This is a genomic window from Acinetobacter sp. YH12252, from assembly GCF_013417365.1.
Lineage (GTDB): Bacteria > Pseudomonadota > Gammaproteobacteria > Pseudomonadales > Moraxellaceae > Acinetobacter > Acinetobacter towneri.
This window is the reverse complement of sequence record NZ_VPEA01000008.1, coordinates 1-115,343: the sequence shown is the minus strand read 5'-3', so window position 1 is coordinate 115,343 and position 115,343 is coordinate 1. Positions and strand designations below refer to the sequence as shown.

108 protein-coding genes, 1 rRNA gene, 3 pseudogenes and 1 riboswitch (1 of these 113 running past the window's edge) are annotated in these 115,343 nt (G+C 42.9%); of the genes and pseudogenes, 52 read left to right on the top strand and 60 right to left on the bottom strand.

From position 1 onward, the window contains the following. Both FTV28_RS09745 and acs read right to left on the bottom strand, forming a co-directional pair. Positions 1-990 (bottom strand): annotated as a pseudogene (locus tag FTV28_RS09745) (DUF3375 domain-containing protein) (it extends 470 nt beyond the left edge of the window). A gap of 192 nt (positions 991-1,182) precedes the next feature. Then, positions 1,183-3,126: an acetate--CoA ligase gene (gene acs / locus FTV28_RS09740; RefSeq protein WP_179990254.1), complete on the bottom strand. Its 1,944-nt coding sequence runs from the start codon at positions 3,124-3,126 to the stop codon at positions 1,183-1,185. A gap of 468 nt (positions 3,127-3,594) precedes the next feature. On the opposite strand from acs, the gene FTV28_RS09735 reads away from it, so the two are divergent. Beyond that, on the top strand, positions 3,595-4,581 hold the full coding sequence (locus tag FTV28_RS09735) for a mechanosensitive ion channel family protein (protein ID WP_131261199.1): 987 nt from the start codon (positions 3,595-3,597) through the stop codon (positions 4,579-4,581). Here the strand turns inward: FTV28_RS09735 and FTV28_RS09730 are convergent. The 5 genes from FTV28_RS09730 to prfB form a co-directional block, all read right to left on the bottom strand. Next, a complete protein-coding gene (locus tag FTV28_RS09730; protein ID WP_154320190.1) occupies positions 4,555-5,268 on the bottom strand; it encodes a 16S rRNA (uracil(1498)-N(3))-methyltransferase in 714 nt (237 codons plus the stop codon). The genes FTV28_RS09735 and FTV28_RS09730 overlap by 27 nt on opposite strands. Before the next feature lie 2 nt (positions 5,269-5,270). Further along, positions 5,271-6,551, bottom strand: a complete 1,281-nt coding sequence (locus FTV28_RS09725) for a 3-deoxy-D-manno-octulosonic acid transferase (protein ID WP_179990252.1) — start codon at positions 6,549-6,551, stop codon at positions 5,271-5,273. An 84-nt stretch (positions 6,552-6,635) separates the two neighbouring features. Further along, positions 6,636-7,715, bottom strand: a complete 1,080-nt coding sequence (locus FTV28_RS09720; protein ID WP_131261202.1) for an alkene reductase — start codon at positions 7,713-7,715, stop codon at positions 6,636-6,638. Between the two features lie 20 nt (positions 7,716-7,735). Further along, positions 7,736-8,035 carry a helix-turn-helix transcriptional regulator gene (locus FTV28_RS09715; protein WP_019837093.1) on the bottom strand — a complete coding sequence of 100 codons (300 nt, stop codon included), beginning with the start codon at positions 8,033-8,035 and terminating at the stop codon, positions 7,736-7,738. Positions 8,036-8,192: 157 nt separating this feature from the next. Next, a protein-coding gene (gene prfB, locus FTV28_RS09710; protein WP_104852716.1) for a peptide chain release factor 2 occupies positions 8,193-9,288 on the bottom strand; the annotation gives its coding sequence in 2 pieces (ribosomal slippage) (positions 8,193-9,215 and positions 9,217-9,288; 1,095 coding nt in all). Positions 9,289-9,860: 572 nt separating this feature from the next. On the opposite strand from prfB, the gene FTV28_RS09705 reads away from it, so the two are divergent. Beyond that, positions 9,861-10,643, top strand: a complete 783-nt coding sequence (locus FTV28_RS09705) for a putative porin (RefSeq protein WP_168381588.1) — start codon at positions 9,861-9,863, stop codon at positions 10,641-10,643. Positions 10,644-10,737: 94 nt separating this feature from the next. After that, positions 10,738-10,881: pseudogene (locus FTV28_RS09700) on the top strand (putative porin); the annotation flags it as partial. Positions 10,882-10,938: 57 nt separating this feature from the next. Here FTV28_RS09700 and recJ read toward each other — a convergent pair. From recJ to FTV28_RS09650, 10 genes are all read right to left on the bottom strand, one after another. After that, complete coding sequence (recJ, locus tag FTV28_RS09695) at positions 10,939-12,642, bottom strand: single-stranded-DNA-specific exonuclease RecJ (RefSeq protein ID WP_179990250.1); 1,704 nt, start codon at positions 12,640-12,642, stop codon at positions 10,939-10,941. A gap of 13 nt (positions 12,643-12,655) precedes the next feature. Then, positions 12,656-13,312 carry a pyridoxamine 5'-phosphate oxidase gene (pdxH, locus tag FTV28_RS09690; RefSeq protein ID WP_131261206.1) on the bottom strand — a complete coding sequence of 219 codons (657 nt, stop codon included), beginning with the start codon at positions 13,310-13,312 and terminating at the stop codon, positions 12,656-12,658. 15 nt (positions 13,313-13,327) lie between these two features. Then, positions 13,328-14,659, bottom strand: coding sequence for a phosphoglucosamine mutase (gene glmM, locus FTV28_RS09685; RefSeq protein WP_131261207.1), 1,332 nt, complete (start codon positions 14,657-14,659; stop codon positions 13,328-13,330). A gap of 142 nt (positions 14,660-14,801) precedes the next feature. Further along, a complete protein-coding gene (guaB, locus tag FTV28_RS09680) occupies positions 14,802-16,268 on the bottom strand; it encodes an IMP dehydrogenase (RefSeq protein WP_004974257.1) in 1,467 nt (488 codons plus the stop codon). 328 nt (positions 16,269-16,596) lie between these two features. Next, positions 16,597-16,962: a YkgJ family cysteine cluster protein gene (locus FTV28_RS09675; RefSeq protein WP_004974255.1), complete on the bottom strand. Its 366-nt coding sequence runs from the start codon at positions 16,960-16,962 to the stop codon at positions 16,597-16,599. A gap of 106 nt (positions 16,963-17,068) precedes the next feature. Then, the gene (locus FTV28_RS09670) at positions 17,069-17,866 is read right to left on the bottom strand and encodes an MBL fold metallo-hydrolase (RefSeq protein WP_179990248.1); all 798 of its coding nucleotides are present in this window, start codon (positions 17,864-17,866) and stop codon (positions 17,069-17,071) included. A gap of 185 nt (positions 17,867-18,051) precedes the next feature. Next, entirely contained in the window at positions 18,052-18,627 is a 576-nt protein-coding gene (locus tag FTV28_RS09665; protein ID WP_004974251.1) for a TMEM165/GDT1 family protein, read from the bottom strand. 72 nt (positions 18,628-18,699) lie between these two features. Continuing rightward, positions 18,700-18,859: riboswitch (yybP-ykoY riboswitch) on the bottom strand. Between the two features lie 98 nt (positions 18,860-18,957). Beyond that, on the bottom strand, positions 18,958-20,937 hold the full coding sequence (locus tag FTV28_RS09660; RefSeq protein WP_179990246.1) for a 2-oxo acid dehydrogenase subunit E2: 1,980 nt from the start codon (positions 20,935-20,937) through the stop codon (positions 18,958-18,960). 2 nt (positions 20,938-20,939) lie between these two features. Further along, positions 20,940-23,642: a pyruvate dehydrogenase (acetyl-transferring), homodimeric type gene (gene aceE, locus FTV28_RS09655; protein WP_096901655.1), complete on the bottom strand. Its 2,703-nt coding sequence runs from the start codon at positions 23,640-23,642 to the stop codon at positions 20,940-20,942. 368 nt (positions 23,643-24,010) lie between these two features. Beyond that, positions 24,011-24,694, bottom strand: coding sequence for a M23 family metallopeptidase (locus FTV28_RS09650; RefSeq protein ID WP_179990243.1), 684 nt, complete (start codon positions 24,692-24,694; stop codon positions 24,011-24,013). Positions 24,695-24,800: 106 nt separating this feature from the next. On the opposite strand from FTV28_RS09650, the gene FTV28_RS09645 reads away from it, so the two are divergent. After that, positions 24,801-25,241 (top strand): DciA family protein, encoded by a 441-nt coding sequence (locus tag FTV28_RS09645; RefSeq protein WP_004974242.1) that lies wholly within the window; start codon positions 24,801-24,803, stop codon positions 25,239-25,241. A gap of 97 nt (positions 25,242-25,338) precedes the next feature. On the opposite strand, the gene lpxC is transcribed toward FTV28_RS09645, so the two are convergent. The 8 genes from lpxC to gshB all read right to left on the bottom strand — a co-directional run bounded on the left by lpxC (position 25,339) and on the right by gshB (position 34,698). Further along, positions 25,339-26,241, bottom strand: a complete 903-nt coding sequence (lpxC, locus tag FTV28_RS09640; protein WP_179990241.1) for a UDP-3-O-acyl-N-acetylglucosamine deacetylase — start codon at positions 26,239-26,241, stop codon at positions 25,339-25,341. Positions 26,242-26,364: 123 nt separating this feature from the next. Then, a complete protein-coding gene (gene ftsZ, locus FTV28_RS09635; RefSeq protein ID WP_004974238.1) occupies positions 26,365-27,546 on the bottom strand; it encodes a cell division protein FtsZ in 1,182 nt (393 codons plus the stop codon). 159 nt (positions 27,547-27,705) lie between these two features. Further along, positions 27,706-28,968 carry a cell division protein FtsA gene (gene ftsA, locus FTV28_RS09630; RefSeq protein ID WP_179990239.1) on the bottom strand — a complete coding sequence of 421 codons (1,263 nt, stop codon included), beginning with the start codon at positions 28,966-28,968 and terminating at the stop codon, positions 27,706-27,708. A 67-nt stretch (positions 28,969-29,035) separates the two neighbouring features. Beyond that, positions 29,036-29,890: a cell division protein FtsQ/DivIB gene (locus FTV28_RS09625; RefSeq protein ID WP_004974235.1), complete on the bottom strand. Its 855-nt coding sequence runs from the start codon at positions 29,888-29,890 to the stop codon at positions 29,036-29,038. Between the two features lie 2 nt (positions 29,891-29,892). Then, entirely contained in the window at positions 29,893-30,822 is a 930-nt protein-coding gene (locus FTV28_RS09620) for a D-alanine--D-alanine ligase (protein ID WP_004974232.1), read from the bottom strand. A gap of 56 nt (positions 30,823-30,878) precedes the next feature. Continuing rightward, on the bottom strand, positions 30,879-32,327 hold the full coding sequence (gene murC, locus FTV28_RS09615; protein ID WP_096901645.1) for a UDP-N-acetylmuramate--L-alanine ligase: 1,449 nt from the start codon (positions 32,325-32,327) through the stop codon (positions 30,879-30,881). A gap of 3 nt (positions 32,328-32,330) precedes the next feature. Then, positions 32,331-33,434 carry an undecaprenyldiphospho-muramoylpentapeptide beta-N-acetylglucosaminyltransferase gene (gene murG / locus FTV28_RS09610; protein WP_004974229.1) on the bottom strand — a complete coding sequence of 368 codons (1,104 nt, stop codon included), beginning with the start codon at positions 33,432-33,434 and terminating at the stop codon, positions 32,331-32,333. 319 nt (positions 33,435-33,753) lie between these two features. Then, positions 33,754-34,698: a glutathione synthase gene (gshB, locus tag FTV28_RS09605; RefSeq protein WP_004974228.1), complete on the bottom strand. Its 945-nt coding sequence runs from the start codon at positions 34,696-34,698 to the stop codon at positions 33,754-33,756. Between the two features lie 116 nt (positions 34,699-34,814). Between gshB and FTV28_RS09600 the strand changes: the two genes are divergently transcribed. Then, positions 34,815-35,030, top strand: coding sequence for a DUF3565 domain-containing protein (locus FTV28_RS09600; RefSeq protein WP_096901642.1), 216 nt, complete (start codon positions 34,815-34,817; stop codon positions 35,028-35,030). Positions 35,031-35,142: 112 nt separating this feature from the next. Here the strand turns inward: FTV28_RS09600 and FTV28_RS09595 are convergent, their stop codons facing one another. Both FTV28_RS09595 and pyrE read right to left on the bottom strand, forming a co-directional pair. Further along, positions 35,143-35,649, bottom strand: a complete 507-nt coding sequence (locus FTV28_RS09595) for a hypothetical protein (protein ID WP_096901639.1) — start codon at positions 35,647-35,649, stop codon at positions 35,143-35,145. A gap of 215 nt (positions 35,650-35,864) precedes the next feature. Continuing rightward, positions 35,865-36,515: an orotate phosphoribosyltransferase gene (gene pyrE / locus FTV28_RS09590; RefSeq protein ID WP_096901637.1), complete on the bottom strand. Its 651-nt coding sequence runs from the start codon at positions 36,513-36,515 to the stop codon at positions 35,865-35,867. 39 nt (positions 36,516-36,554) lie between these two features. Here pyrE and FTV28_RS09585 point away from each other — a divergent pair, with 39 nt between their 5' ends. After that, positions 36,555-37,373: an exodeoxyribonuclease III gene (locus tag FTV28_RS09585; protein ID WP_096901635.1), complete on the top strand. Its 819-nt coding sequence runs from the start codon at positions 36,555-36,557 to the stop codon at positions 37,371-37,373. A gap of 853 nt (positions 37,374-38,226) precedes the next feature. Then, positions 38,227-38,574 (top strand): Spx/MgsR family RNA polymerase-binding regulatory protein, encoded by a 348-nt coding sequence (locus tag FTV28_RS09580; protein WP_026438350.1) that lies wholly within the window; start codon positions 38,227-38,229, stop codon positions 38,572-38,574. Between the two features lie 95 nt (positions 38,575-38,669). Here the strand turns inward: FTV28_RS09580 and FTV28_RS09575 are convergent, their stop codons facing one another. Then, a complete protein-coding gene (locus FTV28_RS09575) occupies positions 38,670-39,107 on the bottom strand; it encodes a DUF2147 domain-containing protein (RefSeq protein WP_004974208.1) in 438 nt (145 codons plus the stop codon). A 154-nt stretch (positions 39,108-39,261) separates the two neighbouring features. On the opposite strand from FTV28_RS09575, the gene FTV28_RS09570 reads away from it, so the two are divergent. After that, positions 39,262-40,173, top strand: coding sequence for an alpha/beta hydrolase (locus tag FTV28_RS09570; protein WP_004974206.1), 912 nt, complete (start codon positions 39,262-39,264; stop codon positions 40,171-40,173). 107 nt (positions 40,174-40,280) lie between these two features. Here FTV28_RS09570 and FTV28_RS09565 read toward each other — a convergent pair whose 3' ends face one another. The 6 genes from FTV28_RS09565 to FTV28_RS09540 all read right to left on the bottom strand — a co-directional run bounded on the left by FTV28_RS09565 (position 40,281) and on the right by FTV28_RS09540 (position 45,545). Continuing rightward, a complete protein-coding gene (locus FTV28_RS09565; protein ID WP_004974205.1) occupies positions 40,281-40,844 on the bottom strand; it encodes an FMN-dependent NADH-azoreductase in 564 nt (187 codons plus the stop codon). A 166-nt stretch (positions 40,845-41,010) separates the two neighbouring features. Next, positions 41,011-41,691: a glutathione S-transferase family protein gene (locus tag FTV28_RS09560; RefSeq protein WP_179990237.1), complete on the bottom strand. Its 681-nt coding sequence runs from the start codon at positions 41,689-41,691 to the stop codon at positions 41,011-41,013. Then, positions 41,688-43,520 carry a protein-disulfide reductase DsbD gene (gene dsbD, locus FTV28_RS09555; RefSeq protein WP_179990280.1) on the bottom strand — a complete coding sequence of 611 codons (1,833 nt, stop codon included), beginning with the start codon at positions 43,518-43,520 and terminating at the stop codon, positions 41,688-41,690. Before dsbD ends, FTV28_RS09560 begins: the two co-directional genes overlap by 4 nt. Before the next feature lie 165 nt (positions 43,521-43,685). Then, positions 43,686-44,456 carry a transporter gene (locus FTV28_RS09550; RefSeq protein ID WP_154320177.1) on the bottom strand — a complete coding sequence of 257 codons (771 nt, stop codon included), beginning with the start codon at positions 44,454-44,456 and terminating at the stop codon, positions 43,686-43,688. 16 nt (positions 44,457-44,472) lie between these two features. Continuing rightward, on the bottom strand, positions 44,473-45,015 hold the full coding sequence (locus tag FTV28_RS09545) for an ankyrin repeat domain-containing protein (protein WP_004974192.1): 543 nt from the start codon (positions 45,013-45,015) through the stop codon (positions 44,473-44,475). A gap of 164 nt (positions 45,016-45,179) precedes the next feature. After that, positions 45,180-45,545, bottom strand: a complete 366-nt coding sequence (locus FTV28_RS09540; protein WP_004974190.1) for an HPF/RaiA family ribosome-associated protein — start codon at positions 45,543-45,545, stop codon at positions 45,180-45,182. Positions 45,546-46,090: 545 nt separating this feature from the next. Between FTV28_RS09540 and FTV28_RS09535 the strand changes: the two genes are divergently transcribed. From FTV28_RS09535 to FTV28_RS09520, 4 genes are all read left to right on the top strand, one after another. Next, positions 46,091-46,831, top strand: coding sequence for an outer membrane protein OmpK (locus tag FTV28_RS09535; protein WP_070155832.1), 741 nt, complete (start codon positions 46,091-46,093; stop codon positions 46,829-46,831). Positions 46,832-47,003: 172 nt separating this feature from the next. Continuing rightward, the gene (locus tag FTV28_RS09530; protein ID WP_004974188.1) at positions 47,004-47,786 is read left to right on the top strand and encodes a sulfite exporter TauE/SafE family protein; all 783 of its coding nucleotides are present in this window, start codon (positions 47,004-47,006) and stop codon (positions 47,784-47,786) included. 176 nt (positions 47,787-47,962) lie between these two features. Continuing rightward, positions 47,963-49,378: a DASS family sodium-coupled anion symporter gene (locus FTV28_RS09525; protein WP_096901624.1), complete on the top strand. Its 1,416-nt coding sequence runs from the start codon at positions 47,963-47,965 to the stop codon at positions 49,376-49,378. Between the two features lie 184 nt (positions 49,379-49,562). Further along, positions 49,563-50,216, top strand: coding sequence for a phospholipase D family protein (locus FTV28_RS09520; RefSeq protein WP_179990278.1), 654 nt, complete (start codon positions 49,563-49,565; stop codon positions 50,214-50,216). Between the two features lie 76 nt (positions 50,217-50,292). On the opposite strand, the gene parE is transcribed toward FTV28_RS09520, so the two are convergent. Beyond that, entirely contained in the window at positions 50,293-52,173 is a 1,881-nt protein-coding gene (parE, locus tag FTV28_RS09515; RefSeq protein WP_004974183.1) for a DNA topoisomerase IV subunit B, read from the bottom strand. Between the two features lie 14 nt (positions 52,174-52,187). Continuing rightward, entirely contained in the window at positions 52,188-52,772 is a 585-nt protein-coding gene (locus FTV28_RS09510) for a YqiA/YcfP family alpha/beta fold hydrolase (protein WP_026438348.1), read from the bottom strand. Positions 52,773-53,080: 308 nt separating this feature from the next. Between FTV28_RS09510 and FTV28_RS09505 the strand changes: the two genes are divergently transcribed. Further along, entirely contained in the window at positions 53,081-54,412 is a 1,332-nt protein-coding gene (locus tag FTV28_RS09505; protein WP_004974178.1) for an alpha/beta fold hydrolase, read from the top strand. A gap of 137 nt (positions 54,413-54,549) precedes the next feature. On the opposite strand, the gene FTV28_RS09500 is transcribed toward FTV28_RS09505, so the two are convergent. Both FTV28_RS09500 and gshA read right to left on the bottom strand, forming a co-directional pair. Continuing rightward, entirely contained in the window at positions 54,550-55,083 is a 534-nt protein-coding gene (locus FTV28_RS09500; RefSeq protein ID WP_004974176.1) for a disulfide bond formation protein B, read from the bottom strand. Positions 55,084-55,101: 18 nt separating this feature from the next. Further along, positions 55,102-56,679 (bottom strand): glutamate--cysteine ligase, encoded by a 1,578-nt coding sequence (gshA, locus tag FTV28_RS09495; RefSeq protein WP_167846414.1) that lies wholly within the window; start codon positions 56,677-56,679, stop codon positions 55,102-55,104. Between the two features lie 318 nt (positions 56,680-56,997). Here gshA and FTV28_RS09490 point away from each other — a divergent pair, with 318 nt between their 5' ends. The 5 genes from FTV28_RS09490 (at position 56,998) to FTV28_RS09470 (ending at position 62,300) form a co-directional block, all read left to right on the top strand. Next, positions 56,998-57,537: a DUF924 family protein gene (locus FTV28_RS09490; protein ID WP_131261222.1), complete on the top strand. Its 540-nt coding sequence runs from the start codon at positions 56,998-57,000 to the stop codon at positions 57,535-57,537. A gap of 45 nt (positions 57,538-57,582) precedes the next feature. Further along, positions 57,583-58,158 (top strand): hypothetical protein, encoded by a 576-nt coding sequence (locus FTV28_RS09485; RefSeq protein WP_179990235.1) that lies wholly within the window; start codon positions 57,583-57,585, stop codon positions 58,156-58,158. Positions 58,159-58,176: 18 nt separating this feature from the next. Next, positions 58,177-59,505 (top strand): DUF445 domain-containing protein, encoded by a 1,329-nt coding sequence (locus tag FTV28_RS09480; protein WP_179990233.1) that lies wholly within the window; start codon positions 58,177-58,179, stop codon positions 59,503-59,505. A gap of 158 nt (positions 59,506-59,663) precedes the next feature. Continuing rightward, positions 59,664-60,818 carry a methionine aminotransferase gene (locus tag FTV28_RS09475; RefSeq protein WP_026438346.1) on the top strand — a complete coding sequence of 385 codons (1,155 nt, stop codon included), beginning with the start codon at positions 59,664-59,666 and terminating at the stop codon, positions 60,816-60,818. Between the two features lie 114 nt (positions 60,819-60,932). After that, the gene (locus FTV28_RS09470) at positions 60,933-62,300 is read left to right on the top strand and encodes an MATE family efflux transporter (protein WP_179990231.1); all 1,368 of its coding nucleotides are present in this window, start codon (positions 60,933-60,935) and stop codon (positions 62,298-62,300) included. A gap of 26 nt (positions 62,301-62,326) precedes the next feature. On the opposite strand, the gene FTV28_RS09465 is transcribed toward FTV28_RS09470, so the two are convergent. Further along, positions 62,327-63,166 (bottom strand): SDR family oxidoreductase, encoded by an 840-nt coding sequence (locus FTV28_RS09465; protein ID WP_179990229.1) that lies wholly within the window; start codon positions 63,164-63,166, stop codon positions 62,327-62,329. Between the two features lie 211 nt (positions 63,167-63,377). On the opposite strand from FTV28_RS09465, the gene FTV28_RS09460 reads away from it, so the two are divergent. The 3 genes from FTV28_RS09460 to phoR all read left to right on the top strand — a co-directional run bounded on the left by FTV28_RS09460 (position 63,378) and on the right by phoR (position 66,671). Beyond that, positions 63,378-64,097, top strand: coding sequence for a TetR/AcrR family transcriptional regulator (locus FTV28_RS09460; RefSeq protein ID WP_179990227.1), 720 nt, complete (start codon positions 63,378-63,380; stop codon positions 64,095-64,097). A 495-nt stretch (positions 64,098-64,592) separates the two neighbouring features. After that, positions 64,593-65,303, top strand: coding sequence for a phosphate regulon transcriptional regulator PhoB (gene phoB, locus FTV28_RS09455; protein WP_004974162.1), 711 nt, complete (start codon positions 64,593-64,595; stop codon positions 65,301-65,303). Between the two features lie 9 nt (positions 65,304-65,312). Next, the gene (phoR, locus tag FTV28_RS09450) at positions 65,313-66,671 is read left to right on the top strand and encodes a phosphate regulon sensor histidine kinase PhoR (protein ID WP_179990225.1); all 1,359 of its coding nucleotides are present in this window, start codon (positions 65,313-65,315) and stop codon (positions 66,669-66,671) included. Positions 66,672-66,767: 96 nt separating this feature from the next. On the opposite strand, the gene asd is transcribed toward phoR, so the two are convergent. The 3 genes from asd to pncB form a co-directional block, all read right to left on the bottom strand. Next, positions 66,768-67,628 carry an archaetidylserine decarboxylase gene (gene asd / locus FTV28_RS09445; protein WP_096901498.1) on the bottom strand — a complete coding sequence of 287 codons (861 nt, stop codon included), beginning with the start codon at positions 67,626-67,628 and terminating at the stop codon, positions 66,768-66,770. After that, the gene (locus FTV28_RS09440) at positions 67,625-68,467 is read right to left on the bottom strand and encodes a sulfurtransferase (protein ID WP_179990223.1); all 843 of its coding nucleotides are present in this window, start codon (positions 68,465-68,467) and stop codon (positions 67,625-67,627) included. The genes asd and FTV28_RS09440 overlap by 4 nt, the downstream gene beginning before the upstream one ends. Positions 68,468-68,630: 163 nt before the next feature. Further along, a complete protein-coding gene (gene pncB / locus FTV28_RS09435) occupies positions 68,631-69,836 on the bottom strand; it encodes a nicotinate phosphoribosyltransferase (RefSeq protein ID WP_131261228.1) in 1,206 nt (401 codons plus the stop codon). A 234-nt stretch (positions 69,837-70,070) separates the two neighbouring features. On the opposite strand from pncB, the gene dtd reads away from it, so the two are divergent. Next, a complete protein-coding gene (gene dtd, locus FTV28_RS09430; RefSeq protein WP_004974142.1) occupies positions 70,071-70,511 on the top strand; it encodes a D-aminoacyl-tRNA deacylase in 441 nt (146 codons plus the stop codon). 62 nt (positions 70,512-70,573) lie between these two features. Here the strand turns inward: dtd and FTV28_RS09425 are convergent, their stop codons facing one another. From FTV28_RS09425 to serB, 3 genes are all read right to left on the bottom strand, one after another. Further along, positions 70,574-71,053: a hypothetical protein gene (locus tag FTV28_RS09425; RefSeq protein WP_004974140.1), complete on the bottom strand. Its 480-nt coding sequence runs from the start codon at positions 71,051-71,053 to the stop codon at positions 70,574-70,576. Positions 71,054-71,262: 209 nt separating this feature from the next. Next, positions 71,263-71,598, bottom strand: coding sequence for a ciprofloxacin tolerance protein AciT (gene aciT, locus FTV28_RS09420; protein ID WP_004974137.1), 336 nt, complete (start codon positions 71,596-71,598; stop codon positions 71,263-71,265). A 401-nt stretch (positions 71,599-71,999) separates the two neighbouring features. After that, the gene (gene serB, locus FTV28_RS09415) at positions 72,000-73,220 is read right to left on the bottom strand and encodes a phosphoserine phosphatase SerB (RefSeq protein WP_004974136.1); all 1,221 of its coding nucleotides are present in this window, start codon (positions 73,218-73,220) and stop codon (positions 72,000-72,002) included. 78 nt (positions 73,221-73,298) lie between these two features. Between serB and FTV28_RS09410 the strand changes: the two genes are divergently transcribed. Then, complete coding sequence (locus FTV28_RS09410; protein WP_004974135.1) at positions 73,299-74,558, top strand: hypothetical protein; 1,260 nt, start codon at positions 73,299-73,301, stop codon at positions 74,556-74,558. 106 nt (positions 74,559-74,664) lie between these two features. On the opposite strand, the gene ppk1 is transcribed toward FTV28_RS09410, so the two are convergent. From ppk1 to mhpT, 4 genes are all read right to left on the bottom strand, one after another. Then, positions 74,665-76,728, bottom strand: coding sequence for a polyphosphate kinase 1 (gene ppk1 / locus FTV28_RS09405; protein WP_131261229.1), 2,064 nt, complete (start codon positions 76,726-76,728; stop codon positions 74,665-74,667). Between the two features lie 232 nt (positions 76,729-76,960). Further along, positions 76,961-77,587, bottom strand: a complete 627-nt coding sequence (gene pncA, locus FTV28_RS09400; RefSeq protein WP_104852749.1) for a bifunctional nicotinamidase/pyrazinamidase — start codon at positions 77,585-77,587, stop codon at positions 76,961-76,963. Positions 77,588-77,634: 47 nt separating this feature from the next. Further along, positions 77,635-78,036, bottom strand: coding sequence for a hypothetical protein (locus FTV28_RS09395; RefSeq protein WP_131261230.1), 402 nt, complete (start codon positions 78,034-78,036; stop codon positions 77,635-77,637). 196 nt (positions 78,037-78,232) lie between these two features. Continuing rightward, positions 78,233-79,459: a 3-(3-hydroxy-phenyl)propionate transporter MhpT gene (mhpT, locus tag FTV28_RS09390; protein ID WP_131261231.1), complete on the bottom strand. Its 1,227-nt coding sequence runs from the start codon at positions 79,457-79,459 to the stop codon at positions 78,233-78,235. Between the two features lie 971 nt (positions 79,460-80,430). On the opposite strand from mhpT, the gene dapA reads away from it, so the two are divergent. The 4 genes from dapA (at position 80,431) to FTV28_RS09370 (ending at position 83,272) form a co-directional block, all read left to right on the top strand. Continuing rightward, positions 80,431-81,330, top strand: coding sequence for a 4-hydroxy-tetrahydrodipicolinate synthase (gene dapA / locus FTV28_RS09385; protein ID WP_131261232.1), 900 nt, complete (start codon positions 80,431-80,433; stop codon positions 81,328-81,330). Between the two features lie 14 nt (positions 81,331-81,344). Next, positions 81,345-81,944, top strand: coding sequence for a hypothetical protein (locus FTV28_RS09380; protein WP_026438344.1), 600 nt, complete (start codon positions 81,345-81,347; stop codon positions 81,942-81,944). Between the two features lie 36 nt (positions 81,945-81,980). Beyond that, positions 81,981-82,700, top strand: a complete 720-nt coding sequence (gene purC / locus FTV28_RS09375; RefSeq protein ID WP_154320162.1) for a phosphoribosylaminoimidazolesuccinocarboxamide synthase — start codon at positions 81,981-81,983, stop codon at positions 82,698-82,700. Between the two features lie 359 nt (positions 82,701-83,059). Next, on the top strand, positions 83,060-83,272 hold the full coding sequence (locus FTV28_RS09370; protein WP_004974113.1) for a cold-shock protein: 213 nt from the start codon (positions 83,060-83,062) through the stop codon (positions 83,270-83,272). Between the two features lie 114 nt (positions 83,273-83,386). Here the strand turns inward: FTV28_RS09370 and FTV28_RS09365 are convergent, their stop codons facing one another. Together FTV28_RS09365 and FTV28_RS09360 are read right to left on the bottom strand one after the other, a co-directional pair. Next, entirely contained in the window at positions 83,387-84,655 is a 1,269-nt protein-coding gene (locus FTV28_RS09365; RefSeq protein ID WP_004974112.1) for a replication-associated recombination protein A, read from the bottom strand. Between the two features lie 117 nt (positions 84,656-84,772). Beyond that, entirely contained in the window at positions 84,773-85,225 is a 453-nt protein-coding gene (locus FTV28_RS09360; RefSeq protein WP_026438343.1) for a YcgN family cysteine cluster protein, read from the bottom strand. 191 nt (positions 85,226-85,416) lie between these two features. On the opposite strand from FTV28_RS09360, the gene FTV28_RS09355 reads away from it, so the two are divergent. The 10 genes from FTV28_RS09355 (at position 85,417) to FTV28_RS09310 (ending at position 92,725) form a co-directional block, all read left to right on the top strand. Continuing rightward, a complete protein-coding gene (locus FTV28_RS09355) occupies positions 85,417-85,575 on the top strand; it encodes a DUF1328 domain-containing protein (RefSeq protein WP_004974108.1) in 159 nt (52 codons plus the stop codon). Positions 85,576-85,782: 207 nt separating this feature from the next. Next, positions 85,783-86,523, top strand: coding sequence for a dienelactone hydrolase family protein (locus FTV28_RS09350; protein WP_179990221.1), 741 nt, complete (start codon positions 85,783-85,785; stop codon positions 86,521-86,523). 69 nt (positions 86,524-86,592) lie between these two features. Then, positions 86,593-86,955: an HIT family protein gene (locus tag FTV28_RS09345; RefSeq protein WP_070155794.1), complete on the top strand. Its 363-nt coding sequence runs from the start codon at positions 86,593-86,595 to the stop codon at positions 86,953-86,955. Between the two features lie 135 nt (positions 86,956-87,090). Then, entirely contained in the window at positions 87,091-88,125 is a 1,035-nt protein-coding gene (mutY, locus tag FTV28_RS09340; RefSeq protein WP_131261235.1) for an A/G-specific adenine glycosylase, read from the top strand. Between the two features lie 60 nt (positions 88,126-88,185). Further along, a complete protein-coding gene (locus tag FTV28_RS09335) occupies positions 88,186-88,725 on the top strand; it encodes a M23 family metallopeptidase (RefSeq protein ID WP_131261236.1) in 540 nt (179 codons plus the stop codon). A gap of 18 nt (positions 88,726-88,743) precedes the next feature. Beyond that, positions 88,744-88,989 (top strand): hypothetical protein, encoded by a 246-nt coding sequence (locus FTV28_RS09330; protein ID WP_104852758.1) that lies wholly within the window; start codon positions 88,744-88,746, stop codon positions 88,987-88,989. Positions 88,990-89,041: 52 nt separating this feature from the next. Beyond that, positions 89,042-89,605, top strand: a complete 564-nt coding sequence (locus FTV28_RS09325) for a DNA-3-methyladenine glycosylase I (RefSeq protein WP_104852759.1) — start codon at positions 89,042-89,044, stop codon at positions 89,603-89,605. 94 nt (positions 89,606-89,699) lie between these two features. Beyond that, complete coding sequence (locus FTV28_RS09320) at positions 89,700-90,722, top strand: NAD(P)-dependent alcohol dehydrogenase (protein WP_004974093.1); 1,023 nt, start codon at positions 89,700-89,702, stop codon at positions 90,720-90,722. A gap of 552 nt (positions 90,723-91,274) precedes the next feature. Further along, complete coding sequence (locus FTV28_RS09315; RefSeq protein ID WP_004974091.1) at positions 91,275-91,979, top strand: FKBP-type peptidyl-prolyl cis-trans isomerase; 705 nt, start codon at positions 91,275-91,277, stop codon at positions 91,977-91,979. Between the two features lie 56 nt (positions 91,980-92,035). Next, positions 92,036-92,725 carry an FKBP-type peptidyl-prolyl cis-trans isomerase gene (locus tag FTV28_RS09310; protein ID WP_004974089.1) on the top strand — a complete coding sequence of 230 codons (690 nt, stop codon included), beginning with the start codon at positions 92,036-92,038 and terminating at the stop codon, positions 92,723-92,725. A gap of 77 nt (positions 92,726-92,802) precedes the next feature. Here FTV28_RS09310 and murJ read toward each other — a convergent pair whose 3' ends face one another. Further along, entirely contained in the window at positions 92,803-94,353 is a 1,551-nt protein-coding gene (gene murJ, locus FTV28_RS09305; RefSeq protein WP_171287394.1) for a murein biosynthesis integral membrane protein MurJ, read from the bottom strand. A gap of 50 nt (positions 94,354-94,403) precedes the next feature. Then, positions 94,404-95,003: a 1,6-anhydro-N-acetylmuramyl-L-alanine amidase AmpD gene (ampD, locus tag FTV28_RS09300; protein ID WP_004974083.1), complete on the bottom strand. Its 600-nt coding sequence runs from the start codon at positions 95,001-95,003 to the stop codon at positions 94,404-94,406. Positions 95,004-95,180: 177 nt separating this feature from the next. Here ampD and nadC point away from each other — a divergent pair, with 177 nt between their 5' ends. Next, the gene (gene nadC, locus FTV28_RS09295) at positions 95,181-96,026 is read left to right on the top strand and encodes a carboxylating nicotinate-nucleotide diphosphorylase (protein ID WP_004974082.1); all 846 of its coding nucleotides are present in this window, start codon (positions 95,181-95,183) and stop codon (positions 96,024-96,026) included. 106 nt (positions 96,027-96,132) lie between these two features. Here nadC and FTV28_RS09290 read toward each other — a convergent pair whose 3' ends face one another. Both FTV28_RS09290 and rph read right to left on the bottom strand, forming a co-directional pair. After that, positions 96,133-96,348 (bottom strand): hypothetical protein, encoded by a 216-nt coding sequence (locus FTV28_RS09290; protein ID WP_035310860.1) that lies wholly within the window; start codon positions 96,346-96,348, stop codon positions 96,133-96,135. Between the two features lie 177 nt (positions 96,349-96,525). Further along, complete coding sequence (gene rph, locus FTV28_RS09285) at positions 96,526-97,242, bottom strand: ribonuclease PH (RefSeq protein ID WP_004974074.1); 717 nt, start codon at positions 97,240-97,242, stop codon at positions 96,526-96,528. Positions 97,243-97,446: 204 nt separating this feature from the next. On the opposite strand from rph, the pseudogene FTV28_RS09280 reads away from it, so the two are divergent. After that, positions 97,447-98,103 (top strand): annotated as a pseudogene (locus FTV28_RS09280) (TetR family transcriptional regulator). A 114-nt stretch (positions 98,104-98,217) separates the two neighbouring features. Here FTV28_RS09280 and FTV28_RS09275 read toward each other — a convergent pair. After that, positions 98,218-98,838, bottom strand: a complete 621-nt coding sequence (locus FTV28_RS09275) for a thiol:disulfide interchange protein DsbA/DsbL (protein ID WP_004974070.1) — start codon at positions 98,836-98,838, stop codon at positions 98,218-98,220. 181 nt (positions 98,839-99,019) lie between these two features. Here FTV28_RS09275 and ubiG point away from each other — a divergent pair, with 181 nt between their 5' ends. The 9 genes from ubiG to FTV28_RS09230 all read left to right on the top strand — a co-directional run bounded on the left by ubiG (position 99,020) and on the right by FTV28_RS09230 (position 105,973). Further along, complete coding sequence (gene ubiG, locus FTV28_RS09270; protein ID WP_004974063.1) at positions 99,020-99,736, top strand: bifunctional 2-polyprenyl-6-hydroxyphenol methylase/3-demethylubiquinol 3-O-methyltransferase UbiG; 717 nt, start codon at positions 99,020-99,022, stop codon at positions 99,734-99,736. After that, the gene (locus FTV28_RS09265; protein WP_179990219.1) at positions 99,733-100,434 is read left to right on the top strand and encodes an HAD family hydrolase; all 702 of its coding nucleotides are present in this window, start codon (positions 99,733-99,735) and stop codon (positions 100,432-100,434) included. The genes ubiG and FTV28_RS09265 overlap by 4 nt, the downstream gene beginning before the upstream one ends. Positions 100,435-100,503: 69 nt before the next feature. Continuing rightward, positions 100,504-101,250, top strand: a complete 747-nt coding sequence (locus FTV28_RS09260) for a YciK family oxidoreductase (protein ID WP_004974058.1) — start codon at positions 100,504-100,506, stop codon at positions 101,248-101,250. A 207-nt stretch (positions 101,251-101,457) separates the two neighbouring features. Continuing rightward, entirely contained in the window at positions 101,458-101,877 is a 420-nt protein-coding gene (locus tag FTV28_RS09255) for a hypothetical protein (RefSeq protein WP_179990218.1), read from the top strand. A gap of 129 nt (positions 101,878-102,006) precedes the next feature. Beyond that, positions 102,007-102,162 (top strand): hypothetical protein, encoded by a 156-nt coding sequence (locus tag FTV28_RS09250; RefSeq protein WP_179990216.1) that lies wholly within the window; start codon positions 102,007-102,009, stop codon positions 102,160-102,162. Positions 102,163-102,408: 246 nt separating this feature from the next. Further along, positions 102,409-102,798 carry an RcnB family protein gene (locus tag FTV28_RS09245; RefSeq protein ID WP_179990214.1) on the top strand — a complete coding sequence of 130 codons (390 nt, stop codon included), beginning with the start codon at positions 102,409-102,411 and terminating at the stop codon, positions 102,796-102,798. A gap of 202 nt (positions 102,799-103,000) precedes the next feature. Further along, on the top strand, positions 103,001-103,384 hold the full coding sequence (locus tag FTV28_RS09240) for an RcnB family protein (RefSeq protein ID WP_179990212.1): 384 nt from the start codon (positions 103,001-103,003) through the stop codon (positions 103,382-103,384). A 145-nt stretch (positions 103,385-103,529) separates the two neighbouring features. After that, the gene (gene argA / locus FTV28_RS09235; protein ID WP_179990211.1) at positions 103,530-104,876 is read left to right on the top strand and encodes an amino-acid N-acetyltransferase; all 1,347 of its coding nucleotides are present in this window, start codon (positions 103,530-103,532) and stop codon (positions 104,874-104,876) included. A 419-nt stretch (positions 104,877-105,295) separates the two neighbouring features. Continuing rightward, complete coding sequence (locus FTV28_RS09230) at positions 105,296-105,973, top strand: TetR family transcriptional regulator C-terminal domain-containing protein (RefSeq protein WP_104852769.1); 678 nt, start codon at positions 105,296-105,298, stop codon at positions 105,971-105,973. An 80-nt stretch (positions 105,974-106,053) separates the two neighbouring features. Here the strand turns inward: FTV28_RS09230 and FTV28_RS09225 are convergent, their stop codons facing one another. Further along, positions 106,054-106,620, bottom strand: coding sequence for a 5'-nucleosidase (locus tag FTV28_RS09225; RefSeq protein WP_179990209.1), 567 nt, complete (start codon positions 106,618-106,620; stop codon positions 106,054-106,056). 207 nt (positions 106,621-106,827) lie between these two features. Here FTV28_RS09225 and ribF point away from each other — a divergent pair, with 207 nt between their 5' ends. From ribF to FTV28_RS09205, 4 genes are all read left to right on the top strand, one after another. Then, positions 106,828-107,829 carry a bifunctional riboflavin kinase/FAD synthetase gene (ribF, locus tag FTV28_RS09220; RefSeq protein WP_179990207.1) on the top strand — a complete coding sequence of 334 codons (1,002 nt, stop codon included), beginning with the start codon at positions 106,828-106,830 and terminating at the stop codon, positions 107,827-107,829. 66 nt (positions 107,830-107,895) lie between these two features. Further along, positions 107,896-110,742: an isoleucine--tRNA ligase gene (gene ileS / locus FTV28_RS09215; RefSeq protein WP_179990205.1), complete on the top strand. Its 2,847-nt coding sequence runs from the start codon at positions 107,896-107,898 to the stop codon at positions 110,740-110,742. Then, the gene (gene lspA / locus FTV28_RS09210) at positions 110,735-111,274 is read left to right on the top strand and encodes a signal peptidase II (RefSeq protein WP_004974039.1); all 540 of its coding nucleotides are present in this window, start codon (positions 110,735-110,737) and stop codon (positions 111,272-111,274) included. Before ileS ends, lspA begins: the two co-directional genes overlap by 8 nt. Then, complete coding sequence (locus FTV28_RS09205) at positions 111,267-111,749, top strand: peptidylprolyl isomerase (RefSeq protein ID WP_179990202.1); 483 nt, start codon at positions 111,267-111,269, stop codon at positions 111,747-111,749. The genes lspA and FTV28_RS09205 overlap by 8 nt, the downstream gene beginning before the upstream one ends. 424 nt (positions 111,750-112,173) lie before the next feature. Here the strand turns inward: FTV28_RS09205 and FTV28_RS09200 are convergent, their stop codons facing one another. The 3 genes from FTV28_RS09200 to rrf form a co-directional block, all read right to left on the bottom strand. Further along, the gene (locus tag FTV28_RS09200) at positions 112,174-113,343 is read right to left on the bottom strand and encodes a PQQ-dependent sugar dehydrogenase (RefSeq protein WP_179990200.1); all 1,170 of its coding nucleotides are present in this window, start codon (positions 113,341-113,343) and stop codon (positions 112,174-112,176) included. Positions 113,344-113,534: 191 nt separating this feature from the next. After that, on the bottom strand, positions 113,535-114,893 hold the full coding sequence (locus FTV28_RS09195) for an MFS transporter (RefSeq protein WP_004974034.1): 1,359 nt from the start codon (positions 114,891-114,893) through the stop codon (positions 113,535-113,537). 334 nt (positions 114,894-115,227) lie between these two features. Beyond that, positions 115,228-115,342: ribosomal RNA gene (gene rrf / locus FTV28_RS09190) — 5S ribosomal RNA — on the bottom strand. Position 115,343: the final 1 nt, after the last annotated feature.

Sequence of the window (115,343 nt, the reverse complement as noted above, 5' to 3'; positions counted from 1 at the left end):
CTGCATTTTTTCTAATTCCGACAACAACTGATCAATCAAACGGTTTTCCAATGCTGCACCACTTTCAATATAAGCTCTCAAACCTTCTTCTGTACGACGTCGGACTTGGAAAACTCGGCTACTTTCGCGTCCTAACTCACGCATTAACTGACCTAAATATTTACGTTGAGATTCGCTTAATTGTTGTGCAATAGGATGATTCAAAATACTGCGTAACTGCTCTCTAAACTCAGTAGAACGATCTTGATCCTGAAGTAATTGACAAAACCCATCAAAAGCACTGCCTGCATCACTTTGGGCAAGCAACTGCTCTTTTTCCATTAAGCTCAGCAATACTTCTCCACGTGAATAAGCACCACTAATCATATCTAGACGCAACTCTTTATCTCTTAGACGAATCTCATCTTCGACCCGTCTAAAATCGCCTGTAAGAATGGAAGCAAGTTGATAAATTTCTCGTATTCTTTCTTTTTGTTCTGATTCTTCTAATTGTGTAACAACACCCGCCAACAAAGCATCTATTTCATTTTGAATCACTAATTTTTTTTGTTCGAGCAACTCCACTCGTTCTTCAATATTTTCACTCAATGCGACCACAAAATCACGAACCGCATCCTGCACAATTCTTAAATGTGATGCTGTGGTATGGGTTGCTCGCTCATCCAAGCCCTGACAAAAACGTAATACGGTTTCGCTAATATCCGTTTTACTCAGCTTGCCATCTATTTCTCTGAGCCAGCCTGAATGAATCCAATGATTTAAATAATGCGCTGCATTATTTTCTGTCTGCCAAATACCCTGCTCACGACTAGATTTAATCAACTCATCCAAGACATTTCTTGCACGGCCATAAGGGACTTCATTTTGTTCTGCAAATAAGTCAACAATGAACGCTAAAATATGTGGTGCGTTATCTGCTCTTAATAATTTCCAAATTGAGTTTTCATGATATAAACGCCGATACTTGGCCTGTAACCCTAGAATATTCATGCCATTCCACATCATGTGTATGATGGTTATTTATTCTACAGTTATTTTTTAATCACCCAAGCAAATTACCAAGCAAGACGACACGAGTTGTCGCATAAAGTAAGATGATATAAACAATCACCTTACTTCATCGAAAAAAATAAAAAACAAACCTTATCTAACTTCTTTGTGTACAGTGACAGTAACCTTAACCTACCTCTCCCCATACACCGTTGCAATCAAATGCTCCACCACTTGCGGCTCAGCCAAAGTCGAAGTATCTCCTAAACTATCCAATTCATTCGCTGCAATTTTCCGCAAAATACGGCGCATGATTTTACCTGAGCGGGTTTTAGGTAAAGCAGGTGCCCAATGCAGCGCATCAGGCGTTGCCACAGGCCCCAAAATTTTGCGAACCCAATTGACTAATTCTTCACGCAATTCCTCTGACTCGGGTGTACCAACTTGCAAAGTTACAAAGGTGCAAATCCCCTGTCCTTTAATCTCATGGGGCATACCCACCACTGCCGCTTCAGCCACAGCTTCATGCGCTACTAGGGCACTTTCAATTTCCGCAGTACCTAAACGGTGCCCCGAAATATTCAAGACATCATCCACACGCCCTGTAATCCAGTAATAGCCATCTTCATCACGGCGTGCACCATCTCCTGTAAAATACGCACCCGGATAGGTCGAAAAATACGCTTCAATAAAACGTGCAGGGTCGCCCCAAATACCGCGCATTTGCCCTGGCCATGAATCTTTCATAATTAAATTGCCTTCGGTCGCGCCTTCCAGTTCATTACCTTCGGTATCGACAATAGCAGGTTGCACGCCAAATAATGGGCGGGTTGCCGAACCGGGTTTCAGTGGCGTTGCACCCGGCAATGCTGAAATTAATATGCCCCCAGTTTCGGTTTGCCACCATGTATCTACAATTGGGCAACGTCCTTCACCTACTACGTTGTAATACCAGTTCCATGCTTCAGGATTAATTGGCTCACCGACTGAACCAAGTAAACGCAAGCTGCTGCGGTCACTTTCACGTACAAAACGATCTCCCTCTCGCATCATGGCGCGAATGGCAGTCGGCGCGGTATATAAAATGGTGATGTTGTGTTTATCGACAATATGCCCTGTGCGCGCCCAGCTTGGATAGTTCGGCACCCCTTCAAACATCACGGTAGATGTACCATTCGACAATGGCCCGTATAAGACATAAGAATGCCCTGTAATCCAGCCTACATCTGCGGTACACCAAAACACATCATCCTGTTTCAGGTCAAAGACTTCTCGGAACGTGCTATTCACATAGGTCAAATAACCGCCTGTGGTATGCAAAACACCTTTGGGTTTTCCAGTCGAACCCGAGGTATATAAAATAAATAGTGGATCTTCGGCATTCATCGGCTCGGGTGGGCAGATATCATTCACCGACATAATTTCCATGTGATACCACAAGTCGCGTTCAGGCAACATCTCAATCGGATTGCCTGTACGATGCACCACAATCACATTTTGCACACAGTCAGTACCTGCTACTTTTAGAGCGGCATCAACATTGGCTTTTAAATAAATTGGCTTACCACCACGCATGGCCGAGTCGGCAGTGACAATTAACTTGGCCTGACAATCTTCAATTCGGCTAGCCAAAGCATCGGGAGAAAAACCACCAAAAACCACACAATGCACTGCACCAATCCGCGCGCAGGCCAGCATGGCAATCGCAGCTTCGGAAACCATCGGCATGTACAGCACCACCCGATCTCCTTTTTGCACCCCGTTCTTTTTCAGTACGTTGGCAAAACGGCAGGTTTCATCATGCAAAGAAGCAAAAGAAACCACTTTATGCCGAGATGGATGATCTCCTTCCCAAATAATTGCAGGTTTATGCGGATGTTCTTTTAAATGACGGTCTAAGCAATTGGCACTGACATTCAGTTGCCCATCGGCAAACCATTCAATTTTAAAATGCTCGGGGTCAAAGTTGGTATTTTTGACTTGGGTAAAAGGTTTAATCCAATCTAAGCGTTGGGCCTGCTCTGCCCAATAAGTATCAGGGTCATCTATAGATTGTTGATAGCGTTGAAAATATTCTGCCTCAGTGGTGCGGGCAGTCTTTTTAAATTCATCTGGAACAGGATATACGTCTTTCATCTGCTACTTCCTTGATGTTCTTGCATCTCATCACGAGATGTATGCCACGTTATTGATTATTATTTCTGCATATTCACAGTATGAACTTTCTTTTTTATGGCTCACCATTCGGCTTTAGTCGCATAAATTTTATACAAACAATAGCATGCCAAAGCGTTGATCGAATGCCATATTCTTGCATTCATACTTTCAGGTTTACATTCCACTGTACTGCGCATTGCATTATTTTTAAAGAAAATATCGTCTAATAACCGTGAGTATTAACATTTTTTTACGCAGCCAATCATTCATACCTGCGACCCTGTCTTACAGATAAAACCACATACAACTCGCAGTTTAAATGCTACAAAATAGTACGCTCATCACTTCTATCCAAGTTGTCTAAAATACTGGCAAGTAAGCATTGCTCATTAACCAAATTGAGTTTTTCAGGCAAAATAGTCGCTTCATTTTGAATTCGGAATTATCGTGGCAGAATCCAAACCCTCACTCAGTGAAGTTTCTGAAAACACCAGTCAGCTGTTGCAGGAAGCCACTGAAAAAACCACGCAAACCGTGATCAATCATACGGCCAAGTACAATGACGCCTACTCCACCATCGACAAAATTATGGAAGGATTTTGGGAACGTGTGCCGTATTTGATGATTGCAGCCGTGGTGCTGATTCTGTTTTGGCTGCTTGCCCGACTGTTTAAATGGTTTATTCGCAAGACCCTGAACAATCGTTCCTATACCCGACAAAATTTGGTTTTGGTGCTGAATCGGGTCGGTAGCTCTGCAATTATTTTCTTTGGTTTTCTAATTGCGATGGTGATTGCAATTCCAGGTTTTACCCCAAGCCAACTGATGAGTGCTTTAGGTCTAGGCTCCGTGGCAATTGGTTTTGCTTTTAAAGATATTTTCCAGAATTTATTATCGGGTGTGCTCATTTTGATTGGAGAACCATTTAAAATTGGTGATGACATCATCGTGAATAATATGGAAGGTACGGTAGAAGATATTCAGATTCGTGCCACCTTCCTGCGCTCTCCCGATGGGCGTCGAATCGTGATTCCAAATGCTACGGTGTATACCAGTGCCGTAACGGTCAATACGGCTTATACCCGTCGTCGTTGCGAGTTTGTGGTCGGTATTGGTTATGAAGATGACGTACAAAAAGCCAAAGATATTATTTTGGCCATTTTAGACCGTGACATAAAAATCTTGAGCCAACCTGCATTTAGCGTCAATGTCACTGCCTTGGCCGATTTTTCGATTAATTTAAATGTGCGTTGGTGGGTAAATACGACGGAAACCACCACTTCAGCATCCATCAGTGAAGTGCAGGAACGGGTGATTGCCGCGTTTGCCGAACATCACATTTCGATTCCTTATCCTGTGCAGGAAGTGAAAGTTTATCGTGGTGATGCAGCAGTCAATGAAGATGATTCAGCCCGCACTAAACAAACGCCCTAAAACATAAGCAATCACAGTTTCAGTACGAATAATACGGTTGCCCAAGTGCCGCGCTTGGCAGCCGTTTTTTTCGAGCAAATCAATTTCGTAGGGAATAAATCCACCTTCTGGGCCAATCACAATACTGCATGGATGTTGGATGGCATGTGGCATAGCTTGATCGGTATAAGGATGCGCCACATAAGCAGAACAATCGGCAGAAATCAAACCGGGCAAAACATCTTCCACAAAGGGTTTAAAGCGTTTATAAAGTTGGATCTCAGGTGCAATGGTATCGCCTGCTTGCTCCAAACCCAACGTCACATATTGATCCAACTGCTGTAAAAAAGGCGTTTGCCAATAGCTTTTATCGACTCGATAGCTGTGCAGTAAAATAATTTTTTCCACACCTAGCGTCACGCTATCCATAATTAAACGACGTAATACTTTAGGGCGTGGTAAAGCCACAATCAGGGTCACAGGCAGTTTTTTCGGTACAGCTTCTTCATACAGGGCTTTGACTTGAATCCGCTGCTCACTAACGTCCACCACTTCGGTCAAATAACGCTTGCCACCGCGAATCCCGACTTTCAAGGTGTCACCGACTTGTACACCGACATGCGTGTGTAAATGCTGCACTTGGCGCTGGGCGCTAATAGACCACACTTCATTTGTGGTCTGCCGAGGGTCAAGCAAAACGATATTCATATTTAAAGATACTGATTAATCACGTGAATATGCTCAGTCAAAGAGCCACGATTTTTATACATAATCACTTGAGCATTTTGATTCAGCTGAGCACGCAACGCAGGTTCAAACAACAATTGCGTTAACGTATTTACAGCTTGTTCAGCATCTTCGACCACATACACGGCTTCTGCTGCAACAAACTCATCCACAATACTTTGAAAGTTAAAATAATTTTTGCCCAATACCGTGGCGACATTTAAGGCCAAAGGCTCTAAAATATTATGCCCACCGCCAGGTTCATTCAGCGAACCACCAACATAACAGGCCTGACTTAAGGCGTACCACAACCACATTTCACCCATGCTATCGGCTAAATACACTTGTGTTTCGGGTTGAATCGCTTCAGCCAAACTACGGCGCTGCATATTGAGTTGCAGTTTTTTCACCTGCACAGCCACTTCATCAAAACGCTCTGGATGGCGCGGCACAACAATACATAACAGTTCAGGATGCTGTGCGAAATAAGGTTTCAAAGCAGTCAATAATTGCTGTTCTTCAGGCGCATGGGTACTGGCAAGGGTGATAATTTTGCGATGTGCCAATTGCCATGTCTGTTGCAACTGCGCGGCTTGCTCTACAAAATCTTCTGGCGCAGTAATATCAAATTTAATATTACCCACCACGTTTGTACGCTCGGCAGGCATCCCCAATGCGATAAAACGCTGCTGTGTGGCAGAGTCTTGCGCCAAAAGTTGCTGCAAATTTTGCAACATGCCGCGAGTTAATCCTTTAACTTTGGCATAACCTTTGGCCGATTTTTCCGAAAGCCGCGCATTAATCAACAAACACGGGACTTGAAAATGCTGCGCCTGATCAATCAAATTAGGCCACAATTCTGTTTCGACCAGTGCCAATAATTTAGGCTGATATTTCTGATAAAACTCACGAATTAAATGCACCTGATCGGCAGGTAAATACACGGCTTGAAATAAATCTAAATACGGTGCTTTTAAAAATAATGATTTGGCGCGTGCCTGCCCCGTTTTGGTGGTATTGGTGACTAAAACGGGATGTCCCACTTTTAAATAATGTTCAATTAAAGGTTGTGCGGCATTAGTTTCCCCCACCGACACCACATGAAACCAAATGGCATGTAAATTTTTAGCAGGCTGAAATGGGCCAAAACGCTCAAGCAGTTCTTGTTGTAATTGCTCAGGATATTCGGCACGTTTACGAATACGTGACTGATAAATCGGTTTTAACAGCGCCAAGGCTGCGTTATACCAAAATGGAGTAGCCAAAAGATGCGCCCCAAAGAAAGATTATCGGCAAAATATAACAGAGCCACACGCGCATGTTAATTGCATGTGGCGCTATACTGGCTTTTATTCTACAGCGTGTTGTGTTTCCGCCAAAGTTGGATAATCGATATAGCCTTCTGCAACGGCTGTACCAATCATGTTTTCCAGCTTGAGTTCGTTTAAAGGTACATCTGCCAATAAACGCTCATACAAGTCTGGATTGGCAATATACGCCTTACCAAATGACACCGCATCGGCCTTGCCCGAAGCCAATAATTCCACGGCATCAGCACGACTTAAACGCATGTTCGCGATATATGGCACACCGCCTGAACGTACTTTCATTTCTTGGGAAATGCTGTCTTCGGCTAAATATTCGCGGGTAAAGAAAAAGGCGATTTTACGCTGCCCCAATTGCTGCATGACATAGCCAAAGGTTTCACGTGGATCATCATCTCCCATGTCGTGCTCATCGCCACGTGGTGCTAAATGCACACCGACTCGACCTGCGCCCCAGACTTCAATTAAGGCGTCCATCACTTCTAACAAGAAACGCGCACGATTTTCAACCGAACCACCGTATTCATCGTCACGTTGGTTGGTTTTGCTTTGCAGGAATTGATCAATCAAATAACCATTGGCTGCATGCAACTCTACCCCATCAAATCCTGCTTCTTTGGCACGGATGGCGGCTTGTTTATATTGCTCGGTAATGGTGTGGATTTCTGCAATTTCTAAGGCACGTGGCAACACATATTCACGTTTAGGACGCAACAAACTGACATAACCCGCTTGTTGTACCGCACTTGCCGATACTGGTGTTGCGCCATTGAGTAAATTTGGATGTGAAACACGACCTACATGCCACAGTTGCGCCACAATCAAACCACCTTTGGCATGCACGGCATCGGTAACGAGTTTCCAACCCTGCACTTGAGCATCGGTAAACAATCCTGGGGTATTTAAATAACCATTGGCTTCTTCAGAAATTACCGTTGCTTCTGAAAGAATCAAACCTGCACTGGCACGCTGTGCATAATATTCTGCCATCATTGGCGTTGGAACACGGTCATCGCTGGCACGGCTACGGGTTAAAGGTGCCATCACCACACGGTTTTTTAGATGCAGATCACCCAAAACTAAAGGAGAGTCTAATTCAGCCATTTTTGCCTCTAATCTCACAGTTAAAGTGAGTGTTTTAAATATTCGACATATTGCTGAATGAGTGCTTCATTACGAGAAAAATACGACCATTGTCCATATTTTTCTGCACGAATAAGACCTGCCTGTTGCAGTACCGATAAATGATTTGACATGGTCGATTGCGACACGTTGCCCAAACGCTCAATGTGTCCTGCACATACGCCACGCTTAAAGTCGCCACACTCATCTACCGACAAAAATTGTTCTGGTGCTTTTAACCATTCTAAAATTTGCCGACGGGTAGGATTGGCTAAGGCTTTAAAGATTAAATCGACATCCATCATTCAGACACATATTCGTAAATATAAGCCCAATTCAGCAGCTGCTTTTAATATATCGTATTTTTTCGATATTAATATCGTTTTTTTACGATTTATATAATTTTTTAAGCAACTTCACTGAATTGGGCAGGCTCATTAGGATCTTACAGACCGTAACTTATAGACCCTGCTTTAAACTGGCTTCAATAAACTTGTCTAAATCACCATCTAAAACCGCACCTGTATTTGAAGTTTCCACGCCTGTACGCAAGTCTTTAATACGTGAATCATCCAATACATAAGAGCGAATTTGGCTGCCCCAACCAATATCAGACTTCGAGTCTTCTAAAGCTTGAGCCGCCTCATTACGTTTACTCATTTCCAGTTCATACAACTTAGCACGTAACTGTTTCCACGCATGGTCACGGTTGGCGTGTTGCGAACGCTGGTTCTGACATGCCACCACAATACCTGTAGGTGCGTGGGTTAAACGTACCGCAGAGTCAGTTTTGTTAATGTGCTGACCACCCGCACCTGAAGCACGGTAAGTATCGGTACGAACATCGGCAGGGTTAATATCAATTTCAATGTTGTCATCAACTTCTGGCGAAACAAACACCGCAGAGAATGACGTATGACGACGGTTACCTGAGTCAAATGGCGATTTACGCACTAAACGATGCACGCCCGATTCGGTACGCAACCAACCATACGCATATTCACCTTCAACGCGAATAGTCGCAGATTTAATCCCTGCTACATCACCATCCGACTCTTCCATCAATTCTGCTTTAAAGCCGTGACGTTCAATCCAACGCATATACATACGCAACAGCATCGATGCCCAGTCTTGTGCTTCTGTACCACCCGAACCTGCCTGAATTTCGACATAGCATGGGTTTGGATCCATTGGATTGCTGAACATACGGCGGAATTCTAATTTCGCCAGTTCTTCTTCTGCAGAAGTCAATTCAGACTGCACATCCACCAATAAATCTTCATCATCGGCTTCAACGGCTAAGTCTAGCATGGCTTGGGCATCTTCTAACTGGGTCGCCAAACCTTCTAGAACATGAATCACGTTTTCAAGCTCGCCCTTTTCTTTGGCCATGGCTTGCGCACGACTTTGATCATTCCAGATTGCAGGATCTTCTAACTCGCGGAGAACCTCTTCTAAACGCTCTTTTTTCAGATCGTAGTCAAAGATACCCCCGTAGTGTTTGACCACGTTCGTTCAAGTCTTTTAATTGGTTTAGATAAGGATTAATTTCCACGTAAATTCTCTCAATTAACAATGAAGCTTATTAACTGATAATTGTAGCACAGACATGTTCTGGCATTTCTATCCTGCTGTAAATTCCAGCATAACTTTTCAGCTTTTATAAGTTGAATGCTAAATGTGGTTAAAAATAAAGATCGCTTTAAACTTTTAAAGTGAAAGCCTGATGATATCCAACCTAAAATAGCATGCACGATTAACACGGATATTTATCTTAATGGCCGATCTATCGCCCTGATTTTTTGCCTGACACATTCAGCTGAAAACATGCTTAAAAAGTGGTGTATGGTAATTGCTTCAACCCGCCAAAATAAAACAAAGATGAAACAAGTTTGATGATTTAATGATCAACTTTAGTAAAATTCACAAAATACACATAGTTTTAATAAAACAAAACATTTAATTATTTCATTTTTATTTCAATCACTTAAACTCAAAATATTACACAAATTTACGCTTGTAACAAAGCGGCAACTTTCCTGTGATTGACGCTGATTTTTTTTCGCCTAGACTAAAAGTTGTAACAAAAAGTTTAACTGTTAACCAGATTTCAGAGGGGTACTTTCCATGAAAAAATTAGCAATCGCATCAGCCCTACTTTCAGCTTTGGCTATCACTGGTACTGCGAACGCATACCAAGCTGAAATTGGTGCATCAGCAGGACTGATTGATCCAGACAACGGCAGTTCAAGCGGTTCATTCGGTGTAGATGGTACTTATTACTTTAACCCTGTACAAACCCGTAATGCACCTTTGGCAGAAGCAGCGTTCCTTGATCGTGCTAGCAACGTAAATGCCAAATACCAATATGACGAAGTCGGTAATGATGAACGTCATCGTTACGGCGTAGGTGCTGAAGTTTACATTCCTAACTCAGATTTCTATGTGAGTGGTAATGTTGGTCGCGACGATATGAAATTTGACCGCGGTGGCGATTTTGATGAGACTGTTTATGGCGCTGAAGTCGGTTATTTACCCGCACCAGGTTTATTAATTGCTGCAGGTCTAAAAGGCTACGACAACGATTATGACGACGGTGTCGATCCTACGCTTCGCGCTAAATATGTCACTTCTCTAAGCAATGGTAAAGATATCAACTTAGAAGCAGGCGCAGGTTTTGGTGATTTAGACGAATATAATCTTGCGGCAGATTACTTCATCGATAAAACCTTAAGTCTAGGTGTAGACTACTACAGTAAAGATCGTGACTACGGTGATACTAACGAATTTGGTATTAATGCACGTAAATTCTTTACCCCGCAAATCAGCCTCGAAGGCCGTGTTGGCTTTGGTGAAGTTGGCAACAATGACTATAACCGCTTTGGTGTCGCTGCAAAATATCGCTTCTAAGTTTAGCCTAATTACATACTCAAACAGCACTCTTCTTCGGAAGGGTGCTTTTTTTATGCCCTAAAATAAAGCAGTTAGGTAGAAATTGTGCATTGCAGACTCAACTGCTGATGATTCTGAAACTGTTTTTGGCGTTCGTGCACAAAAATTCTTTACCCCTGCATTTGCTGTAGGTGTGAATTACACAACAACTGATGGTGCTGATTCTTATGGCATCAACGGTACATTCCGCTTCTAATTCCATAAATTAAAAGCAAAAAAAATCCGCTCAAATTTGAGCGGATTTTTATTTGGGCTACTGCTCTAAATGCACAATCTGCAGTTGTAAACTCACATTGCCATTAAACACATTGCGTTCCAATTCATAAACCAAACGCACATGATCCAGCATTGGGTTAAAGTCAAATTTATCTTTGGCACCAAAGGCAATCGCATCCAGCACTTGGCCATTCTCCAATGCCAAACGCAGTTTTAAATGAGTATCTTTAAGCCATCTAAAATCCACCACTTTAAACCGCCCTTCAAATACAGGTTGCGGAAATTTATGTCCCCACGGTGCCAAATGCTGCAGCATCTCTACCGTGTGCAAATGAAAAGCCTCTGGCGGCAATTCACCATCTGTCCACAGCACGGCATGAAACAGCTCTGCATCCATCTGCGCAATTAGCTGTTCAAACACCTGTTTAAATTCTGCAAAATGAGCCTTTTTAATGGTCAAACCTGCCGCAGCCGCATGCCCACCAAAATGACTGACCAAATATGGATATTGCTCTGCGACCAATTCAATGGTGTCACGTATGTGAACCCCTTCAATTGAACGGGCAGAGCCTTTAATATGCTCACCATCTTCATCGGCAGCAAATACAATCGCAGGGCGATGAAACTGTTCCTTTAAGCGTCCTGCAACAATTCCAATTACACCTTGGTGCCAATGTTCTTCAAACATGATCAAGGCATGCGGTAAATCGCTTTGATCTAACTGCAGCTTTTCCAACTCTGCCAGCGCATCCTGTTTAATTTGCCCTTCAACCTGACGGCGTTCCTGATTCAAACTGTTTAACTGACGCGCCAAAGCATAGGCACTTTGCATATCCGCCGACAGTAAACACTCGATTCCAATGTCCATGGTTTCCATGCGCCCTGCAGCATTAATGCGTGGCCCTAAGACAAAACCTAAATCCTGCGCTTTAAGCTGTGCGGGCTCGCGCCCTGCCAAATCCAGCAATGCGCTAATCCCTGGACGGCATAAATTCTGCTGTATCCGTTTTAAGCCTGCATCCACCAAAATACGGTTGTTATAATCTAGACTAGCGACATCGGCATAGGTGCCCAAAGCCACCAAATCTAAATATTGAGTCAAATTTGCAGCAGATTTGCCCTGTTTTTTTCGTTGACTGGATAAGTTCGCCAACACATAAAATGCCACGCCCACACCTGCCAAGGCTTTACTTGGGAAATCACAACCCAATTGATTCGGATTCACCACAGCCTCTGCATTTGGGGTGGCTTTTGTGGTGAGGTGGTGATCGGTGATGATGACCTGCATCCCCAAAGCTTGCGCACGTTCCACGCCTGCATGACTAGAAATGCCGTTATCTACCGTAATTAATACATCAGGCGTATAACGCTCAAAAGCCAAATCGGCAATGGCGGGGGTTAAGCCATAACCATATTTAAAACGGTCAGGTACTAAATACTGCACGTGTGCGCCCATTTCGCGCAATGCCAAAATCATAAGTGTGGTACTGGTCGCGCCATCGGCATCGTAATCGCCCACAATTACAATTTTTTTCTGCTGATCAATCGCCTGATCCATCAGCTGAATGGCGTCAGGTAGACCTTTCATGCTTGGAGCAAGCAAGTGCTTCAGTTTAAGTTCCAGCTCCTGCTCAGAGGCAACGCCACGGCGCGCTAAAATTTGGGCAACAAATGTAGAGACGCCCTGAAAGTTTTCAGGGCGTGTAAGCAAAGGTCTTTGTTTTATTAAAATTTTTGACATAGTTTCCAGTCATTTAAGGCATCAAGCGTTGTAGTTTCCAGTCACCTTCAATTTTTTCATAAGCTAAGCGGTCATGCAAACGGTTCGGACGGCCTTGCCAAAATTCGTAATAATCAGGCTGCAAGCGGTAGCCACCCCAAAATACGGGTTTTTGCAATTCAGATTGATCACCCACTTGGGCATGCAAGTCTTGGAAACGCGCCTGTAGTTCTTCACGGCTGGCAATCACACCACTTTGCGGAGTGCTAATATGCGCAGCGATTTGGTTGTCACGTGGGCGTTTGTGATAATACGCTGTCGATTCTTGCTCATCAATTTTTTCGACATAACCGCTGACACGAATCTGACGTTCCAGTTCAGGCCAGTAAAATAACAATTCAGCATAAGGATTGGCCGCTAAATCCAACCCTTTTTGACTGTCATAATTGGTATAAAAGTCATAGCCTGCTTCGGTGGCTCCACGCAGCAACACAGTACGCACATGCGGACGACCTTGCGCATTGGCAGTCGCCAATGACATCGCATACGGTTCATGCAGCTTGGCTTCTAAGGCATGGTTAAACCAATTCAAAAACTGAATATGCGGATTGGCACTGACCTGTGCTTCTAGCAATTCACCTTTTTGGTAACTTAAACGCAGCTCACTTAAATCTTTAATTAAATCACTCACGATTTACCCCCCCTTTTAGACGGCATGACGACGTACAGCATCGGCTAAATCTTTCGCCATTGCCTTCACTTCAGCCAAATCATCACCTTCCACCATGACACGAATCACAGGTTCAGTGCCCGATTTACGAATCAATAAGCGTCCACGACCTTTCAGCTGTTCCGTAGCACGGTCAAACTCTTCCACCAAGGCAGGAACGGTATACGGATCAAACATATTTGCTAAGCGCACGTTTTCCAGCACATTTGGCAACAGTTTAAAATCTGCCACCAATTCATGTAGGGCTTTATTTTGTTCGACCATCACCGTTAACACTTGCAAGGCAGCAATAATTGCATCACCTGTGGTGCTCTTGTCCAAAGTCAAAATATGCCCCGATGGCTCACCACCAATAACCCAGCCATTTTCTTCCAGACCTTGTAGCACGTAACGGTCACCGACATTGGCACGGAGTAATGGTACTTGGGCTTTTTCTAACGCCAATTCCAGCGCCATATTGCTCATTAACGTCCCAACAATACCTGCAGGTTTTTTCGAGCCTTGTGTGGCAAGAATATATAAAATGTGGTCACCATCAATTTGCTTGCCTTGACTATCCACCAAAATCACACGGTCTGCATCACCATCAAATGCAACACCCAAGTCCGCCTGATGCTCAAGCACTGCTTTTTGCAAACTTTCAGGATGGGTTGAGCCGCAATTTTCGTTGATGTTTAAACCATTTGGCTCATTGTGAATGGCAATCACTTTCGCACCTAATTCACGGAATACCGCAGGGCCAACATTGTAGGCAGCACCATTGGCGCAATCGACCACAATGGTGAGGTCATTTAAATCTAAATGATATGGAAAGGTCGATTTACAAAACTCGATGTAACGCCCATTGGCATCTTTAACACGAACGCTTTTACCCAAGTTGGCCGTATCATCAATTTTTAATTCTTGCTGCAATTCTTGGTTAATTTCTTCTTGCAAGGCATCTGGCAGCTTTTTCCCTTCGCCCGAGAAAAATTTAATCCCGTTATCAAAATACGGATTATGCGATGCTGAAATCACAATGCCTAAACTGGCATGCAAAGCGCGGGTTAAGTGCGCAATAGCGGGCGTCGGCAATGGGCCGAGCAAATGCACATAGACACCTGCGGCATTTAAACCCGCCTGTAATGCTGCTTCTAAAATATAGCCTGAAAGACGTGTATCTTTACCTAATACCACAATAGGTTTATTTTTTTTGGTGTGTTTTTTTAAAACTTTACCTGCTGCAAAACCTAGTTTTAATGCAAAATCAGGTGTAATTGGTAACTCTCCAAACTTCCCTCGAATGCCGTCTGTACCAAAATAACTCATATTGTTCTCACTTCTTAGGGGTGATCTTTATCATCACTTTTTTACTGCGAGTTACTTTACACCAAAAATGAAAAAGCCGTCACATTGATGACGGCTTTTATTTGAAAATGCTACTAAATATCAACCAACGCGATAGTTCATATTAACCAACGCGATAGTTCGGCGCTTCTTTAGTAATCGTCACATCATGCACGTGAGATTCCTGCATACCTGCTGCAGTAATTTTCACGAATTTAGCATTTTGGCGTAGATCTTCAATGGTTGAAGAACCTGTATAACCCATAGATGAACGTAAACCACCCATCATCTGATGCACGATGTTGCCCATTGGGCCTTTGTACGGTACACGACCTTCAATACCTTCTGGTACAAGTTTTTCTGCACCTGCTTTCGAGTCTTGGAAATAACGGTCTGCAGAACCTGTTGCACCCGCCATTGCACCCAATGAACCCATACCACGGTATGCTTTGTAGTAACGACCTTGGAAGAATTCAACTTCGCCCGGTGCTTCTTCAGTACCAGCAAGCAATGAACCCACCATAATGGTACTTGCACCTGCACCAATCGCTTTGGCCATATCACCAGAGAAGCGAATACCACCATCGGCAATTAATGGAATCTGTTCTTTCAATGCATTGGCAACAGCGTCAATTGCAGAGATTTGCGGCATACCAATACCTGCCACAATACGTGTGGTACAGATTGAACCTGGGCCAATCCCCACTTTCACTGCGTCTGCGCCTGCATCTAACAATGCCAAAGCAGCATCGCCAGTTGCAATGTTACCGCCAATTACTTGAACTTGTGGATAGTTAGCTTTTACCCAACGTACACGCTCAATTACGCCTGCAGAGTGACCGTGTGCAGTATCAACCACAATCGCATCGACACCTGCTTCAACCAATGCTTCTACACGGCTTGGTGTTTCTGCGCCTGTACCCACTGCAGCACCCACACGTAAACGACCTAAGTCATCTTTACAGCTGTTTGGATACAATTCTGCTTTACGGAAATCAGTGACCGTAATTAAGCCTTTTAATTCCTGCTGGTCATTCACCACCAAGACTTTTTCAATACGATGCTGTTGCAATAAAGCTTGAATGTTTTCTTTAGATTCGTCTTCGCGTACTGTCACTAAACGATCTTGACCTGTCATGATGTTGCTGACAGGTTGCTCAAGGTTGGTTTCAAAACGTGTATCACGTCCTGTCACAATACCGACAACTTTGCCATCTTTTACTACAGGTACACCGCTAATATTATTGGCTTGAGTCAGCGCAATCAATTCACGTACTGTAGTTTCTGGCGTTACGGTAATCGGGTCTTTCACCATACCCGCTTCAAATTTTTTCACACGGCGCACTTCGGCTGCTTGCGCAACGATGTCCATGTTTTTATGCAAAATACCAATACCACCGTTTTGCGCCATCGCAATTGCCATACGAGATTCAGTCACCGTATCCATTGCTGCTGAAACCAAAGGAATATTCAGGTCAATGCCGCGCGTAAAACGTGTCTTTAAGGAGACATCTTTTGGGAGAACAGTAGAATAGGCAGGGAGTAATAAGACATCATCGAAGGTTAACGCTTCTTGAACGATGGTCAGCATAACAGTCTCACTGGTAATTTCCGTGAGCCATTATAAACAAATCTGGGCACAAATTTCATTTGTTCTCTAAGAAATATTTTTTATTCTGCCCTTCTGGGGGATGCGACATGAAAAAATCGGTAATTTTCATCTAAAAATTGAAGTTTTCATCCTTAGTTTGCTTTTTAGCCGTGCAGGTTTAAAACTTGCGATGTTTCATTTTTCAGGCAGATAAAGCCGCTTCAATGTGAACCATGATTGGCTATTTATCCAAAATTAGCCGTAAAAAAAAGCAAAGCCGCAGCTTTGCTTTTTCAATCTGGATTGCGATCAACAACTTAAAGCACCATTAAACCACTTGATCGAAGTCATCATCATTCACAGAAATGGCTGGATCGACTTGCACAAATGGAATCATGTTATGCGCACGACGTGCTTTATTGCATTGATCATCGGCAATTTGCACTTCTTTACAAGAGCTGCTGCGTAATTCATAAATCCCGCAGCTCACTTGCTGTCCAACTTCACCTTCTAAAGCGACACAACGCGGCTGACTCTGATTGGTACCACACATGCATGAATAGACTGCTGTTACTGGTTCCGTGTAGTGCTCAGGCATATTCATGCCTTCAGCCCAATAAAATGAAACACGGAAATAAGCGCAACACGCGCCGCAGCTTAAGCAGGCATCTGCTGTAGGTACTTGAGACAACATTCGTTAAGTTCTCGTCATCAAAAAAATCGTTTTTGGGCGAAAATCTTAAAAAAAGTTGTTTTTGCACTCAAGTTTTTTTTACAGTTTTTTCAGCTTTTTTTGTCGCTTATTCAGGGCAGCTAAAAACGTGTTCGTCCATCAAATCGACGCCACATTCCAGTGTTTCAATCCAGTCTAAGAATTGATTCACCTGTTCTTTGCCCACAAATGGCGTACCGTGTTGCGGTACAATCATTTCAACGTCCATGGTGCGTGCCATATTCACCCAGAGGCGAATCACTTTATTGGAACACATATAGCGCTGATGAAAGCCTTTCATCGCAGGAATATGCGCAGCAAAATCAGTCAATGGAATTGAAGCATCTTCCACCATTGACGCACCCATATCACCAGAAAATAAAATTTTGGCGATAGGATCATAAAACTGGAAATTACCAACAGAGTGTAAGAAATGCGCAGGCACAGCAATAATTTTAGACTCACCCAAAGGAATTGCCTGACCTTCATCTGGCAGTTCCACCAAACGATCTAACCAGTTGCCTTTCATACGGTCGCTCATAAAAGATGAGCTTAAGTGCGGCAAGAAACGCGCCCACAATTTTGATGCTACGATTTTTGCTTCGGTATAGACCAACCAACGCGGCATTGAAGTGATGATGTCTGGGTCTTGGTGCGATGCCATGACATAGTCAAGATTGGTCAAACGGGTATATTTGTTTAATTCCATGGTCAGTGGTACATAGGTCAGGTCGCCACCTGGGTCTAGCACTGCGGCACGGTTATTATCAATGATCAGAAATTGGTTGGCCTGAACACCTTCACCTTTGACCAAACTGGTAAAACTAATACATTTATGTGTCCCATTATCAAATAAGACCTGCGATGTTGTACGGTCAAATGCCATAACCAATCCCCAATTTTTTCATTTTAAAAATAGATTTTCTATCATTGAATAACATATAGCTATTTATGGAAAGTTACAATAAATAAAATGGCTCAGATTATCTGAAATATCAGTGAATTGCAGTACCATTCACATAAATAAATCCCGAGCAGTTTGCTCAGGATTTATGCATTTTAATGAATAATTTAGAATAAATAATGTTGCGCCAAAGTCGACACACCAATAATTAGGAAAATCAGTGCACCAATTTTATGAATTAAAGCAATTGGCAATCGGGTCGCTAATTTATTGCCAATAAATACCGCAGGTGCATTGGCCAGCATCATCCCCAAAGTGGTTCCAAGCATGACCCAAAACACGCTGTCATAACGTGCGGCTAAAGCCACTGTGGCAATTTGAGTTTTATCGCCAATTTCTGCCAAAAAGAACAATACAAAGGTCGCGCCAAATACACCGTATTTTTGCCACTTGTTGATGCTTTCAGTTTCATCATCTAGCTGGTCTGGAATAAGCATCCAAATCGCCATGCCAATAAAACCTAAAGACAAAATCCACAATAAAATTTCTGGGCTAAGTACCGTGGTAATCCACTGCCCTAAAACTGCAGAAAGTCCGTGGTTAATGAGTGTTGCCAGTAAAATAGCAACCAAGATTGGAGCAGGTTTACGAAAACGTGCCGCGAGTAATAAAGCCAATAGTTGGGTTTTATCACCCATTTCGGCTAAGGCGACAATGGCAGTCGAGATGAGGAATTCATACATGATGTTTTTCTCTGGCTAGCACACATACCAATGACCTATCCCTCCTGCTAGCCAAAATCTGCAGAGTGATAAATCAAAGGTCTTGCCAACAAAAGAAAGCTTGAAAAAGCAGACTTGGTTCTTTGCTATGATGACCATGTTCTGTGGAACAAATATGTTGACCATCACCTTTTTACTGCATTCAGTTGAAACAGAAATTAGTAAAAAGCGGCTACTCCCCAATGAAGTACAGCTATTCTAAACGGAATACTGCGGTTAAGCAAATTTAGCCGAATAACGGCAGTGACAAAAAACCCTGCCGCAGCAGGGTTTTATAAAGCTTTTCTGAGTTTAGAGCAGCAAGCTACGAATATCTGCCAACAACTGGGTCAGTTTATGGGTAAAACGTGCTGCATCTGCGCCATTAATTACCCGATGGTCATACGACAATGACAATGGCAACATCAAGCGCGGATCAAAGCCTTCACCATTCCAGACAGGCTGCATGGTCGCTGGTGAAATACCCAAAATCGCAACCTGCGGCCAGTTCACCAACGGCGTAAATGCCGTACCGCCAATCGAACCTAAACTGGTGATGGTAAAGTTTGCACCTTGTAAATCTTTAGGCGACAACTTTTTATCACGCGCTTTTTGACTCAACTCACCCAGTTCAATCGCAATTTGTTTAATCGATTTCTGATCTGGATTACGTAGTACAGGCACGGTTAAACCATCGGGGGTTGCCACCGCAATGCCCATGTGGATTTCTTTACGCAGCAGCACAGACTTTTGATCGTCTGCCAGATGCGCAGCGAAATATGGCTCATCTTTCAGCAAATGCGCTACTGCTTTGGCAATGAACGCCAAAATGGTCAAGCTAACACCTTCTTTTTTGAAGTTAGCTTTCAATTCACTGCGCCACGCTTCTAGCTCAGTAATATCGGCCAAATCAAATTGCGTGACTTGTGGAATGTAATTGTTCAGGGACAATTGCGGAATTGACACTTGTTGTAAGCGCGTCAAACCTTTTTCTTCCACGCCACCAAATGCACTAAAATCAGGCAACTTTGGCAAACCTGTAACTTGCTGTGTTGTAGCAGCGACAGGAGCAGTCTGCGGCGCAGTAAGACGCGCTTTAACATAAGCCTTCAAGTCTTCTTTGAGTACACGTGCATGTGGGCCAGTGGCGTTTACATCGGCTAAAACGACACCCAACTCACGTGCCAGTTTACGCACAGCAGGGCCTGCATACACTTTTGCATTGGCTTCATGTTGCGCCTTGCTCAATTTATCTACATTCGTATGCGCACTTGCTGCAACTGTCGTGGTTTGTGCTGTAGATGCAGCACTGACTGCTGGCGATGCACTTGGTGCAGAGGCAACTTGAGCTGCTGCAACTGCTGTTGGTGCAGCTGCGCTTGCAGTTACTATCGTCACTAAGGCATTGCCCTGCGCAACACTTTGTCCTAATTCTACATGAATCGCTTGAATCACGCCTGCAGTAGTACTTGGCACTTCTACCGTAGCCTTGTCTGATTCCACCACAATCAAACTTTGGTCAGCAGCAACCGTATCGCCCACTTGTACCAAAATTTCTGCCACTGTGGCTTTATCGACCCCTAAATCAGGCACTGCGACTTCAACCTGTGCTGATGCTGTTGTTTGTGGTGCCGATGCAGTTGCTGCGCTCGCTGTTGCAGCAGCCGCTTCTGCTGATGCCACTTGAGGTGTTTCCACCTGTGTGACTGCAGCAGCGGCGGTTTTCACTTTCAGAATCACCACACCTTCTTTTACGGTATCACCCGTATTGATTTGGATAGCGGTAACTGTACCCGACACCGTACTCGGCACTTCTACTGTGGCTTTGTCCGACTCCACCACAATAATGCTTTGATCAACATCAATCGCATCGCCGACTTGTACTAAAATTTCCCCAACAACGGCTTTTTCCACGCCAATGTCAGGTACTTGTACATCTACTTCTTGCGCAGTGTTTGATGTCGCTGAGCTTGGTTCTGCAGCGATCACTGGTTCAGCATCTTGCTTCGGTGCAGCATCTACTTGGGCTTGCGGTGCAGCAACTTCTGTAGCAGCTGCCGTTTGAGCTTCAGTTTCCAACTCAATCAGCACCGCACCTTCAGTCACTTCATCGCCTTGTTGTACCAAAATACTTTTCACCACCCCTGCAACGGTGCTGGGTACTTCAACAGAGGCTTTGTCTGATTCCAATAGGACAATGCTGTCATCAACTGCAATCGTGTCGCCAACTTTGACAAGAATATCTGCAACAGTGGCTTTATCGACACCAATATCAGGCGTTTGAATTTGCATGATCAGTGCTCCTCTTTGTAGTCAGCAACCGCTTGTACTTCAGGAACCGCTTGCGGTGCCCACGCGACAGGACGATCTGTATCTAACTCAAATGTCGAGATTGCATCTTTGACCAAACGCGCATCGACTTCGCCTTCATCAGCCAGTTTTTTCAAGGTGGCTACCACAATGTGTGCAGCATCGACCCCAAAGTAGCTACGCAAGTTACCGCGGGTATCGGAACGACCATAACCATCGGTACCTAAGGCAACAAATGGACGATTGTCTGGCAAGTAACCGCGAATTTGCTCGCTATAGGCGCGCATGTGATCGGTAGCAGACACGACAATGCCATCTTTGCCACGTAACTGTTGTGAGATCCACGGCTCTTTGCTTTCTTCAGCCAATGGATGCAAACGGTTGTATTCTTCACACGCCATACCATCACGCGCCAATTCATTAAAACTGGTCACACTGTAGACATTCGAGTGGATTTGATACTCTTCACGCAAGATTTTCGCCGCTTTGATGACTTCACGCAAAATCACACCTGAACCTAGCAATTGAACCGTGGCTTTTTCATCTTCCTGCAGTAAATACATGCCGCGCTTAATGCCTTCTTCCACACCTTGTGGCATTTCAGGATGCTCGTAGTTTTCATTCATTACGGTGAGGTAATAGAACACGCGCTCCTGATTGACATACATGCGTTGCAAACCATCATGCACAATCACGGCAAGCTCATAACCAAAGCATGGGTCATAGGACACACAGTTTGGAATAGTATTGGCTAAAATATGCGAGTGACCATCTTGGTGTTGCAAGCCTTCACCATTGAGTGTGGTACGTCCTGCAGTGGCACCCAACAAGAAACCTTGCGCCTGTGCATCACCTGCCGCCCATGCAATATCCCCAATACGTTGGAAACCAAACATGGAGTAATACATATACATTGGGATCATTGGTAAGTTATTGGTCGAATAACTGGTACCCAAAGCTGCCCAAGCACTCATTGCACCTGCTTCGTTAATGCCTTCTTGCAGCATGTGACCGTCTTTGGCTTCACGATAATGCATCAATTGTTCTTGGTCTTCAGGGGTGTATTTTTGCCCATGTGCGGCATAAATACCCAGTTGACGGAACATGCCTTCTAAACCGAAAGTACGTGCTTCATCGGGTACAATGGGTACCACACGGTCTTTAATGGCTTTTTCTTTGAGCAGGGCAGAAATCAAACGCACCATCACCATAGTGGTCGATTGTTCTTTGCCACCTGAACCTGCCAAGACTGAATCGAAAACTGATAATTCAGGAATTTGTAAAGCTTCGCTGTCTTTACGACGCGCAGGCAAATAACCACCCAACGCTTCGCGACGCGCTTTCATATATTTCAATTCAGGCGAATTTTCACTTGGACGATAGAACGGCACTTCTTCAAGTTGCTCATCGCTAAATGGCAAGTTGAAGCGGTCACGTACATATTTTAAAGAATCCAACTGCATTTTTTTGATTTGGTGGGTTTTGTTCACCGCTTCAATTTCATCAGACAAACCATAACCTTTGACAGTTTTGGCTAAAATGACCGTTGGCTGACCTTTGGCCTTACATGCTTCAGCATACGCCGCAAATACTTTGTACGGATCGTGACCACCACGGTTCAGGTTATCAATATCTTCATCGCTTAAATCTTTGACCAATTCTTTGGCTTCAGGATATTTACCAAAGAATTTCTCACGAGCGTATGCACCACCTTTCACTTGCAAGCGCTGATAATCACCATCCACCGCTTCTTCCATAATGGCTCTTAATGCACCTGTGTCGTCTTTGTCTAATAAAGCATCCCAATGACGCCCCCAGACCACTTTAATCACGCGCCAACCTGCGCCACGGAATAACGACTCAAGTTCTTGAATGATTTTACCGTTACCGCGTACAGGGCCATCTAAACGCTGTAAGTTACAGTTCACCACCCAAATCAGGTTATCTAGCTTTTCACGACCTGCCAGTGAAATTGCACCCAAACTTTCTGGCTCATCCATTTCACCATCGCCTAGATATGCCCAGACTTTACGGTCTTCTTCTTTAATTAAACCGCGGTTCATTAAGTATTTTTGAATATGTGCCTGATAAATTGACATGATTGGACCCAGACCCATCGACACCGTTGGGAACTGCCAATAGTCAGGCATTAAATAAGGATGTGGATAGCTAGGTAAACCGTTACCGCCCACTTCACGGCGGAAATTATTCAATTGATCTTCGGTTAAACGCCCTTCTAAAAATGAACGGGCATAAATACCGGGTGCACAGTGACCTTGGTAGTAGATCATATCACCGCCAAAATGATCACTATTGGCACGGAAGAAATGGTTAAAACCAACATCATACAATGTTGCTGAAGATGCGAAACTTGCAAGGTGACCACCTAAATCATCACCTGTTTTATTGGCACGCAATACCATTGCCAACGCATTCCAGCGAATCAGGGCGCGAATACGACGCTCCATATCCTGATCGCCCGGCATGGCAGGTTGTTCTTCCACTGAAATGGTATTGAGGTAAGGAGTATTTAATCGCTGAATGGGTACATGCTTTGCAATTGCACGTTGGTACAGTTTTTCGAGTAAAAATGCTGCCCGTTCAGTACCCATATGTTGTAACACAGCATCAAAGGCGTCTTGCCATTCTTGGGTTTCTTGTGAGTCCGTATCACCGTAAAACGCCATAATTCACTATTCCTAAGCCTAATCGTATGCTTTATATGTATCATAATTTAGACTTTAGTAGATATGGCTAATCTTAAATGCATATCCTGCATACTATTTAGAAAATATATAGTCATTGACACATTCTTACAGCAAATAACAAAAAACCGCCAATTTAGGCGGTTTTTTATACAATAAAGCAGATACTGCGTGTTATTATTTTTTTAGGTGATAAGTTGATGTCTGAAATGTCTCACTAGATTTCGCTAAAAGCTAAAACGTGAGTATAAAGAAAAGCGACCTTTGCCGCTTTAATTTCATGTTTTAATTTGTAGTTCGCGTGTAGTTTACAGTGAGTGTGGCTAGAGCATGAATTTCTAGCCAAAACATTACGGCAACATTGCTAAATAGGTAGAAGGGTTCTTACGTTGACCATCTTTCACTACTTCATAATGTAAGTGAGGACCTGTACAACGACCTGTACAACCCACGTTGGCAATATGTTCGCCTGCATCTACACGGTCACCCACACGTGCAATTAAACGTGAAGCGTGTGCGTAGCGCGTGATATAACCATTACCGTGGTTAATTTCTACATATTGACCATAACCTGTGCCCCAGCCTGACTTGGTCACAATACCTGGGCCAGTCGCATAAATTGGAGTACCGCTTGGTGCAGCAAGGTCTAAGCCTGAATGGTTTTCAGCACGACCACTCATGACACGACCGCCATAGTTCGAGCTAATACGTGCATTTGGTAATGGATGTGACACTAACCAAGCATAAGGATTTGAAGAAGCAAAACGGGTGCTGGTATTGGTACCGTATTTTTTTGCTAAAGACGCATTGTTTAATTCTGTAGTCTTTTCACGAAGCTTAACGTTCATCTGCGTTTGTGCAGGAACATCAATGTCTTGTGTTTCTGTATAAGAACCTTGTGACAAGGTGCGGGTTAATTGCTCAATACGATCAGTCGATGAATTTTGAGAATCTAACTCAACTAAATCAGCAAATGCGACAGATGCTGCCGAAGCTGCCAGTGAAAACGCTAATAAAATACGGCGCGAATGCATAAAAAAACCTCTTAACTGTTCTTACTTGAAGTTCCTTGTGATCTCTTCCTTGATATCTACTGAAAGGAGCGCATAAGATTAGGGCATAAACATGAAGGAATGATGTATGTCCGAACCTGTGAATCTCTTTCAACAAACAAGAAAACACATAAAAACAGGAAACCTAACGTTTCTCTCAACCCAAGTTGCTGCATGGCAGAAACTTGGCAAACTTATTCAACCTTTACTGCCGCAACCAGAGCAATGGCAGGTGGTTTGTTATCAACAAGGTGTCTTAACCATTACTGGAACGAATCAAGCGATGGTCAGTCAACTTGCTTATTTGCAAAAGCAATACATTACTCAACTGTCACAACTGCATGAACTGAAAGACATACAAAAAATTCAAGTTCGTTTAAGAGTTGAATCTCAAACGCCCCCAAAAAGCGAAAAGCCTTTAAGAACACTTAGTCCAGAAACTCAAGATATGTTACGAGGTGCTGCTGACTTTGTGAGCGACCCTAAGCTTAGCCAAGCTTTGTTACGTTTGGCAAGCAATAAAAAATAATTGTTTGCAGAAAACACCAAAAACTCGTGCTCAAATTTGTGATGAAATTCACATATTATTATTGTTACATTATAACGTAGTAAGAAAAGACAATGACTTATGTCACATGCACAAAAGTGATCGGGCAAGAATTTATGTCATCAAATGTTACAATTTCATAACTGGTTGGATCGCTCTGAACATTGCGTAATAACTGATTATTTAAGGCATGTCCTGATTTATAACCATCAAACTTGGCAATAATTTGATGTCCAAGCAAGTACAAATCCCCCACAGCATCTAAAATTTTATGCCGTACAAACTCGTCCGAGAAGCGCAAACCTTCTTCATTGACCACGCCTGTATCATCTACCCCAATGGCATTATCTAAACTCGCACCCAAAGCCAAATTATTGGCTTTTAAATAGTCCAAATCTTTCATAAAGCCAAAAGTACGTGCGCCACTGACTTCATAGACAAAGGTTTCTGTAGAAAAATCGATGGTGGCAGACTGATATTCTTTTTTAAAGGCAGGATGATCAAAGTCGATGGTGAAATTGAGCTGAAAACCTTCATGCGGACTGAACACCGCACGTTTATCGTCAATTAAAGCTTCTACAGGTTTTAAAATTTTGATGAACTTTTTCGCAGCATCCTGTTCTTTTAAACCACCCTGCATCAACAAATAAATAAAAGGCCCTGCACTGCCGTCCATAATGGGCACTTCAGAGGCAGACACTTCAATAATCAAGTTATCAATGCCCAACCCTGCAATTGCACTCATAACATGCTCAATAGTGCCAACTTTGGCATTATCCTGAACCAAATTCGAGCACATAAATGCTTCTTGAATCAGCATGGCATCGGCTGGAATATCGACAGGCGGATTTAAATCGATACGACGAAACACAATTCCCCCATCGGCATGATGCGGCACAAAGTTGATCAATACTTTTTGACCACTGTGCAGACCAATACCGCTCGCCTTGACGACACGTTGTAGGGTACGTTGTTTCAGCATGTTCTCAATTCATCTAAATTTTAAAACCGCTATACGTTAGCATATTTAGCCATTGATAAAAAACAAAAAAGGCAGTTTAAAACTGCCTTTTCCCGATCACACAATGAAATTGAGGATCTTGTCTTATTTACGCTGCTGATTTTTCAAATAGTCTTGAATACTCATTGGCGTTGGACGCGCAGAGCCTGATGTTGTTGTCGCACTAATTGCAGGCGCAGTTTCTGCCTGCTGACGCTGAATTGCAGGCACATCATCTTCTTCTACTGCCGCTGTTGGTGCTGCAGAAGTGGTTTGTGTCACGGTGCGTTTTGCAGGCTCTGGTGTATCGCCTGTGTTACGCGCTAAACCAGTAGCAATAACAGTCACGCTAATTTCGTCACGCGCTTCAGGATCAAATACCGTACCGTAGAATACTTGGGTTTGTTCGGTATCTGAAAGTTGATGAATCACGTCCATGATCTCTTCGATTTCACCGAAGGTCACATCATCACCACCCGTTACGTTAATCAACAAGCCTTTGGCATTGGCAATGGTTACGCTATCGAGCAATGGGCTACGAATCGCTTGTTCAGCCGCTTGACGCGCACGGTTTTCACCACGACCTGAACCAACACCCATCATCGCATAACCGCGCGTACTCATCGCAGTTTTCAAGTCAGCAAAGTCTAGGTTGATGTGACCTGGACGTACCACCAAATCAAAAATACTGCGTACACCGTTCAACAAAACGTCATCGGCTTTTTTATACGCATCTTTCATTGAAATGTCGCGGTAAACTTTCATTAAACGCTGGTTTGGAATAATGATTAAAGAGTCTACATGCTGTTCTAATGCCGCAATCCCTTTTTCCGCAGAAAGTAAGCGACGCTTACCCTCAAAGTTAAATGGCGTAGTCACCACACCAACAGTCAAAATGCCCATTTCTTTGGCAATTTCAGCCACAACTGGCGCAGCACCTGTACCTGTACCACCGCCCATCCCTGCAGTCACGAACACCATGTCTGTGCCTTCAAGTTGCTGACAGATCAGCTCGCGGCTTTCTTCCGCTGCAGTTTGACCCACTTGAGGATCACCGCCCGCGCCTAAACCACGTGTGCTTTGCTCACCTAGCTGGATTTTGAATTGCGAATTCATGCGATCCAATGCTTGTTTGTCCGTATTGGCACAAACAAATTTTACACCCTGAATATCCGACTCAAGCATGTGCTGCACAGCGTTACCACCTGCACCACCCACACCAAACACAGTGAAACGGGCTTGACCGTTGCTATCGGTTTGATCATCTATAAATTCAAATGAGGCCATGACCTTTAGATTTCCTAATACGTTATTGGCAGTCACTTAAGCCCGTATACTGCCTTGATCTTCATAAAAATTATTTTTAAGAATGCTGTTCAACTTCTGGCTTGTCAAGTACCAGTGATGATCCGTACAACTTCCTAACAATATTCCCAAAAAACTCAACTAAAAAATAGATTTTAACTTTTCGTTCAAGCCAGACCATGCCCGTCCGACACGCCCCCAAACCGATAAGGTTTCAGGGTCTTCATGTTCTACAATCGTGTTTTGAGTATAGTTTTGACTATAAAGCAATAAGCCTGAAGCTGTTGCATATTGTGAACGGCGTAAGGCGGCCTGATGCGGTTCATCGGCATAAACTTGTGAAGGATGATTCCCCAAGTGTGCCGAAACACCCAACATACGACGTACCAAGCTGATCATGCCTTCAATTTGTGAGGCATCACCCGCCAAAACCACACCATGATATAAACCATGAATGGCACCGCTCTTTTCGAGTTCCTGACGAATTTGTGCAAAAATTTCTTCATAACGCGCAATAATAATTTCCGCCAGTTCAATACGGCTAATGGTTTGCGGCCCATCAATGCCCTGAATCTGAATCATGTGATCAGGTTTGACCACTTTCATATCTACACAGCCATACAATAGCTTAATCCGCTCAGCTTCTTCAGTTGTGGTTTGTAACACCGCTGCAATATCGCGGGTGACATGCTCACCACCACGCTGCAAAGTGTGTGCCAAGGCCAAACGTCCATCTAAATAAACTGCAATACTGGTCGTACCTGCGCCAATATCTACCAGACACACACCGTATTCTTTTTCATCTTTAAGCAGACTGGCTTCTGCAGTGGCTAAATTTGACACCACCATTTTTTCGACACCAATATTGGCACCTTTTAAAGCACGGTCTAAATTCTGCATGGTGCTAATAGGCAACATCATCAATTGATAATGCCCCGTCATGCTATGTGCTGACATACGAATTGGGTTTTGTACCCATTCACCCGAATCATCTAAATCGAAACCGAGTGGTACTGCACTCACCAAATAATGGTCTGAGGTGAGGTGACTGGCTTTGGCCAAGTCCAAGGCGCGTACCACTTCACTGGTGGTAATGGTGTGATCACTACTTTCAATAGGTGTGCGACCTGAAGCATAAAAGCTTTTTAGCTCTGCACTAGGAATAGAAATCCATGCCGAATGCACACGGCATTCCGCCATATCTTCCGCTTCTTGCACGGCATTTTTAATTGCAGTAATCACTTTATCGAGACTGACAATTTTTCCCTTACTCATGCCTCGATTACGTGCGGTGGCCATACCAATGACTTGGATATTGTCTGGCGCATGGACCTTAGCAATCAAAACTGAAACTTTGTGCGTCCCAATGTCAATCGCAACAACCGAGGGAACAGCTTCACTCATTTATTCACTACCATTACCAGTATGTTTAATTTATGGCTTAATGCCTCTATTTTTTTAAAGCCCAATATTATGGCTTTGCTCTTATTCCCTCTGCAATGCTTGTGTCATCAATCGTTACAACAAAGTGACCATTTGCAATTTTTGGCGGAATTGAGTTTTTCCATTGAATGGCTAAACCATTGCGATAACGCAAATCGATGGCGGATATTTTAGACCATACAGGTTTCAAATCACTTTGTGCAAGATGCCCCAAGCGCTGCAGCTTACTCATGGTTTGATCTTTATCTACAATAACACGTAGACCTGAATCAAACTGCATAAACCACGTCATACGTTCTGTTAAATATAGTTCTTTTAAACGATCGTTGACGGGTAAGAATAATTGGTTAATTTCATTATAACGACGCATCATCATTTTAGATTGATGCGTTGGCCCGTGTAATAACGGTAAATGTTGATTATTTTGTGGCGTGACCTCGGTAAAGACTTCACCGCTGTCACTGAGCAAACGACCTGTCCCCCAACGTGCAATTGGATGACGCGGCATAACCCGCACACGAATAGCATTCGGCCACGCACGTGAAACCACCACTCGATCTACCCAAGACAACTCCAAAGCGGTATCGCGGATTTGCTCTAGGTCAGAGGTGAAATAGTTCTTGGTCATTACAGGGTTCACATGCGTCATCACTTGGCGGTGTTCCGCATCTGAACGTGTACCCACTACATCTAGCTTGGCAATTTGTGCATCGGTCATGACTTTGTATAGCCCGTACGCACCCACTGCCAACACGAGCACCGCAACGCACAGCATTACCCAACCGCCAAAATGAATCAGCTTTTCTTTGGCTGTTGGCGGTTTGTCATGAATCGAGGTAATCGCTGCCCGTTTACGGCGCAAGGATGCAGGAAGTTGAGCCATATTTAGTGTGCTTCACCTGTAAGGGTTTGTGCCAAAATTGCCACACACAGCTCATCAAAACTATAGCCGACTGCATTTGCCGCTTTCGGAACTAAAGAGTGGCTGGTCATTCCCGGCACGGTATTCACTTCCAATAGCCAGAAATTGCCGTTCTCATCTTGCATGGCATCAATACGACCCCAGCCACTTGCACCCACGGCTTGGAAGGCACGTAATGCCAAAGCTTGTAACTGTTGCTCTTCGGCAGTGCTTAAACCACACGGAATACCGTATTGCACATCATTACGTTGATATTTGGCTTCATAATCATAGAACGCCACATCTTTCGGTGGTTCTAAACGAATAATCGGTAAAGCCTGACCATTTAACAGCACGATGGTAAATTCACGTCCTGTAATCCATTTTTCAGCCATAACAATAGCGTCATGTGCAGTTGCTTTCGCTACAGCATCGGCAAAGTCTTCTACTTTTTCGACTTTGCTCATGCCAATACTTGAACCTTCATGTACAGGCTTGATGATGAGTGGTAAACCCAATTCGGCAACCACGTCTTCAATATTGGAATCTTTGCTAACAATACGATATGGCGCAGTTGGCAAGTCAGAACCTTGCCAAATTTGCTTGGTCTTCACTTTGTCCATGCCAATGGCTGAACCTTGCACGCCCGTACCCGTGTATGGAATATTCAACCATTCCAAAACACCTTGAATTTGACCATCTTCACCACCGCGCCCGTGTAACACAATAAAGGCACGATCATAATTGACCAATTCGGTCACGCTACGTGTTTGTGGATCAAATGCTTCTGCATTGACCCCAGAACGTAGCAGTGCTTCGAGTACTGCTTGACCGCTGTCTAGAGAAACCTCACGCTCAGCAGATTTTCCACCCAATAACACGGCAACTTTGCCGAACTTTGAAGCATTTGACACGTTTATATCCTTAAACTTTAAACTGGTCGATCAAATTCAAACATCACAGGTTGTGATTATTTTAAATATAAATGGTTTTGTGCAAGCTCGATTGAAATCGCCCCCACATTACCTGCACCTTGGGTCAATAACAAGTCATTGGCCTGTAACACTTGTTTCACAATATTCGGTAGGTTGCCGTCATTTGGATCGACCAAAATTGGCTCAACCTGACCACGCAAACGAATACTGCGTGCCAAAGTACGGCTATCTGCGCCAACAATTGGTTTTTCACCCGCAGGATAAACATCGAGCAATAACAATTGATCGACTTGTGACAACACTTCCACAAAGTCATCAAAACAGTCACGGGTGCGACTAAAACGGTGTGGCTGGAACAACATCACCAAACGGCGATCAGGATGACTTTGACGCGCAGCTTTAATGGTGGCTTCCACTTCTTTCGGGTGATGTCCGTAGTCATCTACCAATTTCACATTGCCGTCTGCTACCGCAAACTCACCTTGTACTTGGAAACGACGACCGACACCGCTAAAGCCTTCTAAAGCACGGCAAATTGCACCATCAGAAACGCCTTCATCGGTGGCAATTCCAATTGCAGCCAAGGCATTCAATACGTTATGCAGCCCCGGTTGATTCACCGTCACGCGTAACGGTTCGCGGTCTTTACGCAGTACAGTAAAGTGTGTGCGCATACCGTCTTGATCAACATCAACGGCACGAATATCGTTGTCTTCATTAAAACCATAGGTCAATACAGGGCGCCCGATACGCGGCATGATTTCACGAATATTGGCATCATCACCACACACCACAGCCAAACCGTAGAATGGCAGTTTGTGCAAAAATTGAATAAAGGTATCTTTTAAGGTATCGAAACTACCACCATAGGTGTCCATGTGGTCGGCATCAATATTGGTCACCACAGCCGCCATTGGCTCTAGGAATAAGAACGATGCATCAGATTCATCGGCTTCTGCCACGATATAACGGCTAGCACCCAATGCTGCATTGACCCCAGTACGGTTTAGCAAACCACCAATCACGTAAGTTGGATCCATGTTTTCTTCGGCCAACATACAGGTGATTAAACTGGTAGTGGTGGTTTTACCATGTGTACCCGCGACTGCAATACCATGACGGTAACGCATCAACTCGCCCAGCATTTCAGCACGACGCACCACAGGAATACGGGTGTCAATTGCTGTTTTAATTTCTGGGTTTTCTGGGTCAATTGCAGTAGACACCACCAACACATTGGCGCCTTTAATATTCTCTGCCGCATGCCCAATATAAACCTTGATGCCGTTTTCTTCTAATTGCGCTGTGGTTTTTGAAGCTTTGATGTCTGAACCCGACACTTTATAGCCTTGGTTTTTCAAGACTTCGGCAATACCACACATCCCCGCGCCACCAATACCCACAAAATGAATGTGTTTGATACGGCGCATTTCAGGCACTTTGATTAATTTTTTCGCTTGATCAGCGGGTGTAGAAGGAGACATATTTTACTCGAACAATGCTTGAATAAGACGAACCACGTGTTGAGTTGCATCAGGCTGCGCCTGCTGACGGGCTTTGACCGCCATTTCAGACAACAATTGACGATTCATTAACGGGGTTAATAATGTTGTTAAACTTTCAGGTGTCATGCTGGCTTGCGGACAGATTTTTGCTGCACCAAGATCGGCTAAAAACTTGGCATTGGCAGTTTGGTGATCATCCACCGCACTAGGCAATGGTACAAATACTGCTGCAACACCTGCAGTCGCGACCTCGGTTACCGTGAGTGCGCCCGCACGACAAATAATTAAATCGGCATCACTATAGGCTTTGGCCATATCTTCAATAAAAGGCTGTACCTCAACCTGTAAATGGTCAGGCTTGTGTGCATAACGTGCCTGCGTCGCTTCGGCATGGTTTTGCCCACATTGATGATAAACATCTAAAGCGACATTTAGTTGCTTTAACGCTTCAGGTACACATTCATTTAAGGCTTGTGCACCTAGTGAACCACCCACAATTAAAATACGAATTGGCAAGCCTGCTTTTTCACGTTCCTGATAGCGCCATGCAGGGCTTAAGGTCGCAGTGATTTCTTCACGAACAGGGTTGCCTGTGGTGACAATTTTGTTACTGTTTGGAAAGGTATTTGGGAAAGCCTGACACACGGTTTTTGCCACACGTGACAATTGAGTGTTGGTAAAACCCGCAACTGCATTTTGTTCGTGAATCAGCACAGGAATACCCAAAGCACGTGCTGCCAAGCCACCTGGCCCTGCCACATAACCACCAAAACCTGCAACAGCATCAACTTTTAATTGCTTCATGTAACGCACAGCACTGAGCGTTGCGCCTAAAATTTTAAATGGTGCAGCCAGTTTACGGATCAAACCGTTGCCACGTACACCTTGAATATTAATTTGGTAAATTGGGATATTATGATTTTTAAGCAGACGATTTTCCATGCCCGTTGGGGTCGCCAACCATGACACTTGAATCCCTTGTTGCTGTAATTGTTTTGCGACGGCCAAAGCGGGAAAAACATGTCCACCTGTACCTGCGGCCATCATCATGACATGTTTAGGCTGTTGTTGCTGTGCGTCAGTCACGGTTTAATTCTTCAACTCAAAATAAGGCAAATAAAAATCTTGTATAAGCTATCAATTGTAATCACAAACGCATGGGCTTGAAAGGTTATTTACTTTTTTTCACCAAGTGCTTGATTGTTTTTTTCTACAGATTTTCAAGTTTAAACTAGTTTTATTATTAATCTACGGAAAATGTTAAGTTTTATTCAATTTTACCTGCTTTGATTGATCTATTTTGCAAAGTGTTTAAGTTGTTTTTTGTATCCACGTCTCTAAAAACAAGGCCGCTTTCAAATAGAAAACGGCTTTTGTATTGATACAGTGAGCATAAAGCCCAAACTTAGTTGGGACGACCTGCTTCAAGTACGGTAAATAAATCATCGGCAATGGATGTACCAAACTGTGCATCAATTTCACGAATACACGTTGGACTGGTCACGTTGATTTCAGTGACATAGTTGCCAATCACATCTAATCCGACAAAAACCAAGCCTTTTTCACGTAAAAATGGCCCGACTTTGGCGGCAATGGCTTTGTCATTTTCAGTCAATGGACGTGCTTCGCCTAAACCACCTGCAGCTAAGTTGCCACGCACTTCGCCATTTTGTGGAATTCGTGCCAAACAATAAGGCACAGGCTCACCATTAACCATGAGGATGCGTTTATCACCATCTACAATTTCTGGAATATAGCGCTGCGCCATGATTGGCTGAGTGCCGTTGTTGGTCAGAATTTCAATGGTTGAGCCAATATTGACCCCATCTTGGTACAAACGGAAAATTCCCATGCCGCCCATGCCATCGAGCGGTTTAACGATCACATCACCATGTTGCTGAATAAATTCACGAATCAGGCTTTGTTGTGAAGTGACCAATGTCGGAACTTGTAGTTCTGGGAATTGAGTCGCAAACAGCTTTTCATTACAGTCACGCAGGCTTTGCGGCTTGTTGATGATCCATGCGCCTTCGCGTTCAGCTTGCTCTAAAATATATGTGGTATAAACGAAATTCATGTCAAAAGGCGGGTCTTTACGCATGAGAATGACATCATAATCAGCTAAGGATTCTTTGCGTTTTTCGCCCAATTCGTAATAATGGTTATAATCTTCAAAGACTTTGAGCGATGCAATCAGACCAAATGCCTTGCCCTGATCAATATATAAGTCTTGCTGTAATGCATAGCCCAAGGTATGCCCACGACGGCTTGCCGCCCATAACATCGCCATGGTTGAGTCTTTTTTCAAATTGACACTTTCGATGGGATCCATCACAACAAGTACGCGCATATTTCGGTGCTCTTTTGAAGAATTGAATAAGCAAAAGTATAGCGGAGTTTGGCTTTGGTTTTGCTGCAATTTTCGTAACGCTTTATCCACGATCATCATGCACTTAGGAGTATGCGATGCAACAAGCGATTATTGGTTTTCATTTAGATGAAGAAAATGATTGGGTCGCAGATTTGGCCTGCGGTCATGGGCAGCATGTGCGGCATAATCCACCGTGGCAAAACCGCCCGTGGGTAATCACAGAGCAAGGGCGCAAGGAAAAGTTGGGGGTGATGCTGGAGTGTAAGAAGTGTGAGGAGGAATTGGAGTGGGTTTTGGATAAGAGATTTTAGGTTAAAAAGATAATCAAACGACCCATGAAGCGGGGCTTTCGTATAACGACCACGATTATGTTAAATCGAAAATTTAAGTATATTTTCTTAGATGATAATTGTGCTGACACCGTCAAATTAAAGATAGTATGGGCGCCCCAAACTCATCTACAAGTTCAATATCAGCAGCTTTTAAACGATCTAATGGATCCCCTGTTTTTAAACACCATCCATCAGGCATTTTGTTTTTTAAGCCACATGTCTTGGAATCTAATTTTTTTTGCTCGTCATGAGTAATATAAGCTATGCCTAAATTTCGTTTGAGAATCGTTGATAATTCTTGATTTGATAATTGATCGGTTTTTATTAAACCCCATAAACCATTGAAAAGATAAGACATAGGTACGATGTGTTCTTTTCTTGCAGGAATAGAGCCCACAGGTAAATTTTGAAAAACAGGATTAGAGTATCCCTTAAAAATTAATTCATCTTCTGGATGAACTAATCTCTCTATAAATCTGGAGTGATATCCCCAAGACTTTTGAATATTAGCTTGAAATACCATTATATTTTTAAGGTGTTGAATGACAAGATCACAAGTATTATCTAAATACTGATTAATATATTCTTTATTTTTCATTGAAAGACATCGCTCATAATATTTTTAAGAATAAGCTATTCTAAAATCGACATCATACACCTTTAACACATCACGAAAATTATTCCACATAATTCAGTCCACTGCATACAAAAAAAGCCCAAACCTACAGATCTGGGCTTTTTATAAACTTGTTACGTTCCGCGCTAAATTATTAATCAACGCTCAATATTATCATTAAAGAGAATTGATAAGACTTAAATCCCATACTTCACACGGTACGCTTCCATTTTCGCCAAGGCATCTTTTTCACCTTTAGCATCCAAATAATTCATTAAATCTTTCATGGTAATTAAAGCATGCACAGGAATTTCCAACTCTTTTTGCACTTCCTGAATAGCAGACAAATCGCCCTGACCTTTTTCTTGACGGTCTAAAGCCACCAATACGCCCGCAATTTGTGCGCCTGCATTTTTCAAAATAGTCACCACTTCACGAATAGCCGTACCCGCAGTAATCACATCATCAATAATCCAAACTTTTTTGCCCTCAACCGCAGCACCCACCAACACACCGCCTTCGCCATGATCTTTGGCTTCTTTACGGTTAAACCCCCACGGCACACTTACGCCATGATTTTGCGATAAAGCCACTGCTGTAGCTGCCACAAATGGAATACCTTTATAGGCAGGCCCGAAAATAACATCTACATTTTTGCATTGCATGAGTTGATCTGCATAGCCCGAAGCCAATAGCGATAAAGCTTCGCCATCATTCAACAAACCTGCGTTAAAAAAATAAGGACTCACACGACCCGATTTTAAAGTAAACTCACCAAATTTAAGCACACCACGTGATAAGGCGAGTTCGATAAAAGCTTGCGGGTTAAATTGAGCTGGCGATGTCATGAGGTGCTCCAAATTAATACATTGAGGTAAGACCTGAGCATGATACCAAAGAGTAGCTATCCGAGTGATCAAAAAATTCTTCGAGTGGTTTCAATTAACGTCAATGGGTTGCGTTCATCGGTAAGCAAAGGCTTACTCGAATGGTTGGAAAAGTCTGAAGCAGACGTGATTTGCATGCAGGAAAGCCGCATCACACACGCCCAATGGACCGATAAATTTAAGCCAGAAGGCTGGCACACGCATCTTTTCCCTGCAGAACGCGCAGGCTACGCAGGGACAGCTATTTATAGCCGTTTGCCGTTTGTTTCTGTGCAAAATGGTTTAGGCTTTGAATTGGCCGATTCTCAGGGTCGCTTTATCAGTGCTGAATTTGATGTAGGACTGGATCACCCAATTTACATCTGTTCACTGTATTTGCCTTCTGGCTCTTCGGGTGAAGAAGCCCAAATGCGGAAAGATCACTTTTTAGAAGAGTATCAAAAAATTCTAAAACAGTGGCGTGAAGACAATAAATCGATCATTGTCTGTGGCGATTACAACATTGTGCATAAGCGCATTGATATTAAAAACTGGTCAGGTAACCAAAAGTCTTCAGGTTGCTTACCGCATGAACGTGCATGGTTAGATCATATTTATAATGACTTGGGCTATGTCGATACCTTCCGTGAAGTACGCCATGAAGCAGAGTTGTATTCTTGGTGGTCAAATCGCGGGCAAGCCCGTGCCAAGAACGTTGGTTGGCGGATTGATTATCATGCCTGTTCACCCGACTGGAAAGCACGCACTGTCAATGCTTGGGTGTATAAAGAAGAATGGTTTAGTGACCATGCTCCCGTGATTATTGATTATAAGATTTAGGGTCTATTGACATTTCATAAATGGTTTGCGCTGTAGGCTAAAACTGAGCAGATCAGGCATGAAACGCAGGGAATAGTGGGTCTATTGCCAAGTTTCATAACGCAATCTGAGAAAGTTTTAGCCACAGCCTGAGCAAAAACAAGCACTGCTTTGTTTGCAGCGCAAGGCGCAGCGAAGGACGAGCATATTTTTTTGCTGCTATTGCGTTATGTGCCAGTCATTTAGAATGGCTAAATTTCCTGTCCCATGCCTTATATCAGCTAAAAATATGCGTCGTCGCAAACATAGACGAATTGTCAATAGTCCCTTATTCACACAAATTTCACAGCCTACACGAGTGAACAGTTGTTCACTCAACTGAGGTTCAATTCGCACATAATCTGTCGACTTTGTGTATTTATCTTCAAGTCGATTCAGCGCATTATTGCATCACGGCAAAGGGACAGTCAGGATGACACAAAAGGATTGGAAGCCGAAGGATGGAAAATAAACTAACTGGTTTTGGTTAGTTTCAAGGATGTAACAATGGACGTTAAAATGAGACCCGCATAATCAGGATGATTAAATGCGGGTTTTCTCTTTTTATCATCTTATTTTCTGTTTTGCGCTATTACTGTTGTTCTTCACTGTATTTTTTATTTTCACTTGAGTCTATTTTTATCAAGTTTTTCATTTTATTCTGTTTATGCGTCCCATTTTAGAGCGATCAAGTGTCAATTTGGTGACATCGGTATGACGTATTGATGACAAATACCATTTAAACAGCCAGTCATTGTTCACTGCAAGTTTCTAGCACTTAGCGCTGTTTTGGGCTAGGCTATAGCCAGTTTGATGATATTAACGTGAAAAAAATATGTTAAAAATTTATGGGATTAAGAACTGCAATTCAATGAAAAAAGCCTTCGATTTACTCAATGAATTGGGGCTAAGTTATGAGTTTCACGATTATAAAAAACAAGGGATCGATGCCGACACTGTCAAAAGTTGGTTAGATGCGCTTGGGCAAGATGTAGTACTGAATAAAAAAGGCACCACTTGGCGCAAACTCAGCGAAGCAGAACAGCAAGCTGCTTTGGCCAGTGAAGCCAACTTAATTGAAGCACTTTGCACTCACACCAGTTTAATTAAGCGTCCTGTCTTAAAAACTGAATCAGGCTTTATTGCGGGTTTTGATGAAGCGGCTTATCGTGCTTTAGGTTAAGTTTAAAAAAATACCAATAAAAAACCTGCTCACATGGAGCAGGTTTTTTTATATCCTGTGCAATATGATTTCAACTGCACAGGTGGAATACATGCTTAGTTCGCACGAATCCATGTTTGGTTACGACCCAATGCCGCTACACCAATGAAACCACGCAATTCCAGTTTCTTACCACCATCGGCAAGTTTACCTTTTAGCTTGTAGGTTTTACCTGTTTGCGGGTCAAGAATTGAACCACCATCGTAGCTCGTGCCGCCTGTATTTTTCAGACCGCGAACAATGGTCAAACCTTTGAGTGATTTGTTGTGATACGGACCTTCACATTTTGTACAGGCATTTTCTTCACCAGGCGTTAAAATTGACTGAATGCTTGCGGTTAAAGTTCCATTTTTTTGCTCAGTAAATCTTACCGTGGCTTTGGGTTGTTTGGTTTTGTCGTCAATTGTTTTCCAAACTGTGCCGTTAAGCGGATCTGCAGCATTGGCCAAAGCGCTTAAACCTAACAGCCCGAATGCAAGTGCAATTTTTTTCATTGTTTTGTTTCCCTGGTCTACTATCAGACAACTTTATTATTAAAAAGTCACAACAAATTTGCAATTTTTGAATGTGACCGTTTAGTGTACCCTTGTAAATTATGTTGGTAAATACACAAATATCCGATCAAATAAAGAACAAGATGGAAAAATCATGAAGATTAACCCCATGTGGAAACAAATTATTACAGAGCAGTTTTTAAAAACCACCATTCGCAAACCAAGCCAATTTAATTTACCCCCCAATTCTGTACGTTTTGCACTAGAACAAATGTGCCGTTTATTTCCCATGCAAAAGTCGGTGCAGGTACGCGCGCTGCGTTTAGCAGGTCTGCATGCCGAAGAATTAAAACCACAGAATGCTGCAACACAGCTCATTTTTCATATTCATGGCGGGGCTTTTTTTCTGGGTTCGTTAAATACCCATCGAGCATTTTTGAGTCAAGTTGCGGCACGCACCCAAATGCAAGTGATTCATGTCGATTATCCGCTTGCACCTGAGCATCCTTTTCCACATGCTTTGGAAGCCGTGTTTGATGTCTATCAAAGTCTGTTGGCGCAAGGTATACACGCCAAAGATATTATTTTGTCAGGAGATTCTTGCGGTGCAAATTTAGCGTTGGCGCTAGCTTTAAAAATACGTGATGAGCAATTGCCGCAAGTGAGTGGCTTAATGCTGCTGTCACCATTTTTAGATTTAACCCTCACCAGTGAATCCTTGCGTTATAACAGCAAGCATGATGCCCTGCTGTCAATTGAAACGCTGGAAACAGGCATTGATTACTATGTACCGCCTGAACTTGATCGGGCAGACCCGCAAATTTCGCCATTGTTTGATGATTTACATGAATTACCACCAGTTTTAGTACAAATTGGCTCTAAAGAAATTTTGCTGGATGATGCAACACGTTTTAAAGAAAAAGCCGAACAGGCAGGCGTAGAAGTGCATTACAAACTCTACACGGGTATGTGGCACAATTTTCAAATGTTTTCACCGTGGTTTGAAGAAGCCAAACGTGCATTGGCAGATTTAGCAGAGTTTGCACATCGGCAAGATCAGAGCTAAGTTCAACCATAACAAGGCTTTGCTAACCAACCCTTTTAGCCGATCCATCTATATAAAAAAAGCTCAGCACCCTCAAGGCACTGAGCTTTTTTTATTGAAATAGTGGGTTAAATCGCCTGAATTTTTTGCATCGCATTGGCAACAGCTTGGTCTTTAAATTCCGACATACTCACCCCTTCAGCGCGAATAATTTCTACATCATTCACCCCTGTAAAGTTGAAGATGGTTTTCAAGAAATCTTCCTGAAAATCGGCAGGGCTGTTATCACCATACACACCGCCACGGCTACTGGCGATATAGGCTTTTTTCTCACCCGCCAAGCCTACAGGCCCTTGCTCGGTATATTTAAAGGTCTTACCTGCCACGCTGATGCGATCAATCCATGCTTTTAAAGTTGAAGTCAAACCAAAGTTATACATGGCTGCACCCACCACCACGACATCGGCATCAATATATTGTTGGATGATTTTTTCACCCAAAGCCGCTTGTTCTGCATCCTGCCCCATTAAAATTTCGGCAGTTAAGTGCGGAATCGGCTGTTGTGCCAAATCTAAATAATCGACCTGTGCATTGCTATTTTTTGCAGTCAATTGTTGCACAATCGCTTGGCTTAACTGACGTGAAACTGAGTTTTCACCTAAAATACTCGAGTCGATGTGTAAAATTTTCATGGGGATGCTCCAATCTTGTATTCATTTAATAACGCTATTTTAATCGTGCAGCGTAAATAGAATAATTGGGAAAACTAAGACACTATGTTTTATTTTTGGAACAAAAAAGACCACTTTACCGCACAAAAACTTCCGCAGTATTTTTCCTAATCCTGCTTTTTCCAAGTCATTTTGCTTGCTTTTGATAAGGCTCTAAATAATTAACCCACATCGGTTCTTGTAAAGCTGCCTGCACCCAAGCCTGCATGGCAGGATGTTGCATCACCCGCTGCATATAGTGTTGGCTTTCTGCGCTCACAGGCAAAGCATAGCTCATAAAACGCGTCACCACAGGAGCATAAAACGCATCGGCAATGCTAAATTCACCACACAAGAAACCATCTGCTGCAGGACGTGCCGACCAAATGTGTTCAATGCGTGCCACATCCTGCCTTAAACCCGAATGTTCTTGCCATAATTTTGTACCCACTTCTGCTAAATTGGCGCGAATATTCATGCCACATAAACTGCGTAAATCGGTAAAACCACTGTGCATTTCTGCGCTGATGCTACGCGCCCAAGCGCGTTGCTGTACATCACGCGGCCAAAGTGCCTGTTCAGGATATTGCTCTGCCAAGTATTCACAAATGGCGAGAGAATCCCAAATCAACATGCCCTGATCTAACAAGGCAGGCACTTTACCATTGGGGTTAATTTCTAGGACACGTTGTTTAAAATCGCCCTCACCACGCTCGCATGGAAAGTTCAGTTGTATTTCTTCAAAAGCCAAATCAAACGCCTTCAGTACCAACCACGGGCGCATCGACCAGCTCGAATAATTTTTATTGGCAATATACAGCTGCATCATGGCGATGACTCCTGTGTGGTTTGAAGTTGCTGCAGTTGATTTAACAAGGTGCTTTCGTTAAACGCACCCGTTAAACGCAGACTGCGAATTTCTTGTTGTTGTGCATCCAAAAATAAAAAGGTAGGTGGCCCTAAAATTTCCCATTTATTCAGCAAAGCTTGATGACTGGCATCGTAATGGCTTAAATCGAGTTTAATTAAATAAAATTCTGCAAGTGCCTGTTTTACAGTGGAAGATGTCAATACCTGTTGCTCAATCGGACGGCACGCCACACACCAATCGGCATAGACATCTATAATCATGCGCTGATTTTTCGGAGCTTGGGCAAGTAACTGTTGTAATTCCGTTGCAGTCGTTGCACGGTGCCATTCTAAAACCGCATCGTTTTCCTGCGGCCAAAAACGCTGGCTGTGTTGATATTGGTTATAAATCAGATACGGCACCACCACCAATAACGCACTCAGATACATCGCCCGCAGCACACCATGATAGCCGCTCAAACGATGCAGCACATAGCCGACAAAACCCAGTCCAAGTGCCAAACTAAGCCATTGCATCCATGCTTCACCCAATAAAGGACGAATAAAATACAACGCCAATGCCAACATAATAAAGGCAAACAGCACTTTGACTTGATGCATCCACAAACCTGCGCGTGGTAAAGCTTTTGCCCCAAGCACACTGGCCAATAATAACGGCGTACCCATACCAAAACCGAGCGTAAATAACAGCAACGCCCCCTGCATCTGACTTTGGGTTTGTGAAATAAACAATAACGCCCCTGCCAGTGGTGCAGTCATACATGGGCCAACTAAAAGTGCCGACAACATGCCCATGAGTGCAGCACCTGCCAAATTACCGCCTTTTTGCATGGATTGTGCCTGATCTAGTCGATTGACCCAAGCACGCGGCAACTTGATTTCAAACAGTCCAAACAGATTTAAGGCAAACAGCACAAACAGCAAACTAAAAGCAATTAAAGTCGCAGGTTGCTGCAACCAGCGCTGAAAATTCAAACCTGCGGATGACGCAATTAAACCCAATATGGCATAGACCATTGCCATGCTACAGACAAAGACCAGTGCAATCGTCCACGCTTTGACACCTTTATGTTCACGCACCAACAAGGAGGTCAAAATCGGTAGCATCGGCAAGGAGCATGGGGTAAAGGCCAATAAAACCCCTAAACCCAAAAACAGCAGCAAGCCATAGGCAAACGAACTTTGTGCCAGTTTTTCTGACCATATTTGATCTTGTGCTGTGATGGGTTGTGCTGCTGCAGGACTTGTTGAAGATGCTAGCGTGGAGTTGGTCTGAGTTGTCGAAAACACATTCTGGGTTGGGTTACTGTGTCCACCCCACAGATTTTTTTGTGCTGCGCTTTGATTGTCTAAAATCACCAAACCAGTGCTGTCTGTCTGAAATTCAATGCGCTGTGGTGGATAACAAAGTCGATCTTGCGCACAACCTTGCCAGCTCACTTGATAGCGCTGTGCAGCCTGCGTGGGAATTTTAAAACTGACTTGTTGATAATAAACCTGAGTATGTCCATAGTTTTCATCATAAACATCTTCTGCGGGAGGCAACTCTAAAGCCAGTATTTGCTGTCCATGCTCAACCTTAAATTGATGCTGATACAAATAATACTGTTCAGGCATGTTCCAACGCAGTTCAGCTTGCTGGGGATTGACCGATTCAACGCTAAACTGAAAGGCTTGTTCGGGTGGGAGTAAAGGTGCTTCTGCGTGTAGGCTTAACGAACACAGCAAAAATAGACTTGCGAGCAGACAAGATAAGCCCTGCGCCACATAACGTAAAATATCAGCCATTAGATCAACAGCAGCTTGCCAAAAGGTCTGAAATAAGGACTGCTTCATGTTCTGCTCGCCTCGGCATGAACTTTATTAGGATGAAAACGAATCTGCAGCAAGCTTGATGAGTTTAGCCTGCTGCAACATACAACGTATTTTAAAGCTTTAAATGGTTTAAATGGCTTAGAACAAGAACGCCATACCTAAACCTGCATGGTAACTTTTATCTGCACCGTCTAAATCTACACCGACACTGGCATCCAGTTGAGTGCGTTCATTCAGTGCGTAAATCACCCCCGAAGTTAAGCCATATTCATTGTCCTGACTTTCTGCTTTACGATAGACCAATTCTGAAAAACCTGACCATTGATCGCTTAAACGATACTGAATATTGGGAATTGCTGTAACCGCCCAATCGCTATTTTGTACATCGTAACGCATGTTGATGCCTGTTTTTAACAGCTCACTGTATTGATAGCTGACTGCCGTACCCAAGCTATAAATATCATCTTCTTCGCTAAAGCCATCATTGCCTGTGGCAATTAACGCTTGCAACAACACGGCCATAGAAAGTTTGTCATCATTTAAGTCAATGGCTTGTTTCAAACCAATGCTGACATCGCCCAAACCATCTTCTTCAACCGATTGACCTGCGGTTTTGCTTTTACTCCATGCAGGACCTTGCCAGCCCAGCTGTAACTCTAAATCTTGCGCCAAACCTGTACGTAACAGCATGTCAGCATTAAGGCGAGTAGTTTTAACTTTTTCGCCCGAAGCATCGTTACTTTCTTGATAACTTGCACTTGGCAAAGCCTGTTCCCAAGCCAGTTTCCCTACAGGTGTAATACCCGTACTCATTCCTGCACCAGGACGATCAAACTCAAAATCTGCCGCGCTCACCTGCATGCTGATGCCTGCCGCCACGATTAACCCAACTGTTTTTAATGCTGACATATTTTTATCTCTGCTCTTAGGCCAATTCTTTGCTCATTTTTGCGCCATAACGACGCAACAATTCTAAAGTCTGCTGTTCTTCTAGCAAAGCATCCGACCACTGAATTTCATCAAAATCACAATCAAACAATAAATCACTAATTGAAGATAAAATCGTTAAACCATCTTCATCTTTGCTGTTCGGATCGACTTTTTCATCTAATAAACGCTGTACCGCAGGAACACATGCTGCAGAAGCCGCATCCCACAATGGGCCGTAAATTTCTTCGGCATCCCATAAGTGCAAATTCACTTTGGCTTGAATCAATGCCTCTAAAATATCTAAATGCACTTGCAAATCTTGCTGTTTTTGCTGCTCTGTGAGTGGCTGACCTGCTTCGTATGCTTCGCAGACTTTTTCCCACCATTGAAATAAACCATCTGACCAGACTGAAATCACAGGGCCTTTTTCGGCATCCATAAAGTTAGGGTCTAAACCGTCTGCCAATAGGCGTTGCACTTGGGCAAGGTCTAATTCTTCTATTGCTTGCACCAAGACTTGTTGTTGCGCAGTTAACATGCAGAGAGCTCTCTTATTCAATGTTTAATTTAGAACTATTATGCCCAATAAAGCGACATTTGTATGAGATAAATGTCAGCAAATCGTGAATTTAGTGCATTGGCTGCATGCAAACACAAAAAAGCCCCGCAAAATTTGCGAGGCTCTTGGAATCTGTCTGATCCTTATTCGTCGTCGCCACCAACATCTGTATCTACAAATTCTGGGCGAGCACCACGAGGATTCTCATTTTTCTCAAACGCATGTTCTAGGCTGCGTTTTAAACGGTCAATCGCACCGTGAATGGCTGTATCAATATTATGACCACGATGATTCACAACCACTGGTTTTAAACCTGCTGGACGTGCTTCAATCATACAACGAATGTCGTCATCACCGCCTTTTTCACCATTTTCATCACTAAAATGCACTGAAAAATGGGTAATACGCTCACTGTGGCGTTGGAATTCATTATTCAGTTCTTCACGAACGTAACTAATTAATCGATCACTGTTTTGAATGTTTTTATCGGTACGGATTTCAATGTTCATGATTTCATCCTCTTGCGTTCGTTATTTCTGAATCTTGTTGTGCCAAAATCTTACACATAATTTTATATATATGTTTTGGCGTGTTTATAATGTGCTGTTTTTACAGCATAAAGTACATCTTCAACTTAGTTTGGAATCACTTCCTCCTACGTGAATGATGAACACTTTTAATTCTGCAGAACCGTGTCCCTATACCTTGAATATCGGGCCTATCTGAAAAATATGCAAGCAATATTTATAGAAAAGCAGCAAAAGAATAACCCTTTTATCACCAATTTCAGCTTAGATGCTCAATAAGCGATCAATTTGGATAGCACCATGTTGTTCAATCTATTGCCAATAAGAAACTTGATGCTTTTAAAGGGTTTAGTTACATCTGCAATATTCGCCTTTGCATTTTGACCATTGGTTTTAAATCGTTTAAAAAACACCCAACCCAAAAACTGATAAAAAACACCCAAAAATGACCCGTCAATAATCGAATTTTGCTTTATTTTTGCTAAAGAATCTGTATCCTTGAAACGCTTTTATTGGGGTCTATTTTTATGAAACTTACACATATTGCTGCGCTGTGCGCAATCTCCACTGCTGCAACTTTTACGCAAGCTGCACCGATTTGGCAAGATTTTAGCGTGACAGGTTTATACGGTGAAAATTACAAATCACCTTTTTTAACTGGCGATCAAGAGATTGAACAAAGCACTGTAACTTTTGAATACGCTGCTGGTTTTAAATATGGTGATTTTTTTGCCTTTGCTGACCGTTCAAACAATGATGTAGATGGCAATGACACTTACTTTGAAGTATCACCACGCTTAAGCTTAGGCGCTGTTTCTGGTCAAAAACTTGCCTTTGGTCCAATTAAAGATGTTTTAATTGCAACCACTTGGGAAGGTGGCGAAGGCTTTAACAATTACCTATACGGTATTGGTTTTGATCTTGAGCTTCCATATTTCAAATATGCGCAATTGAACTTCTACAAAGCAGATAATGATAAAGATATCTCTCAAGATGATTATCAAATGACGTTTGCTTACGGTCTTCCATTTAAAGTCGGTGCTGAAGACTTTTTAGTAGATGGTTTCCTTGATTGGTCTACTGCAGAAGATGACCACGCTAGCGAACTCAACTGGACTACACAATATAAATGGAATGCAGGCAAACACATTTCGCCAAATACACGTTTATATGTCGGTATCGAACACTCTGTTTGGAACAACAAATACGGTAATAAATCAGGCATCAATCAAAACGATGTCAGCGCATTGGTCAAATACCATTTCTAAGCTGTATTTTTCTCTGTTCAAAAAAGCAAGACTTCGGTCTTGCTTTTTTATTGGTCATTAAAATAGTTTCCAATAAATATGCTTTGCTCATAACCATGCAACCCATTTGTACTTAGCGCAAAACTCCGCTACATTGAGTTAAATTTCAAATAAAAAGCACTGTGAAGCCCACATGCAAAAAACCGATTTCATTATTCTGCTGTTTTGTGCGATTGCTGCAATTTTGCATGGCATGAGCGGTTTTGGTTTTCCTATGCTCAGTACGGCTGCGGTGGCGATGTTATATCCACTCAGTACTGCGGTTGCTTTGGTTCTGATTCCCTGTTTGCTTCTCAATATCTACATGCTGCGGGGCGATGCCACACAATCTATATTCAGCAGTTTATATGGCTACTGCAAAAAATATTGGGGTTTAATCTTCAGTGCGCTGATTGGCAGCTATTTGGGCGTCAGTTTGCTGCTCATTCTGAACGAAGGTTATTTAAAATTGGCAATGGGCGTACTGATTTTATTGTACGTGGCCGATCAATTTCGACAACGTCCTTTGCAAATTTCTGCCTCACTCAAAAATATGCTGATTTTTGGTTTGCTGGCAGGTGTGATTGGTGGTGCGACCAATGCCATGGCACCATTTCTAATGATGTATTTACTCAGCACTCAACACAGCAAAACCGATATTGTGGTGATTAGCAACTTAAACTTTATTATTTCCAAACTCATTCAATTGGCAGTTTTATATCCAGTAATTCAACAGTTTAGCCACATACAATTAAAAGTTTTAGCCCTGATTTGCATCATCTCTATGCTGATGGTGTATATCGGCAGTCTGATTCGTAAACAAATTTCCCAGACATTATTTAAGCAGATTGTATTTACGTTATTGGGTTTTATGGCACTTTACGCGATTGCTCAAGGATTATTCATCATCCAAACATCACCTGCTTTATTGATATAAATCAGACCAATAAACATAACAAATGGAAAATTATTTAGATTTTTTTTGGCTTAAATAATTATTTACACCTATAATTAAGACCAGCTTAAAAAACAGTCTATTCAGACTGCTTCGGTCGTTTGCATCGACCAATCTTCCCTCTTTTCTTTTAATTCCTTTTGACGGAGTGAACTTCTATGGAAAATAACCATATAGAAGTGCCAGCCAATATTAAGCGAAAAGAACTGATCAAGACCTGGGTGATTGTTGCAATTGCAGCCCTGCTCTCTTTCGGTTTATACAATGTCTTGCCCTATGATGAAAATGCAAATAAGGGTCTAAGTCTGTTGCTTTTTATTGGTATTTTATGGCTCACCGAAGCTGTACACATTACCATTACCGCACTTTTGGTGCCGGTGCTTGCCGTAATTTTGGGCATGCCTGTTGAAAATGCCAGCAAAGTGCTTGAGCCAATTAGCACCAGCAAGGCATTGGCGACTTTTGCCGATCCTGTTATTTTCCTGTTCTTTGGTGGTTTTGCTTTAGCAACTGCGCTGCACATTCAGAAACTGGATCGTAAAATTGCGATGTGGATTATTTCCATGTCGGGCGGTCACTTGGGGATTTCGGTTTTATCTATTTTTATCGTCACTGCTGCGTTGTCGATGTGGATTTCCAACACAGCCACGGCGGCGATGATGTTACCGTTGGCGCTGGGTTTGTTATCACACCTCGATGCCACTAAAGAGCGTAAAACCTTCGTTTTCATTTTATTGGGGATTGCCTACTCTGCCAGTTTAGGTGGTTTGGGTACGTTGGTAGGTTCGCCACCAAACGCTATTGCAGCCAAAGCGTTAGACTATGACTTTGCTGACTGGATGAAAATTGGTTTACCAATGATGCTGATTTTGCTACCAGCAATGTTGGTCAGCTTATATTTGGTATTGCGTCCAAATTTAAATCAAAAAATTCATTTTGAAACTGAAGTGATTCCTTGGACCAAAACCCGTGTTGCAACGATGATTTTATTCGTATGTACTGCAGTGGCGTGGATTTTTGGTAAAAAACTTAGCGAAACCTTCGGCATTAGCCAACCCGATACATGGACTGCATTAGCTGCTGCATGTTTGGTAGTCATGCTAGGTACTGCATCTTGGAAGCAAGTAGCTGAAAATACCGATTGGGGCGTGTTATTACTGTTCGGTGGTGGTTTAACCCTCAGTGCGATCTTAAAAGATTCAGGCGCATCTTTGGTATTGGGTCAAACCCTTGCCAATACCTTTGGTGATACTTCGCCATTGGTAGTGATTTTTGCGGTGACCATCTTCATTATTTTCTTAACTGAATTTACCAGTAATACAGCATCTGCTGCGTTATTGGTTCCTGTATTTGCTGCAATTGCAGACCAAATGGGTATTCCAAAAGAAATTTTAGTGGTGATTATTGGTATTGGTGCATCGTGTGCCTTTATGTTACCTGTGGCAACGCCACCAAATGCGATTGTATTTGGTACAGGTCAAATTAAACAAAGTGAAATGATGAGTGTGGGCATGGTGTTGAACGTCATGTGCGTATTTATTATTTCATTATTTGTATATTGGTTCTTTAGTTAAGGATCAATAAAAAATGGAGCACAAGATGCTCCATTTTTTTCGCCTCAATTTTAGAATATTTTTAATCATCAAATCATTACCTAAATAAATTCGCTATACTCAGGACATAATAATTTAGACACAATGAGGAGGGTTAAATGGCTAAGTTTTAAATACGAGCGCGACCAATTTTTTCTTAGAAGAACTGATAAAAAATGCCAAAGAAAGGTTAATTTTAATTAGCCCATATTTACGTTTAAATGACCGTATTAAAGAGTTACTTGAAGATAAAGATCGACTCAAAATTGATATTCGAATCGTTTATGGAAAAAGTGATTTACATCCTGATGAAATAAAATGGATGCAAAAACTTGATTTTGTTCGGCTCAGTTTTTGTAAAAACTTACATGCTAAATGCTATCTCAATGAATCTGAATGTATTATTTCTAGTCTAAATCTTTATGAATTTAGCCAAATTAATAATAACGAAATGGGCATTTTGATTCGCAAATATGAAGATCAAGATGTCTTTAAAGATGCTTATGAAGAAGCACAACGTATTATTCGTATTAGTGATGAAGTTAGAATTAGTTTAGATGAAGTGAAAGCCGAACCAACAAATGAATCTGTTGAAGAAACCAATGACAATAATGTTGGTAAATTAACATCATCTAAACTTGCAGCAAAACATAAAATGAAAACCAATGAATTGTTGGCTCATTTTACCGAAAAAGGCTTCTTAAATATCAATGATGCTGGAAAGCACATACTCACTCAACAAGGCAAAGACGTAGGTGCAGAATTTAAAACCAGTCAATATGGTGGATATTTTTTATGGCCTGAAAATATTGAATTATAAACACCAATCAAAATTACAATAAAAAGCATCCATTACTTTTTTGAAATAATGGATGCTTTTTCTAAATTAAATCAGCTTAAACCGCCAAATCGGCTAAATTACCTTTCTGCTCTAACCACACTTTACGGTCTGCAGAGCGTTTTTTGGCCAGCAATTTATCCAATAAACCCGCGGTAAAATGACTATCATCCAAATCCAATTGCACCAAACGGCGTGTATTTGGGTCCATCGTGGTTTCACGTAACTGACTGGCATTCATCTCACCCAAACCTTTAAATCGGGTAATTTGCGGATTTTTGGTTTTGGCTTTTTTCAGCGTATTTTCTAGCTCATCTTCATCTAGCGCATAATGCACATCTTTACCGTCATCAATACGGAATAACGGCGGCATGGCGACGTATAAATGCCCATCTTCCACCAAACTTGGGAAATGTTTCACGAATAAAGCACACAGCAAAGTGGCAATGTGTAAACCATCTGAGTCGGCATCGGCCAAAATACAAACCTTACCGTAACGCAATTCAGATAAATCATCACTACCTGGGTCAACCCCAATCGCAATTGCAATATCGTGTACCTCCTGCGAACCCAAAACCTCGTCCGAAGACACTTCCCACGTATTTAAAATTTTTCCACGAATTGGCATGATCGCCTGAAAGTTTTTATCACGCGCTTGCTTAGCAGAACCACCTGCAGAGTCACCTTCTACAATAAACAGTTCCGATTCTTCACGGGTTTGTCCCACGCAGTCGGCTAATTTACCCGGCAAAGCTGGGCCTGAAACAATTTTTTTACGTTCTACTTTTTTCGCTGCTTTTAAACGACGACCTGCTTTGGAAATTGCCATTTCTGCCAATTGCATGGCAATGTCAGAATTTTGGTTCAACCACAAGGCAAAAGCATCTTTGGCGATATTCTGCATAATGCTTGCCGCTTCACGGCTCGATAAACGCTCCTTGGTCTGCCCAGAAAACTGCGGCTCTTGGAACTTTAACGATAAAATGTAGTTAACCCCATCCCAAACATCTTCGGCAGATAGCTTTAAATTGCGCGGCAATAAATTGCGTAATTCACAGAACTCACGTAAAGCATCGGTCACACCAGAACGTAGTCCATTGACATGCGTACCGCCTTGCGCAGTCGGAATCAAGTTGACATAACTTTCCTGAATTTGCTCGCCACCTTCTACGTTCCAACAAATTGCAAATTCTGCACTAGCACGTTCTGCCTCACCTGTCGCCACAAAAGCAGGAGCAGGTACAATCTCACGATCTTCCAGCTCATCCATCAAATAGTCGACTAGACCATTTTCAAACTGCCAGACAATTTTTTCATCGTTAATTTCATCAATGTAATGAATTTCTAAACCTGCAGCTAGTACCGCTTTGGCTTTTAAATTGTGTTTTAAGGCTTTTAGCGCAAATTTAGGTGAATCGAAATATTTAGCTTCAGGCCAGAAATGTACCAACGTACCCGAAGCACGTTTTGGGGCTTTGCCTTCCAAGACTTCTAAAGGTGCAGCAGCTTCGCCCTGATCAAAAGCCATTTTATACAGGTTGCCCTGACGCTGTACGGTCACTTCAACCCGACTGGACAAGGCATTCACTACAGAAATACCGACCCCGTGCAAACCGCCCGAAAATTGGTAGTTGTCGGTGCTGAACTTACCGCCTGCATGCAGCTTGGTCAGAATAATTTCAATCCCGCTTTGCCCGTATTCTGGGTGAATATCGACAGGCATACCACGGCCATTGTCTTCTACCGACAAAGAGCCATCTTTATAGACTTTTACGGTAATTTTATTGGCATGCCCTGCAAGTGCTTCATCCACCGCATTATCAATAACTTCTTGCGCCAAATGGTTTGGACGTGTGGTGTCGGTATACATGCCCGGGCGACGACGTACTGGATCTAAACCAGATAAAACTTCAAGAGATTGAGCGGTATATTGAGACACGTTGTACTGTTTCCTTAAGCTAGGGAATCCGATAAAAATTGCAGTAACATCGGAATTTTGTCTGCAAAATCATCCATGGCATGATTGCCGTGCGCTTCAGTCATGATCATGGCCGAAGGTGAGGCAGCACTATAATAACGCTGCGCTTCACGATAATCCAAAACTTCATCGCCTTGTTGCAATAACACCAATATTTTGTCTGCATCTTGCGCAACTGGCAACGCAATGTCTGCTAAGTCATCCAATTGCGCTGCAGTTAAGCTCCAGTTCGGATGTACCACATAGGGCAGCACATCGCCAAACAAGTCCTGAAACAATTGCCATGGTCGCATAGCAGGGTTAATCACAACAGCAGGCACATGATGCTGTGCGACCAGTTGTGTCGCATAAAAGCCGCCTAGACTGCTGCCCACCAATGCCACATTGGGCAAACGTCGAATCAATGCCGATACGTTTGCCAAAACCGCTAAAGGTGGAGCATTTAAATCGGGCAAATGCATCTGAATATCAGGGCGATGCTGCTGCACATAGGCATACAATAGCTGCCCTTTCATGGACAAAGGACTGCTCTGAAAACCATGTAAATAAATTAAATTCATGCGTGACATTTCTAAGTAACACCATTCAATTTTTGGCTGATACAGCACTTATTTTGCGTTTTTAATTTAATTTTCATGGAAAAATGCAATTGTTAGACAAAAAGATGCGAACATCTTGGCATTCATCGGTATTTTACAAGTAGTTCAAGATGAACACGATAAAATAAAAGTATCGGGTTTGGTGACAATTCATCTAAAAATTTACAGTCCTGTAAATTCATGAAATGCCAACAGACCCTTGAGTTTATACCGCGAACCCAAGTAAAAATAAAGCGTTCGGTATATGGGAACACAAGGGGCAACACAGTATGCCAAGTTTAACACCGCTGCATGAAACCTATTGTAGATGGGACCGTACACCTCCAAGTCAGGCCGATATCTTAGAAGGCTTGGCACAGTTGGTCAGCACGCGCCTGAATGCCGTGATGAGCGAAGTGATTCAAACCATTCAGCGTGAAGTTTTGCTCAGCGTATTTGGCATGAGCGAACAACGCTCGCAAAAGTTTCAAAAAACCGCAACTTTTCAAAAGTTGTATAAGTTTGCCTTCCACAGCTTACAACAATACGGCTATCACTTTGTTGCACCAGGTTTACGTCAAATCATTGCGCAATTTCCCAACTTACATGACAAAGCACTCACGCCAAGCCTGCATTTTTTAGTCGGTGTACTGAATGGCGTACTGGGAGATTATCTACTCGAACAGCAAAATCCGCTCGCCTTACCTATGGTGCTCTATGACCATTATGGCGAAGTCCAACAAGGCGATTTGTCTGGACGTGTGGTAATTTTTGTGCACGGTTTATGCCGCAATCACCTCGATTGGACTACACACCAATTTGGTGGTTTTGGTGAAAAATTACTGGCACAACGTGACCATAACACCATGTTATATCTGAATTACAATACAGGGCGTCGCATTTCTGCCAATGGCCGCAGTCTTGCCAATACCTTAGATGATTTAATTCAGCGTCATCCTAAAATTACCAGTATTGATTTAATTGGGCACAGCATGGGTGGCTTGGTGTCGCGCAGTGCGCTGTTTTACGGTAAGCAAAATTTGCAGCACTGGATTCACTTGGTCGAAAATCTGGTCTGCTTGGGTTCACCACATCATGGGGCTGTTTTGGAGCGTTTTGGTTTCCATTTACAGGAAAAATTAGGTCGCTTTCCTATTGTGAAAATTGTCGGGCATTTGGTCAACATTCGCAGCAACGGCATTTTAGATTTGCGCTATGGCAGTGTGCGAGATGATGACTGGGAACATAATCAGGCACGAATTGGACAGGTCGATGACAACCGCAAACCTGCACCTTTGCCAACCCATATTAATGCTTATTTCGTGGCAGGCAGTATTGAGTTCGAGAAAAAGCAGAACCTGACCCGCAAAGTCATTGGCGACTATTTGGTCAGTGTAAAAAGTGCTTTGGGGGAGCACCCTAACCCACGGTTTCAATTAAGACTGCCTGAATCACACAAAGCTGTGTTCTATGGTCTGAACCATTTTCAGTTGCAATATCATCCGAGTGTGGCTGAGCAATTGGTGAAATGGTTTTATCCTGCGCATGAAGAAGTGCCAGAGCAGCAAATTCGTGAGTTTATTGGTGATTGGTCAAGCTTAGAAGGCATCGCGCTCACCTAACATAGTCTAAACAGTTCAAAATACGCTACAACACGATGATTGGTAGATAGATTATCAACAGATACACAAAAAAAATGCGCCATCGCAATTTTATGGATGACGCATTTTTATCAATTCAGTGGGTAGGCTCCCGGAATTTATTTTTTCTTCACTTTGCCAAATGTAGTCGATGCCACAAACGGATAGTTACGCAGCAATTGCCATAAACTGATGAGTGCCAACACGCTAAAGAACAGCAATGACCACACGGGTAAAGACTGCCCCAAGAACGTCCAATCAATCACAGCACATTCACCTGAACCCGACAGCACTTGTTGCAACACAGCTTTCATGGGTAAGGCATCTACCAAATAATCTAGCCCTGGACCGCAGCTTGGCACTTGATCGGGCGGTAAGTTTTGCAGCCACACATGCCGTGCTGCCACACCCACTGACCATAAAATTCCAATACTGCCGAACAGCGCGTAAATACGCTTAACCACGTTAGATTTAGGGTTATGCACAAAAGCAATCAGTGAAACCAAACCCAATGCAATTAAGCCCACCCGCTGAAAAACGCACAGTGGACACGGCGCTAAACCTTGCACATGCTCTAAATACAATGCAAATGTCATCCCAATGACACTGGCTAAAAATAAAACACCACTTAGCAGACGATAACTCAATTGCATGTTTAAATCTCTGAGCTGTTATCTATATTGTGCGACATAGTCTGCAAAACTCAGACCCTGTGCTTGTTCAAGTTGTTGTTGTTGCTGAATAGATTGCACTGCAATTTCATCAAAATATGTTTGTGTTTCAGGACGCAGCGCATGTTGCTCATACGCATGTGCATGTTGCTGCGCCATATAACTGCCAAAGCCCCACGTACCGCCATGACGAATAGTATCGGCAATCATGTGTGCCGACAGAGTTTCATCGACTTCATGTAAACGCGCCATCATGCGTTCTAAAGCTTGAGAATACAGCTGCGTCGCATAACTTTGGTCGAGTAAAGCAGCCAAAGGTTGCATGGCGGTGACATACTGCTGTCCCCACGCTTCAATTGGGGTTTTAACATCGCTCTCTTGAATGTGCGCATTTGGCGCACGCCCACGATTGACCACTTCGGCCTGATTTTTTTCGATGATGCTTTGTTCCGCATCTAACAAGGCTGGGCTGTCTTGCAACAAACAATACAATGCTAAGACTTCCAAAAAGCCTGCGGTATGTTCATCTATCCCAATTGGGCTATACGGATTAACATCTACCGCGCGTAATTCGACATAACCAATACCACGATTGGCAAGTGCTTGAGATGGGGTTTCACCCTCTTGTGGCACTTGTTTTGGGCGCACTAAACTATAGTACTCATTTTCAATTTGCAGCACATGGTCATTAATTTGAATTGGCTCACCCGTGGCATCATCTAAACCTAAGCGGCTAAATGGCAAGTACGGGGTTTTTACGGCTTTTTGCAAACCATCCAAATAACCCGTTAAATCATTGTAATGAATACCAAGTTTTTTCTGCGCCGAGTTTTGATAGCCAAAGTTACCCATACGCAATGCAGTCGCATACGGTAAATACAACGTGCCTCTTAACAACGGCAGCAAATGATGTTCACGCCCCGTCATAAAACACTGACAAACCGATGGACTTGCACCGACTAAAAACATCACCAATGGTGTTAAACGAATAAAGTTACGAATTAAACCTAAATAACGATGACTACGATAATCTTGCAAACTCAGTGCTTTGAGCTGCTCATCACTTTCATGTTGTTGCAAGGCGGCAAATAAATGTTCAGGGAAGGATAAATTATAATGCACCCCTGAAATAGTCTGCATACGGCGACCATAGCGCACACCTAAACCACGGCGATACAAAGTTTTAAAGCGCCCAATATTGGAGCTGCCATATTGCGCCAGTGGAATACCGTCATCGGTTTCATCAAGCATACATGGCATCGACAGCGGCCAAAGTTTTTCACCTTCGCCTAAGTGCTGATGCACCACGCTATGAATATCTCGCAAATAATCAAGCGCGTGTTGAATGCTGCTTTGCGGTGGAGTAATGAACTCCATCAACGCTTCGGAATAGTCCGTAGTAATATGCGGATGTGTGAGTGCCGAACCCAAGGCTTGAGGATGTGCTTGCTGCGACAAGAAGCCATCGCTTTGCATACGCAGACTTTCGCGTTCAATCCCGCGCAACATCCCTTGAAGCAACGCAGCGTCTACCCATGTTGGTAGAACATCTTGCGCATTTGGTTCGGGTTGACTCATTACACTCTCGCTTAATCCAATACACTACAAATACGACATAAACCACAGGCTGATTTTGGGTCGGTGGCAATTTTCTCTATCATGCAGATGATCTGAGATGAAATTGCTACCGTTCAAGTATAACTTGATTTGGCATCAGCACATGCGCTTGGGCTGTTTTTTCTAACAAAATGATGATTTTGGGGCATGCTGACATTTTATAAAGTGGTCAACGTCAATAAATTTTAATTTGGCAATTTTTTATCACAAAGTTGCACTATAAGACATGCTAAATTTGTGATTTTATAATCAAAAGAACAGAGGTAAATAATAAAGCGTATGAATTATCAAGATTTTTTAGATTTTTGGTTTTCTCCTGCTGCAGAACCGAACTGGTTTGTCAAAAGCGCAGAATTTGATGCCCTGCTCGCAGAAAAATTTACCGATGTACTGCAACAAGCGGCACAAGGAGAACTATGGACATGGCGCGAAACACCCGCAGGTCGTTTGGCTGAAATCATTGTTTTAGATCAATTATCACGTAATTTATACCGTAATGACCCGCGTGCCTTTGCCCAAGATGGAATAGCCTTGGTGTTGGCACAGGAAATGATTCACTTAAAATTGGATCAGGACTTAAACCCAACCGAACGTCGTTTTCTATATATGCCATTTATGCACAGTGAATCCAAACGTATTCACGAAGTCGCATTAACGTTGTTTGAAAGTTTGAATGACCCCACCGTGTTGGGCTATGAACTGAAACATAAAGTGATTATTGACCGTTTTGGACGTTATCCACATCGGAATCAGGTGTTGGGACGTCCTTCGAGTGCAGAAGAACTTGAGTTTTTAACCCAACCCAATAGCAGTTTCTAACTGGCGAGCTTGTCTTGGCTGGTTGATGTGTACAGGAGCTTTCACATGAAATATTCTCTACTCGGTCTTGCCCTTGCCAGCAGTTTGCTGTTTACAGGCTGTGCCACGACATCCTCTAAACCGCTCAGCTTTGAGCAGTTGGGGCAATACAGCACCACACCACTGAATGCGCAAACCTATCGGATTAGTTTTTTAGCGGGTCATAACATGAGTTTTGGCACTGCAGAAGAAATTACTTTGGTGAAAGCAGCACAAACCACGCTGCAACACGGTTTTCGCTTTTTTAAAGTTTTAGATGATCCGAGTAACCGTAGCCAGAAACCACCTAGACAAGCCGTGGTTTACCCTGCACCAAATTACTATCCGTATAGCTATTCGCCGTATGGATATTATCATCGTCGCGCACAATTCTGGCCTGACCCATTCTATGATATGCCGCAAGTGGTGACCCTCGATCCGACTCAAGTGTCTTACACCATTCAGTGTTTTAAAGATCAAAAATCTGCACCTGAAGATGCCTTTGATGCGAGCCTAATTTTACAATCACTGGGGGCAAAATATGGTTTAAGTCCCACAGGACAACCATTACCCCCACCAACCTCTGCCCCTGCCGCGCCCTAATGAGATAAGGATGCCTGCATGAATACAGCGTCTGACCACACTTTAGCGAGCAGCTCGCAGCATAGCTCTCCGAGCCTGCAACGCAGTAAACGCTTTGCCACCATTGCTTTAGTGATTGCCGTGGTGGCATGGCTGGCATTAATGCTAACCGCAAAATTACTGCCTGAATATACGTGGTTGATTCACATACTCATGCTGTCTGCCGAAGCAGGCGTGGTCGGTGGTCTGGCAGACTGGTATGCGATTACGGTGCTGTTTCGCAATCCTTTTGGCAAAATGCCAATTCCTAAATTCTTACGTGATCACACCGAAATTATTCCACGCAACAAAGACCGTATTGCCGAGTCGATGGGGCGCTTTGTGCAGGAAAACTTTTTATCGCCCCAAGTGGTACAAAAAAGCCTGCACAGCACTGACTTATCTTTAGCTGTGGGCAAATGGTTGGCGAATCCACAAAATAATGCGCAAGTGACCCAAGTCATTCAGCAGACTGTACCGAAAATTTTTGAATTTGTCGGGCAAGAACAAATTGGGCGCTTTATTCAAAGCAACAGTGTGCAATGGGTTCGCAACACGCAGGTCAACTACTTGGCCAGTGAAATGCTGCGTGCGGTTTTGGAAAATGACTTTCATCAGGATGTGCTGCAACGCGGTTTAGACCTTGCCCATGACTGGATGCTGAAACATCCTGAAAAAAGCCGTGAATTGACCCGTCAATTGTTTAAAGAGCTTGGCGTGTGGAAACTGGCCAAAGGTGCGAGCTGGATTGGAATTGATGTGCAGCAACGCACCATAGATTCTTTACTGCAACGGGTCGAATCTATGTTGGCAGACCCTGAACACCCTTGGCGACAAAAAATTGAAGAGGCTGGGCAACAACTGATGTTACAACTGGCAGATAACAACAGCAGTGCCAGTCTACGTCTAAATGACACTAAAAATGCCCTGTTAGACAGCCCACAAGTCTTGAGTTTTATCAGTGGTGCAGTGGTGATTCTCTGCAATGCGATTAAGGAAGATTTACAAAAACCTGATTCGGGAATTGCACAAAACCTGCGTGTTGCTATTCAGCAAGTCGGTGAAAATATCATTGCCAATACCGCAGTACGTCAATTACTGAATGAAAAAATGAGTACGATTGCGGTGAACTTGTCAGATCAATATAGTGAAAAAGTGATTCGCTTTATTAGTGAGCGCATTCATGAATGGGACTCGCGCGAAATGATTGGCAAAATTGAAAACGAAGTCGGTGGTGATTTACACATGATTCGGGTCAATGGTGTAGTGGTAGGTGCATTTATTGGTCTGGGATTGGGGATTATTCGGGCATTGGTGGAGTTGATTTGAGATGAAATTTTTTTGATAAGTCGATCTTGAGGTGTTCAATCAAAAATAACGCCTCGAACGATCTATTCAAGCCACATCATCACCCTTTACCCCATTTGCATTCCCCCCTGAAAACGCTACGATGTAAAACAAGCTGCTGCCACAACCAGAACCCCACTATGCTCGATATTCACGCGAAACTGCCTGCTCAAGGTCTGAGTATTTTTAGTACCATGTCTAACTTGGCACAACAACTGAATGCCTTAAATTTATCGCAGGGTTTTCCCGACTTTCCCCCACCTGCAGCATTACTGGATGCTTTAAGCCAAGCCACACACGCAGGCTTCAATCAATATCCTTCGGGCGATGGTTACTTGCCACTACGCGAACAACTGGCACAGCAATTTTTACAGCGTGATCAGCTAATGCTTGACCCGATCAGTGAAATTACCATCACCCCAGGGGCAACACTGGCTATTTTTAGCATCATGCAAACCGTGCTGCAGGCAGGCGATGAAGTCATTATTTTTGATCCAAGTTATGACAGTTATGCACCCTGTGTAAAATTGTTGGGTGCAAAAGCCGTTCATATTCCGCTGCAGGCTCCACATTTTCAGGTGGACTGGAATATGGTCAAAGATGCGATTCATGCCAAAACCCGCATGATCATCATCAACACACCACATAACCCCACAGGCACAGTATGGTCAGCGCAAGATTGGCAGCATTTAATTGATGTTATTCAGGAACATAATATTGTGGTGCTGTCCGATGAAGTCTATGAACATTTGGTCTTTGATGCGCATCAACACCGCTCTGCACTGTCTTTTCCTGAGCTTAGGGAACGCAGTTTTGTCGTGGGTTCCTTTGGTAAAACTTTTCATGTCACAGGCTGGAAAACAGGCTACTGTGCGGCTGCACCTGCCTTAATGCAGCTCTTTCGCCAAGCCTATCAATTTATTAATTTCTGCGGAGTTAGCGCTGTGCAAGTGGCTTTGGCAAATTATATGCAGCAGCACCCTGAACATATTGCAGAACTGGCAAAGTTTTATCAGGACAAACGTGATTTGTTTAATCAAGGCATTGCCAATTCACGCTTTCAATTCAGCCCTGCACAAGGCACTTATTTTCAAAATTTAGATTACAGCAATATCCGTCCCGGCTTAAATGCTGTCGATATGTGCCATTTTCTAGCCGAGCAGCACGGCATTGTCGGTATTCCTGTGTCTGCATTTTATCAAACCCCACCCGATGATTTACGTTTAATCCGTTTCTGCTTTGCTAAAAAAACCGAAACCCTGTTGCGTGCAGGTGAAATTTTATCGGCAATTTAAGCGATGAAGCTCCACTGAAATGTCACTGAGTTACTGAAAAGCTAAGGCTTTTTATGACCAAATCATGCTAGGGTGAAATTTCAAACAACCGCATATTGAAGCGCAGGATTTGGCATGGCAAGACCTCAGGCACTGGTCGATCACCCTCAGCTTTGGAAAACCTTTTTGGTGTTTCTATTGCCACTGATTGCCACCAATATTTTGCAAAATCTTTCGGGCACCATTAACACGATTTTTGTCGGGCAAATGCTCGGTGTGGAAGCCATTGCTGCGGTGTCGGTATTTTTTCCCATTATTTTTTGCCTGATGGCCTTTGTGATTGGGCTTTCGGCAGGATCGACCGTGTTGGTCGGGCAAGCGTGGGGCGCACAAAATGTCGAAAAAGTGCGTTGTATTGTCGGTTCGACTTTATTTATGACCCTAATTGGCAGCAGTTTCATTGCCTGTTTGGGGGTGATTTTTGCCGAACAAATTTTAATATTATTAGGCACAGACCCTAAAGTGATGCATCTATCCCTGCCGTATGTGCAATGGATGTTGGCAGGCAGCCCACTGCTGTTTGTTTATATTATTTATACCTCTATTTTACGTGGAGTGGGCGATAGCCTTACGCCACTCATTGCCCTGAGTTTGACTAGTTTAATGGGATTGGTGATTACCCCCATCCTGATTGCAGGTTATTTTGGCTTTCCTCGCTTGGGCATTATTGCCCCTGCAATTGCCACCATTCTGGGCTATCTGGCTGTTTTAATTTTTTTGGTGATTTACCTGAATAAAAAGAATCATCCCTTAAAAATGGATGTGCATCTACTACGTCAAATTCGGCATCAACCCAATTTAAGCAAGGTGATTTTACGCTTAGGGATTCCCACAGGCTTACAAATGGTCACTACCTCTATGGCAGGTTTGGTGATTGTCGGTTTGGTCAATCGGCATGGTGCTGAGGCCACTGCCGCCTATGGCGCAGTTAATCAGGTGTTGAACTATATTCAATTTCCTGCGCTATCTATTGCAATTGCCGCTTCAATTTTTGCTGCACAAGCCATTGGTGCAGGCAAAGCCGAATTACTGGCTAAAGTGACCCGTACAGCCTTAGGCATGAATTTGCTGATTACAGGTATTTTAGTCACCTTGGGTTATTTATTTTCTAAATATCTGATGGCGTTGTTTATTACCGATCCTGCGGTGGTGGTACTGGGTCAGCAGCTCTTATTTATTGTGTTATGGGCCATTTTATTTTTTGGTGCCAGTGCAATTTTTGCCTCCATTATGCGCGCCAGTGGCACGGTCAATGTTCCAATGATCATCAATATTTTAGCGATTGTTTTAATTGAAGTACCGTGTGCTTATTTCTTCAGTCAGTGGTGGGGTTTGCAAGGAATTTGGTATGCCTATGCCTTGGCATTTGTGAGTCTGTGCATCGGTCAAGGTGCGTATTATCAATTTGTCTGGAAGAAAAAAACCATTCAGGTTTTGGTCTGAATGGTCTGTTATATTTGTAAGTTAGATTAACCGCGTTTCTTGCCCAACTTAGTCGCCCATGCGGTAACTTTCTGATAACCCGTTGGAACAATACGCTGGATTAAATCCAAAGTTTTGGCATCATTACCAATCAATAAACGGCGCTTGTCTTTTTGTACCGCTTCTAAAATTTGGCGCGCCGCTTCTTCAGGCGGGCAACGCAATAATTTATTAAAAGCACGTGCCGATTTTTCAGGATTCATGCCCAAAGTGCGCATGCTGTCGTTCATTTTAGCATTGTTGGCAATATTGGTACGAATCCCGCCTGGATGCACGCTCAACGCACTCACACCACAATTTTCCAAATCCAATTCCTGACGCAAAGACTCGGTAAAACCGCGCACCGCAAATTTGGTTGCGTTATAAGCCGACTGCGTTGGCTGTGCAGTTAAACCAAATAAACTGGAAATGTTAATGATATGACCATCTCCCGTTTGTTTGATTAAAGGCAAAAATTCTTTGGTGCCATATACCACGCCCCAAAAGTTAATCCCCACAATCCACTCCAGCTCTTCGTAAGTTGCACCCTCTACAGTAGAACCCAAAGCCACGCCTGCATTATTAAAAATCATATTGACCGAGCCGTGGTCTCGCACAGTTTCTGCCGCCCAAGCACGCATTTGCTCCAGTTGAGATACATCCACCTTTTTAATGGTCACACGCACATTGCTGTCTTTTAACAAGTCTACAGTTTGGGCCAAACCTTGTTCATTCACATCACTAAGCGATAAATGACAGCCTTGCTGTGCCAAAAGCACTGCCAGTTGCTGTCCAATCCCCGAGCCTGCACCTGTAATTGCGGCAACTTTATTTTTAAAATTTTTCATGTGGTTTCCTTGAGTATGTTGCCTGCACAGTTCAGACCTGCTTGTTTTTCTGTAGGGCTGTGCAGTTATATCGCTTTCAATATAATTTTGACAATAACTATTGTCAATATAAGTCAAAACGAATATCGCAAACAAATATGAAAACATAGGTTTAACAGATAATTATTGCTAATATAAAACCCATTAACGAATTTATTTGGCTCAAGTGAAGATGACAGAAAAACTGCCCATCCACGCAGATACACAACAACAGCCCCAGAAACAACAAAAAGAACGTCAGTTTAAAGGTCTGTCTTTAACTGAACGCAAACAGGCACGTCGGGAAAAACTGATTGAAGCGGGTATTCAGGCCTATGGTACGCATGGTTTTTTTGCCGTGACTGTCAAAGATATTTGTACCGAAGCCAAACTGACCGAGCGTTACTTTTACGAATCCTTTAAAAAAAGCGAAGAACTATTTCAGACTATTTTTTTAAAACTGATTGATGAATTGCAGCAAAATGTCATGCAAGCCATTATGCAAGCATCCACCGACCCGAAAAAAATGATTGATGCAGGACTGACTGCTTTACTGACCACGCTAAAAAATAACCCGCAAATGGCACGTATTATTTATATTGATGCCATGCTGGTGCAAGAACTACATAACCAAGCCACCATTCACGAAACTATGTCGCGTTTTGACCGCATGATTCAGGCCTTTGTCATGCTGATGATGCCGCATTTAGACCGCCCCAACCGAGAAATTTCACTGGTAGCGACAGGCTTAAATGGTTATGTCACCCAAATTGCGATTCGCTGGGTGATGAGCGATTTCAAACAATCCATGGAAGATGTCTTGTCTTCTTGCCGTATTGTATTTTTATCGTTATTACAGACCTTTTCGGAAAAAGAGCAAGCTTTTGTGAAAGATTCTTCGACATTGTCATAAAATCGAAAAATATTCATAATATTTTTCAAATTCAGAGGGGTCTGCTGACATTTCATAAATGGCTTGCGCTGTAGGCTAAAACTGAGCAGATCAGGCATGAAACGCAGGGAATAGTGGGTCTATTGCCAAGTTTCATAACGCAATCTGAGAAAGTTTTAGCTACAGTCCTTCGGAACGAGCATATTTTTTTGCCGCTATTGCGTTATGAGTCAGTCACTTAGAATAACTAAATTTCCTGCCTCATGCCTTATATCAGCTAAAAAATCTTGCGAGATATATCTCTCACGTCGCAAACATAGACGAAGTGTCAGCAGACAATATTTACTTTGACTGAATCTATTCAGTTTTTTCATCAAATCGACACTATTTTGTCACAAATTATTGCAAAAATAGCCCATTCAACCCTTTCTGCAATGATACTGTCATAATTAATCTTTGTAATAAGCCTGTCATAAATAAAACGGTCCACCGTTAACATCTATAGGATATTGCGTTGTGAAAGATGACTACATTTTAATCGTCGATGACGAACTTCCAATTCGGGAGATGATCCATACCTCTTTAGATATGGCAGGCTTTCAGTGCTTACAAGCAGAAGATGCAAAACAAGCTCATCAGATGATTGTCGATCAACGTCCAGCGCTTATCTTGCTTGATTGGATGATGCCAGGCGGTGTCAGCGGTGTAGACTTGTGCCGTCGCCTAAAACGCGATGACAACCTTGCTGAAATTCCTGTGATTATGCTCACTGCACGTGGCGAAGAAGATCACAAAGTTCAAGGTTTAGATGCTGGCGCGGACGACTACATGACTAAGCCGTTCTCGACCCGTGAACTGGTGTCACGTATTAAAGCGGTCTTACGTCGTGCCAATGCCTTAAGCGGTGAAAAAACTATTGATGCCAACGGTTTAATTTTGGACCCAGTCAGCCAGCGTGTCAGTTTTGGTGACAATATTTTAGAAATGGGCCCAACCGAATATCGTCTATTGGCGTTCTTTATGACGCACCCAGAGCGCGCTTACACCCGAGCGCAATTGCTTGACCAAGTCTGGGGCGGCAATGTATATATTGAAGACCGAACTATTGATGTGCATATTCGTCGTTTACGTAAAGTTTTAGAACCGTATGGCGTAGACCGTTTTGTACAAACGGTACGTGGTACAGGCTATCGCTTCTCGACACGTGCGGATGTTGCTTTAGGCTAAAATTATTTTATGTACGAACCTTACCCAGTCCCTGAACTCGCCCGTGACCTCAAACAAGTTCGTTACAGCAGTTTATGGACTTTTGCCAAACAAGATTTTCGTTTATTGGCCTTTTTCCTAATTATTGCAAGCTTGATTGGTTTTGGGATTGGGTATTTTTGGATTTGTATTAGCCTCGCCTTTTTGCTGTTTTTTCTTCAGCAAATGCGCTCCCTCTATTTAGTTAATGATTGGATTTCCAATCGTCCTTATGATGTGCCGCCAAATCTGCTTGGTATTTGGGGTGCATTACTGTTCAATGTTTATCGCTCACAACGTCAGGAACGTATCGTTCAGGCCGAAATGGTCGGGTTGATTGATCGCGCCCAGTCTTCATTGGTGGCGTTGGATGAAGCCGTGATGCTGATTGATGAAAATCATCAAATTGAATGGTGGAACCCTGCTGCTGAAAAGCTATTGGGTATTCAGCCTTTTGACCGTGGACGCAACATCCTCACTATTTTGCGCCAACCTAGTTTTATTGAATATTTTAATCATATTGATCAAGCACCTGACGGTTTAAAAATGAAATCTAGCGTGCATGAAGGGCAATATGTGCAAGTCAAAATGACTCAGTTTGGTGGCGATAGCCGTTTGTTATTTGCTTACGACATGACGCGTATGCATAACCTAGAACAAATGCGTAAAGACTTTGTCGATAATATTTCACACGAATTACGCACTCCGCTAACGGTGCTGAGTGGTTATATCGAAACCTTTACCGATCAGGAAGATATTAACCCGCGTTGGAAACGTGCTTTTGAGCAAATGCAGTCACAAACCAGACGCATGAACGCTTTGGTAAATGACCTGCTGCTGCTGTCGCGTCTGGAAAATGAAAAAAACATCGCCAAAAATCAAATTATTGAAATGCCAAGTTTAATGAATCAATTATTTGACGATGCACATGCCTATAACGTCGATTATGGACATACGCTCAACTTAAATATTGACAGTCATTATGATCTGATTGGTTCAGATGTAGAATTGGCCAGTGCCTTTAGCAACCTGATCACCAATGCGATTAAATATACCCCGAAAGGTGGGACGATTACCATTGGCTGGCATGATGATGGCAATCAAGGTTATTTTACTGTGGAAGATACAGGCATCGGGATTGATCCGAAACACTTACCACGCTTAACCGAACGCTTTTATCGTGTAGACAGCGCACGTAGCCGACAAACAGGCGGTACTGGTTTAGGTTTAGCAATTGTGAAGCACGTTTTGATGCAGCATAATGCACACTTAGAAGTCGAATCTAAAGAAAATCAAGGCTCTATATTTAAAGTCATGTTCCCAAAAGAGCGTTTGTATTACGAAACTTAAGCGCTGGTTGAGCTAAAATAGACAATAAATTACAGATTTAAAAAACAAAAAAACGCCAAATTACTTTGGCGTTTTTTATTTCTTTATTCACATATTTTATTCAGCAGAAACGATATGTCCCAGGGCTTTCCCCATTTCCACTACAGAATTGGCTTTGAATTCAGCATCCCACTGCATTTTATTTTCTTCAAACAAAACAATCGCGGTTGAACCCAAATAAAAACGTCCTAATTCTGCACCTTTTTCAAGGAATAATTGGTGCTGATTCAGCTCCAAACGCCCTGATGGTTTCACTTTGCCTGTCGCCACGGTTTCAATGCCCGCCACAATCATGGCACCCACCAAAACAACCGCCATACGACCCAATTCGGTATCAAACAAACACACCATGCGCTCATTGCGGGCAAATAAACCCGGAATATTTTCGGCTGTGGTTTGATTGACAGAAAACAACTCACCTGGCACATATAAAGTTTCGGTGAGTGTGCCTGCAAAAGGCATGTGTACACGGTGATAATCGCGCGGAGATAAATACACGGTTGCAAATTGACCATTTTTAAATGGTTCAGCCAATTGCGGGTCGGCAATTAAGTTTTCAACAGTAAATTGCTGACCTTTGGCCTGAAAAATTGCCCCATCTTCAATTTTACCCAACTGTGAAATCGCCCCATCTGCAGGCGATACAATGCTGTTCGGATTGCTGTCAATTTCCCGCACACCCTGCTTTAAAGAACGGGTAAAAAATTCATTAAAAGATTTATATTTCAAGGCATTGCTTTGTTCTGCCAAAGACATATCAATGCCGTATTGCGCCTTGAATGCAGTGATCACCGCATTTTTGAGCACAGGATGCTCACTGGCTGCAAGTTTACCCACAACACGTGATAATTGATGTTGTGGCACAACGCGTTGTGCCTGAATGAAAATTTGTTTTTTTAAACGTGATGTGAGGCTCAAGACGGCAACTCTCCAGTAATAACAGGACTGTCAGGGCGGTTGCCCCATTCACTCCACGCACCATCATAGGCCTGAATTTTCCAACCCAATAAACGCCCTAAAATGTAGGCCAAACCTGAACGGTGATGTGACTGACAATACACCACTACAGGTTCGTTTAAATTGAATCCGAGTTGTTCCAGACGCTGTCGTGTGCGTTCTAAGGGATGCAATTTTAAATGATTTTCACGATTAAGGGCAGTACTCCATTCAAAATGCAATGCCCCAGGAATGTGACCGCCGCGTCGTGCAGCCAAACGCAGCCCTGTATATTCATCTATGGTGCGGCAATCCCAAAGTTGCACCGACTGGTTTTGGCACTTTTCTAATAGCTCATCATATTGAATTCGATACTGATTTTGCTCGGCAACAGGAACAAGCATGCTGACGGGTGTTAGCGGTTCAACCCCAGAAGTAGTTGGAAAACCTGCTGCCAACCATGCGTGAATCCCACCATTTAGTAAACTGGTATTTTCAAAGCCTAAACAGTGTAAATTCCAAATCAGACGCCCTGCCCATGCGCCACCTTCATCGTCATAGGCGACCACATGATGCTCAGGGGAAATACTCAAATACTGAATCAAGTCTTGTAAAGCCTCGGGTTCAGGCAATAAACCCGATGTATCTTCATCCTGACGTAGCAACATGCTCGGTTTGACCTGTAAAGCATGCGGAAGATGCAATTGCTCGTACACCGAATTGCGGCTCAAATCGACAATGCGCAATTTTTCATGCCCTAAAAAGGGAACTAAATCTTCTGCTTCAATCAGCAGTCCAAAATTGAATGGAGAAGTGCTCATTTTTATGCGGTTCAGTCTGTTTGGCAATCAACTTTAACTTAGTATAGGTCATTTTTGATAGCATGCTGTTTTTTTCATAACTTTCGCAGAATTTTAACAATCACATGCTTTAATCTAGAAAAAAACCGAAGATTTTCTTCGGTTTTTTCAATGTGCTCAGGTTTTAAACAGGCGTTTGTATTTCAAAAACTTGGCGTAAATATGCCAAGAAGGTGTCATTATCGGTCATGGTTTTACCCGGACTATCGGACAATTTCGCCACCGACTGACCATTACATTCCACCAATTTCAACACAATATTTAGCGCAGTTTGCCCCATATCATTGGTTAAGTTGGTACCAATCCCAAAACTAACCTGAAAACGGTCTTTAAAATACTGATGCAAGGCCCATGCTTTTTCGACATTTAAGCCATCACTGAAGGTCAGCATTTTAGTTTTACTGTCAATTTTTAGCTTTTTATAATGTGCATAAGCTTTATCGCCCCACACATACGGGTCGCCACTGTCATGTCGCAAGCCATCAAATAACTTGGCAAAATACAAATCAAAGTCACGCAGGAAAGCATCCATCCCGACCACATCAGTCAAGGCAATGCCTAAATCACCCCGATATTCTTGCACCCAAGTTTCTAGTGCGGCTTTTTGGAAGTCACGTAAACGTACATCTAGCGCCTGAAATGCCTGTAAAAACTCATGTGCCATTGTCCCAATTGGGGTAATGCCTAATTCTTTAGCCAACAGTACATTACTAGTACCACGAAACACTTCAGGTACAGCTTGATGAAAAGCCGCAATCACGTGCTTTTGCCATGCAAAACTATAACGGCGGCGCGTACCAAAATCTGAAACCAAAAATGGTGGATCTTCAGGCAGTTGCTGCTGTTGGTAACTTTGAATCAGGGCAATTTTTTGCTGTAAACGGCGCTCACCTTCTGCCCAAACCTCATCATTACGGATGCGCTGAAAATACAGTTCATTGACAATTGCCAGGACAAAAATCTCGAACATCATGGCCTGTACCATCGGGCCTTCTACCCGAATATCCAAACGACCTTGCGCATCAATACTGGCGTGAATAAAACGACGCTTGAGCTGAAATAATTCTAAATAATCGACAAAGTCACTTTTAATAAAGCGTAAATTACGCAAATACTGCAATTCATCTTCTTTAAATTTCAACTGACACAAATGATCAAGCTGCGCATTCAACTCAGCTAAAATATCGCTCAGTGGATACGCGGTATCTTCAAGATTACGGCAGCGGAATTGATACACACTGTGCGTTTGCGGAAATTTATGCAGCACCACCTGTAACATGGTGAATTTATATAAATCAGTATCGAGCAGAGATTGAATAATGGGGGTCATAGGGATCATCATTTCGCGGTACTTCTTGCATTAAAGCATACTTTATTCAGCAAAAAAGGGCTTTTATCGACAATCTTGTTACAACTTTGCTGAAGTGTAGCCTTCCCAAGATATTTTACCTCTCTGCGGGCAGCTACCGTTGTGATGCTTTCGTGATTGATGTTAATGCACGCCAAAGTGCCTAAGTTTGCTACAATCTGCAGCCATCCCCCACACTGAGAAAATTAGTCCCCCATGCGCGCATTATTACAACGAGTTCTTGAAGCCAAAGTCGTGGTCGATGGTGAAATCACTGGCGAGATTCAACAGGGTATTTTGGTATTTTTGGGCTTAGGCAAAGACGATAATTTTGAGAAAGGCAAAAAGCTGATTGATAAAATTTTAAAATATCGTTTTTTTGATGATGAACAAGGCAAAATGGGTTGGAATGTCAGTCAGGCCAATGGCAGTGTGTTATTGGTTTCACAATTTACCCTCATGGCACAGACTCAAAAAGGTTTACGTCCTGATTTTGGCCCTGCGATGCCCCCAAACGATGCCAAAGCGCTGTATGAACAATTGGTGGACTATGCCAAAAGTCAGTTTGACAGGGTGGAAACAGGTATTTTCTCTGCCGATATGAAAGTGCATTTGGTAAATGACGGGCCTGTGACTTTTTGTTTGGAAGTCGAGTAAATCACATATAAAAAAACCTCTGTCAAAAATTGATCAGAGGTTTTTGTTTGGGTCTGAGCAGCTTATTTACCCGTTTTTTGTTTAATAAACTGGCGTGCCATTTTAATTTTTTCTTTTACAGGTTTTGGTAGTTTAGGTGGAATCAATTTCGCTGCTTGGTTAAACCACACCAATAAGCCAAAATCACCTTCCATTTTAATGCTGCCATTTTGCATGCCTGTCATAAATGCAGTTGGATCACCTTTCATTAAGGTTTTTACGCCTTGCTCGCTGTCTGCAAACTGCAAAATAAAATCGGCTTTTTCTGCATCGCCTGCCACAGTGTCAATATGTCCATTGTTGACAATAATTTGACGCGCCATACCCAAGTCTGTGCCAATTTGAATACGGAACTGGCGTTCATGCACCAACTCAATAAATTTTGGACTGGTACGTGCCAGTTGTTTCATACGCAATGCCAAACCTGCCACGAGAAGGTCAAGTGGATCGGTGCTGACATCAACCAAAGGAAGTTTGACCACAGGAATTGCAGAAAGTTTCATGACAGTGAAGCCTATTGTAATTGTTGGATAATGAACAGACTCATCCTATCACAACTCCCGCTTTTTGCTGCAAGGCTTTGTATAACAATCTTTAGGAGGGTGTTAAAATTTTGTCGCTGTTTGGATGGCGCAAACTGCCGTACAGATAAAGCAAAAAAGATGCAAACCAGTTGCATCTTTTTAAAGTTTTTGAATTTAGTCTGTACGATTTAGCGGCTTGAGCACTGCTGCTGATCGTCTTCATAGACTGGGGTATGTTCGATATAGCGACGTTTTGCCAAAGCACGCTCTGCCCGACGGTCTTCTCGTAATAATAATAAAGTCACCAAAGTCATCGCCAAGAAAATTGCCGACAAGTAACTGTAGGTAATTGGCAGTTCAAATACGCTTTGCACACTGTAGCGCACCACTTCCAATAAACCCCAAAACACCATACCTGCCAACATAAAGTTTAACCAGCGACGATAAGGCGAAAAGAAAACAGCAATCAACGCAGCTGCGACGAGGCTTAAGCCTACAATGGTCGCTAAATTCGCTGTTAGCATAAAAACCTCCGTCTAAAGATGCAGCCTCTTTTTGAATTGGTCTGCGACTTCAAATACCGTTTAAATAAATAATGGATGTCGATTTAAATTCTATGTCTGCATTATGCTGCGTTTTCTAGATAAAAAAAGACTTGTATTTTTATAAAGCGACACACCTTGTCGCAATATTATATTGTCATTACATTTTTTAAATTTTGTAGTTTTCGGGAAGCTAAGCTAGCTCTTTATTCGCGTGTCATTACAAAAAAACACCTTATTTTTTTGCCTTAAAAAATATTTTTTTCATTCAATGCTGTTGCGGCTTTTATCGACAGTTTTTGTTTACCGTTCATCGTTATCTGCTGATTATACAAACAAAAAACGCAGCATGACTGCTGCGTTTTTTTCATTGAATTGTCATATTAGGCACGGTTCAAGTCTTTGTCATGCACGCCCAATAAGTACAGCACACCATCTAAGCCCACGCTTGAAATGGCTTGATTGGCGTTTTGACGTACCAACGGTTTAGCACGGAACGCCACACCTAAACCTGCAATAGAAAGCATTGGTAAGTCGTTCGCACCATCACCCACCGCAATGGCTTGTTCCAAAGAAATCCCCATTTTGTCTGCCAGTTCACGTAGCAATAATGCCTTACGCGCACCATCCACAATGTGACCTTTTACTTCGCCTGTAACCATGCCATTTTCCACATCTAGAATGTTGGCATGCACTTCATCAATCCCCAATTTTTCCTGCAGATATTCTGCGAAATATTGGAAACCGCCCGACAAAATAGCGGTGCGATAACCCAAAGATTTCAGGGTTGAAATCAGGCGTTCAGCACCTTCGGTCACGGTCAGACGTTCGGCAATTTTAGGCAACACAGCAGCATCTAAACCTTTGAGCAATGCTACGCGCGCGCGGAAACTTTGCTGAAAATCCAGTTCACCCTGCATGGCACGTTCGGTAATGTCCGCCACCTGATCGCCCACACCTGCCTCAATCGCCAACTCATCAATCACTTCTTGTTCAATGAGCGTTGAGTCCATGTCAAAACACACCAAACGGCGGTTACGACGGTAGGCATTGTCTTCTTGTACCGCGACATCCACACTCAGTTCATTCGACAGGCTTAAACACGCAGCACGCATGGCAACTGCATCTAGCATTTGTCCACTTAATCCAAACTGAATGCAAGCACGTTTAGGTTCATCTTCGGCTACATTAAGCTGTGGGCGACCCGACAAACGGGTTACAGTTTCAATGTTAAAACCTTGGCTAGATACAATATGCGTGACCGCCTGTAAATGTGAGGCATTCAGCTCTGGTGCCAGTGCAGTCACGATATAACGGGTACGACCGCCTTCTTTGACCCATTGCTCATATTCAGTTGCAGAGATTGGTTTAAAACGCACAGTTAAGCCAATATCATGTGCTAAAATCAGAATCTCCTTCATGGCTAAAGCAGTTGCAGTCTGGTCTTCTGATGCAACAACAATACCTAAAGTCAGTTGATTATGAATAACAGCTTGGCCAACATCTAAGATTTGTAAGGAATGAGCGGACAATACCTGCATTAATCGAGTAAACTGATTAGGTTGGTCAGGTCCTAAAAATGATATAAGAATGATTTCTCGCATGAATTGACTCGGGTCTGAGCTACAACTATTGTGAGAATCATAATCTAAATTGAATATAAATGCCTTGGAAGTTTTACCTTGAATGCGCCTAGACAAGGGCTATTTGCTAGCCTATTGATTGTAAGTTTTGCTTTTCACACCTTTTTATTGGTGCTTGCAACAACACACCAATTAAATGAAAACCGCGCCAATCAGGGGCAGTTAATGACCAGCCAACTGGTCACAGACAGCCTTTCTGAGCTGGAACCTGCCAATACAGTATCACTGGCATTATTGGTGAATCGTTATGCCACCAATCCAAGCATTGCTTCTATTCGTATTTTAGATGCGCAAAATCAGGTCTTGGCGACAGGTGGACAGTCACGTACCCGTGAAGGTGAAGTCTTTGTCCGCGATGCAATCATCAATGAAAAGAAAGTCGGCAGCATTGAAATTACCTTAATTCAGCCAAGTATTGGTGAAATTCTGCGTACCCAATGGTTAGCGACACTTTTATCATTATTGGTTCATGGCTTGTTATGGTTGGCTTATCGCGCGATTGCCCGTCCAAGTCGTAGTGAATATTTAGCACGCATTAATAATGAATCTCGCCTTAAACACGAATTACAATTATTGACGCAAGCCCTTGAACAAGAAAAACATCAAACGGCTTTGGCACTTGCGCAGGCACAGCAACAGCCTAAACCTGTGATGTCGCCTAAAGCAAACAAAGCCATTGAGCAAAGCCAAGAGCAAAACAACATTGCGCTGAATATTCAGTTTTATGACCCGAAACAATTATTAGACACGGTCACACAAAGTGTGTCTGTGCCTTATTTTAGCTTATGTCAGATTTTCCTGAACAAAAGCATTGAACTGTGCGTACAACACTACAAGTTAAACCGTTCCGACATTCAAACAGTACAACCATTCCATGAAGATGGCGCAACACTCAGTATTGCAGCCAATACACCAAATGCAGCAGCCTGTATGGCCATGATTGGCACGGTGTTCCAGTTATTGTCTGAAGTGCTGTATAAGCGTTATCGTGAAGAAAAGCGTTTTGTGTTGCAAACTCGCAGTGGTTTATCAACCGCAGTCGAAGCCATGCAGTTATCTGCAGTGCAGGCAGCAGAGCGTTTGGTGCATCAATTATCTGCTCGTGAAAATGCAGTGCATTTACCGAATGAATTACTAGATGAACTGTCTACGCATTATGAATTGGTGAGTATGCCAAATCCGACCAATGTGCTGATGCGCCATGCCTTTATGGTTAATGGCATGGACAGCCAATCGGCTGAGTTGGCGCAAAGCCTGCGAACTGAAATTCTAAAAGGCAAACATTCAAGAGCTTCTTAAAATAATCCATGAGATGCCTTAAAAGCATAAAAACCTGAGTATGCACACATACTCAGGTTTTTTATACTCACAGATGCTAGATCACATCCATTTACTGCAGCCCAATTTACACATTCAACTGCTTCTGCTCGACCAAATACATTTGCGCATTGTGTACAGCAGCCTGCCCCACCACAGCAGCTTTCTGCCATTCGCCATTGGCTTGTAGCTCCCACGCATTTTGATTGTCATGCAAATAACTCAGCAAGCCATCTTCTACAATACGCTGTTTAATTTTCTCATCCAAAATAGGGAAGCAAGTTTCCACCCGTGAAAATAAGTTGCGCCCCATCCAGTCTGCGCTGGCGCAGTACAATTTTTTTGCACCACCATGCTCAAAATAATACACGCGGGTATGTTCCAAAAAGCGTCCCACAATCGAACGGACATGAATACGCTCAGACATACCTTTCACTTTTGGAATCAAACAACAAATCGAGCGGATAATTAAATCGACCTGTACCCCTGCCTGCGAAGCACGGTACAAAGCCGTAATTAACTCAGGCTCAGTCAATGCATTGACTTTAATGATAATTCGGGCAGCTTTGCCTGCTTGTGCAAACCCGATTTCTTGTTCAATCAGTTTGAGCAATTCACTGTGCAAGGTAAATGGTGCATGCAGCAAGTTTTTTAATTTTGCCGATCTGCCCATGCCTGTGAGTTCTTGAAACACCCGATGCACATCTTCACAAATATCAGGATGTGTGGTCATCAAACCATAGTCGGTGTACATACGTGCATTGCCCGCATGATAGTTGCCTGTACCCAAATGCACATAGCGCACCAACTGATCTTGCTCACGACGCACAATCAAAATCATTTTGGCATGGGTTTTATAGCCGACAATGCCATACACCACCACTGCGCCTGCCTCTTGCAAGACGTTGGCGACCATAATGTTGGATTCTTCATCAAAACGTGCGCGTAGCTCGATCACGGCAGTGACTTCTTTGCCATTACGTGCGGCTTCTGCAAGTACCTGCACAATTTCAGAATCTGGGCCACTACGATACAGCGTTTGCTTAATCGCCAACACATTTGGGTCTTTCGCCGCTTCTTTGAGTAAATTAATCACCGGCTGAAAAGAGTCAAATGGGTGATGTAGCAACACATCCTGCTTTTTCAGAATCTCAAACATCGGTTTTTGCTTCCGAAATATTTTTGGAATCACAGGTGCAAAAGGTGGATATTTCAATTCAGGTCGGTCAAAACTACTGGTCAGACGCGACAGGTTAATCGGCCCGCTAATCCGATATAATTGCTGCTCATCTAAATCAAACTCTCTGAGCAAATAATCAATAATATCTTGCGGGCAATCATCTTCAATTTCTAAACGTACCGCACGCCCAAAACGACGTGACGATAATTCATCTTTTAAGGCAACTGCCAAATCATCGACATCTTCGGCCAAAATCAGGTCGGCATTGCGGGTCACTCGAAACGCATAGCAACCTGTGGCTTTCATGCCTGGGAACAGATCATTGATATGCTGCTGAATAATCGCAGTCAAGAAAATATGTTCAGTCGCACTACCTGCCACTTCTTTTGGCAAATTGATTAAACGTGGCAAAGAGCGTGGCGCAGGCACAATCGCCATTTCAATTTCACGTCCAAAAGCATCTTTGCCTTGTAAACTGACAATAAAGTTCAGACTTTTATTGACCAAACGCGGAAATGGATGCGATGGGTCTAGGCTAATTGGCGTTAAAACAGGCTGTACCTGACGGGCAAAATAATCGGCAATCCACGCTTTATGTTTATCCACAATGTCATGGTATTGAATAAAGTGAATCCCTAAACTTTGCAGCTGCGGCAAAATGGCATAATTTAAAGTGTCGTATTGCTGCTTCACCGCCTGATGCACTTTATCAGACAGTTCTACCAAGACCTGTTCAGTCGGAATGGCATCTGGGGTACGGGTAATGGCATTCAAATCGAGTTGCTTCATTAAACCTGCAACGCGAATTTCAAAAAACTCATCTAAATTACGTGAAAAAATAATTAAAAAATTGAGTCGCTCTAAAATAGGTAACTCTGGGTCTAAAGCTTGCGCCAAGACCCGACGGTTAAACTCAATTAAAGAGAGTTCACGATTAAAATAAGTATCAGATGAATGCTGAAAGTGTTCCATATCTTCTCTATGCTGTTTTTAAGACAGTCTGCTTATTTCGCCTCTGTGCAAGGCATGGTAGGTAGAGATTATGACAATCATGTTACACCCACAATCAATCGCAGAACATTTCGTCAAAATTGAGTATATGTAAAAAATTGATTTTTATTTATTTTATTTTACATTTAATCTATTTTTATAGAAAAAAGGAAGATTTCGCCCTTCCCTTTCGCGGCCAGTTCGTTATCTAGTTTTAGCCAAGTAAGTGCTGACTTTGTACTCGCTGTACTCCTTGTGCCAACATCTGTTGCCATGCTTGTTCTAAAGAGCCATTTAAATCAATCGCTTTGGTGGCATCTTCAATCACATAGGTGCTAAAACCCAACTCACAGGCATCTATTGCCGTCCACGCCACACAAAAGTCGGTGGCAATGCCCACAATATAAACCGTATCAATTTCACGGGCTTTTAAATAGGCCGCCAAGCCTGTGGTGGTTTTGCGGTCTGCTTCCATAAAGGCAGAATAACTGTCTATTTGCTCGTGAAAACCTTTGCGTATAATCAATTGTGCTGTAGGCAAATCTAGATCTGGGTGTAATTCAGCATCAGCTGTGCCTTGCACACAATGCACAGGCCACAACACTTGCTCGCCATAACTGAGCTGAATCTGCTCATAGTCCTGTTTGCCTGCATGGTTGGCAGCAAAGGACACATGCGTTGCAGGATGCCAGTCTTGGGTGATCACAATGTTCTGAAACACACGTCCCAACGCATTAATGCAGGGAATAATTTGATCGGCATTTGCAACCGCCAAATTACCTCCTGGACAAAAACCATTTTGCACATCAACCACAATCAAGGCATTATTCAGCTGCTGCATGCTGTTTCCTTTCCCATCTTAAACGCTACCCTCAGCATAGCTGAAATTTAAGTCTGAGTTGTATCGCTTTGATAAAAATAAAAAGAATCGTTTTCGGCACAATGTTGATAGTTCGGTAGCTGTAACAATAATTGCCGTACAAAACGTGGATAGATTTTGGCTTTGCGTGCAGTCGCGGCATGAAAATAAAAATAAGGCAGTGGATGCCGAGTTAAATAATTGACCAAATGCTGTCGGGTTAAACGCATCACCTGAAAGGCATCAATACCTGCGTTGACATCTTCATAAGTAGCTTGATCGGCAAATGCCAGCCACGCGTTTTGTTTTGGAGAAGTCCGTGTTGCTCGAAAATGGCGTTTCAGTTCTAAAATAAATTCATATTCAATCAGATACAGCGAAAACTGCTGTTGATCCAACTGAAATTCTGCAATCAATTTTTTCTGCTTCAAATGATACTCTTATATTTACTGTTTTTTAGGACTTATTATACCCTGCTTGCGTCATTGTCACCCAGTAGAACAGGCAGCTTTGCGACAGTACTTGTCACACTTCATTCGAGCATTTTTTCTCAAAAATCAGCGATCAACATACAAAAAAATAGCCTGCAGGTGCAGGCTATTTGGTCTTTCAACTGTTCTCATCCTTTTAAACAGTTTGAATACGACGTACCAATAACAACATGAAAATGGCTGAAATAATAATACATGGAATGGCTGCTGAAATAACCCCAGCCGCACCAAAGCCTGCTGCCAACAACTGACCTGCAATAGCAGGGCCAAGCATTGCGCCTACACGACCAACAGCAGAGGCAACACCGACCCCAGTACCACGTACTTCGGTTGGGTAGACAATACTACCAAAAGCATATAACACGCCCTGACAGCCAATCACAAAAGCACCGACCAAAGCTGAAGCCATATACATTTGCATGAGTGAACCCGCTGCATTTAGAGCAAATAAACCTGCCAAAATACCACCATACATCAATAAAATCACGTAGGCTTTTTTCCAACGGTCGGTCAGCATACCCAAAATTACAGTACCGACTGTCGCACTCACCATGAAATAGAACTGTGCAGTACTGCCTTCTTTACGCGAGAAACCTAATTCCATAAATAAAGATGGTAACCAGCTCAACATGATGTAAACCACCATCAAGGTAAAGAAGTAACTCACCCAAATAAATAAGGTACGCAATAAGTTTTGTGAATTAAACAAATCTTTAAAAGATGCTTTTGGCGCAGCATTTTGTGCTGTGACATCTTTACCTGCCGCTTGTGCTTTTAAGAATTCACGTGATTCTGGCAATAACCACATCATCAATGGAATGACAATAAATGGCAGCAAACCACCCAAATAGAAAATGTTTTTCCAGTTTGAGCCAAAATCTGTACTGGCAATTAAAGATAAAATGGCTGCACCCACAGGCATACCACAATACATCAAGCCCACAGCACGACCACGGTTTTGTGGCGAAACAGCTTCAGATGCCAAAGTAATTAAAATTGGCATGGCTGCCCCTAAACCCGCACCTGCCAAGAAGCGCACCGCCAATAGACTTTCAAAGCTATTCACCCACACCGTACATAAGGTAAATAAAGCAAAGACTGCTGTAGACCAGATTAATACTTTTTTACGACCAATACGGTCTGCAAAACGTCCGCCAACCAAAGCACCTGGCAATAAACCTAAAATACCCGCACTAAAAAATACCCCAAGCTGCGAGCTGTCTAAACCAAAATGCTCACGGATACCTGCCGCAGCAATACCTGCTGCCTGAATATCCAGACCTTCAATCACTGCAATTAAAAAGCAGATCGCGACGGTAATAACCGCATGCCGCTGATCGCTATGTTGTGTTGATCTATCCATTGGGTCCCTCTACTAGAATTAGATAGCCATGTGAAAGCCTGCATCTTGCGCAGTTTTAAACTGCAGCAATAGCTATCAATAAGTGTTAGACCAAAGTGAATTTTTTCAGATCAGCGCAAACGTGTTGCGAAGCATGTAGAAAAAAACATAGCGAAAAAAACAATAAATCTGGCAAATTACACGCTATTTTCCCGCTTAAAGCAGTAAATTCAGCGCAAGATTTCTCACCATTTAAGAAGTCAGCGACAACATAGGTAGACTTAAAAGCTATTATTCTTAAGAATCAAAAATCAAAATATCCCGATTAAAACAGTCAGATATAAGAGCTATAAGGTCTGAATTGAGCGTTTTTTTATATAAATATCTAGGGTCTGTTGACAATTCATCTATGTTTGCGACGTGAGAGATATATCTCGCAAGATTTTTTAGCTGATATAAGGCATGAGACAGGAAATTTAGTCATTCTAAATGACTGGCACATAACGCAATAGCAGCAAAAAATATGCTCGCCCTGAAAGGCTGTGGCTAAAACTTTCTCAGATTGCGTTATGAAACTTGGCAATAGTCTCGCTATTCCCTGCGTTTCATGCCTGATCTGCTCAGTTTTAGCCTACAGCGCAAGCCATTTATGAAATGTCAACAGACCCTATATTCAGCGTTGTATTTCAAACTTGAGGCTAAAAAAGTGCTGATGAGGGTTGCGCCATACCAATGAAAATTTGGGTACAAAGGAGATGGTTATTATTTTTTTATTTTGAACAACAAGCTGCTGATCCTAAAATACTAAATTAAACAAAGTTTATGATTGCTTTGACGAAAGCATATTGTTCTGACACACTGAATCAGTCATAATTTGGCTAAGCATTATTTAATCAATTTGATTGAATTTTGACCCAAATCAAAATACTGCAACCATCCACATCTACCTTTTCTACACCTCTGTGGATGGAAAAATAGGATCTTTTTAAAAAATGACTCAGCAAGCACAGACCATTCAAGGCTCAATTGTCGCAATTGTCACCCCAATGTTAGAAGATGGCAGCGTAGATTGGAAAGGTCTCGAGAAGCTCGTTGAGTGGCACATAGAACAAGGTACCAACAGTATTGTTGCTGTAGGTACAACTGGTGAAGCATCGACCTTAAGTATGGAAGAGCACACCAAAGTGATCGCAGAAATTATTCGCGTCGCAAATAAGCGTATTCCTGTCATTGCTGGTACTGGTGCAAACTCAACGCATGAAGCCATCGAACTGACCAAAGAAGCACAACAATTGGGCGCAGATGCGGCCTTATTGGTAACGCCTTATTATAATAAGCCAACTCAGGAAGGTTTATACCAGCACTATAAAGCAATTGCAGAAGCAGTTGATTTACCTATCATTTTATATAATGTACCGGGTCGTACTGGTGTAGATATGTCAAATGAAACGGTCATCCGTCTTGCAGACATCCCAAATATTGTGGGCGTAAAAGATGCAACGGGCGATGTGCCACGTGGTCAGCAATTATTGGCTGGCTTAACAGGCAAAAACATGGTGGTGTATTCAGGCGATGACGCTACGGCATATCAATTGATGCTGCACGGTGCAAAAGGCAATATTTCTGTAACTGCCAATGTTGCACCAAAAGCCATGAGCCAAGTTTGCGCGGCTGCAATCGCAGGTGATGCTGCAGGTGCAGAGCAACAAAACAGTGCGATTGCAAATTTACACAATATTCTATTTTGTGAATCGAACCCAATTCCTGTGAAATGGGCACTTCATGAAATGGGATTAATTGGTACAGGAATTCGCCTGCCATTAACTCCGCTTGCAGAACAATATCGTGCACCGTTACGCGAAGCCCTTCAGGCTGCGGGTGTCATTCAATAAAAGAGCTTAGTATGATGCAATTACGTTTTGGTTTTATCGCCGCACTTTCAGTATTGAGTTTGGCTGGTTGTAGTTCTCTTGCCATCAATAATGGTTCATTGGACTATAAAGACGCCGCTACTTTAGCACCACTTCAATATCCAGAAGGTTCTGTGGTTCGACCTGCAACACCGTTGTATCCTGCACCAAGCGTTGACCCTTTAGCAACGGCAAATGCACCTAAGCTTGAAAATGCACGTGGCAACCGTTTTGCGATGCCACGTCCTGAAGCCATGCAAGCCAGCAGCAACACAGTTCAAGACAGTACGCAAATTGGACGTCCTCAACCCGTAGTTGACGGAAACCAAAATCCGTTGCTCAAAATTGATGGAAATTCTGCTACAATTTGGCAATACACACTTGCCACCCTCAGCAGTCTGAATTACAGCATTGTTGGTCAAAGTAAGAACCGTTACGAGGCAACCATTAAGGTCGATCAACAGATTTATGTCTTAAGATTGACCTCTGTCGGTTCGAGCAACAACCTAGCTGTATTCAATGCCGATAACAGCTTTGCAGATCAAGAAAAAGCTGCAGATCTGTTGGCCCAGATTTACCAAAATTGGCCAGCCTAGCCGTACTAGGCATTTTTTTTTGAAAAAGGTTCCCTCATGTTAAAACAAACCTTGCTCTATACTGGTAAAGCAAAATCTGTTTATACCACAGACAGTGCAGACCACCTGATTTTAGTCTTTCGTGATGATGCCTCTGCGTTCAATGGCGAAAAAATCGAACAACTAGATCGTAAAGGTAAGGTGAACAACCGTTTTAACGCCTTTATCATGGAAAAATTGGCTGAAGCGGGTATCGAAACTCACTTTGAAAAACTACTTACACCAAACGAAGTATTGGTGAAAAAGTTAGACATGATTCCTGTAGAGTGCGTTATTCGTAACTACGCTGCAGGTTCACTCTGCCGTCGTTTAGGTGTAGAAGAAGGTAAAGAACTGACCCCACCTACATTTGAATTGTTCTTTAAAGATGACGCTCTTGGCGACCCAATGGTAAACGAATCTCAAGCGATTGCTTTAGGTTGGGCCAATGCTGAACAATTGGTAAAAATGAAAGAATTAACTTACCAAGTCAACGATGTATTAAAAGCATTGTTTGATGCAGGTAACATGATTTTGGTCGACTTCAAACTTGAGTTTGGTGTATTCCACGACCGTATTGTGTTGGGTGATGAGTTCTCTCCAGACGGTTGCCGTTTATGGGACAAAGACACCAAGAAGAAACTCGACAAAGACCGTTTCCGTCAAGGTTTAGGCGGTGTGGTTGAAGCTTATGAAGAAGTTGCTGCACGTTTAGGCATCGACTTAGACAATATCTAATTCAAGCTTTTCAATTTTAAAAGCTGAATTCCCAAAACCGAGCAACATTGCTCGGTTTTTTGTATTTTGCTGTAGACCAAACAGGGTTTACAAACCAAATCTTTGAAAAAATCGCCCCATCCACAATGCCCAGTCTGTCTGCCTATTTTTAAATTTATCTGAATTTAAATTGTGTATTCTGCAATTCCGTGTATGCTTGTTGTCATACTAGAAAAATATGAAGTTCGTTTTAATCGTCTAAGTCCGTAGTTTTATTTTGTAATCCTTCGTTTGTTCAGATTTTAAGTCGCATCTTTTTCCCAGTTATTCCAAATCTTTTTTAGATTGCAACATATTAAAATTCAGCAGGATATTTCCCTATGTCAAATCCGACAATGAAAGGCACGGTAAAGTGGTTTAACGAAACTAAAGGTTTTGGTTTTATTCAACCAGAATCTGGTCCAGATGTGTTTGCGCATTTCAGCGAAATCGCACACTCAGGCTTCAAGACTTTACACGAAGGTCAGCAAGTTGAATTCAGCATTGCGCAAGGTCAAAAAGGCCCGAATGCTGTAAACATCAAACCGCTTTAAACCTTTGAATGCAGCACTCAAGGCTGCAAACAAATCTAAAAAAGCTCAAGTTGATTCTTGAGCTTTTTTTATGCCAATACTTTTACAAATATCTTTTCAGCTATACCAAATCGCTTAGGATTGAGTCTGCTGCCAACGACGTTGTTGTAAACGCTCACCTTCCACTTCACGTTTATTACGTGCCGACTCATACAACTTTGTGCCTTTCAGTTCAGGCGGCAAATAGTCCTGTAGCACAAAATGCTCTGGGTAATTGTGCGGATACAAATAATCTACGCCATAGCCTTGTTCTTTCATCAGTTTGGTCGGTGCATTACGCAAATGCAGTGGCACAGGTAAGTTGGCGGTTTTTTCAGCCAAATCCATGGCTTTATTAATTGCCAAATAAGTACTGTTACTTTTGGCACTGGTTGCCAAATATACTGCACATTGTCCTAAAATAATCCGCGCTTCGGGCATACCCAGCACTTGTACCGAGCGGAAACACTCGCCTGCCAATAACAAGGCATTGGGGTTTGAATTGCCAATATCTTCCGAAGCAGCAATCAACATGCGACGCGCAATAAAGCTCGGGTCTTCACCGCCTTTGAGCATGCGCGCCATCCAATACAATGCAGCATCGGGGTCACTGCCACGAATTGACTTAATAAAAGCCGATACCAAATCATAATGTTGCTCGCCTGACTTGTCATAACGGGCAATGTTTTGTTGCGCAACCTTGACCACAATCGCGTTGGTGATGATATTTTCCACCTCGGGTTCAAAGGTGCTTGCCACCAAGTCCAGTAGGTTTAAAGCCTTGCGTGCATCACCTGCAGCAAACTGAATCAGAGCATCAAATTCTTCAATCTGAATATAACGGTCTTTTAAGAATTGATCTTGCTGAATGGCTTGAGTAAGCAAAGTCTGAATCGAATCGGCATCTAAAGCCTTTAAGGTATAGACCTGACAACGTGAAAGCAGCGCACTATTGACTTCAAAAGATGGATTTTCAGTGGTCGCACCAATTAAGGTGATTTTGCCCTTTTCCACCGCATTTAATAAGGCATCTTGCTGCGACTTATTAAAGCGATGAATTTCATCAATAAACACCACTGGTGTGAGCAAATCGCCGCCTTCGGCAATAATTTCACGCAGTTCTTTGACCCCAGTATTCAAGGCAGAAAGGCTGATAAAAGGACGATCTACCGCCTGCGCCAACAGCAAAGCGATGGTGGTTTTCCCCACCCCTGGTGGTCCCCAGAAAATAATTGAAGGCAAATGCCCCTGATCAATCATTTGGCGTAACGGCGCTTGCTCACCTAAAAGATGATCTTGACCAATAATTTGCGATAAATCGCGTGGACGCAAACGCTCAGGCAGTGGAATATGACTCTCTGACATCTTGTTATTTCTATACTTGACTTCAACCTAGTCTACTATGATCTCAAGCTTTGGAGTATTTCTAATCGTACCGATTTATCGCTAAAACACGATTCAAAGTTTATTCTGCAGTATGAATTAACGCACCCAACGCACCACATAATCTTCTATATCTTCTTCTGCAACATCCAGTTCTGAAATACAACGCCCTGCCGCAGATTTTTTGGCTTTAATCACACTTTGGCGTGAGCCCGTATTTAAGTAATGCCAAGATGGCAAATTTTTGCCCTGTTTTAAACGACGATAGGCACAACTTGGCGGCAACCAGTGAATTTTTTCTAGTTTTTCGGGGGAAAGTTGAATGCAATCGGGCACAAAGTCAAAGCGATTGGCATAATCTGAACAACGTGCTGTGTTACAGTCCAGTAACTTGCACGCCACTTTGGTATAGGCCACTTCTTGCGTGTCTTCATCTTCTAGTTTGACCAAACAGCATAAACCGCAACCATCGCACAAGGCTTCCCATTCCGCAGTATTTAAGGCATTCAGCGGATAGTTTTTCCAAAATTCAGGTCGTAATTGATCAGACATAGCGCACAGAAAATAACAAAACTGCGTCATTATAACAGCCTTGTTTCAACTTGTTGCTTTTGTTTAGTCTTTAAATGAATCAAACACTTAACTCAAACAACTGAACATTTAATACACAAAAACAAAACAGTGTGCTGCGTTCAGCTCCCTATACTAAATTCAGAAGCTATAAAAACACATGGAGAACAATTATGTTTCGTTGGGCTATAATCTTCGCAGTGATTGCGTTAATCGCGAGTTTACTTGGTTTTGGTGGTGTCGCAGGTTTATCCAAAGACTTTGCCATTATTTTATTGGTGATTGCTGTGATTTTGGCAATTGTTGGTTTCCTCTCTCGCGGAAAAATCTAGTGACCTCGTCTATAAATTCCTAAAAATCAGATAAAAAAGAAGGATTTTTCCTTCTTTTTTTATGTCCGCTTTTTACGCAACAAATGCCAATTTGGCTATTTTAAAAATATTTTCTCACATTTATAGGCAGTATTTACCCTGTTTTTAAAAATGCGTGCCATATTATTATGCTTTAATCATGGCATTGAAAACGATAAGGAATAAGGCATGGCTTTAGCAATCAAAACTCGCGAAATTGAATATACCGCTGCAGATGGCAGCAAACTGATCGGTTATTTTGCTGCACCAGAAGCTGCACAAGCTATCGCGGGGGTGATTGTCGCACCTGAATGGTGGGGACGTAACGAATACACCGAACAACGTGCGCGTGAATTGGCTGAACATGGTTTTGCAGCCTTAGCGATTGATATGTATGGCGATAAAAAAGTCACCACCACCGCAGCCCAAGCCAATGAATGGATGATGCAAACTTTTGCAGATGCTGACACAATTGTGACTCGTGCGTCTGCAGCTTTGGACACTTTAGCTGCCCAACCTGAAGTAAATCGCGATAAACTCGCTGCAATTGGTTTCTGTTATGGCGGCAAAGTCGTTCTGGATTTGGCTCGTTCTGGCGCAGCATTAAAAGTAGTGGTGACCTTCCACGCCAACCTCAGCCCGAAAGCCCCTGCACAACAAGGTCAGGTACAAGCCGAGATTTTGGTGTTGCATGGTGAACTGGACAGCATGGTGACTTTAGACGACGTCGCAAGTTTCCGTGAAGAAATGCACGCGGCTCAAGTAGAGCATGAAGTGATTATTTTTGAAGATGCCAAACACGGCTTTAGTAACCCTCAAGCCGATGAACGTGCCAAAGCCAATGGGGTCGATTTAGGCTATAACGCATCGGCAGAGCAACAAGGTTTAGCTGCCATGTATGAAGTGTTGGATCGTCGTTTAGCAGATTAATCTGCTGTTCACATTACGCAGCATATACTCAACGCAAGCCAAGAAAATTTTAAAGAAGAGGATATAACAATGACTGAGCAATGCCCTTATTGCAATTTTGATGATTATGATGTTTTGGCAAAAAATGAATTTGGGGTAATTTTGCCTGAACCCAATGCCCTGTCTAAAGGACATTGCGTGATCATTCCGCTACGTCACGTCGGCTCTTTTTTTGACATTACAGACAAAGAACGTAAAAGTTTATTGTCTTTATTAGAATTGGCGCGCAATGAGTTGCAATTGCGTCATCAACCTGCAGGTTTCCATGTTGGTTTTAATGATGGCGATGTGTTTGATGCCAAATCTGAGCATTTACACATCCACATTATTCCACGCTATGAAGGTCAGACCTTAAAGCTAGATAACCGTTGGGGCATGAGCGGTCAAATTTAAACCAGGACTCGTTTTATCCCAAACTAAGTGAAACCAAACCTAAAGAAGAAGATGCACGCTCATCTTCTTTTTTATGCACGTAATTCCCACGCCAGTTTGGCTATACTAAGCCGCTACTTTACAAACTGGGTTCGCATGACTGCTTTTTCATTTTCCGATGCTCTCCTCACATGGTTCGATCAACACGGACGCCATGACCTGCCGTGGCAAGTCGCCGATGATCCCTATGCGGTGTGGGTGTCTGAAATCATGCTGCAACAAACTCAGGTCAAAACCGTATTGCAATATTTTGAGCGTTTTTTGCAGCGCTTTCCGACAGTGCAAGATTTAGGACGTGCAACTTGGGATGAAGTTGCACCGTATTGGGCAGGTTTAGGCTATTACGCCCGCGCCCGCAACTTGCATAAAGCCGCAGCCATTGTGGCACAGCAAGGACATTTTCCAAGTACGCTCGAACAGTGGATGGCTTTGCCGGGCATTGGTCGCTCTACGGGTGGTGCCATGATGTCGCTGGGTTTACGCCAATACGGCGTCATTATGGATGGCAACGTCAAACGGGTTTTAGCACGTTTTTTTGCTATTGAAGATGATTTATCCAAACCTGTACATGAACGTGCCATGTGGCAACTGGCAGAACAGCTCTGCCCCGAAGTGCGTAATCACGACTATACGCAGGCTATTATGGATTTGGGCGCCACCATTTGTACCCCCAAAAAACCACTGTGCTTATATTGCCCAATGCAACAACACTGCAAAGCACATCAACAAGGTTTAGAGCAGGAATTGCCCTTTAAAAAACCGAAAAAAGCCGTACCCGTTAAATCTGCACAGGTCTTAGTACTGCAATGCGCAGATCAGTGGTTATGGCAACAACGTCCCAATACAGGACTTTGGGGTGGACTATGGTGTTTGCCTGTCATTGAAGATGCACAGGCTTTTGAGCAACTGTGTCAAAGCTTGAGCCTTAAACAGGTACAGCAACGCGCACAGATTTCACATAGCTTTACCCATTTCACTTGGCAGCTTGAAGCACTGTGTTTTCAGGTCGATGCTGATCTACAAGAACACTTGGCAATAGAACTGAATGCAGATTGGTATAGTCCGCAACAAGCCAGCGATTTGGGCATTCCGACGGCCATGAAAAAATTGATCTCGGCAATCAATCTGTGACATAGTCAAGCATCGTGATGAATGAAATCTTTGCTTTCACTGCCATTACAAGGATGTCTTATGTTTCGATGGATTGCTGTTTTAAGCCTGTCACTCTTTACCTTATTGATTGCGGCCTGTAGTTCTGCACCGAAACGTCCTAGTACCCCACTCCCGCCTGCCTTGGTGCAAAAACTCAATCAAATGAGTTTAAAAACTCGCTTGCCCATTCCTGTGCAGGGCATTAAAGCGCATCAGTTGAATGACACTTGGGGTGCATCTCGTAGTAGCGGACGTTTGCATGAAGGCATTGATATTCTTGCCGCCAAAGGCAGCAAAGTGTATAGCGCTACAGAAGGTTTAATTGCAGACTTACGCGATAATCGCTTAGGTGGTAAAGTAATTTGGATATTAGGGCCTGCAGGCACTTGGCATTACTATGCACACTTGGATGGACATAAACGCGGTTTAAACGTGGGCGATTATGTCAAGGCAGGAACGCATATTGGCTATGTCGGCAATACAGGCAACGCCCGACACACTGCCGCACATTTGCATTACGGACTTTATTTAAATGGTAAAGGACGCGGTGCGGTCAATCCTTATCCTTATTTACGTTAATTTTGTTAGGAACATTTCATGTCTGAAGCCTTGATAAATCGATTGGTGGAATTTGCAGAATCTGGCAATCAACAAAAAATTGTATTGGCAGGACAAGTCCATCAAGGCTGGGTCATGGAAATTACTGAAGATGCCCTGCTCATCAGCACAGGTTATTCAGATAAAGTTGGTAAAGACAACTGGATTTCCTTTCACGATCTGCAACAGGCAGAACTATATTATTGGGATAACCAACATGACCAATGGGCAGCATTTCAGCTTTAAGTCCGTCCCATTCACATCTATTCAGCTATCTATTCAACAAGGAGCATGACCCATGACGATACAACGCTGTGGCTGGTGTTCCGATGATCCGCTCTATATTGCCTATCATGATTTAGAGTGGGGACAAGCTGTATTTGCCGAAGTGCATTTATTTGAAATGCTGTGTTTAGAGGGACAGCAAGCAGGCTTGTCTTGGATTACTGTATTAAAAAAACGTGAAGCGTATCGTCAGCATTTTTTTCAATACAGCATTGCTGAAATTGCCGCCTTCAGTGATGATGATATTGCGCTCAAATTACAAGATGCTGGATTGATTCGACATCGAGGTAAATTACAAGCAATTCGTGACAACGCACGTGCATGGCAAAAACTAAAAGACGCCGATATAAACGTCGTGACATGGCTTTGGGGTTTTGTTGCACAGCAACCTATTAGGAATGATGTACCTGACTATCGTCTTGCGCCTGCACAAACCGACGCTAGTGTTGCCATGTCGAAAGCCCTAAAGAAAAATGGTTTTAAATTTGTAGGCCCGACCACCTGCTATGCTTTTATGCAAGCTGTAGGCATGGTCGATGATCATGAAAATCACTGTCACTTTAAAACAACATCTTAAAGCAACATCCAAGCTTTAGTATTCAAAACTGCTCAACCCATAATAGCAAGATCACCAATCAATACAGTCAGCCTTATGACAAGGACGGTGCAATATGAGTAATACCATTCGAGCCTATGCCGCAATGCAGGCAGGTGAAGCCCTGCAAGCCTATCAATTTGATGCGGGTGAACTGCAGGCGCATCAGGTAGAAGTCAAAGTCGAATATTGTGGCTTATGCCATTCCGATCTTTCAGTCATTCAAAATGACTGGCATTCCTCAGTATATCCTGTGGTGGCAGGACATGAAATTATTGGCACGATTACCCAATTAGGCAGTGAGGCCAAAGGCTTAACCGTGGGGCAACGTGTAGGCATTGGCTGGACTGCAGACAGTTGCCAACACTGCGATGCCTGTATTGCAGGCGAACAAGTGCTGTGCAGCAATGGCACTACCGCAACCATTGTGGGACATGCAGGTGGTTTTGCCGATAAAGTCCGTGCAGGTTGGCAATGGGTAATTCCATTACCCGATGAGGTCGATCCTGTCAGTGCAGGGCCTTTGCTCTGTGGTGGAATTACCGTATTTGATCCGATCTTGAAACATCAAATTCAGGCAGTACATCATGTTGCGGTGATTGGTATTGGTGGCTTGGGGCATATCGCCATCAAATTATTAAAAGCATGGGGCTGTGAAATTACGGCGTTCAGTTCCAATCCAGACAAAACCGCAGAATTACTGGCTATGGGTGCAGACCATGTAGTGAACAGCCGTGATGCTGCTGCCCTTAAAACCCAGCGTGGCAAGTTTGACCTGATTTTAAGTACGGTAAACGTAAGCTTGGACTGGAATGCTTATTTAAGTACGCTTGCACCACATGGCACTATTCACATGCTAGGTGTAGCGCTAGAACCCATGCAAATTAAGGCGGGCAGCTTAATTGGCGGTGCAAAATCGGTTACTGGTTCATCGACAGGTTCGCCTGCAGCGCTGCGTCAATTACTACAATTTGCCGCACGCAAACAGATTGCCCCACAGGTGGAAGTTTTTCCGATGTCACAGATCAATCAGGCAATTGAACATTTGCATCAGGGCAAGGCACGCTATCGGGTTGTGTTAAAGGCCGACTTTGACTGACTTTTAAGATAAGTCATGATAGTCAAATATATTTCTATCTTTATTTAGGTAAAACCGCTCATCTAAAAACCTAGATCACATGAGGATACTCGGAAGTGTCATCCACAACCTGCGTAGCATTAGACCATTATTGTTTCTGCGAAATAATGAATGAGATACAAGAATTAAACAGGTTTTGTGGATGACAATGGTTTTGCCCACTTTTGCCGAAACAAAAGTGGGTCGAACCGAAGGTTAATCCTATTATTGGACAACAACCCATCAGGACACTATCTTGATCATTTATGCGATTACAATGAAAATTTACCGACAACCAAACGAAATCTGACTTTTCTTAAATGACTCACATCTAGTCCTGAATCGACAAGATTTATGTATAAAAAATGTTTTAGATATTCAGTCTGTTATAGAATAAACTGCGTAAGCAGCATATATTAAAAAAGTTGAATCGACACAGGCTGCAAAGCCACGTGCCAAACTAGAAAAGTCTGTGAAAAAGTCTGCTAAGATGAATGCTGCTTTTTTAACTATAAAATGAATTTGAGAAAACCTATGAGTAAAGCCTTACCCATCGCTGTTGCTGTAATTTTAGGCGGTGCTGCACTTGTTCCTGTTTATTATGCCTCTCAAAACCCAGCAGTGGCGACCTCTAAAGCGTCGGCAAATGCTTCTGCGGTTGAAAAAATCAGCTACGCTTTGGGTTATGAAGTGGCACATCAAACCCCACCAGAGCTAGACATCAACAGCTTTGTAACAGGTGTGCGTGAAGGTCATGCGCGTAAACAACCTGCCTACACCGAAGAAGAATTACAAAAAGCCTATGAGCAATTCCAGCAAGAGTTGCAACAAAAACAAGCCACTCAAGCGCAAGCTGCGCAAACAGCCAGTGATTCATTCTTAACTGAAAATGGCAAAAAAGCAGGCGTACAAACCACAGCTTCTGGCTTGCAATATCAAGTGATTAAAGAAGGCACAGGCAAACAGCCAACGGCAAGCTCTGTGGTCAAAGTGCACTACACGGGTAAACTGGTCGATGGCAAAGTATTTGACAGCTCGGTACAACGTGGTGAGCCAATTGAATTCCCACTGAATCAAGTCATTCCGGGCTGGACTGAAGGTTTACAGCTCATGAAGGAAGGCGGTAAAGCTACGCTGTATATTCCATCGAAACTGGGCTACGGCGAACAAGGTGTACCAGGCATGATTCCTGCCAACAGCACCTTAATTTTTGATGTTGAACTGATTGAAGTGAAATAACAACATCACCCTTTCAGGAGAGCTTGGCTCTCCTGTATGGTCTTAGGACGAAAAGAATGAAAAAACACCTTGCCCTTGTGTGTATCGCACTGCTCAGCAGTGGCAGTTTTGCCAAAACCGTGACCAATAAAAGTCCTGTTGCAGATCAGGTCGGTTATAGCTTTGGTTATTTAATGGGGCGCAGCAATGCGGAAACCTTAAAAGATATTGATCTCGAAGCCTTCATTGCTGGCTTAAAAATGGCAACACAAGACCAAGCCGCCAGTTTAAGCGATGAAGAAATGGCACGAGTGCTGACTCAATTCAAAAAGCAAGCCGAAGCCAAACAACTGATTGAGCTTAAAAAAGTAGCCGATAGCAATGCTAAAATTGGGCAAGCCTTTTTAAACAATAATGCCAAAAAGGCAGGGGTCAAAGTCACCAAGTCTGGCTTGCAATATCAAGTCTTACAGGCAGGTACGGGCAAATCACCCAAAGCCACCTCTACCGTTAAAGTCCATTATGAAGGTCGTTTAATTGATGGTACGGTATTTGACAGTTCTATCGCCCGCGATCAAGCTGCAGAATTTCAGGTCAGCCAAGTCATTCAAGGTTGGACTGAAGGCTTACAACTCATGAAAGTTGGTGCCAAATATCGCTTCTTTATTCCTGCTGCTCTAGCCTACGGTCAAATTGGCTCAGGCGATGCAATTGAGCCAAACAGCACGCTTATTTTTGATGTGGAACTTTTAGAAATTGTAAAATAATCCAAAGCCGCATCATCTTTAAACAAAAAAATACCGCAATTTAAATTGCGGTATTTTTTCAGATCAACTTCGCTTCATTAAGGTTTTAAATGACGTGGTCTAAAACCCGTTGCCAACAATCCAACCCCATAGGCCACTACGCCCACCACACACAGCGCAGTGACTTCTGCCACACGCATCCATTGTGATACATCACCGTTATACCAAGTTAAGGCATACCACAACGCAGCAATCATCACGGCATTTGCCACTGCAAACTGCACCATGAGTTTTTTCCAGTGCGCACCAAAACGGAAAATCTTGCGTTGATGCAAATAGAAATACAACATGCCTGCATTCACCAAAGCCGAACCTGATGATGCCAGTGCCAATGCCATGTGTTCAGCTTGCCAGTCAATCAGTTTAAAGAAGCCAATAAACACCACGTTTAAAATCGCATTGGCAGCCACAGCCATTAAACCCACACGTACTGGTGTTTTGGTGTCTTGCTGTGCATAAAAACCCGGTGCAAAGACTTTAATCAGCATGAATGAAATCACCCCTGCACTCATACATTGCAAGGCCAAAGCGGTCATTTGCGTATCTTTAAAACTAAACTGACCACGCTCAAACAAGGCTTGGATAATAGGCGTTGATAACATAAACAGTGCAATACTGGCAGGGACACCTACCAAAATAATCACCCGTGCAGCCCAGTCCATCATGCCGCGGAATTTATCCATATTTTGTTCTGCATGACGCGCAGACAGTGACGGTAAAATGACCGTCCCAATCGCTACACCAATTAAGCCCAAAGGTAGCTCTGTCATACGTTCCGCACTATACAACCACGACACCGAACCATCCTGCATAAAAGATGCCCAAATGGTGTTGAGTAGCAGGTTAATTTGCGTGACCGATACCCCAAATAAAGCAGGCAGCATCAGCTTCATAATCCGATCCACCCCTTCATGCTTGAAATCAACTTTAGGGGGAATCAGCAGCTTTTTACGCCATAGTTCTGGAATTTGAATCGCAAGTTGTAAAGCACCCGCGATAATCACCGCCCAACCCAGTGCCATAATCGGCTCTGCCATGTACGGTGTGAGCCATAATGCACCTGCAATCATCGCCACATTCAGCAATACAGGCGCAAAGGCAGGCGTGGTAAATGAGCCATAGCTGTTCAAAATACTGCTGGCAAATGCCGTCAGCGACATAAACAACAAATAAGGAATGGTCAGGCGGAACATATCGGTGGCTAGCGCAAACTTTTCAGGGTCGCTATGGAAACCCGGTGCGTAGATATACATCACCGCAGGCGCAGCCACCATGGCGGTAAAGGTTAGCCCTGTCATTACCGTCATTAAACAGCCAAAAACCCGACTAATTAAAATTTGTACTTCGGCATGAGTGCGGCTGGTTTTATATTCGGTCAATACAGGAATAAATGCCTGCGAAAACGCCCCTTCGGCAAACAGTCGCCTGAAAAAGTTGGGGATACGAAACGCCACCACAAAGGTATCGAAATCTTTACCTGCACCAAACACATTCAGCAATACCACATCACGGACTAATCCTAGCACCCGTGACAGCATGGTCATTGCACTGACAATAAAGGTCGATCGCCAAAGCGCCATCGTTACCACCCAATTAAAAATTTAGTCGCTATTGTAATCAAAGCATCAACAAAGTTTTGTTATTGATTGATCAATTTTTCCTGTGATGTCGAAGCTTTAAGTTGAGATAACTGTTCACGAAAATACTGCCAGTCAAAATACGGCCCCGGATCAGTTTTACGTCCCGGTGCAATATCGGAATGTCCTGCAATATGCTGTTGAATACTCGGATAGGCCTGCTGCAAACTGTGTACCACCTGCACCAAACTCTGATATTGCGCTGTTTCAAAAGGCAAGTCATCACTGCCCTCTAATTCAATCCCAATTGAATAGTCATTACATTCAGGCTGTGCCAAATAACTAGAACGCCCCGCATGCCACGCCCGATCTGCAAAATTAACAAATTGCAGCACCTCGCCTGTTCTTAAAATCAACAAATGTGCCGAAACCTGCAGGCCCTGAATGGTCTGAAAGTAAGGATGCTGCGACCAATCCATTTGGTTCTGAAAAAATTGCTCAATATAACCACCACCAAATTGTGACGGCGGCAAACTAATATTGTGAATGACCAGCAATTGAATCTCTTGGTCTGTCGGACGGGCGTTGAAATTCGGAGATGGGACTTGTCTTGCCCCTTGTAATTGACCCTCAACCACCTGAAACGACGGCACATGCTGCATAAGGCAATCCCCAAACCATTAGAATAGAAAAATAGAACAGAAATTTCAGTTTAATGCCAACGCGTGACAATGAACATCTTAAATTACACCCGAACGTGGCTAAAAAACACATCCTGACGCAGAACAGTGTTAATATAACGCGCAATTTTCATGGGCAAGATCGACACGGAAAATCTTATGAGCATCTCTCCAGCTTTGCTTGAACAATCCATCCAAATCAATATTCAGCAAGCCTTGCAAGAAGATATTGGCGATGGTGATATTACCGCATTATTGACCCCTGAAGATGAGCAGGCCACTGCCACCATTATTAGCCGTGAAGACATGATTTTGGCAGGTCAACCGTGGGTAAATGCCCTGATTCAAGCATACGATGCCAATGTGCAAGTCACGTGGTTAAAAAATGATGGCGACCACGTTGCTGCCAATGAAGCCTTTTTGAAATTGGCAGGTTCTGCACGCAGCCTGTTAACGGTAGAACGCCCTGCGCTGAATTTTGTGCAAACCCTGTCTGCTGTTGCGACTAAAACCGCAGCCTATGTGCAACAACTTGAAGGCTTAAATACCAAACTGCTAGATACCCGTAAAACCTTACCGGGTTTACGCATTGCACAAAAATATGCTGTCACGGTCGGTGGTGGACAAAACCATCGTTTAGGCTTATTTGATGCCTTTTTGATTAAAGAAAATCACATTATGGCAGCAGGCGGCATTACTCAGGCAATTGCCAAAGCACATGCCATTGCTCCGGGCAAACCTGTAGAAGTTGAAGTGGAAACTTGGGATGAACTAAATCAAGCCCTTGAAGCCAAAGCTGATATTGTGATGTTGGATAACTTTAGCCAGCAACAAATGATTGATGCGGTCAAGCATGTGGCAGGTCGTTGTAAACTTGAAGCGTCGGGCAACATCACCATTGAAAATTTACGTGAAGTGGCTAGTACAGGCGTAGATTATATTTCGATGGGTGTTTTAACCAAAGATGTCAAAGCTGTGGATTTATCAATGCGTTTTAATGCGTAAACGATTACTTTTAAAATTAAGGGTGCAATCTGCACCCTTAATTTTTTCCAAAAATTGATTTTAAGGAGGCAAATGAGCCTCCTTTTTTTATGCCTCAATTTTGAATTTAATCATCGTCCTTGTTGTCGTTGTCGTTGTCGTTGTCGTTGTCGTTGTCGTTGTCGTTGTCGTTGTCGTTGTCGTTGTCGTTGTCGTTGTCGTTGTCGTTGTCAGAAGCTTGACCGAGTACACTACGATTGTCTTCATTTTCACGCTCAGTACGTGAATCACATGCAGTTAAAAACAACATCATGGCAGACATTAAAATAATCAATAGTTTCATGCTTTCCTCCTCTTTTCATTCAGGCTCTTTGCATACAGTTTTCCATCTTAAAAGAACCCATCCTGCAATATTGTAGCTTTTTGCTTCACGCTTCCTATCGCAATCTAAATCTCATCCATAAAAAAACGCATCCGAAGATGCGCTCTTAAACAGCAGAAAAACATCAAAAAGCTTAGCTTACCAACCTAAAGCTTGCTGCTGTTTTTTTACCAATTCCTGAATACCTTTTTCTGCCATTTCCAACATGGCATTACATTGCACACGATTAAACGGCTTATCTTCAGCAGTACCCTGAATTTCAATAAATTCACCTGCTTGTGTCATCACCACGTTTAAATCAGTTTGGCAATTTGAATCTTCTTCATAGCACAAATCCAATAACACTTGGTCTTGGTACATGCCCACAGAAATTGCAGCCACCAAACCCTTTAATGGGTCATGCTTAATTTTTTTCTTTTCCAGCAACACATTCATAGCATCAATCAATGCCACTGCTGCACCTGTAATGGCTGCAGTACGGGTACCGCCATCGGCCTGAATCACATCGCAGTCAATGGTAATGGTGTTTTCACCCAGTTTCTTCAAATCGACCATGGCACGCAAGCTACGACCAATTAAGCGCTGAATTTCCTGTGTACGTCCGCTTTGTTTACCACGCGCCGCTTCACGGTCACTACGGGTATGAGTTGAACGTGGCAACATGCCATATTCTGCAGTTACCCAACCTTGTCCCTGCCCTTTTAAAAAGCGCGGTACAGAGTTATCAATACTTGCGGTACACAAAACTTTGGTATGACCAAACTCTACCAACACTGAACCTTCAGCATAGCGAGTATAGTTACGGGTAATTTTTACCTCACGTAATTGATCTAAAGCTCGTTGGTCAATACGCATAATGTGTCCTTATTTTTGGCTCAAATAAATTGCCCGCAAGTATAACAGATGCCACAGCGCAGGTCGCTTTTCCAAAGCTTGACGTGTGCTGTTTCGGTAAATTTTGCCTGTATTTTTACAAAGTGGCTTCATTCATCTTTTAGTATTATCGTGAAACACAGGTTTTTGTTAGACTGCGCGGCACTGGCAGAATCAGGAAATACAATGTCGATTCGGGAAGAACGAAAACAACAAAGTCGTCAGGCAATTATGGAGGCAGTGCTGCAACTCAGCAGCGCAGGACGTGCATTTAGCAGCATTAGCTTAAGAGAAATTTCACGACAGATTGGACTGGTGCCCACCGCATTTTATCGGCATTTTCAAGATATGGATGAGTTGGGGCTAGATTTGGTCGATCAAGTTGCCTTGCACATTAAAGGTATTTTGTATCAGTTGGGACAAGCTTATTTATACCAACCCGATGCACAGACCGAAAAGGCATTGACCCTATTTTTTAAATCTGTCGATCAACATCCACAACAATGGATTTTTTTAATTGCCGAACGCTGGGGCGGTTCGACCATTTTACGGCAAGCCATCGCCCGTGAAATTGATTTTTTAATTGAAGATTTAGCTAATGATTTACAACGGGTCGAAAGCGTACAACATTTTCAGCATGCTGAAGATTTTCACATTCTGGCCAATATTTTAATTAATTTATCGTTAAATTGAGCAATGAGCTGGATTGGTTTAGAACGCCAATTTGAAGCCGAAAAATTACCTGAACAACAGCAGCGTTTTATTCAACAAACCATTACTCAAGTACATTTATTATTTCGTGGCATTTGCCACTGGCAACGTCCGCAGCCTGTCGCAGATTAAACATACAACACACTTTTAACCTGCATTAAAAAAACCGCAATGACGTTGCAATCATTGCGGTTTTTAGCGATGCGCTGCTGATTCAGCCTTGCATCATCTTGTTATTGCATCTGCTTATTTCTTAGCTTTACGCTCTTGATCAACCAAGTAGTTCACTACTTGAATCACTTTGCCGTTATCGCCTTGAACGATATATTTACCATTCACCACCACCGCAGGTACACCTGTCAATTGGTACTGACGCGCCAATTGTTTAGCTTGTGAAATTTTAGAGGTGATCGCAAACGAGTTAAACATGCTGTTAAATTTCGCTTCAGGTACACCATATTTCACAAAGAATTTAGCTTGTGATTGTTGGTCAAAAATTTGCTGACCTTTGTCATGAATGGCATGGAAAAGTGGCAAGTGAGTTTTCTTGCGCACACCCAAAGCTTCAGACACATAATAACCACGTGCATTCATTTCCCAAACAGGATTCATGGCTGCAGGAGTACGCACAAAATTCACATCTTTAGGTAACTGGCGTAACCATGTTTGCATATATGGTTCTAAAGTAAAGCAGTGACCACAGCCATACCAAAAGAACTCACGCACTTCAATTTTACCTGGTACATCAACCTTACCCGGGTTGGCGACAACGCTATAATCTTTACCTGCTACAAAATTTGCCGCCATAGTGCTACCAGAAATAGCAAAGATGGCTGTTGCCAAACTACCTAAAAGGAATTTTTTCATTGCGTTTATAATCCTCTAAATCATTCTGTTTAGTGTATGGCAACACTATAAATCAATTATGCTGATTTCGTTTTCCTTCTGTGAACTTTTTTACAGCTTTTATCGCTTTTTTTAGAATTAACGCTACACTAGGGTTTATATCTATTTTTCCAATTATCACGACCCAATTGAGGTGGCACCCATGTCGCATTTGAATGTTGATCCACAAGAAATTGCCAAATTTGAAGCATTTGCAGCCATATGGTGGGATCAGCATTCCGAGTTCCGTCCCCTGCACATGATTAATCCACTGCGCTTAAACTGGATTGATGAGCACGCAGGCGGCTTGGCAGGCAAGAAAGTGCTAGACGTCGGCTGTGGTGGTGGTATTTTGGCAGAAAGCATGGCTCGTCGCGGTGCCAATGTGCTTGGAATTGATATGGGCGAAGCACCTTTAAACGTGGCACGCCTGCATGCAGAACAAGAAGGCGTACACAATATTGAATATCGCCAAATTCCTGTTGAGCAATTGGTAGATGAGCAAGCTGGTCAATACGATGTGGTGACTTGCATGGAAATGTTAGAGCACGTACCTGATCCGGCCTCGATTATTCAAGCCTGCCAAAAACTGGTCAAGCCGGGCGGTCATGTATTTTTCTCGACCATTAACCGCAACCCTAAATCATACCTATTTGCCATTATTGGGGCAGAATACGTGCTGCGCATGTTAGCCAAAGGCACACACGATTATCATAAATTTATTAAACCGTCTGAATTGGCACACGACATTCGCCAAGCGGGTTTAAAACTTAAAGATATGACGGGTTTACACTACAACCCACTGACTAAACGCTATTGGTTGGCACCTAATGTTGATGTGAACTACATGGTTTACACGGTCAATGAGGCAACAGAATGAAAGCCGTTTTATTCGACCTCGATGGCACCTTAATTGATACCGCTGCAGATTTTATTCGCATCATTCAAGACATGTGCCACGATAAAGGCTGTGAGATTGTGGCAGCAGAAGCCATTCGCACGCAGGTGTCTGAAGGTGCACGGGCGATGGTCAAATTGGTCTATCCAGAACTTGAAGTAGATGACCCTGTATTTCTTGCGCATCGACAACGCTTTTTAGACCTGTACGGCGCAGATATTGCAGTCGAAACTGATCTGTTTGAAGGTATGTATCCACTGCTTGATGCGTTGGAACAGCGTCAAATTCCGTGGGGTATTGTCACCAATAAACCGCGCTGGCTCAGCGAAGCACTGCTCAAAGCACTGAATTTAACTGAACGCTGTGCAGTTTTGGTCTGCCCTGAAGATGTTAGCCGTACCAAGCCAGACCCAGAACCTATGTATTTGGCGGCCAAACAGATTGAAATTGCCCCAGAACATTGTATTTATGTGGGCGATCATCCACGTGATATCGATGCAGGTCGTAACGCCAATATGTATACCATTTTGGCAGCATACGGTTATTTACCCTTGCAACACAAAGATGACTTAACAGCATGGCAAGCAGATTGTATAGTGGATTCAGTGACTGAATTACATACGGTTTTAGACAAATTGGTGCTGCAAGCTGCAACGCAAAACAGCAGTGCCAATGCTTGAATCAGTCCTGTAAAGCGATGACATGAAACTCAACCCATAAGCAATAAGAAATGAACAGGAGGGATGCCCATGAAATACTCAGAATATCAACCTCGCCCCGATCTTCTCAAAGATCGTATTATCCTGATCACAGGTGCCGGTGATGGTATTGGACGAGCGGCTGCCCTCAGTTATGCGCTACACGGAGCAACCGTAGTGCTGCATGGTCGTACCTTAAATAAACTTGAAGTGATTTATGATGAAATCGAAAGTTTAGGCGCACCGCAACCTGCTATTTTACCGCTACAGCTTTCGAGTGCTTCACCACGAGACTATGAATTACTGGTCGATACCCTAGACAAACAATTCGGACGTTTGGATGGTATTTTGCATAATGCAGGCATTTTAGGTGAACGCACCGAGCTGGCCAATTACCCTGCAGATGTCTGGGATGATGTCATGGCGGTAAATTTACGTGCGCCTTTTGTCTTGACTCAGGAATTATTGCCGCTCTTGGCAAAATCAGAACATGCCTCGGTGGTATTTGCCAGTTCAGGGGTTGGCCGTGAAGCACGTGAACGCTGGGGGGCTTATTCAGTTTCTAAAATTGCGATTGAAGCAGTCAGCCAATTATTTGCCAAAGAGCAAGTTCACCCGAATATTCGCTACAACTGCATTAATCCAGGTGCGACCCGCACAGCCATGCGTGCCAAAGCCTATCCAGATGAAGATCCAAAAACCTTACCAACACCCGATGCAATCATGCCTGCCTATTTATATTTAATGGGCGATGACAGCTTACACATGAACGGTCAAAGTATTGATGCACAGGATTAGTTCTGTCGTTTGATCCGAAGAAAGGAAGCGCTTGCTTCCTTTTTTATGGACTTAACCTAGCATATTGCCAATTTTTGCACATTGATTTGCGGTAAAATGGCATCGCACAAGCATTTTCAGGTTTCTATCCTGCCTATTTTTGGCAATGCAAAGCCTGATTACCATGCTTCCACATCTCAATTCAACCTCAACGATGCAGAGAGCAACATGACTGAATTAAACAACATCACCGTGACACCACTTGAAGATGGTATGGTGTCTTTACTGATTGATGGTCAGCCTATTTCTGAAAAATATGGCATGAAGTTTGAAGCCAGCATCGTAGATGACATTCAGACACTCGACAACGGTCAGAAAATCAAACTGTTTGATCAGTTTGTATTTTCACATACCGACCTTAATTTTGAACATGCTTACCACTATGTCACAGGCATTGAAAAACTGGACGATGCCTACAAAGTGGTTAAAAACTTTGTTTATCGTATTAAAATTGAAGGGCAACCTGAAATTGAACACGTGATTAGCAAGCAAGGCGCACCAATGAGTACTGAAGATGTACGCGAATTTATCAATGCACATATTCAAAAATCATTGACCGACTACACCGATTTAAACTACGCCTATTAAGCAAAACTCATGGCAACGGTGGCAATAATCGTTTTATTGGATTGTTTTTATAAAATTATACGGTTTTCCAAATCAATATACATCACCTATGCTTGATGTATCTCCACAACAAGCATTAGGTAAATTGTGATGACTGATATTCAACGTAAAACTGCCGTGATTCAAAGTATTAAAAGCTTGCAATTAGGTCAGCATTTAATTGTGGCTTTGGATGATCGTGAAACAGCCGAATGTGTTGCCATCGCTGTGCAATCTTTACAAGGCTTAACTGAACATTGGAACTAAAGCAGACCATAGCAGTACGCTGCTATGGTGATGTCTCATCCTTTCCTTAGCACAAGAAAAATCATCCCACCCCTATTTTCTGAGCGATAGCTACTAAATTTCGTATTTTGTCGCATAATAGAATCAATACCATGCCGCATCCTGCAGAGCGTATTTAAAAAATTCATGTGCTTTCTTCACAGTTTCTCTGCATTTAATGGTTAAAGTATGAACTGTGATATCAAGATGAGAGAATGAGGGGTTTACATGAAAAAGATTTTGACAGTTCTGGCAATGTCTTTCAGTGCTTTACTAAGCAGCAATTTTGCAACTGCCGCTCCTCAATTTGATCGAGACTTAGCTGACCATCCTCGTAACCAAGCACACAATAAACATGAATTTCGTGCCGATGCAGAAGAGCGTATGCAAGACAAACGCCGCATGCGTGAAGAACGTGGTGTAAAACGCTTACAACAACATAAATGGCAAACGGGTTATGTCATGCCGCAGCATTATCGTGGCAATGGTTATAAAGTCGATTATCAGGAACATAACTTGCCCCGCCCTGAACGCAAACAACAATGGTATAAAATCAACCAAGACTACATTTTGGTCGATGTCGAAAATCACCATATTTTGCGTATCGCAGGTTTATAGACCTACTGTTGTACATAAACAATATCTAAATACATAGCCCAAAGCTCACTTTGGGCTTTTTTTATAGAGCGATAGTCCGCTCAGGCTCTCCTTGTTTTCTCCATAAAATTCACAATTCACCTCAATTTCCACCATCATTTATCTTGAGTATTTGACTAATTTGGACACATCTACCCCATATTTAAAACTGAAGGTAAGTCGCATGAAAAAATTACTCAGCACCTTAGCACTGTCTTTAAGCGCAATCATGGCAACATCGGCTATGGCAGCACCCGACCATCGTTATGATGATCGTCGTCATCAAGCGAGTGCCACCTATAAACATCACGACAAGCGTTGGGACAATCCACGTCATCATGCACAGTGGGAACAAAAGCGTTATGATCAAAAACGCGTGAATCCAAGTCGTGACTGGCGTGTAGGTCAAAACCTGCCACGTGGATATTACGCGAACCGCTATAAAGTCAGTGATCGTGAAGCACGTCGTTTACCTAACACAGGCCGCTATCAGCAGTGGTATAAAGTCAACGGTGACTATGTGCTGATTAATGAACGTACCCAGCGTATTATTCGTATTATTGGCTAAAACCGTTCAGCCTAAGCTGAAAAACAGCATTTCTCCACAACACCTGAAGCACCATTCAGGTGTTTTTTTATATTTAGACTTCCGCTGCAGAATTTTTTGATTAGAATCAAAGACAGCACCATCGACCATTACAGCAGGCCAACGAATGACTCCGACTGAAAACCCACTCAGCACAACCTTACAATATGTGCATTGGTTTCGACATTCTGCGCCTTATATCAATGCCCACCGCAATAAAACCTTTGTAATTATGTTCGATGGTGAAGCGGTTTTGCATGAAAACTTTCAGCACATTATTCATGATATTGCCCTGCTACACTCACTTGGTATTCGCCTGATTTTGGTACATGGTGCGCGCCCACAAATTAATCAAAACTTAAAATTCAGCCAAATTGATACGCCATTTCATTTGCAACGTCGTGTCACCACCCGCGAATCTTTATCTTGTGTCATGAATGCTGTTGGTTCAATTCGCCTGCAAATTGAAGCCTTATTATCGATGGGGCTAGCGAACTCCCCTATGTACGGCGCACGGATTGATGTGGTGTCGGGCAATTTTATTACTGCCAAACCGTATGGCATTCGTGATGGAGTTGATTATCAACTGACTGGCGAAGTCCGCACTGTAGATGTCGATGCCATTCAACGCCATTTAGAAAATCATAATATTGTGTTGCTCGGTCCAACAGGTTATTCCACCACAGGTGAAGTGTTTAACTTGTTGGCTGAAGAAGTGGCAACTAAAACTGCCATTCAATTAAAAGCTGACAAACTGATTTTCTTAGGCGCGCAGCACGGTTTGCAGAATGCCGAAGGTCAATTGCAACGTGAAGTTCATCCGCAACATTTAAATCCATATATTGAAGATGCTCAGCGACATCATCCTGAATTGGCTTTACACTTAAATGCAGCCCAAGATGCCTCATTAAACGGCGTACATCGGGTACATCTCATTTCCTATGCCTACGATGGTGCTTTACTCGAAGAACTGTTTACCCGCGATGGCTCAGGGACGATGGTGAGTGATGCACACTATGAAGAAGTCCGCATGGCCAATATTCAGGATGTGGGCGGCTTGATTCGTTTATTACGTCCTTTAGAAGAAGAAGGCGTGTTGGTCTATCGTTCACGTGAGCGTCTAGAAAATGAAATTGGACAATTTGCAGTGATTGAACGTGACGGCATGATTCTCGCCTGTGCCGCCCTATATCCAATTCCAACCACAGGTCATGAACTCAAGTCTGCCGAAATTGCCTGTGTCGCGGTTCATCCTGCTTATCGTAAATCCAACCGTGGCCGCCAAATTTTGGATTATTTAGAAGATAAAGCCAAAGCCATGGGCATTCAGCAATTATTTATTTTAACTACCCGCACCGCACACTGGTTTCTAGAACAGGGCTTTGCTCCTGCCAATGTCGATGATTTACCCGATGCACGTCAGGCTTTATATAACTATCAACGCAACTCAATTGTGTGTAAAAAACGGCTCTAAGTGAGGTTTTTTGACAGGTTGAATGATACTGCACAACCAAAATCCAAACATGTTTCACGTGGAACATGCTGCCGATTAAATCAGGTCATCACACCTATATCTGTCAGCACGACAGTGTACGGATGATCAAAATTGGCAGCATCCACACCACTGTTTAGTTTTTTTAAATAAAATTGATGCAAGGCAGGAAGAAACTTTACTTTTATCATTTATATAAAAAATTCAAAAAACTTATTCATTCAGTCAAAAAATACAAAAGCAAGATACTCCCCCTCTGTAACTATGCTTTTAACGGATTTAATAGCTAAGCTACAGAATAAACTAAAAATATTTTAAAAATACATCTTTAAAGGATGCACAAGCCTGATGATTTGCCGTACAATTAATAATTCCCTTTTTTCATTGTTTTAAAATTACGAATGGAACAAAAAAAGAGTACACAAAAACGCCATCAGCTTCTCAATGCTGCACTCGACGTATTTTCCTTATACGGGTTTAGCGGTGCAAGTTTGGATGAAATCGCACAAATTGCAGAGATGCATAAGTCGAATATTTTCTATTATTATGAAAATAAAGAAGCCTTATATGTTGAAGTACTAACTACAGTACTACAAAAATGGCTTGCGCCTTTACAAATGCTTGAAGCCGAACTTGAGCCAGAAGAAGCGATTACCAATTATCTGTTACAGAAAATTGAGGTTTCACGTACTCAACCGAAAGCATCACGTCTATTTGCTTTAGAAGTGATTCAAGGTGCGCCACATATTCAGGAAATTTTAAAAGGTCCTCTGAAAAAACTGGTAAAACGCAAAGCCAAAGTCATTACCATGTGGCAAGAACAAGGCAAACTGTCGAAACAGATTGACCCTGAACTGCTCATTTTGAATATTTGGGCCATTACCCAAAACTATGCTGACTTTGCCACACAAATGGAAATGGTCACAGGTAAAACCTTGCGTAACCGCAGTATGCTGCAACGCGTTTTACAACACACGGTTCACATGATGTTGTACGGTATTGTGCCTCGTCAGGACGAAATCAATGCTACAGAAGCAACTGTTGTCACGGCTGAACCAGCACAGGAAGCGCAAGAATAATCGCGCCAACCTGAACAAATATCCGAATTTAGCTCACGACCCTAGTTTTTACTCGGGTCGTGGCGTTTTGGGCAACTGTATTACTTAACACTTTGATATAACGATAATAATTTTTGTGCGCCTAGCAACAAGTTTTCTTCCCAGTCTAAATGTGCCGTATCATTGGCACCATCGGTAATATATTTGACCGACAACATGCGCACGCCTAGTTTTTTACAGACTTTGGCAATCGCATAGCCTTCCATGTCAACCAACTGACACGGCACTTTCGGTGTCCCCGTTTCAAAACTATCGCCTGTACCGCAAATTCCGTTAGGTAAATGCTCAAAATAGCGTTCCAGCTCAATTTCTGCAGGATGCTCCTGATCCATAGGCGTCACCCCCACCTGAAAACCCAACGGAGAAACATCCATATCGCGCTGCACAAACTGGCACACTTCCACCAAAGCATGCGCATCAAAATGTGAGCTGCCAGCTGTGCCTAAATTCAATAAAGTTTTACAACCAGTCTTTTGAATCACTTCAAAGGCTTTAAATGCAGCATTGACCTTACCAATACCACTGTAATGCACCTGAATCCCAGCTTGCTCAAACAAGCCTTTAGACTCACTGGGCAATGCCATAATTAAAGCGAAATCAGAATTCATCACTATTTACTCGTGCAGATCATTGAAACTGAGCACATTAGAAAAGAAAATCTGGTGCGGTGCAAATCCAGTTCACCTTTCGCGCTCAAATAGTCGGATTTTGCCTGATTTTCAGATAATTTTTCAGGTTAAAAACACAACAGCAAGACGAAAGCGCGAGAATATGGCAATATATAGCCCTTACAAATTTTCAACTTTCATCCGATCATGCAGCTGCTCCGCCTGAATGCTTTATCTTCAACCACTGACCTCGCCCAAACTGCCGTGACCATTGGCAATTTTGATGGTGTGCATGTCGGTCATCAGGCGATGATTCAACAGCTCAAAGAAGTTGCTGCGGCGCAGCAACTCAAAACCGTGGTGATGCTGTTTGAACCTCAACCATTGGAATTTTTTAAAGGCTACGATGCCCCACCACGTATCAGTTCTTTGCGGGAAAAGGTCGAATATCTGACCGAATTGGGCATCGACTACATTGCGGTGGCGAAATTTGATAATCATTTCCGCAGTTTAAGTGCCGAAGCCTTTGCAAAACTTTTAAAAGATACCCTGAATGCCTCGCATTTGGTCTTGGGTGATGACTTCCATTTTGGTAAAAACCGCCAAGGCAATAGCGAGTTTTTGCGCAACTATGGCTTTCAGGTCACCAATTTAAACACCATTGAACTAAATGGTGAGCGTGTTAGCTCAACTCGTATTCGTCAAACTTTACAAGCTGGTGATTTGGCACTCGCAGCCAAACTACTTGGACGCCCGTACAGCATTACAGGGCGCGTCCAATATGGCGATCAAATTGGTCGCACACTTGATTTTCCAACTATTAATGTGCGCTTAAACCGCCATAAACCCTGCTTAAATGGCATTTATGGCGTTGAAGTGCTTTGCGAAACCACCGCTTTAAGCGAAAAAGTCAAACACGATCATCCCGATAAAACGGGTGTTGCAGGCTACAGCCCGAACAGTCTGTTTGGTGCAGGGCATGTAGGTACGCGCCCAGCTATCCAACAAGTACAGCCCGAATGGCGATTAGAAGTACATTTCCCCAATGTTTCTGCTAATCTGTATGGCTTATTAATGCGGGTCACATTTTTAAACTATTTACATGGCGAAAAAAATTACCCTTCGCTTGAAGCACTCAAAGCGGGAATTGATGATGATGTTGAAAAACTTCTTGAATTTCGACAAGATCATCCAAATTTCCCTTTTTAATTTACCCTAAATATTTAATGTAAAACGCGTCAGTCCATGGGCTGATTCAACTGGAAGACAACTTGCATGAGCGATAAGCAAACTCCTGAAAATGCAGTGGATTATAAAGCCACGCTAAACCTCCCAGGTACTGAATTTGCAATGAAAGCAAATCTCGCAGTACGTGAAGCGAAATGGTTAGAAGAGTGGTATGCCGACAACATTTATCAGCAGATTCGTGCATCGCGTATTGGCAAGAAAAAATATGTGCTTCACGATGGCCCTCCGTATGCCAATGGTCAAATTCACTTGGGTCACGCGGTTAATAAAGTCCTGAAAGACATCATTATTAAAAGCCGTGTCATGGATGGTTTTGACGCACCCTACGTTCCGGGTTGGGACTGTCACGGTTTACCAATTGAACTTAAAGTAGAAGAAAAAGTGGGTAAGGTGGGTGTAAAAGTCGATGCTTCGACTTTCCGTAAAGCCTGTCGCGAATATGCTTACACCCAAGTCGAATTACAGAAAAAAGACTTCGTGCGTATGGGTGTATTTGGTGATTGGGACAATCCTTACCTCACCATGAACTTCAAGCAAGAAGCCGATATCGTGCGTTCATTGGGTGCAATTGCCAAAGCAGGTCATATTGAACCGGGTCTTAAACCTGTGAACTGGTGTTTGGACTGTGGTTCTGCATTGGCAGAAGCCGAAGTTGAATATGAAGATAAAAAATCCGATGCAATTGATGTCGGTTTTGCTGTGGTCGATTTAGCCGATTTATCTGCACGTTTGGATGTGCAAGTGAATGATGCCACTGACATCGTCATTTGGACGACTACACCGTGGACTTTACCTGCGAACCAAGCCGTTGCATTACATGCCGAAATTGAATACCAATTGGTGAAGGCACGTGCCGATGAAAAAGCACCACAAAACTTTATTTTGGCCAAAGAATTGGTACTGTCAGCAACTGAACGCTATGGCTTTAGCAGCTATGAAGTATTGGCTGACTTCACAGGTGACAAACTCGAAAACCTGATCTTACAACATCCACTGATTCAAGCACGCCAAGTACCTGTGATTTTAGGTGAACACGTGACCGCAACAAGCGGTACAGGTGCAGTACATACCGCGCCTGGACATGGTGTGGACGACTATAAAGTTGGCTTACAATACAACCTAAAAGTTGACAATCCTGTCGGTGGCAATGGCGTATATTTACCTACTGCACCAATCTTTGCAGGCGAACACATCTACAAAGCCAATCCACAAATTATTGCGACTTTGGCAGAAAACAATAAGCTGTGGGCACATCACCCAATCAAACACAGCTATCCGCACTGCTGGCGTCATAAAACTCCAATTATTTTCCGCGCTACACCACAATGGTTTATCAGCATGGATGCCAAAGGTTTACGTCAAGGCGCACTGAATGCGATTGAAAATGACATCAGCTTTGTACCTGATTGGGGTAAAAACCGTATCCAAGCGATGATTGAAGGTCGCCCAGACTGGTGTATTTCACGTCAACGTACTTGGGGCGTGCCAATTCCATTCTTTGTACATAAAGACACCAACGAATTGCACCCACGCACACCTGAATTGATCGAAGAAGTTGCAAAACTGATCGAGCAAGAAGGGATTGATGGCTGGTACAACCGTGAAGCCAAAGACTTCATTGGTGATGATGCCGAGCACTACAATGCAGTACGCGATACATTAGACGTATGGTTCGACTCAGGCACGACCCACTACGCCGTACTACGTGAGCGTGAAGAGTTACAAGACCCAGCCGATTTATATCTTGAAGGTTCAGACCAACACCGTGGTTGGTTCCAATCTTCATTACTCACCTCGATTGCAATCAATGAACGCGCACCATACAAAGGCTTGTTAACACACGGCTTTGTGGTGGATGAAAAAGGTCGCAAAATGTCGAAATCGTTGGGTAACATTATTACCCCACAAGACATTATTAAAGACATGGGTGCAGACGGCCTACGCTTCTGGATTGCATCGGCAGATTATCGCTATGAAATGACCGCAGGTAAGGAAATCTTTAGCCGTGCCTCTGACGGTTATCGTCGTATCCGTAACACCTTGCGTTTCTTGTTGGCCAACTTAAATGGTTTCAAACCCGCTACAGATGCACTGCCTGTAGATCAGTTGATTGCACTGGATCAATACATCCTGCAACGTGCCGCAGAAGTACAGAAAACCATTCAGCAAGCCTATGAAGATATGAACTTCCATATCGTGACCAGTGCACTGACCAACTTCTGTATTAATGACTTGGGTGGTTTCTACCTCGATATCATCAAAGACCGTCAGTACACCACCAAAGCAGACTCGCAAGCACGTCATTCTGCACAAACCGCTTTGTATCACTTGGTTCAGGCTTTCGTTCGCTGGATGGCACCAATCTTAAGCTTTACTGCACAAGAAGCATGGCCGCTAATTCCTGAGCAATCAGAAAAATACGTGTTCACTGCAGAATGGTATGACATTCCAGTGGCTTCTGAAGCCAACATCTTGGCAGAAGCGGAATGGCAAACCCTAATTGCAGTTAAATCTGCCGTCAATAAATTCATTGAAGCTGCACGTACTGCCAAAACCGTTGGTTCCAACCTGTCTGCTAAAGTTGAGCTTTGGGCGAATGACGAACTCAAAGCCGTATTGGATAAACTAGGCGATGAGCTGCGTTTTGTTCTGATTACTTCACAAGTGATTGTGAATAGCTTTGATGCTGCACAAGGCGAAGCCTCTGATTTAGATGGCTTGAACGTGAAAGTTTCTGCAGCAGATGGCGAAAAATGCGTACGTTGCTGGCATGTACTCCCTGATGTGAATACACATTCTGCACATCCAGGTTTGTGCTCACGTTGTATTATCAACCTTCCAACAGGTCAAGGCGAAGAGAGAAAATATGCCTAATCCACAACACAAAAAGGGCTTATTCCAGTTCTATCCACATAATTTATGGTGGGTAGGCTTGTCCATTGTCGCGATTATTCTCGACCAATGGACCAAATGGATTGCAGTATCGCATCTGAATTACGCAGATCCAGTGCCTGTATTGCCCTTTTTGAATTGGACTTTACTGCATAACTATGGCGCTGCCTTTAGTTTCTTGTCCGATGCAGGTGGATGGCAACGTTATTTCTTTACCTCACTGGCAGGTTTAGTGTCTGTAATTTTTGTATTTTGGCTAATGCGTATGCCAAAAAATGTCATCGTACTGCCTTTGGCGATTGCCTTGATTTTAGGCGGTGCGATTGGGAATTTAATTGATCGGGTCAGTCTTGGCTACGTGGTCGATTTTATTCACGTGTACTACAACAACAGCCACTTCCCTGCCTTTAATATTGCAGACAGTGCCATCACACTTGGCACCATTCTGCTGTTAATTGATACGTTTTTCCTAGAAAAGCACCGAATTGAACGAGCGCAGGCGCAACATGACTGAAATTATTAATCCAAATGATGAAACTCGTATTGAAGATGGCTCAAAAGTCGAATTGCACTTTTCTGTCGCCATTGAAAATGGTGTAGAAATTGACAACACCCGTAGCCGCGCTGAACCTGTGAGTTTGGTTATGGGCGATGGCAGCCTATTACCCGGTTTTGAAAAATCATTATTTGGTTTACGTGCAGGTGACCGTCGTACCGTGAGTCTTCCACCTGAAGAAGCATTTGGTCCATGGAATCCTGAAAACGTACAAACTTTTGATACGGTTAAATTTGAGCAACGTCCAGTTGAAGGACACATGATTGAGTTTGAAGATAAAGCCAAACAAAGCCTCTATGGCGTGGTGAAATCTGTCAACGATGATGTGACTGAAGTAGACTTTAACCACCCTTTAGCGGGTAAAAATATTACCTTTGAAGTTGAAATCTTTAGAGTGACCCCAGCAGGACAACAAGGTATTAAGTTGATGTAATCAATTTGCATACTTACTGCATCTTTCTGCTGTTCAAATCTCCCAAGTACAAGAAAATGAATTTGGGAGATTTTTTATTGAATAAGATAATTATTAAATATAATCAAATACTTAAAATTAAATAAATCCAGTTTATTGATCTATATTTTACCGATATATCGTTGTACGTTTTAGCTTACATGCACTGCAGAAAATTGACGCTAGGCAAAGATCAGCTTTCATTTTATATTTAACACATACAGAAACAGGATGTTTCTAAAAGCAAGAATAACAATAATAAATAATATAACGGCAGGACGCTGAAAGGTATAACAGGAGTAATACCTAAACATAAATCTGAAAAAGCCCCGACATGATGTTGGGGCTTTTTTCTATTTGTTTTTTGTCCTACTTTGAAATAAGTTTGGACCTGAAGAAATTTATTTTATGGAGCCACCAATTTAAGCAATCTGGCAGATTGACCATCTTCAATCACCCAAATATTGCCATCCTGTGCTTGAAGTACGCCACGAATCCGCTGACCCATCTCGATACGCTGTAACTCCCGAACAGGCTGTGCTTGCGTATCCACCACAATAATTGCTTTTGAAGATAAACCACCAAGAATCGCTTTATGCTTCCAATGTGGGAATACATCTCCCGTATAAAACATCAAACTTGAGGGAGAGATGACTGGCGTCCAATCCAGAACAGGGGCTGTAAATTCAGGACGAGTTGCATGGTCTGGAATGGGCAACCCATTATAATGATCACCGTTCGACACCAACGGATAGCCATAGTTTTCGCCTTTGGCAATCAGATTCAACTCATCACCCCCTTTAGGTCCCATTTCTGCAACCCAAAGCTGCCCTGTAGAATCGAATGCCATGCCTAAAGGGTTGCGATGTCCCAAACTCCAGACTTGCTTGGCAATCTCTCCATGTGTTTGAAATGGATTGTCTAAAGGGGTTGTGCCATCTGCATTTAGACACAAAATTTTGCCTAAATTAGATTTTAAATCCTGAGCAGGTTCAAACTTTTGTCGCTCACCAGAACTTATCCACAATTTGCCATCTGCACCAAACTTTATACGATGCGCATAGTGCCCCTGTCCCGATACTTTCGGCACTTGCTGCCAGATTCTTTGAATTTGGGTGAGTTTTGGCGTGGGTTTAGCATCTAATACAAGCTTGCCCCGAATCACGACTGCACCGTAACCACCCGCACCCGCTTCGGCATAACTTAAATAAATCTGCTGATTCTGTTTAAAGTCAGGATCTAAAATGACGTCACCCAAACCACCTTGTCCGCGATAGGCGACTTCAGGGATAGCTTGAACATCTAAGCTTTGACCTGTTTTTGGATCAAAAAGTTTTAATTTCCCCGCTTTTTCTGTAATTAATAGGCGTCCATCGGGTAATTCTGCCAATGCCCACGGCTCATTAAAATCTGCAATTGGCTGTATTTGATAGCGTTGTAAATTTTGTGCAGAAGTTGATTTTGACTCTAAAGCAGCCGTGTTCTGTTTCGGCTCAACTTGCGCATTACACCCTGTAGTTAAACCCAATACAACTAGACATATAAATCCATAGTATTGCCGATTTATCTTGAGCATCCTAATTGCTCCTCTATTCATTCAATCTTTGCTTGTGCTAATCAAGACATCATAATCAATGAAATGTACCTCGTGCACAGTAGAAATGTAGCGATACACACTTTCTTACTTAAATCTTCTACAAAGTGAATAGGCAAAAAATTAAGGAGCAATGCTCCTTAATTTCAAAGTCCCAAAACACTAACGATCAATTAACTATAAGATCGGCTGGCTTTTTTAACCACGCTTGGCTCACTCACCACCTGTGATGTACTTTGTAAACGAATCAGTGCTACTGCAATTGCACCAATCACTGCAGGAATCGCCACCGCCAAAAAGTTCATTTTATGTGGTAAATCCATGCCCAAAAGTACGCCAATAATAATAGGGCCTACAATCGCACCGACACGCCCCACTGCAGAAGCACAGCCGATACCTGTAGAACGAATCGTAAGTGGATAATACTGAGCAACAAAGCTATACAATAAAATACTGCTGCCAATGGCAGAAGCACCTGCTAAGCCCACCAATAAATAAATCACAGGCTGTGGTGAATTAAAGCCTAGACCCACTAGAGAGAATGCGCCCAATAAAAACATGCCAATAATCACAGGTTTTAAGTGGAAACGGTCTGCTAAAATCCCGCCACTGATGGTTCCGATCACAGCACCAATGTTCATCGCCATTAAGAACATTAAACTGTTACCCAGCGAATAACCTGCTGCCATCATCAGTTTTGGCAACCAACTGCCCAAAGCATAAACCATCAACAAACACATAAAGAAGCAGCACCAAAACAGCAAAGTACTCATGCCACGGTTATTTTTAAATAAGGCTGCAATTGAGGCATCTGCGGTTTGTACTTCATTTAATACAAATTGTGTTTGTGGGCTGATATTTTCTTGTGGGCTAATTTGCTGGACGATGTGACGCGCTTTTTCATGTTGCTGTTTTTTCACCAAAAAAGTTAAAGATTCTGGTAAGAAAAACCACAATAAAGGCAAAATAAGTAACGGTAATCCCGCAATATAGAACATCACTTCCCAGCCAAAGCTAGGCGTCAACCATGCACCAAGTAAGGCTGCCATAATGCCGCCCACGGCATAGCCGCTGAACATGGTGGTAACTAAGGTACTACGCATTTTTTGTGGTGCATATTCAGAGGTTAAAGCCACGAGGTTAGGCAATACCCCGCCAATCCCTAAACCTGCAATAAAACGTAAAATACCAAACTCTGTTGGGTTGGATGCAAAGCCGCCCCAAAAAGTAAAGCCACTAAATAACGTCACACAAATTAATATGACATTTTTACGGCCAATTTTGTCTGCCAACATGCCAAACAGCATGGCGCCAAACATCATGCCTGCCAGTGCCGTACTCGCAAGCATACCTGCCTGTACAGCCGTCATATTCCATTCTTGCATCAGTAGTGGTAAAGCCACACCGTTAATCGCCAAATCATAACCGTCAAAAATAACGACAAATACGCACCAAAGTACAATTTTTAAATGAAAAGGTTTAAACTTTGCTTGATCCACTACAGCATTCACATTCATTGTTGTTGCTGTCATTTTTCCCTCACCTCCAATTGTGAGCTTTTTATTTTATAAAAAATGAATGGTTATTCACTTTTGTATATAAAATGAATCAATATTCACTTTTTGTCTACAGCAAAAACTTAACTCTGGTTAATTTTCTTAAAAACCTAGACTAAAGTTGTAGATAAATTCGACTAAATAGACTTGCAGTAATTTATGATATTTTGATATATGCTATATTTTTCACATAATTTATTATTGTAAATATATTGTTTTAAACTTCTTTCTTCTACTTTTCTTCTTAATATTTTCCTTTCCGTATAAAAAAGCCCCCTTGACGTTTATGTCAAGGGGGCTTTGAATAATGAGCTGGCGATGACTTACTCTCACATGGGTAACCCCACACTACCATCAGCGCGAAGAGGTTTCACTTCTGAGTTCGGGAAGGGATCAGGTGGTTCACTCTTGCTATGGTCGCCAGCA

Bases quoted from the DNA above. Each gene is read 5' to 3' on its own strand.
- acs (WP_179990254.1), bottom strand. From the start codon at position 3,126: ATGAAAGACGTATATCCTGTTCCAGATGAATTTAAAAAGACTGCCCGC.
- FTV28_RS09730 (WP_154320190.1), bottom strand. From the start codon at position 5,268: ATGAATATCGTTTTGCTTGACCCTCGGCAGACCACAAATGAAGTGTGG.
- FTV28_RS09720 (WP_131261202.1), bottom strand. From the start codon at position 7,715: ATGGCTGAATTAGACTCTCCTTTAGTTTTGGGTGATCTGCATCTAAAA.
- FTV28_RS09715 (WP_019837093.1), bottom strand. From the start codon at position 8,035: ATGGATGTCGATTTAATCTTTAAAGCCTTAGCCAATCCTACCCGTCGG.
- FTV28_RS09705 (WP_168381588.1), top strand. From the start codon at position 9,861: ATGAAAAAATTAGCAATCGCATCAGCCCTACTTTCAGCTTTGGCTATC.
- recJ (WP_179990250.1), bottom strand. From the start codon at position 12,642: ATGTCAAAAATTTTAATAAAACAAAGACCTTTGCTTACACGCCCTGAA.
- glmM (WP_131261207.1), bottom strand. From the start codon at position 14,659: ATGAGTTATTTTGGTACAGACGGCATTCGAGGGAAGTTTGGAGAGTTA.
- guaB (WP_004974257.1), bottom strand. From the start codon at position 16,268: ATGCTGACCATCGTTCAAGAAGCGTTAACCTTCGATGATGTCTTATTA.
- FTV28_RS09675 (WP_004974255.1), bottom strand. From the start codon at position 16,962: ATGTTGTCTCAAGTACCTACAGCAGATGCCTGCTTAAGCTGCGGCGCG.
- FTV28_RS09670 (WP_179990248.1), bottom strand. From the start codon at position 17,866: ATGGCATTTGACCGTACAACATCGCAGGTCTTATTTGATAATGGGACA.
- FTV28_RS09665 (WP_004974251.1), bottom strand. From the start codon at position 18,627: ATGTATGAATTCCTCATCTCGACTGCCATTGTCGCCTTAGCCGAAATG.
- FTV28_RS09660 (WP_179990246.1), bottom strand. From the start codon at position 20,937: ATGCAAATTCAAACGCCTGATATTGGTGTCGATAAAGCCACTGTTGCA.
- aceE (WP_096901655.1), bottom strand. From the start codon at position 23,642: ATGGCGTTTTACGGTGATACGGACTCACAAGAAACCCAAGAATGGCAA.
- FTV28_RS09650 (WP_179990243.1), bottom strand. From the start codon at position 24,694: ATGCATTCGCGCCGTATTTTATTAGCGTTTTCACTGGCAGCTTCGGCA.
- FTV28_RS09645 (WP_004974242.1), top strand. From the start codon at position 24,801: ATGTCCGAACCTGTGAATCTCTTTCAACAAACAAGAAAACACATAAAA.
- lpxC (WP_179990241.1), bottom strand. From the start codon at position 26,241: ATGCTGAAACAACGTACCCTACAACGTGTCGTCAAGGCGAGCGGTATT.
- ftsZ (WP_004974238.1), bottom strand. From the start codon at position 27,546: ATGGCCTCATTTGAATTTATAGATGATCAAACCGATAGCAACGGTCAA.
- ftsA (WP_179990239.1), bottom strand. From the start codon at position 28,968: ATGAGTGAAGCTGTTCCCTCGGTTGTTGCGATTGACATTGGGACGCAC.
- FTV28_RS09625 (WP_004974235.1), bottom strand. From the start codon at position 29,890: ATGGCTCAACTTCCTGCATCCTTGCGCCGTAAACGGGCAGCGATTACC.
- murC (WP_096901645.1), bottom strand. From the start codon at position 32,327: ATGTCTCCTTCTACACCCGCTGATCAAGCGAAAAAATTAATCAAAGTG.
- gshB (WP_004974228.1), bottom strand. From the start codon at position 34,698: ATGCGCGTACTTGTTGTGATGGATCCCATCGAAAGTGTCAATTTGAAA.
- FTV28_RS09600 (WP_096901642.1), top strand. From the start codon at position 34,815: ATGCAACAAGCGATTATTGGTTTTCATTTAGATGAAGAAAATGATTGG.
- FTV28_RS09595 (WP_096901639.1), bottom strand. From the start codon at position 35,649: ATGAAAAATAAAGAATATATTAATCAGTATTTAGATAATACTTGTGAT.
- pyrE (WP_096901637.1), bottom strand. From the start codon at position 36,515: ATGACATCGCCAGCTCAATTTAACCCGCAAGCTTTTATCGAACTCGCC.
- FTV28_RS09585 (WP_096901635.1), top strand. From the start codon at position 36,555: ATGATACCAAAGAGTAGCTATCCGAGTGATCAAAAAATTCTTCGAGTG.
- FTV28_RS09580 (WP_026438350.1), top strand. From the start codon at position 38,227: ATGTTAAAAATTTATGGGATTAAGAACTGCAATTCAATGAAAAAAGCC.
- FTV28_RS09575 (WP_004974208.1), bottom strand. From the start codon at position 39,107: ATGAAAAAAATTGCACTTGCATTCGGGCTGTTAGGTTTAAGCGCTTTG.
- FTV28_RS09570 (WP_004974206.1), top strand. From the start codon at position 39,262: ATGAAGATTAACCCCATGTGGAAACAAATTATTACAGAGCAGTTTTTA.
- FTV28_RS09565 (WP_004974205.1), bottom strand. From the start codon at position 40,844: ATGAAAATTTTACACATCGACTCGAGTATTTTAGGTGAAAACTCAGTT.
- FTV28_RS09560 (WP_179990237.1), bottom strand. From the start codon at position 41,691: ATGATGCAGCTGTATATTGCCAATAAAAATTATTCGAGCTGGTCGATG.
- dsbD (WP_179990280.1), bottom strand. From the start codon at position 43,520: ATGGCTGATATTTTACGTTATGTGGCGCAGGGCTTATCTTGTCTGCTC.
- FTV28_RS09550 (WP_154320177.1), bottom strand. From the start codon at position 44,456: ATGTCAGCATTAAAAACAGTTGGGTTAATCGTGGCGGCAGGCATCAGC.
- FTV28_RS09545 (WP_004974192.1), bottom strand. From the start codon at position 45,015: ATGTTAACTGCGCAACAACAAGTCTTGGTGCAAGCAATAGAAGAATTA.
- FTV28_RS09540 (WP_004974190.1), bottom strand. From the start codon at position 45,545: ATGAACATTGAAATCCGTACCGATAAAAACATTCAAAACAGTGATCGA.
- FTV28_RS09535 (WP_070155832.1), top strand. From the start codon at position 46,091: ATGAAACTTACACATATTGCTGCGCTGTGCGCAATCTCCACTGCTGCA.
- FTV28_RS09530 (WP_004974188.1), top strand. From the start codon at position 47,004: ATGCAAAAAACCGATTTCATTATTCTGCTGTTTTGTGCGATTGCTGCA.
- FTV28_RS09525 (WP_096901624.1), top strand. From the start codon at position 47,963: ATGGAAAATAACCATATAGAAGTGCCAGCCAATATTAAGCGAAAAGAA.
- FTV28_RS09510 (WP_026438348.1), bottom strand. From the start codon at position 52,772: ATGAATTTAATTTATTTACATGGTTTTCAGAGCAGTCCTTTGTCCATG.
- FTV28_RS09505 (WP_004974178.1), top strand. From the start codon at position 53,081: ATGCCAAGTTTAACACCGCTGCATGAAACCTATTGTAGATGGGACCGT.
- FTV28_RS09500 (WP_004974176.1), bottom strand. From the start codon at position 55,083: ATGCAATTGAGTTATCGTCTGCTAAGTGGTGTTTTATTTTTAGCCAGT.
- gshA (WP_167846414.1), bottom strand. From the start codon at position 56,679: ATGAGTCAACCCGAACCAAATGCGCAAGATGTTCTACCAACATGGGTA.
- FTV28_RS09490 (WP_131261222.1), top strand. From the start codon at position 56,998: ATGAATTATCAAGATTTTTTAGATTTTTGGTTTTCTCCTGCTGCAGAA.
- FTV28_RS09485 (WP_179990235.1), top strand. From the start codon at position 57,583: ATGAAATATTCTCTACTCGGTCTTGCCCTTGCCAGCAGTTTGCTGTTT.
- FTV28_RS09480 (WP_179990233.1), top strand. From the start codon at position 58,177: ATGAATACAGCGTCTGACCACACTTTAGCGAGCAGCTCGCAGCATAGC.
- FTV28_RS09475 (WP_026438346.1), top strand. From the start codon at position 59,664: ATGCTCGATATTCACGCGAAACTGCCTGCTCAAGGTCTGAGTATTTTT.
- FTV28_RS09470 (WP_179990231.1), top strand. From the start codon at position 60,933: ATGGCAAGACCTCAGGCACTGGTCGATCACCCTCAGCTTTGGAAAACC.
- FTV28_RS09465 (WP_179990229.1), bottom strand. From the start codon at position 63,166: ATGAAAAATTTTAAAAATAAAGTTGCCGCAATTACAGGTGCAGGCTCG.
- FTV28_RS09460 (WP_179990227.1), top strand. From the start codon at position 63,378: ATGACAGAAAAACTGCCCATCCACGCAGATACACAACAACAGCCCCAG.
- phoR (WP_179990225.1), top strand. From the start codon at position 65,313: ATGTACGAACCTTACCCAGTCCCTGAACTCGCCCGTGACCTCAAACAA.
- FTV28_RS09440 (WP_179990223.1), bottom strand. From the start codon at position 68,467: ATGAGCACTTCTCCATTCAATTTTGGACTGCTGATTGAAGCAGAAGAT.
- pncB (WP_131261228.1), bottom strand. From the start codon at position 69,836: ATGACCCCCATTATTCAATCTCTGCTCGATACTGATTTATATAAATTC.
- dtd (WP_004974142.1), top strand. From the start codon at position 70,071: ATGCGCGCATTATTACAACGAGTTCTTGAAGCCAAAGTCGTGGTCGAT.
- FTV28_RS09425 (WP_004974140.1), bottom strand. From the start codon at position 71,053: ATGAAACTTTCTGCAATTCCTGTGGTCAAACTTCCTTTGGTTGATGTC.
- aciT (WP_004974137.1), bottom strand. From the start codon at position 71,598: ATGCTAACAGCGAATTTAGCGACCATTGTAGGCTTAAGCCTCGTCGCA.
- serB (WP_004974136.1), bottom strand. From the start codon at position 73,220: ATGCGAGAAATCATTCTTATATCATTTTTAGGACCTGACCAACCTAAT.
- ppk1 (WP_131261229.1), bottom strand. From the start codon at position 76,728: ATGGAACACTTTCAGCATTCATCTGATACTTATTTTAATCGTGAACTC.
- pncA (WP_104852749.1), bottom strand. From the start codon at position 77,587: ATGCAGCAGCTGAATAATGCCTTGATTGTGGTTGATGTGCAAAATGGT.
- mhpT (WP_131261231.1), bottom strand. From the start codon at position 79,459: ATGGATAGATCAACACAACATAGCGATCAGCGGCATGCGGTTATTACC.
- dapA (WP_131261232.1), top strand. From the start codon at position 80,431: ATGACTCAGCAAGCACAGACCATTCAAGGCTCAATTGTCGCAATTGTC.
- FTV28_RS09380 (WP_026438344.1), top strand. From the start codon at position 81,345: ATGCAATTACGTTTTGGTTTTATCGCCGCACTTTCAGTATTGAGTTTG.
- purC (WP_154320162.1), top strand. From the start codon at position 81,981: ATGTTAAAACAAACCTTGCTCTATACTGGTAAAGCAAAATCTGTTTAT.
- FTV28_RS09370 (WP_004974113.1), top strand. From the start codon at position 83,060: ATGTCAAATCCGACAATGAAAGGCACGGTAAAGTGGTTTAACGAAACT.
- FTV28_RS09365 (WP_004974112.1), bottom strand. From the start codon at position 84,655: ATGTCAGAGAGTCATATTCCACTGCCTGAGCGTTTGCGTCCACGCGAT.
- FTV28_RS09360 (WP_026438343.1), bottom strand. From the start codon at position 85,225: ATGTCTGATCAATTACGACCTGAATTTTGGAAAAACTATCCGCTGAAT.
- FTV28_RS09355 (WP_004974108.1), top strand. From the start codon at position 85,417: ATGTTTCGTTGGGCTATAATCTTCGCAGTGATTGCGTTAATCGCGAGT.
- FTV28_RS09350 (WP_179990221.1), top strand. From the start codon at position 85,783: ATGGCTTTAGCAATCAAAACTCGCGAAATTGAATATACCGCTGCAGAT.
- FTV28_RS09345 (WP_070155794.1), top strand. From the start codon at position 86,593: ATGACTGAGCAATGCCCTTATTGCAATTTTGATGATTATGATGTTTTG.
- mutY (WP_131261235.1), top strand. From the start codon at position 87,091: ATGACTGCTTTTTCATTTTCCGATGCTCTCCTCACATGGTTCGATCAA.
- FTV28_RS09335 (WP_131261236.1), top strand. From the start codon at position 88,186: ATGTTTCGATGGATTGCTGTTTTAAGCCTGTCACTCTTTACCTTATTG.
- FTV28_RS09330 (WP_104852758.1), top strand. From the start codon at position 88,744: ATGTCTGAAGCCTTGATAAATCGATTGGTGGAATTTGCAGAATCTGGC.
- FTV28_RS09325 (WP_104852759.1), top strand. From the start codon at position 89,042: ATGACGATACAACGCTGTGGCTGGTGTTCCGATGATCCGCTCTATATT.
- FTV28_RS09320 (WP_004974093.1), top strand. From the start codon at position 89,700: ATGAGTAATACCATTCGAGCCTATGCCGCAATGCAGGCAGGTGAAGCC.
- FTV28_RS09315 (WP_004974091.1), top strand. From the start codon at position 91,275: ATGAGTAAAGCCTTACCCATCGCTGTTGCTGTAATTTTAGGCGGTGCT.
- FTV28_RS09310 (WP_004974089.1), top strand. From the start codon at position 92,036: ATGAAAAAACACCTTGCCCTTGTGTGTATCGCACTGCTCAGCAGTGGC.
- ampD (WP_004974083.1), bottom strand. From the start codon at position 95,003: ATGCAGCATGTGCCGTCGTTTCAGGTGGTTGAGGGTCAATTACAAGGG.
- nadC (WP_004974082.1), top strand. From the start codon at position 95,181: ATGAGCATCTCTCCAGCTTTGCTTGAACAATCCATCCAAATCAATATT.
- FTV28_RS09290 (WP_035310860.1), bottom strand. From the start codon at position 96,348: ATGAAACTATTGATTATTTTAATGTCTGCCATGATGTTGTTTTTAACT.
- rph (WP_004974074.1), bottom strand. From the start codon at position 97,242: ATGCGTATTGACCAACGAGCTTTAGATCAATTACGTGAGGTAAAAATT.
- FTV28_RS09275 (WP_004974070.1), bottom strand. From the start codon at position 98,838: ATGAAAAAATTCCTTTTAGGTAGTTTGGCAACAGCCATCTTTGCTATT.
- ubiG (WP_004974063.1), top strand. From the start codon at position 99,020: ATGTCGCATTTGAATGTTGATCCACAAGAAATTGCCAAATTTGAAGCA.
- FTV28_RS09265 (WP_179990219.1), top strand. From the start codon at position 99,733: ATGAAAGCCGTTTTATTCGACCTCGATGGCACCTTAATTGATACCGCT.
- FTV28_RS09260 (WP_004974058.1), top strand. From the start codon at position 100,504: ATGAAATACTCAGAATATCAACCTCGCCCCGATCTTCTCAAAGATCGT.
- FTV28_RS09255 (WP_179990218.1), top strand. From the start codon at position 101,458: ATGACTGAATTAAACAACATCACCGTGACACCACTTGAAGATGGTATG.
- FTV28_RS09250 (WP_179990216.1), top strand. From the start codon at position 102,007: ATGACTGATATTCAACGTAAAACTGCCGTGATTCAAAGTATTAAAAGC.
- FTV28_RS09245 (WP_179990214.1), top strand. From the start codon at position 102,409: ATGAAAAAGATTTTGACAGTTCTGGCAATGTCTTTCAGTGCTTTACTA.
- FTV28_RS09240 (WP_179990212.1), top strand. From the start codon at position 103,001: ATGAAAAAATTACTCAGCACCTTAGCACTGTCTTTAAGCGCAATCATG.
- argA (WP_179990211.1), top strand. From the start codon at position 103,530: ATGACTCCGACTGAAAACCCACTCAGCACAACCTTACAATATGTGCAT.
- FTV28_RS09230 (WP_104852769.1), top strand. From the start codon at position 105,296: ATGGAACAAAAAAAGAGTACACAAAAACGCCATCAGCTTCTCAATGCT.
- FTV28_RS09225 (WP_179990209.1), bottom strand. From the start codon at position 106,620: ATGAATTCTGATTTCGCTTTAATTATGGCATTGCCCAGTGAGTCTAAA.
- ribF (WP_179990207.1), top strand. From the start codon at position 106,828: ATGCAGCTGCTCCGCCTGAATGCTTTATCTTCAACCACTGACCTCGCC.
- ileS (WP_179990205.1), top strand. From the start codon at position 107,896: ATGAGCGATAAGCAAACTCCTGAAAATGCAGTGGATTATAAAGCCACG.
- lspA (WP_004974039.1), top strand. From the start codon at position 110,735: ATGCCTAATCCACAACACAAAAAGGGCTTATTCCAGTTCTATCCACAT.
- FTV28_RS09205 (WP_179990202.1), top strand. From the start codon at position 111,267: ATGACTGAAATTATTAATCCAAATGATGAAACTCGTATTGAAGATGGC.
- FTV28_RS09200 (WP_179990200.1), bottom strand. From the start codon at position 113,343: ATGCTCAAGATAAATCGGCAATACTATGGATTTATATGTCTAGTTGTA.
- FTV28_RS09195 (WP_004974034.1), bottom strand. From the start codon at position 114,893: ATGACAGCAACAACAATGAATGTGAATGCTGTAGTGGATCAAGCAAAG.